The sequence below is a fragment of the Mucilaginibacter sp. genome (assembly GCF_025359345.1).
In the GTDB taxonomy this organism is placed as follows: domain Bacteria; phylum Bacteroidota; class Bacteroidia; order Sphingobacteriales; family Sphingobacteriaceae; genus Mucilaginibacter.
The window spans coordinates 115,344-230,686 of record NZ_JANYGQ010000020.1; the positions used below are offsets into that span (position 1 = coordinate 115,344).

Here is a 115,343-nt window from a genome sequence, read left to right on the forward strand (position 1 = left end):
GCCCACGGGTGATCACGTTGCACGGGTGATAAATGCGTTTAAAAACTTATTCCTCTTTTGTATCCTCCCTTCCGCCATTACCTATGTATTATATTATTTCCTGTTGTTCCCAAGGTACTTGCAGCAACGGAAGTTTTTACTGGCGCTGGTTTTTGGATTACTGATCGCCGTCGGCGTAGCAGCGCTTAGTTACCTGCTCCACCGTTACCTGATCGAAACGGGCCACGTCCTCGATATGGATAAGGGCGGCAAAAACGGCCGGTCAACTGCTATAAAAGTGATCATGGTGACGACTTTTATTGACATGGTATGCGGTATTATGGCTTTAGGCATCAAAGGATTTATCACCTACCTCTACGAGATCAGGCTGAAAGAGCAGTTAAAGGAAAAAAACTACGAAATGGAAATGGCCCTGGTCAAATCACAGCTAGACCCTCACCTTTTATTTAATACCATCAATAACATTGATGCGCTGATCCTCAAGGATGCGGCCAAGGCTTCTAATTATTTAAATAAGCTATCAGGTATCATGCGGTTTATCCTTTACGAAACCAAGACCGACCTGATTTTATTGCACAAAGAAGTGGAGTACCTGGAGAAATATATCGCCCTGCAAAAAATAAGAACGGCGAACCAGGATTATGTACGCTTTTCGGTAACCGGCGTGATGGGCAATAAACTGATCGCCCCGATGGTCTTTATCCCCTTCATTGAAAATGCCTTTAAGCATACCAACAATAAGAAATTGGAGAACGCGATCACGATTGAGATCTATGTCCATGATGACTATATCCGGCTGGTCTGCGCCAATAAATTCAATCCGCGCCCGTCGGTCCGGCAACCCGATAGCGGCCTGGGCAATGACCTGATCCGGAAACGGCTTGAATTGCTTTATAAAGGCAAGCATAACCTGCGCGTAGATAAGACCAATGAACTGTACACGATTGACTTAATGATTCCAAATGGATAAACTGACCTGCATAATTATCGAAGATGAGCCGTTGGCACTGGAAAAAACAAAGGACTTTGTAGAAAAGGTCCCTTTTTTGCATTTGAACGCCACATTTGACAACGCCTTGACCGGGCTGAATTACCTGAACAATAATAAGATCGACCTGCTTTTCCTCGACATTAATATGGATGAACTGACCGGTATTGAACTGCTGGAAAGCACAAAAATCAGCAGCCAGGTGATCATTACCACGGCTTACCAGGAGTACGCACTTAAAGGTTATGAACTCCAGATCACCGATTATCTGTTAAAACCCTTTGAATTTAGCCGTTTCCTGCAGGCGGTGAATAAAGCACAGGGGAATTTAATGCAGAAAAAATCGGACACCACAGCTGATTTCATATTTGTGAAGACCGAGAACCGCCTGGAAAAGATAATGATCAGCGAGATCATTTATATTGAAGGAATGCGGGACTACCGGAGGATTCATACCACCACCAAAAAAGTGATGACGCTGCAAAATTTTAGTGAGTTTGAAAGGCTGATCCCAGCCAGCATTGTCTGCCGGGTGCATAAGTCTTTTATGATCGCGGTGAGCAAAATTGAATCTATCGAACGCAGCCGGATCAAGATAGCTGACCAATTGATCCCTGTTTCAGATACCTATAAAGACACTTTCTTCCAACTGATTAATAGCAGAGCTTAAACCGGCCCTGCTTTGCAGATGGGAACAACCCATATGCAGACATCTGGCGCCACTTGGCATAACAGAATTTACCACCCTAAGCCATTCATATACTTTTGTTTAAGAAAAAAAATCAAAACAAAAGAAAATGAAAAAAACCTTGCACACGGGATTTCTACTTGGTATGATCATCCTGACTTCATCGGCCTTTGGCCAAACATCGGATACGGTTAAGACCGCCAAAACTTATTTAGACCCCGTAATCAACCTGGTGAGTACCAACTTGAATTACGGCGCTGCTAACAGCAGTTTGAGCGATTATAAAAAATCGGTATTGGGCGCACAGGTCGGCGTATCGTTCCAGGCAGGCATCACGCCTTCATTCTCTGTAGTACCCGAACTGTATTTCTCGATGAAAGGCGGCAAATTGAAAACTGGCAACCCGTTAACAACAAGCGAATCCACAATTCGAACCTATGCCATTGAGATACCTTTACTGGCGCGTTTCCATTTCAGCGAATTCCATGTGAATGCCGGGCCTTCCATCGCCTATAATTTTTACGGAACGCGAAATATCAACGATCAAACCAGCGACTTGGCATTCAATTCATCAACCAATGGCTTCAGGCGCTTTGATGCCGGGCTTCAGGCAGGTGGTGGTTATACCTTTCATACTAAAACAAAAAGGATAGCACTTGACTTGCGCTATAATTACGGCCTGACCAATATTTCTCATGGACAGGAAATGTATAACCGCAGTTTTGTTGTCAGTCTCCACGTTTCTAAAGCCTGGAAGACCAACCCATTCGCTAAGAAATAAGATCCAACATAGCTATTAACCCATTCATCATGAAACTCATTGCAATCCTCGTTTTTCTATATCTTCCATCATTAGTATTTGCGCAATCCACAGCGGAACTAAAAAGCGACTTTAAACTATTCAGGTCGGCTTTGGAAGAAGGCCACCCGGGTATCTATCGCTATCATTCGAAAGCAACTATCGATTCGATTTTTGACGCTGCCGAAACAGCCATCGACAAATCTGTTGGTGAACGTGACTATCAAATACTGTTGAGTAAAATCGTTGCTCAAATTGGTTGCGGGCATACCGCCGTCCTTGCACCAAAAGAAACACAGGACAAATTTGATGCTGCGGCTACCGCCATTCCGTTCCAGCCGTATTATTCGGATGGTAAGTTGTTTGTTATGACTAATTTTTCGACTATTCCCGATAGAGGTTTCGTAGGGACGCGTATCGTATCCATCAACGGGCATGCTGTAAAAAATATGCTTCAGGCGATGCTGGCCATTATGCCGGCTGACGGGGACAACCAAACTTATAAATACCGCAACCTTAGCTATTCCAAATATTTTACCAGGTACTATGATTACCTGTATGGAGATACCAGCGCTTATACAGTTTCTTATGTATCAGGTAAACAGGTAAAAACAGTCAAATTAGCAGGGTTACTTTTCAGCGAACTGAATGCTATCCGCGATAAAAAATATCCTGTTCATTTTTTATCAAACCCACTTGAATTTAAAATAGCAGACGATAAAAAGACAGCTTACTTAAAAATTGAATCTTTCGATGGTGATGTATTGGAACAGAAAAAGCTGGACCTTCCAAAATTCCTGCAAACCGCGTTTAACCGCATCGATTCTAACAAGGTCAAAAACCTGATCATCGATCTGCGGAATAACCATGGCGGCACGGATGAATATGGAAAACTCCTGTTCTCATATCTGATCGTCCATGAGTTTGATTACTATTCTTCGTTAACCATTAACACAAATAATTTCGGCTTTTTTAAATACACACCAATGGCAGGGCACAATGTTCCCGCCAGCCTGATCAAAGCCAATGCGGCAGGAACTTTTGATATTATCCGCCACCCTAATGTGGGCAGGCAAAAACCAATGCTGCCAGCCTATTCCGGTAAGATCTATATATTGATGAACGGCGGTTGTTTTTCTACGGCTAGCGAATGTATCTCGATGATCCATTCCAATACCAATGCGGTTTTTATAGGTGAAGAATCTGGCGGTGGTTATTACGGGAATAACTCGGGAATGGTGCCGGAGATGACCTTGCCGGCTACGAAGATCCGGGTCGCTATCCCTTTAATGAAATATGTTATGGCCGTAAAGGACTATCCATTTAAGGGGCGTGGTTTGTTTCCAACTTATACTGTGATACCGACCATAGCCGACAAAATTAGCGGGAATGACCCGGAACTGAACTTCGCCAAAAAACTGATCGCTAAACTTTAAGCAAATGACTTCCAATAGAAAAATCGCGTTGGTAGCAGGGATCTGCTATCTGCTCACCTTTGTATCCATCCCCACGCTGGCGCTATACGTACCTGTGCACAGTCCCAACTATATTACAGGCCATGGGCCGGATACGGCTGTCATTATCGGCGGCGTACTGGAAATCATTGTGGCCCTGGCCGGAATTAGTACCGCCGTTATACTCTATCCGATACTTAGGAAGAAGCACGAAAGTGCCGCGATAGGCCTCATTGCTGCCCGGATATTGGAATCCGGCACCATATTCGTCGGTGTAGCGTTCCTCTTGTCGATTGTAACCTTACGGCAAACCGGCGGCGGCGTTGGCGCTATTGGCCAAACATTGGCTATCCTGTATGACCGCATCTTTCTGCTGGGACAAAGTTTCATGCCGGCTATCTGCGACCTGTTGCTGGGCATCATGCTTTACCGGTCGCGCCTGGTACCCAGGGCGCTTGCGCTGATCGGCATCATCGGTGCAATTCCGTTGCTGGCGGGGTACTTCGCCATTCTGTTCGGTTTTATCGGTCAACATTCCGCTTTGGCAGGTTTATCTGCTGTGCTGGTAGCGCTGTTCGAGTTTTCACTGGGCCTCTATCTCGTTATCAATGGCTTTAAATTATCACTGTTAAAGTAATTCTAATGGGCTCTCGCCGGGGGCACAAAAAGTTTTCACACGATGTTATGATAGCGTGAAAATTGTCAAAGGAGCAATATTAAAGCCATCTGATTGTTTTCTGAAGTCTTTTTTGCGTTTTATATAGCCCGGCAATTGGCATCGCCGGCAAAGCAATTTTCTTAGTCTTTTCTCCTGTTTAGCACAAGTATCCACCGACGCAAAATATTTTTTTCGTTTTCGAAGGGATAATTTAGGGGTACCCATGTATATAGGTTAATTGTAGTGCTGTTGTAGTGTATTTGACTTATTGAGAAACAAATATTTTCTGCTACCTTGCTTTTGCAATTGACGTTAAGTGTTCCCTGGGTTATTAATATTTAACTTTAAATATTAATGAAAGCCAATAGCGTAACTCAATAGCAAATAAGATGTCTGCAACCGGTAAACCCGACATACACCGGTCAGCGTAATAGCATGTGCAAGCACGATGCTTGGTTCCGTTTTAATATTTGTGAAAATAGCCCCTTGTTAGTTTATTTAAATGACAGGGTGAAAATATTAACACGACGTTTCAGTTTCCGTTAGGCCAATTTATTTGTTTATATATTTTTTACCTAAATGAAGTTTACAAACAGCATCCAAAAAGCTATAACTGATCGGTTACCTTATTTTCGTTCGCATTCCCTGAAGTTCGTTATTGCGGGAATATTGCTTATAATAATGGGTTTTTCGTTGAGTACCCAACGCTTAACCACCGATGCAGATAATGGAGGACTCTTTCTGCCCGATGGTTTCAAAGCTTTGGTTGTTGTCGACAGTTTAAAGGGGCAGGCAAGGCACATCGCTGTCAATTCAAACGGCGATATTTATGTAAAAGCCAGGAACCATAATTTAAACGGCGGCTATGGCAATATTGCATTACGAGACACGGATGGCGACGGTAAAGCTGACGTAATAACTCCTTTCGGTAAATATGACGGCCACACATACGGTACAGCTATGCGGGTCAATAACGGCTACCTGTATTTCAGTTCGGAACTGATGGTTTACAGGATGAAGCTTAAACGCGGCCAACTGGTGCCCGATAGTAAAATGGATACGATCGTAATTGATAATCCCCCTTATCATGAACACCAGACAAAACCGATCGCTTTTGATAACAAAGGGCACATTTATGTAGGGTGGGGCGCCGGATCAAATGCCGGACAGGAAAAAAACCGTATCCCTGGTTCTCCTGGCACTGGCGATCCCAATTCACCCGAAAATAGCAATCCCTGGTTAAAAGATCATGGCGGCATCTGGATGTTTGATGCTAATAAAACTAATCAGCATCAATCAGACGGGATAAGATATGCCACGGGATTAAGAAGCCTTGTTGCGTTGGATTGGGATTTTAAGAGTAAATCACTTTATACCGTTATGCACGGTCGCGATGATTTCCGGATGATCTGGCCCGATATTTATTCGCCATGGCAAAGCGCCATGCAGCCTGCCGAAGAGTTTTTTAAAGTAAACCAGGGGCTTGATGGCGGCTGGCCTTATTATTATTACGATGGTATTAAAGGCAAAAAACTACTAAATCCCGAGTATGGCGGCGACCAGGTAAAAGAAGGTAATGGTTCAAAACTTACCCAGCCATTAATGGGTTTCCCGGCCCACTTTGCACCCAACGACCTATTGTTTTATAAAGGAAAACAGTTTCCGGATCGTTATAAAAACGGTGCTTTTGTTGCCTTTCATGGTTCTACAGACCGGGCGCCGTATCCGCAGGCGGGCTATATTATTGCATTTGTGCCCTTTAAAGATGGAAAACCTTCGGGCCCCTGGGAAGTTTTTGCGGATGGCTTTGCCAAAGTTGATCCTATTGTAAGTGTTAGTAATGCAGTATACCGCCCAATGGGTTTGGCTGAAGGCCCTGACGGCTCTTTGTATGTAAGCGATACTGAAAAGGGCAAAATTTGGCGCATTTTATATACGGGCGACAAAAAGGCGTTTGGGACAGCCCAGCTAGCGGCGATGGAAAACCGAAAAATGACAGCATCTAATATCAAAACACCCGATGAAATCAAGGATAACCTGTTCAAAGATATGCCGGGAACATCCGTGGTATACACCACTTATTGTATAGCATGTCATCAAAAAGATGGCAAGGGAGATGGAAATCGTTTCCCCCCGCTGGCACAGTCCGAGTGGGTAAATTATAATACAAACCGGTTAATCAACGTGATACTAAACGGACTGAAGGGCCCCGTGCAAGTAAAGGGACTTCCCTATAACGAGGTAATGCCCGGCCACGGCAGCTTCCTTTCGGACGAACAGGTCGCTGAAGTGCTCACCTACGTAAAATCGAACTTTAATAACTTACCCGAAATTGTAACGCCGGCACAAGTAGCCGCGGTGCGAAAAATGACAACGAAATAGACCAATGACAAGAAACTCATTTAATTCAGCACTTAAATACAAACCGTTGATACTTGCCGGTCTGTTGGCAGTTATGGCAGCGGGTTCAAGTGCACAAACCGCTGATACAACCAGCCTTTTCAAATCTTCGCTGTTTACGCCGGTTAAAAGTTTTACTACCGGTGTTGAAGGGCCTGCTGTCGATAAGGATGGCAATATTTACGCGGTTAACTTTGATCACGACGGCACCATTGGCAAAATGACGCCGGATGGAAAAACCAGCATATTTATTGAACTGCCTAAAGGAAGCATTGGCAACGGGATCAGGTTCGATAGTCATGGCAATATGCTTATTGCTGATTATACCGGGCACAATATTATTAAAGTTGATATGACTACCAAACAGCAAAGTGCTTTTGCCCACGAAGATGGAATGAGCCAGCCCAATGATATCGCCATTGATAATAAAGATAGGCTATACGCCAGCGACCCGAACTGGAAGGCCGGGACAGGTAAGATCTGGCGTATTGACACAGACGGAAAAGTAACCCTTTTAGATACCATGGCAACTGTTAATGGCATTGATGTAAGCCCCGATAACCATACCTTATATGTGAATGAAAAGCGTAAAATATGGGCCTATGACCTTTCATCAAAAGGTAAAATAAGTCATAAACGATTGGTTATAGAATTTACCGATTTCGGAATGGACGGACTACGGTGTGATATAAAAGGCAATATTTACCAGGCCCGGTTTGGCAAAGGAACGGTAGCCAAAGTATCGCCCGATGGAAAAATTCTGCAGGAAATAACATTGACAGGCAAGCGCCCAACCAACGTTTGCTTTGGCGGGCGCGACGGCAAAACCATGTATATCACCTTGCAGGACCAGGGCAACCTGGAAACATTCAGGGTAGATGAAGCCGGTCGCGAATGGAAGATGTCAAAAGAACAGAAATGATAATATGAGAATAAAAAAAACACTAGTAGTGGCTTTATGCATTGCGTTTGCTGCAAACTTCAGCCATGCATCGGCCCAGGTAAAGAAAAAAGCTATCGTAAAAAAGACGGTGGCCGCAGCACCAGCTAAAGTAATACCACCGCCACCGTTTGCTACAGCGCAAGAAATTGAAGACGGCAAAGCCCTTATTGCTAAATTGGATTGCCTTGCATGCCACAAAATAGACACCAAATTGGTTGGGCCGGCCTATACTGCCGTTGCCGAAAAATATCCGCAGGATCAAAATTCGGTCGACATGCTTTCACAAAAAGTAATTAATGGTGGCAGCGGCGTGTGGGGACCCGTCCCGATGGCTCCTCATCCGGCTATCACATTGGCCGATGTTAATAAAATTGTAAAATATATTCTTACCTTAAATTCAAAAAGCCTCCCCGTCAACTCAAAATAACCTGAATAACAAGAAAACAAAACATCATACAAACTAAACTAAAACTAAAACACCATGGAAAAGAGAAGATCTGTTTTAAAAAAAATCCTCGCCTCAGTAGCCGGATTGTCCGTATTCGGGATAAGCAAGGATGCAATGGCAGCACCCGCTGATGAAAAAATAGTTAATAATGTAACAACATTGCAGGATGTGCCTTTATTTTCCGGGTCAACCAAACTTGGTAATATGGTTTTTATAGCAGGCAAAGGCGCACACGTTGAGCCATTTGAGATTAAAGCGCATACCGAGATCGTACTGAAAGAGCTCGAAAAAGAACTGATAAAAGCAGGTTCGTCCATGGAAAAAGTGCTTAAAGTGGGCGTATTTCTGAATGATATTGCAGACTACCAGGGCATGAATGAGGTTTACAAAGGCCGTTTCGGTAAAAATCCACCGGTTCGCACCACTGTTGCCGTGGCCAAAGGCGGTGTTCCCGGCAACTCATTGGTGGAGATGGATTGTATAGCTTACATATAAACAATATTAAAAATGAAACGCAGAGATATATTAAAGGGCCTAACCCTATTGCCATTGGCAAGCGGCCTGGTGAGCAAGGCAGCATCCATTGGAGAAATTGCACCATCCCGGCCAAAAGCAGCAGAACGCGACCTGTTTAAAGAACTCGGCGTTACACCGGTAATTAATGCATCGGTAACCATGACGTTTTTATCAGGGTCGTTAATGCTTCCTGAGGTACTGGAAGCTATCAATTCAACGTCGCATGATTTTGCCGACATGTATGAATTACAGGATAAAGTAGGCGCCAAAATTGCAGAAATGCTACACGTCGAATCGGCTATGGTTACCTCGGGTGCTGCATGTGCTATATTACTGAGCACAGCTGCCGCTATAACCGGTACCGATCCTGAAAAGATCAAACTGTTGCCAAATCTGCCCGGGCCACGGCCTGAGGTAATTATGCAAAAAACACACAGGTACCTTTTTGACCAGGCAGTAACCACCACCGGCGCTAAAATTATTGAGGTAGAAGGGGCCGACGAAATGGAAAAAGCGATCAACGATAAAACTGTAATGGCGCTGTTCTTTAATGCCGCCGGGAAAAGCAGTATTTCGCATGCCGATTTTGTGGCTATAGCTAAAAAACATAATATCCCGACCCTTTTGGATGCCGCTGCAGACGTACCACCGGTAGAAAATTTGTTTAAGTATCAGAAGATAGGTTTCGACCTGGTAACATTTTCGGGCGGTAAAATGATCCGCGGGCCTCAAAGTGCCGGTTTGCTTTTTGGCCGTAAGGATTTGATCACCGCCGCACGCCTCAACCACAGCCCAAATGAAGCGCCTATCGGCAGGCCTATGAAGGTGAACAAGGAAGAGATGTTTGGGATGTATGCCGCTTTAAAAGCTTATTTGGAAAGGGATCATAAAAAGGAATGGGAAGAATGGCTACAGCGTGCCAAACACATCGGCTCGCAGTTGGAAGTTGTGCAAACCGTAAAAACAGAAACAGTTGTTGATCCGGGCCCGGCAAATGCGTTCCCGAGCCTGAAGGTAACCTGGGATCAGGCCAAAATTAAAATTAAGCCAAAAGAAGTAGTATCCGCTTTAAAAAGCGGTACACCAAGCATTGTTGCCGGTGGCAGGGCAGACCACTTGCTTATTGGCGTAGTGCTTTTGCGCCCCGACCAGGTTGATGTTGTAGCAGGCAGGGTAAAAACTATATTACAGCAGGCTACCTGAAAATGGTAAAATTAATATTGATGGTAACCAAAACTCAACTCAAATTGCGAAAAAGCTTATTATTATTCATACTGGTGGGTTTATTCAGCCAGGCGTCTTTGGCGCAATCTTATGATATCGTGATTAAGGGCGGGCACATTATCGATCCCAAGAATGATATTGACGCCATTATGGACGTTGCTATAAGTGGCGGTAAAATTGCGCTGGTATCTAAAAATATAGATGCCAAACAAGCCATCCAGGTGGTTGATGCAAAGGGGTTTTATGTAACCCCGGGCCTGATAGATATCCATACCCATAATTTTGTCGGCACACAACCAGATCACCAGTACGAGGATGGCAACCTGGCTATTGCGCCTGACGGATTCACCTTTAGAAATGGTGTTACAACCGTTGTGGACGCGGGGAGTTCGGGCTGGAGAACTTTTCCAACTTTCAAGGCGCAAACTATTGATGGTTCGCAAACCCGCGTGCTGGCGTTTTTAAACATTGTGGGCGAAGGCATGCGGGGCACCTATGAGCAGAACCCTAACGACATGGATGCCAGGATGACCGCTATGGTGGCAAGGAAATATAAGGATATTATTGTAGGCATTAAGCTGGCCCATTACACTGGTCATGACTGGACGCCAACCGACCGCGCGGTGGAAGCGGGTACGCTTGCCGGTGGCATCCCGGCAATGATAGATTTTGGAGGAAGTAACCCGCCAATGTCAATTGAAGAGTTGTTTATGAAACACCTTCGCCCGGGTGATATTTTTACCCATTGTTTTGGTCAGCTGGGTAACCGCGAATATATTGTTGATTTACAAACCAATAAGGTAAAACCATTTGTTTACGAAGCCAGGAAACGCGGGATTGTATTTGATGTAGGCTATGGTGGTATCAGCTTTGCTTATTCGCAAGCTATACCTGCAGCCCTGGAAGGCTTCTTTCCAAATTCTATCAGCACCGATATCCACGTTGGCAGTATGAATGATTCTATGAAGGACATGCTTACCTGTATGTCGAAATTTTTGGCACTGGGGATGAATTTGCACGATGTGATACAAGCCAGCACATCAAACCCGGCGAAGGAAATAAAACACGAGGAGTTAGGGAACCTGTCGGTAGGCGCAGTTGCCGACGTAGCTATACTAAATATTCGGGAAGGTAAATTTGGGCTGTTTGATTATACCGGTTATAAAATAGAGGCCAGCAAGAAGCTGGAATGCGAACTTACCATAAGGGCGGGTAAGATAGTTTATGACCTTAACGGTATTGTAACGCCTATTTATCCGCCAAAGGCAGTAGTTGTTAGCAAACAGGCAGCCGTAAACGGTGAGACACATTAGTCCGGAAGCCAATTATGTTAAATTATAAGAATCCAGAACCAAGAGTCAAGAGCCAGGAATCAAGATAAAAAACGACATGCTAACCGTCTAATCTTTGCGGGAATTTTACATCTTTCCCGTATCTTTCTTGACTCTTGATTCTTGACTCTTGTTCACACAAAAATTATGAGATACTATAAACTTTTACTCTTAACACTTATTGCCGGTTTTTGTAGCTATAGATGTGCTAAGGCGCAAACCATTTCAAAAGATGAACTGATCTTTTATACATCCGAATGGAAAGGCGAGCGTTTTGCTGATGGCAGGCCAAAAATACCGGATGCCCTGGTTGAAAGGGCAAAAAAAATCAGCATAGAGGATGCCTGGACCGTATTAAGAAATGAGGGCTACAATAACCAGTTTGAAGGCGGGTGGAAATTGGTGAATGACACCATACCTGTTGTTGGCAGGGCAGTTACAGCCATGTACATGCCAACCCGGCCCGACATAGAAAAAAACATTAAGGCCAGGGGTGCAACGGAAGGCCGAAAGGGTAATACCAATGCATGGCCGATAGATGTTTTAATAAAAGGCGATGTTTATGTTGCCGATGGATTTGGTAAGATCAGGGGAGGAACTTTGATAGGTGATAATCTGGGCAATTCCATATATAATAAAACAGGCAACGGTGTCATCTTCGATGGCTCGGCACGCGATTTACAGGGACTAAAAGAGATACCCGGTTTTAATGCCTTTGTGCGTGATTTTGATCCTTCGTATTTGGAAGAAATGATACTGATGGGGCTCAATACACCCATACGCATAGGCCATGCCATTGTTTTACCGGGCGACCTGGTAATATCCGTAAAGGAAGGGGTGCTTTTTATTCCCGCCCATTTGGCCGAAAAGGTGGTCGCAACGTCAGAGTTTGTTGCATTGCGCGATAAATTCAGTCACGCCATGCTGAAAGCCGGCACGTTCACAACCGGCGAAATTGACAGTCAATGGACCAATCCAATCAGGGAAGCTTTCCTGAAGTGGCTTGACCAAAACCCAAAAGACGGAAAAATGACAAGGGCACAGTTGGACGCCTTTATGGAAAAACGCACCTGGTAATAAAGAAGAAAACGAATTTTCGCTAATTAAAACGAATTTCACGAATTAAATATCTTGTTTTAAAATTCGTGAAATTCGCCTTCATTCGTGGTAATTAGTGTTTATTAAAAAACATTTAAGGACTTAAATCCATAACCTAAATTTAAATTTTGAAAAATATTAGTCTTTATAAAGTATTGGCAGGCATTGCCGTACTTTGCCTGTTAGCTGCTTTATGGTTCATTTGGCATGATGGTATTGCCCATGCGGGCTATTATATCATTGCATTCTTTATTATGCTGGCCATTGCTTGTCGCGGGTCGCAAACGCTGAAGGGATTTTCATATACCATTATCATTTTTGCGGCGGTGACAACGGCATTGTATTTTCCGCAATATTTTATCCAGGTGAATGGGTTCAAACTTTCCGGGCTTATTACACCGCTTTTACAGCTTATTATGTTTGGAATGGGCACATCAATGGGGCTGGAAGATTTTGCCGGGGTTATCAAAATGCCGAAGGGTGTGTTTATAGGTGTCGGGAGCCATTTTATAATTATGCCGCTGCTTGGTTTTACATTAGCCAAATTAAGCGGCTTTCCGCCGGAGATCGCCGCCGGAATAATCCTGGTAGGCTGCTCGCCGAATGGCATGGCTTCTAACGTAATGTCATACCTGGCGAAGGCCAACCTTGCATTATCAGTTACAATAACCGCGGTTTCTACTATGCTGGCGCCCATTTTTACGCCATTGCTGATGAAGTTGCTTGGAGGTGAATTTATTAAAATCGACGCCCTTAGCATGATGTGGGATATTGTGAAAATCGTGATCTTCCCTATTGGAGCTGGTATTCTTTTTAATAAATATTTATTGAAGCGCGCCTTATGGCTGGAAACACTGATGCCATTGGTATCTATGTTCGGTATAGCGTTTATTATCGTAATTATTACCGCCGCCGGCAGGGATAGCCTGTTAAATATTGGCGGTTTGCTGGTTTTACTAGTGCTGATACATAATTTAATGGGGTACACATTGGGTTACTGGTCGGGGCGTTTATTTAAAATGTCTGAACGCGATTGCCGCACCATGGCGATAGAGGTAGGGATGCAAAACGCAGGCCTGGCATCGGGACTGGCAAAAGCGATGGGTAAAATTGCTACGGTTGGTCTGGCGCCTGCGGTGTTTGGTCCGTTGATGAATACTACGGGATCGTTATTGGCTAATTATTGGCATAGGAAACCGTTGGGAGATGATAAGCGTGGGGAAAAGGTCATTTTAACAACGAAGTAACTGCTCCGAAATGTACATTCGTTTTTATTCAAGGCGACTAATTGCGTAGATTTATCTACACGATGTATGATATGGACGTTAAAGACCTTATACCAAAACATAAGGATGATCAAAAAGTGATTGCCAGACTTAAAAGGCTTTCATTTGAACAGATAAAGCCCATTGTTCCAGAGTTATTAGAATGGCTTCAAGACATGAACTGGCCAATTGCAAGGTCTGTCGCGGATATCCTGGAACCATTTGCAGACCGAATTGCTCCCGAGATCATTAAGATATTTAAAACTAACGACGGAGTTTGGAAAATGTGGGTGCTTAGAAATCTTACAAGACACACTGAGAGTACTCTTTTGTTAAGCGAAATAGAGCGGATTGCAAAATTTCCGACAAGAGATGAAATCGAGGAGGAAGCTAATCTTGAAGCAATTGCTATTTTAAATGGGGAATGTAAATGAGATCATATGGCCGGTATCATCCAGTGCCATGTAAAAAAGCCCCCCTCGTTCATGAGAGGCTTCCGGGTCGATAACGGTGCAAAGTTCGAACTGTTTTATCGAAAATTAATTCCATAGATTTATTAAATTAGACAATCGACTAAACAGGTATGAAAAAAATATCCTTCATAATAATATTTTTATTTTTCTCGTATCAGGTAGTATCTCAACAATTGTTAATGGCCTGGAGTCAGCAGGACATTCCGAATTATACAAAAGACATGTATGATGCTGCACAGAAATGGACATCATCTGAATTGCTCGCAAAGAATTTAACCAGTAAGTCGTGGAGTGACGTTTTTTTAACGTTAAATGCTTCTATAAATAATTACTCAAAAGATAGCAGCTATTTAAAAGCGCTCACCGGTCAACTATTAAATAATACCGAGACCAAACTTGACGGAACAAACCGGCTGATCATATGGGATAGAATTGTTAGTAAAGACATCATATTTGAAGGAAAGGGATTAATAATCGATAACGATTTGTACAAAGTTGCGGGAAGGGCAAATCAGTTGTTACAGTCCCTTACACATAAAAATTTTGGCCCTGTTACCATAAACTTAAATGAAAAAGACTTAAAAAAACTTCAGGGAAAATGGTTGAGTTATTTGTCAAATCTGCCGGTAGAGGAATATAAACCAACGCAATATAAAAATGCTAAGATCGCTAAGATTTGCAGTCCGAGCGCTGTTCACGCGTTGATTATTTCGTTACAAAACGCCCCCCGGAAAGCGCAGATAATAATAAAATGTTTGAGTAAGGTTTACAATCTTGATAAAATGCCGGAGGATAAAAGCTCTCCCGCTAATTTTTGCGATCCCGATAGCTATACATATACTTATTTGGGAATGTTGTTTGGCGATGCTAAACCCGATGCCGCCAGGGATGCAAACTGGTGGCAGGACTTTTGGCAAAAGAAGCACGATAAATTAATTTGGAATGAGGACAAGGGAATTTATGAAGTTTCTAAATGATTTCATTACCAAAAACAAACCTGCTGATTCAAAAAACTTCCATTTTTATGAGCGCTCTACCGGATCCTTGATGATACAAATTTCGAACCGGATTTGCAGGCAATTGCTAAATTCTATTTGGAAATTTTCATAAAGCTTGTTCGATGTTTTTCCTTATGAAATTGTACTGAAACAGGTAGAACTGATGCCTGCATTTTGGAACAATAAGAAAAATTTATTTTTTAAAGCACCGTAAAAATACCCTTAAAATAAGGTGTTTTTTACGGTGCTTTAAGTTTTTTAGACCTTCTACTTTAGACCTGAATTTAACAAACAAAAACGGAGCAGGCCAAAAATCCGAAGAAGAGTAGGCAATTACACAATTGGTTCTTATGAAAACGAAAAAAATCACACTTGGGCATCAGAATTGCGACTGCCACTGTTTTATTATTCCGGCAAAAATACTTAGAAAGTTTTCCCGCGACAAAACCCTATCAGCAGGCGAACGTAAAGCTTTTTCTGCTGCAGCGCGGTTTGAAAATGAATGGCGCAAGGCTCGTGAAGCAAAATCGCTTGTTTCTTTGTCAGCCCAAACGATACTGCCAAGTGGTTTGACAGTAAGACCCGTTTCACCGCCCACGGTTACAGTTTTTGATTGTAAACATCACAATACCTTGCCTGGCGTATCAATTTCTAACCCCGGTTCTTCTTCCGATCAAACATGCAAGAGGGCATTTACCGAGACCACAAGTGTTGCCTCCTTTTATCAATCAATTTTTGGCAGGAATTCAATCGATGACGCAGGTATGGCAATGCTTTCATCAATCCATTACAGCGTTAAGTATAACAATGCTTTCTGGAATGGCGGCCAGATGACGTATGGTGACGGCGATGGAAATATTTTCATCGATTTCACGAAAGGCAATGACGTTATCGGTCATGAGTTGACTCATGGAGTGACACAATATACGCTGGGGCTTGCTTATCAGGACGAAGCAGGGGGCTTAAACGAAAGTATTTCTGATGTATTTGGTTCCATGTTTCGGCAATGGCAAGGCAATCAGGATGTATCTCAAGCAGACTGGCTTATAGGTAAAGATATTATGGGTCCGGGGGCGGTTGCCAGAGGCTTTAGCTGCTTACGCGACATGTCAAATCCGGCTGCAAGTCATTGTCTTTCTCCGCAACCAACCAAGTTTTCACAATATCGTAACGGAATGGATCCGCACGAAAGTAGCGGAATACCTAATTTTGCATTTTACAAGGTGGCTATGGCCTTAGGTGGTAATAGCTGGACTATTGCGGGCCAGATTTGGTATAACGCAGTAACGCAGTTTGGTCCATCACCTAATATGACGATGAAGCAATTCGCTGACCGAACCCGTAAAGTAGCAGTAAGCCTTTTCTCATCTCAGAAATCGGTTAAAGTCGCGGTAGATAATGCATGGAAAGCAGTAGGTTTGTAAACAATAAATAACAATGTCGAAACTAAAGATTGAACGGTTAGGCGGCCTGGCAGGCTTCGGAAGTCAAAACTCCCATCTACGAAGCGTTGGTGAAATTGATATGGATACACTTTCTGAAAAAGATAAGAAAACTGTCGAAGATTTGTTCGCGTCACAAGGAAAAGTAGAAAAAGACCTCGCTGTGGATGTCTTTCGTTATAGAATTTCGAGAACGACGTCTGAAGGAATAGAAAGTGTAGAACAAAGCGAAGAAAAAATCCCGGTTGCTATTAAACAAACTGTTAAAGACGAAATTATTTAGAGCCCCCTGTAGGTCAAATTTATTTATTCCGGCAGTAATTCCAATATTGTGTGGCCCCTGCCGATATTATATCATACAAAAAAGCGCCTTTCCTTAAAGGAAAGGTGCTTGGGGGAAGAACTGCCAGATGTAGCTGCGTCTCCTGGCCGATTCAATCCCTCTGTTCGAAGTTTGCAACTTCTTGCGACTATACCAGTAGTCTCAGGACTAGATTATCAACAGAAAACGCCCCTCATTTGCATAAGAGGCATTCGGGTAAATGATGAGGCTCGAACCCACGGCCCTTGGTGTTGCAAACCGCGCATCAAACCATTGCGTCGGATAATTCTTCAGTACATAAAAACTTTTTGCAATAGATTCTTCAATGGAATGAGTGTTATAAAATGCGCCTGGCAACGCAAACCACTAAAAGAAAAATAGAAATTTTCGATATAGGTTTTGATGATATCAAGTACTCTATCCTCATCAAATGTTATACAGAATTTTATGTTTGTGTAAAATTTTTGTTATGTTTAATGCTGTATACTTTCTCATTTATTTTCAAAAGTATATAACATTAAATAAATTATGTCTGAAAGTATTGTAAGTTTTAATGAAGATAATACTGCAATATGGCTTGCCTTTAAGGCAGGCGACTGGGAGGCATACAAGAAATTATACAATGACTACTTTAAAATGCTAAATAATTATGGCTATAAATTTACAAAAGACGTAAATATTATTGAGGACGCTGTGCACGATCTGTTTATTAAATTATGGACAAACAGGGCCACTTTAGGTACCCCGGTGTCGGTAAAAAATTACTTATACAAGTCGTTGCGAAATGCAATTTTTCGCAAAATGCAATCCCAATCGCGGTTTGTAGATTTGGCGGATGAGCCTGACTACAGCTTTTCGGTTGAACTCTCTTTTGATCACCAGATCATCGCTAATGAAGAGGAACGCGAACTGCATCTTAAACTAAAAACGGTGATTAAAAACTTGCCTGCCAGGCAGCAGGAGATTATTTACCTCCGCTTTTATGAGGGTTTAGGATATGATGCAATTGCCGATATTATGGAGATAAACACCAATTCGGCATATAAACTTCTTTATAAGGCTTTTAATAACCTGCAGGCCGCACTAAAAACAACCAAACTGGTTATTTTTCTAAGTCTTTACTCCTGCCTGGGGGCAAATATTCATACAAAATAATTTTTTTCGCTTTTGAAGGGATAATTTAAGCCCTTCCATGTATATAAGGTTAAAATTAGAAACTTATATAGCATGGATATTGCGAAATATAGTACTTACACCCTCCAGGACTTTTTAGATGACGACGATTTTATTCGTTTCGTAATTAATCCATCAAAAACCGATATGATTTTTTGGCACTCGGTTACAGTAATGTACCCCGCACAACAAGAGGCTGTTGACGAGGCCTCAAAAATTATACTTGCCTACCGCAAGCAGGATGTTTTTACAAACCAGGCCAATCAGCAAAAAGTTTGGGAAAACATCGAAGCTTCTATTAAGTCTCAGACGGTTGCAAAACAAAAAATATTCAGGCTAAATACATTTATGCGGGTGGCGGCTATGCTGTTGTTGATTTCGTCGGTGGCTATTATGCTATGGGTGCTTAAACATAACTCCAAAACGGAGTTTGCTACCGCCTTTGGCGAAGTACGTACCATTACGCTGCCCGATAATTCAGTAGTTATCTTAAATGGGAATTCCAAATTAAGTTATGTGAATAACTGGGATAATAAGCCAAGAGAAGTTTGGATTAGCGGAGAAGGCTTTTTCAATGTTAAACACCTTAACAAAAACCCCCATTATATAAGGCCCACCGAAAGGTTCATTGTTCACTGTAATGATGTAAACATAGAAGTATTGGGCACTTCATTTAATGTACGCACCCGGCACGATAAAACTAACGTTGGCCTGATAAGCGGCAGGATACGCCTGGAATATCTTGAAAAGGCATCAAGCCAGAATCAGCGCCTTATTATGAAATCGGGCGATTATATAGAATATGCACAGAAACACCTCGTTGCTCAAAAAACGCTGGCTATACCTGAAAAACTTACAGAATGGACCAACCATCAGCTATCGTTTAACAATGCAACACTGGCCCAAATCAGCGAGGTAATGACCGATGACTATGGCTATCACATTGAAATTGCAGACCCCGCACTTGCCAATCTGAAAATTGAAGGGGAGATAAGTGTTTCAAATGTTGATGAGTTGCTCGAAACCATTTCAACCACGTTATCCGTGAAAATTACACACTCGGATAAAAACATAACAATCACTGAAAACTAACTAACTAATCTCAAAACAAACTAATTATGCAAAAACTTGACTTATCAGCATCTTTTAAATGTTGCTGTTTCTTGTTGGCATTGCTCGGCCAGTCGGTTTACGGCTTTTCGCAGACAGCATTTGCAAGCAGCAACAGCTTTCATTCAAAAACCAGGACTCCCAGCGTGCAGCAAGCCAATGAAAACAAAGTGCTGCTGAAGGATGCGCTTGACAATCTTAAAAAGCAGTTCAATGTTCAAATTGCTTACCACGAAGGATTATTAGACAACAAATTTGTACCGGCCAGTTTGGTTACCAATGCCCGGCTGAACAATCTTGGCGAAAACCTGAGGCAATTATTATCGGTTTTCCAGCTCAACTACCGCAAAATCAATGACAACCAGATCTCTATTTTTTCTGTAAAAGAATCTGCTGATAACCGGGCCCCTATTATTATAGCAGTTATTAATGGAAAGGTTGTAGATGCTGCTAATAATGAACCAATTATTGATGCTTCTGTGATTTTAAAATCTGATCCCAAAATAGGTACATCAACAGACGGGTCGGGTAGCTTCAAATTAACTATACCCGACAAATATGCAGATAAGCTAGTTACCCTCCAGGTAGGTTATATTGGTTATGAGCGGGCAGAAGTGACAGTTTCTGACTTCTCAGTCCCTGTTCAAATAAAACTAAAAAGAAGTACCAGCACACTCAACGAGGTTGTGGTTACTGCGCTTGGTATAAGTAAGCAAAGAAAATCGCTTGGTTATTCAGTAACTGAGGTAAAAGGAAGCGAATTTACCCAGGCCCGCGAAAACAATGTAGCCAATGGCCTGTCAGGTAAAGTTGCAGGTGTGAATGCTGCAGGTTTGTCAACAGGTCCGGGTGGCTCGAGCCGCATAGTTATCAGGGGTAACGGAGGCCTTGCCGGCGACAATCAACCGCTATACGTGGTTAACGGTATGCCAATTGACAACAGCGTACCCGGCGGCCCGCCAACTACAAATGGAACAACCAACAACGTTGACCGTGGCGACGGCATAGCTGCCATAAACCCGGATGATATTGAATCGATAAGTGTGCTGAAAGGCGGCACCGCTGCTGCCCTGTATGGCTCGCGCGCTGCAAACGGCGTAATCCTTATCACCACCAAAAAAGGCCGCGCCCAAAAAGGTGTAGGCATTGAATTTAACTCAACCGCAACCTATGACAATGTAGCTGTTTTTCCTGATTACCAATATGAATATGGCCAGGGAGACGGTGGTGTTAAACCTACAACTTTAGCCGCTGCGCAGGGTACAGGCAGGCGGTCATGGGGTGCCAAAATAGACGGTTCAACAGACTATGTGGCTGTTGACGGTAAAACGCACCCTTATGTTGCTCAAAAAAATAATTTAAAAAATTATTATCAAACAGGCAACACTTATACCAATAGCCTGGCATTTGTAGGCGGCAGCGAGGGCATTACTTACCGGTTTTCGTTAGCCGATTTGAACAGTAAAGGTATTTTACCAGGCACTACTTATGACCGGAAAACGTTTAATCTTGCGGTAAACGCCAAATTAAACAGTAAAATATCTATCGAGGCGCTTGCCCAGTATAACATTGAAACCGGGCATAACCGCACCGGCGCCGGCGACGCGTTGGGCAATCCCAATTGGACGCCCCTGGAAGTTGCTAACACAGTAGACATACGCTGGCTGAACCCCGGGTATGATGCCAGTGGCAAGGAAATAGTTTGGAACGATGCTTCCATCGCTTCAAACGGTTACTTTGTTATTAATAAATTTAAGGAGGATGATGTTAAAGACCGTTTTATAGGACAAGGCTCCGTTTTATATACCCCAATAAAAGACCTGGTTTTTAAAGCCACTTTAAGCCGCGATTTTTACAACTACACTTATTCAAACGTATTGCCAACAGGTACGCTGTATATACTAAACGGCCAGTACCAGGCTATTCAAGCAGACGTTTCCGAAACCAATGAGCTGGTTACCGCTACTTACAAAAGAAAAATTGCAAAAGATTTTAACGTTGGAATTTTAGGTGGGGTTAATGGCCGTCAGCACATTACCAGCCAGCAAACTACTAATGGATCCCAGTTTGTAATACCTTTCTTTTACAGCACAACTAACCTGGCTACAATATCGAATACCCCGTATTATGCCAAAATAGTAACTAATTCGGTATTTGGATCGGCAGATTTTGATTACAAAAGCCTGTTCTTCTTATCATTCACCGGCCGCAAGGATTGGTTTTCAACGCTTAGCCCGCAAAATAACAGCATTTTTTATCCGGGCATAGGTGGTAGCTTTATACTGTCTGACGCGGTTAAATTACCTGAATTTTTCACCCTGGCCAAGCTAAGGGCCTCATGGGCGCAGGTTGGCGGTGGTGCACCGGATCCGTATGTAATTAATCTTGCATACAAAAGTATCCCCAGCGCCGGGCAACCACTACAAAACGTAGCCAGCAATGATATCACCAACAGCCATCTTAAGCCCTACACTTCTACAACCACGGAAGCCGGCATTGAATTACAGATGTTAAGGGACAGGTTAGGTTTAGATGTTACCGTATATAACCGCAAAACAACTAATGATATTGTAAACACCGCTATAACCCCAACATCGGGTTATAATAATGTGATACTGAATGTGGGCGAGGTTGACAATAAAGGTATTGAAGTGCAATTGAACGGTGTACCTGTTAAAACATCAAAATTTAGTTGGAATGTTAATTATAACATAGCCTATAATGATAATAAAGTAGTGAGGCTTGCGCCCGGGCTATCTACAATACAGCTTGCCGCTACCGTAAATAACTACGGCCTGCTAAATAATACCGAAGGCCTGTCATTTGGTACAATATATACCACGGGAATGAAGAAAAATGCTAATGGGCAGGTGATATTCAACTCGACTACCGGGTTGCCTGTAGCTACAGGGTATGTCCCTGTCGGAAAAAGCGTTGCGCCGGTAACCATGGGTTTAACCAACGAATTCAGGTACAAGCGCTTTTCATTTAGCTTCCTTCTCGACGGGAAATTTGGCAATAAGGTGTTTTCAGAAATGGAAGTATATGCCACACGCCTGGGTTTAACAAAAATGACTCTGCCTGGTCGTGAAAACGGGCTTACGGTAACCGGAGTTGACCAAAACGGTGCTCCTTATTCGCGTACTGTACCCGTAAGTGGCTTGCGTACTTATTATGACAATTATAAAATCTATTCAGATTTGTTTTTACACGATGGCAGTTTTGTTAAGCTGCGCCAGGTTATACTATCATACAACCTGCCTGCGCTTGATTTAAAGGCGGTGCATATTCAGTCGGCGAGCATTTCATTGGTATCACGCAACTTGTGGACTATATACAAAAAGACGAAAAATTTTGACCCTGAAGAAAGCTTCACCAACAGCAATAACCAGGGCTTTGAATCAATTGGTTTGCCGCGCACCCGTTCACTCGGCGTAAACCTTTCTGTTAAATTCTAATATTTAAACTTGAGTACGATGAAAAAATATACTTATTGTATGCTGATGATACTCGGCACTATTACAATACAATCATGCACCAAAAACTTTGATAAGTTTAATACAGACCCCAACAGTTCGCCTAAACCCGTGCCGGGATATTTATTCACCAAGGCAGAATATGACGGTGTTTCGAACATGCTGAACCTTTTGCTTGGTACAATGCAATATACAACCAGCTTTAACGATGTAGCAGGTTTTGGCTCGAAATACGTGTTGGCTCAAAGCGCGCAGTCGTCAGCAGCATTTAGCAACTCGTATCAAAACCAGATAAATGAGTTGGTGGAGGTTATCAAGGCTGCCAGTACTGATGTATCGCAAAGTAACCTTGTTGCCGAGGCGCGCATCTGGCGGGTATATTGTTTTGCCAGGCTTACCGATCTGTACGGTGATATCCCTTACTCTCAGGCCGGCCAGGGCTATAACAGCGGAATATATAAACCAGTGTACGATGCCCAGAAGGATATCTACGCTAATATGCTTAAAGAGCTTGACCAGGCAGCAACCAGCCTTGATGCAACAAAAGCCACATTTGGCGATGCGGACTTAATTTATGGCGGTAACACCAACAAGTGGAAGAAATTTGCTTACTCGCTTATGTTGAGGTACGCGCTGCGTATGACAAAGGTTGATATTGCCGGTGCCCAGTCATGGGCGACAAAGGCTATAGCCGGCGGCGTTATTTTAAGCGATGCTGATATTGCCAAAGTACCTTATGTAGGTTCAGGCCAGGATATCAACAAAAACCCGCTTGCCAATAACCTTTGGAACAGTGATTATATTGCGCAGGATGGCATTACAAATACAGAAGGTGGTAAATACCAGGATGCATTTATAAGCCATCTTAAAGCCAATAAAGATCCCCGACTGGGCGTAATATCCATTGTTTACAACAATAAGGTTGCTGATACCAGTTTTGCTATGCAAAAAGGAATGTCGGCCGGGTTGAATACAAAACCTGTCGATTTTGTAACTTATTCGGAGCCTAACCCCAAAACTATACTGTTGTTAAATTCTCCCCGCCTTGTATTTACTGCTGCCGAAAGCTATTTCCTGCTGGCCGAGGCTGCTTCACGGGGGTGGTATAACGGCTCATCTGCTTCAGCTGCGTATGAAAACGGCATAGCTGCTTCTATGCGCCAATGGGCTATAATTGGCGGCGCCCCCGGAGTAATTACCGATAACCAGATCAATACTTATATAGCAAACCATAAATTCAATACGTCAGGCACGCTCGACCAAAATATGGAACAGATATACACGGAGTTTTGGATTGGGGTATTCCCCGACGCAGAGGAAGTTTTCTCTACTTACCGCCGTACAGGCTACCCCGCTTTAGTGCCTAATAATTATGTAGGCAATGCTACAGGAGGCAAAATCTTCCGGCGGATGCTTTACCCTATAAGTGAACAAAATCTTAATGCAGCGTCCTATGCCGCAGCAATAAGCCGCCAGGGCCCCGATGATTTCCTGACGAGGATTTGGTGGGACAAACAATAAATTTAAACGAGTTAATTACCTTTGAACTTCAGGAGGGGGAAACCCTTCCTGATTTTTTTTGTCCGTTGTGTCGGTTCGTTTGCCCTTAAAATTTCGTACTCCAGTAGCTACAAGTTGTTCCCGTTTATCGAAATAACTATCTTTCCTTTTGCCGAACCATCTTCCATTGCTTTATAGGCCTCATCAATAGTTTCAAGAGAAAAGGTTCGTTCATCTACAGCCGGCCGCATTTTTCCCGCCTCAATCAGTTTGGCGGCTTCAGTTAAAATTTCGCCATGGTGCCTGCGGCCATTGCCTGAAATTAGAGGGTAAAGCGTAAAAACTCCCGAATAGCTTGCACTACGAAAAGAAAGCGGCGCCAAGCTGTGTGAACCCCAACCCAGTATACTAACAACATGCCCGGTATACCTTTTAACCGCTGTAAACGAAGCATCCAACACTGCACCGCCAATAGTGTCGAGGATTACGTCGAATCCTTCACCTTTTGTAAATTCAACTACATACCCCTCAACATCGTATTTAGTACGGTCAATAGGTATAGCGCCATAGTTACGAACGACTGCCACCTGTTCCGGGCTTACAGTAGTATATACAACGGCACCTTTTGACATCGCAATTTGTACGGCGATATGCCCCACACCACCCGCGCCGCCGTGTACCAGCACGGTACTGCCCGGTTGTATATTAGCCCGGTCAACAAGCGCTTCCCAGGCTGTGATGGTAATTAACGGTAAAGCGGCGGCTTCCTTAAAACTTAAATTTACGGGTTTAATAGCCAGGAGATTAGCATCTACTGCCGCATATTCGGCAAGGGTGCCCTGTACACCGGCTATGCCACCTACCATCCCGTAAACTTCATCGCCTACGGCGAAGGCGGTTACATCCTCGCCAACTGCCACCACAACACCTGCCATATCAATGCCCAATATAGCGCCCGGTATTTTTGGCTTAGCGTGGGCGGCCTGGCCCGATTTGATTTTCAGATCGAGCGGGTTTACGCCGCTGGCCATTATCTTTACCAATACCTCGCCTTTTTGTGCGACAGGTTTTTCTATCTCTTTTAATTCAAAGGGTGTATTGAACCCGTTTAAAACTAATGCTTTCATTTTTCTAATCTTTATTTCATTACAAAGGTATATCAGCTACAGGATCAAATAGTTGTATAATTACACCATTTTGTTGTAAGTTTGCGACTATGTTTAAAGATCAACTAAGAGAGCCATTTGAGCTTGTCTTGAAAGAATACCTGGATATTTGCCCGCGGGGCAGGCATGCACATACTTTTTTTGAGTTGATTTATATTGTAAGTGGTACCGGCACACAGGTTATTAACGACCTGGAAATGCCTTATCAGAAAGGTAACCTTTTTTTGGTAGCACCTAACGATAACCATTTGTTTAAGATAAGCACCACCACCCAGTTTTTCTTTATCCGGTTCAATAATGTTTTTATCCAGGCATCAAAAAAAGATGAAGACCTGCTCCGGCAACTGGAATTAATCTTGCAGAATTCACGGAATGAACCGGAATGCATATTGAAAAGCGAAGCGGATAAACACTATGTGAACGTGTTAATGGAAATGATTATTGCTGAACACCTGGGTAGCGGCTTGTTTCATAAGGAACTGATAAGGCAACTGGTTAATACGCTGTTGGTCGTTATCGCACGTAACATTTCAAAGGATTTCCCCGAAAAGATCGCGGAAGCAAGCGAAGATAAAACGCTGGATATTTTACAATACATCCAATCGAATATTTACTACCCCGAAAGATTACGCGCCGATGCTATTGGTACCTCACTGCATATTTCACCACATTATTTGGGCCGGTATTTCAAAAAGCAAACCAACGAAACTTTACAGGAATATATCCTCAGCTACAAAATGAAACTGATTGAGAACAGGTTGCTTCACAGCAATATGCGCATGAAAGAGATAGCGGATGAATTTGGGTTTACCGATAAAAGCCACATGACCCGCGCCTTTAAAAAGTATAGGGGTATAAACCCCTCCGAGTTTAAAAAAGCAGGTTGAAATTCCAATATGGAAAAAAGACCGATGTCAGCAATTTTTGCAATGTAAACTATCAGGATGCCTGGGCAAATTCTTCTTTATAAACAGGCTCAACCTTAAGTTCCCTGCGGATGGCATCGTTCTCCCTGTCATCATATTTTTCCTTCAGCTTCTTAAAAATCTCGAAACTAAAAGCGTCATTCATTGGTAAATGGTATTTGGGAACAGCCGTATCGGGATGCAGATGCAAAGCTTCAGCCGATACTTTTAAATTCTCGTGATTGATATGGGTAAGGCCGGTTAACGGGTCCGTGTCATAAATAACGAAGGTGTCTATTAATCTTCCTTCATTATCGGTATAAATTACAGTGTCGTGTTCGTTGAATAGTCTCATTTTGGCGATGTGTATGTTCATTAAACATATTCATTAAACCAATTGTTTTACCCCGTGGTTAATTTTTTTAGTTATTTATGCAAATTTAGCTACCTGTGGCCTGTGTTTTAGGTTTGTAGACCAATCGATCGGTTATTATTGCATTATAATTTATAAAAATTCTCTAGGATTAAATTATTTACAAAATACCTAAACAAATTTTACATTTAACTGCTTGTGCTTATATAAATTATCGCCCCATGAAAAGCACAAAATCAGACATCTCCAAAAACAACAACCAAAAACAGGAAAACCTGGCGCTGCACAAAGAAGATAGCGCAGGACAGCCAATGACCACAAACACAGGTTTATTAGTTAACAACGACACAAGCAGCCTTAAAGCGGGCGAGCGCGGGCCTTCGTTATTAGAAGATTTTTACCTGCGTGAAAAAATTACTCATTTCGATCATGAGCGCATACCCGAACGCGTGGTGCACGCGCGGGGTGTTGCCGCCCATGGCTATTTCCAGGCTTATGATAGCTCATTCAGTAAATATACCCAGGCAAAGTTTTTAACAGATCCCTCGCGAAAAACGCCTGTGTTTTTGCGATTTTCAACAGTTGCAGGCTCGCGTGGATCGAGCGATTTAGCAAGGGATGTTCGGGGATTTTCAATAAAATTTTATACCGAGGAAGGAATTTTTGATATGGTAGGCAATAATATGCCGGTGTTTTTTATCCAGGACGCCATTAAATTCCCCGATTTAATACATGCTGTAAAGCCTGAACCACATAACGAAATCCCGCAGGCTGCATCAGCACACGATACTTTTTGGGATTTTATCTCGCTGACACCGGAAGCCATGCACATGATAATGTGGGTTATGTCTGACCGGGCATTACCGCGTAGCTTGCGCATGATGGAAGGTTTTGGAGTACATACCTATCGTTTTGTTAACGAAGAAGGTAAGGCTACGTTTGTAAAATTCCACTTTAAGCCGGCGCTGGGCGTACACTCGGTAGCGTGGGATGAGGCACAGAAGATATCAGGCAAAGATCCCGATTTTCACCGCCGCGATTTGCACGAAGCCATTGAAGCAGGCGCGTACCCCGAATGGGAGTTTGGGGTACAGTTAGTTGCTCAGGAAGACGAGCATAAATTTGATTTCGACTTATTGGATCCGACCAAACTAATCCCCGAAGAGTTGGTGCCGGTACAGCCGATTGGTAAGTTGGTGCTTAACCGCAACCCTGATAATTATTTTGCTGAAACAGAGCAGGTGGCATTTCACCCGGGCCATGTTGTGCCGGGCATCGATTTTAGCAACGATCCGTTGTTGCAAGGGCGCCTGTTTTCGTATACTGATACGCAGCTTACTCGCCTTGGTGGCCCTAATTTCCAGGAAATACCAATTAACCGGCCGCTAAATACCGTTCATAACAACCAGCGCGACGGACACATGCGTCAGCAAATTAACCAGGGTAAAACAAGCTATCATCCAAATACCGTAGGCGGTGGCTGCCCTTTCCAGGCAATGATGAAAGATGGCGGGTTTAAACACTTCGAGGAGCGGGTTGAGGGTAGCAAAATTCGCGCCCGCAGCAAAAGCTTTATGGATTTTTTTAGCCAGGCTACCATGTTTTTTAACAGTATGAGCGAGGCCGAACAAAGCCACTTGATCGATGCACTTCGTTTTGAGTTGGGAAAAGTTGATATCCAGGACATCCGCAACCGCGTGGTTGGCTTGCTGACTTTTGTCGATAAAACGTTGGCCAAACGCGTAGCCGAAGGCTTGGGTATGGAAGTGCCGGAACCGCAGCAGCCCATAAACCACCAGTTGGGCGCCGACGACAATCCGAAGGATTACGAGCCGGTGTTTAAAAAGCCTGCTGTAGAAAAATCTGCGGCTTTAAGTATGGCTAACACAGCAAAAGATTCGATAAAGACGAGGCAGGTTGCCTTCCTTGCGGCTGATGGCGTGGATGCCAATTCATTGGCATCTGTAAAAAAAGCCCTGGAAGCCGAAGGAGCAGTGGTACGGGTTGTAGCGCCACATAACGGCTTTATTAAAGATTCGGCCGGTAAACAAATTAAAGTTGATCAAAGCTTTTTAACGGCTGCTTCAGTTTTAGTAGACGCAGTTTACGTACCTGCCGGCCAAAAAAGTGTTACCGCCCTTTTAAACGAGCCGGATGCCATTCATTTTATAAATGAAGCCTATCGCCATTGTAAACCAATAGCTGCCGATGGTGAGGGCGCTGATCTGATTAAAGCCACCTACGTTGGGACCAAACTGAACATAAAGGCCGGCAATGACGCCGTTGCCGGAGTTGTCATAGGAAATGCCGGTAATGATTTATCTGCGGCCTTTATTGATGCTATAAAGCAACACCGCTTTTGGCAGCGTGAGAAAAAGGACAAGATACCAGCCTAAAGCAAAAGGGCAGACTGATATTCGTTATCAGTCGGCCCTTTGTTAATTACAGTTGATGGTTCTTAAATTCTAAAAATTAGCCCTCAAAGTTACCCCATATGTCCTTGGGTTACCCAGGTGGGTCGCGCCAAAATCATAAGCGTAATCAATGTAGGTTTTATTGGCAAGGTTGTGTCCCCAAACAAACACCTCGTAGTTTTTAAGGCTTACACCTGCGCGGGCGTTAAAAATGTTGTAAGCTTTTTGTTCAATCTGGTTAGCTAAATCAAAATATTGCTTGCCAAGGTAACGCCACTCGCCGCGGGCTACCAGGCGGGTTGTGTGGGTATTGTCAAGCTCGTAAGCATATTGGAGGGCAAGCATTGAGGTTACTTCCGGCGTATAGACCTGGTGATTGCCTTGTAAGTTTACTGCGTTGCCGTTGCTAGCCACCAGCAGGTCCTTGTAACGGGCGTGGGTGTAGCCAAAATTATAATCTACATCCAAACCTTTAAATAAAGTAGCGGCAATTTCGGCTTCAATACCTTTGCTTTGCAGCTTGCCGGCGTTTTTGGTTACGGTAATGGCATCAGGCAGTACCAGTGTTGGCACCTGGGCATTGTTTACAAAAGTGTAAAACGCAGCAATGTTTAATCTTACCCTTTTATTAAATAGCGTGTTTTTTGAACCGATTTCGTAATTATCACTGTATTCAGGTTTGTAGGCATAAAGCGGGGGCTGCGATGGATCGGAGCCTAATTGACTGATTCCACCTGCGCGAAAACCACGACTATAGCTTGCAAACAGGTTGTTATTTTCAGATACATGGTAAGCCACGGTTAACTTCGGCGTAAATGCTTTGAAGTTTGCTTTTGATGAGGTATCGGCCTGGGTTACCATTATATCGCCGCCATCAGGTTGGAATTCTCCTTTAACTTCTTCTTTTTTGTGCTCTAAGTCATAACGCAGGCCCGCGGTAATATCCCATTGTGGATTGATTGTATAAACAACCTGCCCAAACGCAGCAAAGCCATAGTTGTGCTCAATATTGGTATTGATGCTGGTAAAGTCGGGAAATGGGGCGCCTACAGCAGCAGCGTCTGCACCGAAATGCGTGCCTGTTTTTGTAGGGGCGCTGCGGTAAAATCCATAAAGGCCGGCGGTCCATTTTAACGGCGACAGCGACGATGCGGGCGAACTAAACCTGAATTCCTGGGTGCCAACTTTAACATCGTTCCAGTTGCTGCCGTAATTATTAATTAATGATACAGCATCGATAGGAGAGAAGTCGCCGTCGATAGGCGTGGTGTAGTACCGGTAGTTTTTCTGGTACGATGTTACCGATGTAAAGTTAAAACCGCTTCCTGCATAATTTGCAGATAACGAAGCATTGAAAATGTTATCGATAATTTTTGTTGTGGCATTTTGGTCAACCTTGAACGGATTGCTTATCGCATCGGCAGGGTTGCCGGCTAGCGTGAACGGGCCGTTGTTGCGGTTTTCGTAATTCTTAACATTTAAGGTAAATGTCAGCTTTTCGTTTGCTAAAAACTTTAAGTAATAATTGCCTAGAAAATAGTGTTGTTTATCAAATTTGGTGTTATTAAACTCGTTGGTGTAAAAACCGTTAAAGCCAGAATAAACACCGGCAACACCCAAAAATAACTTATCCTTTATCAGCGGTGCGCGTAAGCCCAGGCTGTAACGTTGTTCGCCGTAGTTGCCAAACTCTGCTTCGGCAAAGCCGCTGGTTTGGTTTGATGGCTTTTTGGTAATTACGTTAATAACGCCACCCAAAGCATTGCGGCCATATAAAGTTCCCTGAGGGCCACGTAAAACCTCGATGCGTTCTACATCAAAAAGCTGCGGTATATAGGTATCCAGGCTAAACTGGTTTATACCATCAATGTACGTTACCACGGCAGGGTCGTATGATGTAGTTGCGATACCGCGTAAACCGGTAACGTTGCGGTTGTCACCCGGACCGGCCGAGTACAGGTTAGGCACAATGCCGGTTATATCTTTCAGATTTTGCAGGTGATACGCCTGCACATCATTTGCCGAAAGGGTTGACACGCTTACCGGCACCTGCTGCAATTGTTCTTCACGCTTTTGAGCGGTGATAACTACTTCATCCAGTTGTTTACCGGCATCCTGTAGGTTTATGTTGAAGAGTTGGCCTTTACCGCTTACGCTAATAACCTGGCTGCGCTCAGCATAGGCTTTGCTGGTAATATGTAGTGTGTAAGTACCCTGCGGAATATTGTTAATAGCAAACTCGCCTTTAGCATTGGTAACCGTGCTGTAATTGGTGTTAAGTAATGCTACAGATGCACCGGCAACCGGTTGCGAATTGGCGTTGTTAACAACACCCGAAATAGAAGAACGATTTTGTGCGATTGCCTGGCAATAAATAGCCAGGGTAAAAAATAGGAGAAGTAATTTTTTCATCAGAAAATTAGAACAAATAGTGTAACGTGCGGCAAATTTAGCAACACTACGGTGGATAAATAAAAAAGCAGGATAATTATTACTAACTACCCTGCTTACGGTTTTTTGCTGGTTTTATTGTTTAAGCGACAAAATCCAGCTGATTATTTTTTGTGCGTCAGCTTGTTTAAGGGCAGGGTGAGCCGGCATTGATACATCACCCCAAACTCCTGTTCCGCCTTCTCTTACTTTTTGGGTGAGGTGGGCCATTGAAGCCTTATTGTTTGGATATTTTTTTGCAACATCTGTAAATGCCGGGCCAATAGATTTTTCACTAACCTTGTGGCAGGTTTTGCAGTCAAGCGTAAGCATTAAAGCTTTGCCCGGGCTGTTTGCATTCAGATTGCCCAGGTTTGATACCATGCTACCGGGCATAATGTTAACCTGCTTACTTTTTACAGTTGCTGCCTGGTCGTCGGTTACATCAACAGTAGCATTGAAATTTCCTTTTTTGATATAGGTGTAAGTAAGTCTCGGTACGGCAGTCTTTTTGGTTACTCCATTGCCTAAATCCCAGCTATAGGTCATTTTGTCGCCTTCAGGGTCTTTAGCTTTAACGGTAAAAGTTACGGTTAACGGTAAAGCGCCAAAGGTCTTGTTGGCAGTTACACCGGCAATATCTGGTGCACGGTTACCACGCAGGTAATCAATCCTTGACAAACCGGCGTCGGCGTTTTTGGTGAACCAGCCGCTGCCATATTCCAGCATATAAAACCTGCCATCCGGACCGGTTTCCATATCAATGGCCGAGGCGAATTTCAAGGTTGGCACAAATGGTTCCATCTTGTCGAAATCGCCATTGGCCTGCAAAGTGATGGCTTTTATCCAACCGCGTATCCAATCGTACATAATAACTTTATTGTTATAATAGTCAGGGAAACGGGTGGCTTTCGGATACATTTCGTTATGATAAATAGGCCCCGCCATAGTGGTACGACCGCCGGATCCCACTTCAGGGAAATCAGTTGAGGCAGCGTAAGGGTACCATATCATTGCAGGTTGCGCTGGTGGTAGTTCGCGCAGGCCTGTATTGTTTTTTGAGTCGTTTATCGGGTGCGCCGGGTCAAATGCAGCGCCTGATTTACCGGTAGCATAATCGTAAGCACGGTAAGGGATATTATTCCCTATAAAAAATGGCCAGCCGAAAAAGCCTGCCTGGCGAGCCTGGTTAAATTCGTCGTAACCACGGGGTCCCCTGGTCTCAAGGCTGTCCTTATTGGCATCGGGTCCAACTTCACCCCAGTATAACCAGTTTGTTTTTTTGTCGACAGCAATACGGTAAGGGTTCCTGTCGCCCATTACAAAAATTTCGGGACGGGTATCTGGCGTTCCTGGTTTAAATAAGTTTCCTTCGGGGATATCGTAAGTGCCATCAGGCTTCATTTTTATCCTTAGGATTTTACCACGCAAATCGTTGGTATTGCCAGCCGAACGGCGCGAATCGTGGTTTTGTAATCCCGGACGGTCATCAAGCGGGGCAAAAGCATGCGTGTTATAAGGCGGCCTGCCGGGCTCATCAAACGGAGTTGAATTATCACCGGTAGAAAGAAATAGCATGTTATCCTGGCCAAAGGCAATTGAACCACCGGTGTGGCAGCAAATTTCGCGCTGCGAGTAAAGCTGCAGTACTATTTTTTCTGTTTTGTTGTCGATGGTATCGTTTACAAAAGTAAATCGTGATAAACGGTTTACACTGGTATCAGTCGGGCTATAATAAATATAAACGTAGTGGTTATCCTTAAAATTGGGGTCGGCCTGTATACCTAAAACACCTTCTTCGGCATTTACACCTTTGGTATGCGTTTTAAAGTATGCATTTAAAAAACCGGCCTGTTTAATTGTCTTTGTATCGTTTTTGTAAAGCATTATTTCGCCGCGGCGCTGGGTAATCAGCACATCAAGGTTCGGTAATACGGTAAGCTCGGTTGGCTCATAAAAAGTGCCTGTAACCAGCTGGGTTTTTGCAAAGCGGTTATCTTCGGGTACGCGTTCTGTAGTTACCTTGCCATAGTTAAGCTTTACATGATCGCCAATGGCATATTTAATGCCGCCTAAAATGTGCTTTAAGTAAAGTGGGTCGCTGTACGATTCGTCGGTATGGCCCAGCTCGGTGTACCAGGCACGGCCCCCTTCAAAACTATGGTACCATGCCATCGGATGGTTTGCGCCATTGATGCCGCCTTTATAGCTGGTTTCATCAATGGTGATAAGCACATGCATATCTTTTATCAAATCCTTGTAGTTGTACCATTCGTCTTTGCGTTTCCACTCGGCAGGCAAATGTTTGGTTGAGATGTGCGTACGGTCAACAACATGCAGCACGGCTTCCTGCTGTGCAGGGTGGCTCACGAAGTAACCGCCTACCAACCGACCGTACCAGTGCCAATCATACTCGGCATCAGCAGCAGCGTGTATACCTACGTAACCACCGCCGGCTTGTATGTAACGTTCAAAGTCGTTACGCTCAACAGCAGTGAGCAGGGGACCAGTTGTGCTTAAAAATACTACTGCACTGTATTTTTTCAGGTTGCTTTCAACAAACTTTTTATCGTCTGATGTGGTATCAACAGCAAAGCCGTTTTCCTTGCCAAGTTTTATAATGGCATCTACACCCAATGGTATTGACGCATGGTGAAAACCGGCAGTTTTGGTGAAAACCAGGACTTTGGGCTTTATGGGAGCAAAACCCAAAGACAGAAGTGGAACAAATAGGAGTAAAATAAATTTAAGGCGCATTGACTTATTGTTTAATGATGAAAATTGTCGGTATTTATTGTTGGTTTTACGGCACGTAATTTAGGTAAAAAACGGTTAAAAAATCTGTTTAAAGCCAAAATGAGACTTAATTGTTACCAATACACCAATTAGTTGTATTTTTTGAGAAAAACACAAAGAAAAGGTGTGTCTTATTGACACATTGATATCGCGGACGTAGTAATTGGAGTGAAAAATGCCATTATGTTAACGGCCAGGTTTTTTAATGCGACCTAAGATGCTCCTATTCGGAAATCATCCCCTCAACTTATCCAGCAAATCGCTCAATTGCCCGGCTTCTTCTTCGGTCAGGTTATCTTTGAGGAATTCTTTTATTTTAAATTCTTCGTCCATTATGGCGAGCGTTTTAAGGCCTTGTTCGCTTATGCGGATGTCGACGGCGCGGCGGTCTTTGGTGTTGGTGCAGCGTGAAACAAGGCCTTTTTGCACTAGCCTGTCAACAATACGCGATGCGTCCGACATTTTATCAATCATTCTTTCTTTCAGCAGGTTTACTGTGGCTGGGTTTGGATATTGGCCCCGTAGAATGCGGAGAATATTGAATTGTTGAATTGTAATGTTATTTTTTTCGAACAATGAACGGGTCTCATTATTTACCCAGTTATAGGTGTATGAAAGATTAATAACTGCTTTGTGATAGTTATTTTCAAATTTGCTGCTTTGTATTTCGTCGTCTATGCGCATAGGCTTAATATTAATCGGAACCAGGAACCAGGACCAAGAGCCAAGAATCAAGAGCCAAGATTCAAGAATCAAGAGCCAAGAATCAAGAGCCAAGAACCAAAATGAAGAGAAAATTAAGTGACAAGACTACTCTGTTTTAACACTACCCTAACCAAGGCCGTATCTTGGCTCTTGATTCTTGGATCTTGACTCTTTTTCTCATTACAAATATCTTTAATTATTTCTTAACATCAGTAGCCTGCTTTGGTTTTCCGAAATCCCAGGGGCAGTTAAGGCACTTGTTTTTGCAGCAATAGCCGCGTTTAAGATGGTATTCTTTGGTGAAAACAAAATTGCCATCTTCATTTATATAATAATCAACGCCTTCTACCAGCATATCAATTTAAAATTTTTACAGCGATATCATCGCCAAAATATTTTTCAAGGTGTTTGCCATTGCCGTGCAGTGTCCATATTTGTTTGGGGTCAACATTTTTAACCGCTTGCAAAATGTCGTCCCAATCCACATGATCCGATATAAATAACGTGTCCTGTTTATTTACCTGCAAATTTTTCCAGCCCGATGCGAATAAACGCTTTACACCAGTTGCCCTTATATAACTGTCAAAGGTAAACGGCGGAACGATGTAAACAAATTCTTCCTGGCTTTTCATCAGTTTGCGACCGTAAATTTCGTGCTTCCCTAGAGTTATCCCCATTTTTTGATAGATGGCATTAATCGGCATGATCCGGTGGTGTACCAAAATCTTTTTTTGCGGTGCGTGCTCACTTATCATGTTTATTAAGCGCTGGCTTTTGCCGAGGCCGTAGGCGCCAAGTAAAATATTAAGCTTAATATCGTTCAGTTTTTTGATCTCCTCAACCGGATCCGGATGCAAAATGGCAGGGTCGGCAAAGGTGCTCTCGGTAATCAGTACGTCGGCATTAACCCATTCAATAGGTTCGCAGGTTGTGTCAGGTTGTACTTTGTAGTCGCCGGTATATAAATATTTGATGCCCTGGTATTCCATTAAAACCTGTGCAGAGCCCAGCATATGCCCCGCCGAAACGAAGGTTATTTGAACCCCGCCAACCTTAAATGCGGAATGGTAACCTGCAATATTAAAAATCTTACCTGCATTTTTACTATGGCGCAGCTTCATAAATGCATGAGTTGCTTCGGTACAAAATATGTTGGTATTGCCCGGCAATGCGTGGTCGGCGTGGGCGTGAGATATTACTGCATTTGTAACCGGTAATTGCGGGTCTAAATAAAAGTCACCGTATTTGCAGTAAAGGCCGTTGGGGTTGAAAATAAGAAAATCGTCTAATATCATTAGGTCATTGAGTCATTAGGTCATTGAGTCATTTTTTTGTATGTGGGTCTTAAGAGGTAAATTCAATGACCTAATGACCCAATGACAAAAATTTATGGTGCAATTCCAAAACCTGCGGTATTACCAGTTGTACATCGTCATTAACAATTATAAAATCGGCCAGGGTTGACTTTTTTTCTTCTGAAAACTGCTTTGATTCGCGGCTTTCAATCTCTTCCCGGGTTAAGTGGTCGCGTTGCATTACCCTTTTTATACGGGTTTCAAAGGGAGCCCGGATGGTGATTGAATAATCGCACATTTTGTACGAGTCGCTTTCAAACAGCAATGCTGCCTCTTTTAAAATATAAGGGACATCGGCCTTAACGTTTTTTACCCATTCATCAAAAGCCCTGAAAGTTGCCGGGTGCACCAGTGCATTTAGCTTAGCCAATTGCTCTGCATCGTTAAAAACAATACCTGCAATATGCTTGCGGTTCAAAGTGCCATCATCAAAATACGATGAATTGCCAAATGTTGATTTAATGCCGGCTACCAGCAACGGGTCGGAGACCATTACCGATTTTGCGGCATCATCAGCATAAAAAACAGGGACGCCCAATACCTCAAACACCTTGCTTACGGTGGTTTTGCCGCTGCCTATATTACCGGTTAAGCCTACTTTAAGCATTATTTTTTAATAATAAAGTCGATATTTCGAGGTTCAATCTTCACGATTTTGGTGTACGCAGGCGATTTGAAAATCACCACCGGCAAAGCCTTATAACCATGTTTACGCCAAAGGTCCAAATCAGCTGTAGCCTCAAAAAAATCTTCGTCGGTTTGGGCGTACCGGGCTAACGATGTGGTGAACGTAACTTTTACCTTTTGCGGAAATATTTTTACGTCATCATAATTCCGGTTGTTTGTCAGTTTAACCGGTATCTCCAGGGTTTTCTCCGTAAACTCATCAACAGGGATATTTACCTGCGTACTTTTAGGTACAACGCTTAAATTCCCCTCTTTTACCGGCTGTAGCGTTACACGTTTACTAACAGTTTCGCCAACGCTGTCCAGTTGCAGCGTATCTGTTTTCCAGGTTGTAATGTTGTCAATAACGTTGGCTGGGCCGTTAACAATAACGTAGGCCGGGTTAAGCGTAATATTGCCCGATTGAGAGAACTGGCGTTTATATTTTACCGCGCTCACCAATTCAATCGGTATCCTTTTTACTTTCCGGTTCGAAAAATCAAAGTAAAGCGTGTCGGGGCTGAAGCCGGTAATTTGCTGGCTAATTTCTTTTTTATCATTAATCAGGCCGAGTTGCGAGCTTAGCACCACGTAGCTTTTTGTTTCGAGGGTCCTCAGGTCAATGGTAATTGTGTTTGCTTCTTTATGCATTTTAGCAAACAGCATTTGCCAGCCACTCCCGTTAAGGGTAGCATTCACTGTGTCGGACTGCAGGGAATGGAAAGCCCGCCTTTGCGGTGTGTTTTTAAAGTTTAAGATCTCTTTAACGGTATAACTATAGCTGTTTGACAATACAGTAAATACCCACGCAAAAATGGCCAGTACCAGGCATGTAAAAAATGCTGATGCCCGCCTTCGTTCTGTTGCAGATAATTTAATTATTGCCATTTTAAAAAGATAAAAGCTGAAAGATTAAAGCTAAAAGCCATTATTGCTTTTTTACTTCACACTTTCAGCTTTGAGCTATATTAGTTGCTTTGTGCTTTTAGCTTTATGCTTTCAGCTCAAATTACGCTTTCGTTACCACTGGCGGCGTATTCAATGCTTTAGACGCTTCTAAAGATATCGCCGACTTATCAAAACGGATCTTACCATTATCAACCTCTACTAAAAAGGTGGTTTCGTTAAGGTCAATAATCCTTCCGTGGATACCGGCCGTGGTTACAACCTTGTCTCCTTTTTTCAGTTCGTTAACGTATTTTTTTTGGTCTTTTTGCTTTTTAACCTGTGGTCTGATCATAAAGAAATAAAACACTATGGCAATTAGTCCAAATACTACTAATTGCTGCACACCAAGGCCACCGCCTGCGGCTTGTAATAAAACAGTTGCTATCATTTTAAATTATATATTTATTAGTTAAGTGTTACCTCGCCAATTAAATGCACCCGCGTTTGGGCCGGGTTGGTATTGGCTGTAACTGTAATTTGCTTATCCTGCAAACCAAGTTTGCCGGCGCTGTCAAAAGTGACGTGTACATTGCCGCTTTCGCCCGGTTTAATAGGGGCTTTTGGCACTTCGGGTTTGGTACAGCCACAAGTTGCAACCGCATCGGTAATAATCAATGGCGACTTACCTGTATTGGTAAATTTAAAATCGTAGGTAACTTTGTCGCCGCGTTTAATTTTACCAAAATCGCGGGTGTCTTTTTCAAATTTCAATACCGGCGCGTCTGCAGCATTTGCAGTGGTGATGTTTGCACTTGCCCCGGTTTGGTTCGAGTTGCAGGCAGTTAACAACATTCCTGCCGCTATTAAGCTTAAAAACAGTTTTTTCATTATTTTAATGATATTATTCCTCTATTAAACCCCTGCCGATTTTCTTCACTTTGTTTTGTGCTTTAAGGTCGGCTAAAATTTTGTCTAATATACCGTTAATAAACGAATTACTCTTTGGCGTACTAAACTCTTTCGAAATCTCCAGGTACTCGTTTATAGTAACTTTTACAGGTATTGACGAGAAGTTGGCAAACTCGGCAATTGCCATTTTCATCAACAACGTATCCATCATGGCAATACGGTCGGGCTCCCAGTTCTGGGTTTTGCCGGTTATCAGTGCCTGGTATTCATCGTTATGGCGTATGCTTTCTTCAAACAGGTTTACAATAAATTCGCGGTCCTCGTCCCAGTTGCCTGTTACTTCGGCCAGCTTGTTTTCCTGTGGGTTGTCAAACGAAAAGTTCTTAAATGTTTTTGCAATAAGGGCCTGCAGCACATCCTTATCAACCGGCCAGTATAAAAACTTATCTTCAAAAACCTGCTCGGCTAATGGCGATTTTAAAATCACTTTCTTGAAAATGAATTTAATAATGTCTTTATCAGTTTGTATGGTATCGCCGGTTTTTTTCAGGTATTCCTGGTAGTCTTCCGATTTTTTAAGAAGGATAAATAGCGACTTTACCAGCTCGGGCTCAAAATCCCATGCCACTTTATATTTTTTCAGGCCGGCTAAATATTCTTTGTTTTGATGTAACGAGAGGATAAACCTGTTGCTTAATATTTTAAGATTTGCATTCAGGTCGTCGGCTGTGGGTAAGTGCTTGGTTGCCCTTTCTTCGGCATCATTTTCAGCATAGCTCGTCACTTCTGATATTAATGACAACATCCAGATATACATTTCATATACCTTGTCAATTGTTATCAATAAATTTTTTTCATGCTGCTTGATGTCGCCGCTGTTTGATTGGTGATAAGCGTATAACGACTGAAGAACTTTTACCCTGAGGTGTCTGCGGTTTAACATTTTTATAAGAACGAATTTGTTTCGGCAAAAATAAAGGAATTCTGTTGAATTTTAATAGGTTGATTTCACTTTTTTTATATCTGCAATGCGTTTTTCAGCAATTTTGTTTGCCGCCTCTATGGTAGAAATACTTTCGGCTTTCGAAAGTTTTAAAACATTGCGCGTAGCTTCATAAATATTTTCGGTAAGCTGCATGGTCCTTTTCTTGCTAAAGCCCATCAGCTCCGAGTAACAGTTGATAATTCCGCCGGCATTTATTACGTAATCGGGTGCAAACAAAATGCCTTTGTCAAGCAGCATTTGCCCATGAATGCTTTCATCTTGCAGCTGGTTATTGGCCGAGCCGGCGACAATGGCGCATTTAAGTTTTTCGATGGTTTCGGTATTAATGGTTGCCCCCAGTGCACACGGTGCGTAAATATCGGCGTCGATATCGAAAATCTTATGATTTGAAACAGCCTCGGCATTATATTTTTTTGACACCTGGCCCAGGCGCTCCTCGTTAATATCGCTGATGAAAACCTTGGCGTTTTCGTCGCGCAGCAGCTTTACCAGGTTTTCGCCTACCTGGCCAATTCCCTGAACAATTACCGATTTACCGGTTAGGGTATCAACACCGTAAAGTTCCTTCACACAGGCTTTTATCCCCATAAAAACGCCAAGCGCAGTAATAGGGGACGGGTCGCCGCTACCGCCAATGGTCTCTGGTACACCCATAACGTGTTGCGTTTCCATACGGATGTACTCCATATCGCGCGGGTTGGTGCCCACATCTTCGGCTGTAATAAATTCGCCGTTGAGGTTTTTTATAAAGCGGCCGAATTTGCGCAGCAACGCTTCCGATTTATCTTTTCTTGAATCGCCAATAATAACAGCCTTGCCACCACCCAGGTTAAGACCTGCAATGGCAGATTTGTAGGTCATGCTTTTTGAAAGGCGCAACACATCGTACAAAGCATCAGCTTCGGTTTTATAGGCCCACATGCGCGTTCCGCCCAGGGCAGGACCCAGCGTGGTATCATGAATGGCGATGATTGCTTTTAAGCCGGTATCCGGGTCGCTGCAAAAAACAACTTTCTTGTGCCCGTAAGCCTCGAGCTGGCTAAAAATTGATTCACTGGGGTTTGAATTTGGCATCAGTAGCGACAAAGTAAATTATTTTTGTTAGGGCTCCGGACAAAAGTAGAGGTTTTTTTTATAGACGCAAATTTTTTGTTGGGGGAGACTGGAAAGTCGGAAGTCCGGAAGTCTGAAGTCGGAAGTCCGAAAAGTCGGGAAAGACGGAAAGTAGCTTAATTCTGAGTTTTATGCTTATAGTTTGGACAGATTGTAATCTTTCCGGCTTTACCTGCCAGCGTATTGAATATTTAAATGCAATATCCTACTTTTGGTCTTTTCCGACTTTCCGGACTTTCCGGACTTTCGGACTTTCTTCTTATGAAAGACCTCGCATACCTCAATAAATTCTTCGTTAAATACCGCTGGCACCTTATCCCGGGCGTGCTGTTTGTTATCATTTCAAATATTTTTGGCATCCTGCCGGCAAAGGTTATTGCACAGGCGCTTGATTTGGTTACTGAAAATATTGCCATGTACCGCTTGTTTTCCGGTTTTAACCGACAGGGACTTATTTACCAGATCTTTGGCTCAAGCTTGTTGCTTTTTGGTGCACTGGTACTGGTTTTAGCACTATTACGGGGGCTATTCCTGTTTTTTATGCGGCAAACCATTATCCTGATGTCGCGGCATATTGAGTTCGATCTTAAAAACGAGATCTATCACCACTACCAAAAACTATCACTTGCCTTTTACCGCCGCCATAACACCGGCGACCTGATGAACCGTGTAACTGAGGATGTAAGCCGCGTGCGCATGTATCTTGGGCCGGGCATTATGTACACCATTAATACCGTGGTGCTGTTTATTATGGCTATTTATGTAATGCTCACGGTGAATGTATCGCTGGCAATTTGGTCGGTGCTGCCATTGCCTATCCTCGCCGTTATAATATATTATGTAAACAATACCATTAACTACCGCAGCGAAAAAATACAGCAGCGCTTATCTGCACTTTCCAGTTTTGTGCAGGAGAATTTTTCGGGTATCAGGGTCATCAAATCATACGTGCGCGAAAGGAATGTGAAACAGAAGTTTGCAGCCGAGAGCGAGGACTACAAAACCCACTCAATGGAACTGGTTAAAGTACAGGCCATGTTTTACCCCGTTATGCTGCTGCTGGTTGGGCTAAGCAATGTTATTACTATGTATGTGGGCGGCGTTGAAGTAATGAAGGGTAACATCACACCCGGTAATATTGCTGAGTTTATTGTTTATCTTAATATGTTGTCGTTCCCGGTTATTGCGCTGGGTTGGGTAACATCTTTGATTCAGCGGGCAGCCGCTTCGCAAAAAAGGATAAATGAGTTTCTAAGCCAGCAGTCCGAAATTATTTCGCCAAATGTTGCAAAAGTGCCGGTAGCCGGGCATATTGCCTTTAATAATGTATCGTTCGTTTACCCCGATACAGGTATACAAGCGCTAAAAAATGTATCGTTTACCGCTAATCCCGGCGAGATGATTGCTATTATCGGCCGTACGGGTTCGGGTAAATCAACCATAGCCAATTTAATAATGCGGATGTATGATACAACCAGCGGTGAGATTTTGATTGACCGGCAGCCAATAACCGGCCTCAATTTGGAAGGCTACCGTTCGCAAATTGGCTTTGTGCCGCAGGAAGTATTCCTGTTTTCAGACACCATTGCCAACAATATTGCCTTTAGTGCCGATGTACTTGAGATGGACAAGGTAAGCCAGGCCGCAAAAGACGCTGCCGTGTATGCAAATATTATGGAATTGGAGCATGGCTTTGAAACGTTGATAGGGGAGCGGGGAGTAACACTTTCGGGAGGGCAAAAGCAGCGCGTTTCGATTGCCCGGGCGATAGTTAAGCACCCGCAAATACTGATTTTTGATGATTGCCTGTCGGCGGTTGATACCCGGACCGAGGAAGAAATATTGAGCAATTTGGGCCGGAATATGCTGGGAAAAACCAGCATTATAATTGCCCACCGGATATCGACCATAAAAAATGCAGATAAAATTTTGGTAATGGATAACGGCGAAATAATTGAACAGGGCACCCACAATTACCTGATGGAGCAGAAGGGCACTTATTTCGAATTGTACGAAAAACAACTGCTTGAAGAAGAAGAAAGTGCCTGAAATGTGTTGAAAATTCAAATAATTTCAACAAAAGCTTAATAATGTTGGAATAAATACTTGCTCTTTGAAAAATTATTTATATTTATGCCAACCAAAACTAGTTACGATATTTAATATTATGGGAGATTTTGAAAACAGAGAGCGTGAAGAGGTTTATTCAAAGAAGGTAAGGGCGGGGAAGCGGACTTATTTTTTTGACGTAAAGGCGACCCGTTCAAACGATTATTATGTTACTATAACCGAAAGCAAAAAACGGTTAGAGGACGGCGTTTTTATTAAGCACAAGATTTTTTTATATAAAGAAGATTTTGAAAAATTTGCGGACGGCTTGAAGGATACTATTGAGTATATTAAAGCTAACCAGGAAGTAGTTGAAAAACGCTACGAATACAGCGAAGCCCAGGAAGTTACTAAAACAGCCGATGAGGACTTCTCGTTCGAGATATAAAAAGAAACAAACTAACTAAACTAACCATTTTTAAACCCCTGCCTGTGAAACAAGCAGGGGTTTTTAATTTGGCCTATGTTATCGTGCCATTGATGACGCTGCTACGCCAAATATTATAACACCGATAATCATCAGTGCATACAGGCAAAGAATAACTATAGTAAGTATACCCCAAAGCTTAAAGAACGATTTTAATTTGCCGAAGGCGATTGTTACCTGGTCGGTATCGCCAAACATTACACCTTTTTTAATTTTGCTGCCAAACTGGTACAAGTAAAGAGAGAAGAAAAAGTAAACCAGGGCAATTAGCAAGTAAATTACCGCAATAAACCCGCCGCCCATACTTGCCAATATGCCTGCAGGGCCATTTGCAGGGGCCAACTTCGCCATTGTAGCCATCATTGCGCCGGCAAATAATGCGCCAATCACTATAAAGCCGCATAATACAAAGCCAACTATCCCCAGGAAATTAGCCCATTTGCCTGATTCGCGGAGATAAGTTTGCGCTTCAGGTGTTAAAACCAGCCCTGCGCCCGGGTCCACAAAATTTTCTGTTGTTTCCATTTATTGAATTGTTTTAGAGTTTTAGATTACACTAAAGTTAAAAACTATCAATAACTAAACAACACGCGTCGAAAATTATTTGTGATGCGCTATGTGATGTATTAATATGTCGTGCATTATCAACGAAGCAATAGAAAAATAGATAATTAGCCCGGTAACGTCAACCAGGGTGGCCACAAATGGGGCCGACGACGTTGCAGGGTCGAGTTTTAAACGCTTCATCAATATTGGTAGCATCGAGCCCGCCAGCGAACCCCAGAGTACTATACCAACTAACGAAATGCCCACAGTAAACGCAATTAATAACGAGTGTGGCCCGTAAATTTTGCTGAATGAGGCCCATACTTCAATACGTAAAAAGCCTATAGTGCCCAGTATGGCGCCCAACATGAGGCCCGAAAGTATTTCGCGGCGCATTACCCGCCACCAGTCTGCAATGGTAACCTCGCCAAGGGCCATGGCCTGTATAATAAGTGTCGATGCCTGCGAACCGCTGTTTCCACCGCTCGACATAATCAGCGGAATAAAAAATGTAAGCTGTATTACTACGGCAATCTCATCGTTAAAATACTGCATAGCGGTTGACGTCAGCATCTCGCTTAAAAAAAGGATGATCAGCCAGCCTACCCGCTTTTTTACCAGTCTGAAAAGGTTAATATCCAGGTAAGGCTCGTCCAAAGCCTCGGTACCACCAATTTTCTGAATGTCTTCGGTATATTCTTCGTTGGCTATCCACAAAATATCGTCAACTGTAACAATCCCTAACAGTATGTTTTGCGAATCAACGACGGGTAGCGCCGTACGGTTGTTCATCCTGAAAACATTAATGGCATCTTCCTGCGGATCGCTTGCGCTTAATGATATCAGGCGACCGTCCATCAGGTCGGTAATCTTGGTTTCAGGTTTTACCAACAGTATTTCGCGTATCCTTATATCGTCCAGCAAAACCCCGCCTTTATCAATCACATAAATAACATCAATCGTTTCGGAGTTTTTACCATAGCGCCTGATGTGCGATAGTACGCGCTCCACATCCCATTCTTTTTTTACGGCGATATAGTCAGGCGTCATCAACCTGCCTACAGAATCTTCCTCATAGCCTAAAAGCGATAACGCTTCTTTGCGGTCGGCGGGAGATAAGTGCAGGATAAGCTTCTGAACAGCGTCGCCATGCAATTCGGCGAAGAGCGAAGTGCGGTCGTCCGGGGGCAATTCGTTTATCAGCCCGGCTACTCTTTCGCCTGAGAGTTTTTTTATAATACGCTCCTGCGTAGGGAAATCAAGGATACGGAAAACATTTACTGCGCGGTTTAGCGACAGTGTTTCGATAAATAATGGGCCATTTTCAGGAAGTTCACCTATCAGCTCTTCAACGTCCGATATATTCAGGCTGTTCAAATATTCCTGCAGCTGGGCCTTGTCTTCATTTTCCAACAATACATTTATTTGGTCAACCATCTCTTCCATAAAAAAACCTCCTTTTACATATTTATTTTCGCCTCATTTTGTGCCGCCGCAAAAGTCGTTTATTTTTTCAAAAACCGGGCAACTTTTTCTGTTATCTTTGCGGCTTTGTTAGAGCCAGGAATCAAGAATCAAGAGTCAAGACTTTTTTTCTTGATTCTTGGGCCTTGACTTTTGATTCTAAATAAAAATATGGGACTTCAATGTGGTATAGTAGGTTTGCCGAATGTGGGTAAATCAACTCTTTTTAATTGCTTGTCGAATGCTAAAGCGCAGGCGGCTAACTTTCCTTTTTGCACTATCGAGCCGAATGTAGGCGTAATAACCGTTCCGGATGAGCGCCTTACCAAGCTTACCGAAATAGTTAATCCTAAAAATGTGGTGCCCAATGTTATCGAGATTGTTGATATAGCTGGCCTTGTTAAAGGCGCCAGCAAAGGCGAAGGCCTGGGCAACCAGTTTTTAGCCAACATTCGCTCAACCAATGCCATCATTCACGTTTTACGTTGCTTTGATAACGATAATGTGATACACGTTGATGGTTCTGTCGATCCGATACGCGATAAGGAAATCATCGACACAGAATTGCAACTGAAAGATTTGGATTCCATAGAAAAGAAAATCCAGAAGGTTGAAAAAATGGCCAAAACCGGCGGCGACAAAGAAGCGAAAAAAACCTTTGATGTGCTGACCGTTTATAAAAACCATTTATTGTCAGGCAAATCTGCCCGCACTGCGCCGGTGGCCGAAGAGGACAAAGAATATATTGAAGATATTTGGCTGTTAACTGCCAAACCGGTAATGTATGTTTGCAACGTTGACGAAGCTTCAGTTAATACCGGTAATGCTTATGTTGAACGTGTTAAAGCAGCCGTTAAGGAAGAAAATGCCGAGGTGCTGATCATATCGGCACAAATTGAATCGGAAATTTCGCAGCTGGAAACCTACGAAGAGCGCCAGATGTTTTTGGACGATTTGGGTTTAACCGAATCGGGCGTAAACAAGCTGATAAAGGCTGCCTACAAACTGCTTAACCTGGCAACCTACTTTACCGCTGGTGTACAGGAAGTACGTGCCTGGACAATTACCAAAGGCTTTACCGCCCCGCAGGCAGCCGGCGTAATACATACCGATTTTGAAAAAGGGTTTATCCGCGCCGAGGTGATTAAGTTTGAAGACTTTGTGAAATTCAACGGTGTTGAGGCTACCATCAAAGAAAATGGCAAGATGGGTATCGAAGGCAAAACCTATATTGTGCAGGACGGCGATATCATGCATTTTAGGTTTAATGTGTAACGTTCAATAAATTATGGCGCATAACGATGGGCGATGCCCATCGCTGGTGTATATATCCCCTTCGGGGAATTTGTAATACGTTACTTAAATTTTAGAACCCTGAAAGGGTTCAATACGTCAGCGCAGGGCATCGCCCTGCGCGAAAACGGAATTGAGATCGCGCATTTAAACATACACCATATTTTTTTACCTTTACGGCTATTAAAACTACCTATGGCCGCTTTTAAATTCTACGCAAAAAACGTTTCTGTTTTTATCCTTTTATTGTTCCCGTTTTTACAGGCATCTGCACAAACCAGTTTCGAGCTAAACCAGGGATGGAAATGCCAAAAAATCAGCGATGTAAAAGCTGATGGACTGAAGATTTCAAATACTGATTACCAAATTGACAACTGGCTGCCCGCCACAGTTCCTGGTACTGTATTAACTACGCTGTTGAATAATAAACTGGTGCCCGATCCTTTTTGGGGGATGAACAACGCCCGCATAAAAGATATTTTTGATACCGGCCGCGATTATTACACCTATTGGTTTGTTAAAGATTTCACGCAGGCTGCGGCAACCGGCAACAACCAGGTTTATCTGAATTTAAGGGGCGTTAATTATAGCTGCGAGGTTTATTTAAACGGTAAAAAGGTAAATAAGCAAACACACTTCGGTATGTTTTTGCGGCAGACTTATAATATAACAGGGTTAATAAACAAAACGGGCAGAAACCGCCTGGCTGTATTGGTTTATCCGCCAGACCCGGTTGGCAACGCCAATGGCGGCCAGGGCGGCGACGGGCAGATCGCCAAAAATGTGGGACTGCAATACACCGCTGGCTGGGATTGGATACAACCCATGCGCGACCGCAACACCGGCATTTGGGATAAAGTAACCATCGAGACTACCGGGGCTGTAAGAATTACCGATCCGCATGTAATAACCGTTGTGCCGGGCGTAAGGCAGGTAGAGGGTAAACAACAGCCTGCAATAATTAAATCATCGGCAACTTTAACCAACCCAACAGGTAAAGCGGTAAGCGGTGTATTACAGTTTAATATCGATGGGCAGCGTGTGGTGAAAAATGTGGTTTTGAAACCCAATTCGTCATTAGAAGTTAGCCTGGGCGATTTGGTTTTAAACAATCCTAAGTTATGGTGGCCAAATGGCTATGGGAAACAAAACCTGTATAAAAGCTCCATCCAATTCAATATCGGCAACAAAATTTCTGATAAAACAGATGTAAACGTTGGGGTAAGGGAAATACAAACCAGTTGGAACGAACAAACCAAAAGCAGGCAGGTATTGGTTAACGGCCAAAAAATATTTATAAAAGGCGGAAACTGGATCATATCCGATGCCATGCTGCGCTTTTCGGATGCGCGGTATAATGCTGAGGTGCGTTTTCACCGCGATATGAACCTTAACCTTATCCGTGTTTGGGGTGGGGCGTTGGTGGAGCGGCCGGAATTTTACAACGCCTGCGACGAGTATGGCCTGCTGGTTTTCCAGGATTTTTGGATATCGGGCGATGCCAATGGCCGCTGGATGGACCCAATGAAAAAAGACGACCAATGGGTTCGCCGCAAATACCCGGATGACCATAAACTGTATGTACAATCGCTTATTGACCAAATAAAGCTGGTGCGTAACCATCCGTCGCTGGCTATTTGGTGCGGTGGTAACGAGATAACCCCGCCTGAAGATATACTGCTGGCAGTTCGCGATACCATTTTACCGAAATTAGATAACACCCGCTGGTTTGTTGAATATTCAAATTCTGATAAAATGTCGCTCAATACACTTGGCGGCAATGGCGATGGTCCGTATGGAATCCAGCCTGATTCGGCATTCTGGAAGGTACACACTTTTCCGTTTAACTCCGAGATTGGCTCGGTGGGCATCAATGATTTTGAATCGTTAAAACGCTTTATACCTACCGGCAACCTGGTTGCTCCGGAGTTTTATGCTGATAATAAGAAAAAATCAAAAGTCGATTCTGTTTGGGATTACCATAAGTATATAGGCTACGATGCATCTATCGAGCCTTACGGCAAAGCAACCGATGCTAAAGATTTTGCGGCGAAGGCACAGCTGGTTAACTATAACCAGTACCGCGCGCTGATGGAAGGCTTCAGCAACCGGATGTGGGATTGGTACACCGGCGTAATCATCTGGAAAACACAAAACCCGTGGACAGCTATGCGCGGGCAGATGTATGATTACTATCTCGATCCCAATGCCTGCCTCTATGGCCTCCACAGCGGCAGCGAACCACTGCACGTAATGTATAATCCGCTTGATGGCATGGTTACCATCGTAAATAATACCTTCACTACCCGCCGCGATTTAATGCTCTCGGTTAAAACCTATGATATGCAAGGCAAAGAACGCCTGATTACCCAGGTTTTTGAAGAAATACAGCCGCAATCCGTCAAAGGTTTTATCCCGATGAAAGAGGGTATTGATAACCTTGCCAAAAAGGAAGGCGTTTTTCTTTCGCTGCGTTTAACTGATGTAAACAAAAACATTGTAAGCGATAACCTGTACTGGCTACCCGATGAAAAAGGTGTTTATTCCGGCCTTAAAAAGATAGCACCATCACAATTAGAAACAGTTGCAAAACAAACCGCGCCAGGAACAGTAGAAGTAACCCTAAACAACCCGGCGAATGCACCGGTAGCATTTTTTAACCGCCTGTCATTAGTTGATGCGCAAAGTGGCAACCGCCTGTTGCCGGTGTTTTATAGCGATAATTATGTGTCGGTATTACCCGGTGAGCACAAAACGGTCACTATAAATTATGATGCCGGTAAATTTAAAAATGTGCCTGTTGTTAGTATTAACGGGTGGAATTTGAAAGAGAAAACGGTGGATTTAGCCAATGGTGGAAAATGATACGACTGATAATCAGTGTGTTTCACAGCGTTCCGGGTGTTCCGCTGTGAAAAATGGAACGCCCCCGCCGGTGCTTATGCACAAGTTCACGTGTCTCATTAAACAGCGAAATCCGGCTCTATTTAGCCGCCATCGCCTCAACTTCCAGCTTCCATTTTGGTTCGAGGAGTTGGCAACAGATAACGGTTGATGCCGGTTTATTGTCGCCCATATATTTCATCCGCAATTGTACATTGACCTCATCGTACGATGGGTCGGCCAAATAAGTGCGGATGGAAATAACGTTTTCATAGCCCATCCCTGCTGATTTCAGAATAGTACCAATATGCTGCCAGATAATTTCGCCCTGTTCTTCAAAACTATCGGGCATGGTTTTCCCGTCGGCCAAATAGCCGTTTAACCCGCTTATTATCAATAAGCTCGAATCGCCTTTTACTTCAACGGCATGGCTGTAGCTGCTATATGGCGGAAATACGCCTTCGGGATTGTGTTTTATAACGGGCATGTTACTCTATTTTAAATCAAACGCGGGTTGCATCTTCTTAAACAATAAAGAAAACAACCAACCCACTAAAACGCCATAAAGCGCGCCACAAATAACATCTATTGGAAAATGCACCCCCACATACACCTGCGCAAAACAAATGGTGCCGGCCCATAATATCGCCCAGAGCCAAATCCATCGCCATTTTTTATGAAACAGCGTGATGAGGAAAAAAGCCATGGCAAAATGATCAGTGGCATGGGTTGAGGGGAAGCTATAACCCGTGCCGCAGTTTATGCGGACAATATCCGTTTTCGAAACCACTACATCGCGGCAGGGGCGGTCGCGCTTAACCAATTGTTTTACGATGCTGGCGCTGGTAAAATCGGCAAATCCGGCCGCAAGAGCTAACAGTATGATGATGATGATGCCCTGCTTTTTATACTTGTAAATACAAAAGCCAATAATAAACAAGTACAGCGGTATCCAGAATTTCGGATTGCGAAACCAGGGCATAACCAGGTCAAAAAATGGATTAGCCAGGTCGTGGTTTATAAAATAAAAAAGATGCCGGTCGAACTGAATAAGGAAATCGGGCATGGGTTAGTTATGGTTTATGTTTTGAATCAAGAGTTAAGATACAAGAGTCAAGAATCAAGAAAGAAACTAAATAATATGCAAATTCATCGAAAAGGCAATGCTTTGGCGGACCACCTTTTTACTCAGTATAAAATTCTAATATTTTGCTTTTTATCTTGATTCTTGGTTCTTGGATCTTGACTCTGTTAACGACGCGGTAAATATAATTAAATAGCCGGGGCTTAAAACTATGCGATTTTTATTATTGCTTTGGTTAAATATCTTATTTTTGCGCCACAATAATATTTACGCTTTGACATTAATAAAATCAATTTCGGGAATAAGAGGCACCATAGGCGGTGCGGTGGGCGAGGGTTTAACCCCGTTAGATATTGTAAAATTTACAGCTGCTTACGGCAGCTGGGCTGTTAGCAAAAGCGGTATCAAAAAGATTGTTATCGGCCGCGATGCACGTATATCAGGTAGCATGGTGAACAGCCTGGTGATTGGTACGCTGCAAGGTTTGGGTATCGATGTGGTTGATATCGGCCTTTCGACAACCCCAACTGTGGAAGTTGCAGTACCCGATGAAAAAGCTGCCGGTGGCATTATTTTAACTGCCAGTCATAACCCCAAACAATGGAACGCACTTAAACTGCTGAATGCCGATGGCGAATTCATTAGCGATGCCGATGGCAAAGAAGTGCTCGAAATTGCCGAAAATAGCGATTTTAAGTTTGCTGATGTAAACGATTTGGGCAAGCTTACCCTTGACGACAGCTACCTGCAAAAACATATTGATAAAGTGCTGGCCTTGCCATTGGTGGATGTTGAAGCCATCACCAAAGCCAATTTTAAAATAGCTATTGATTGCGTTAACTCAACGGGCGGCATATTTGTGCCTGCTTTGTTAAAGGCACTTGGCGTAAAAACAATTTTCGAGTTGTACTGCGAGCCTGATGGTAATTTCCCGCACAACCCCGAGCCGCTGCCTGAAAACCTGGTGGCGCTGTCAAAAGAAGTGGTAAACAAACGCGCCGATTTAGGGATAGCCGTTGATCCGGATGTTGACCGCCTTTGCTTTGTAAGCGAGGACGGTAATGTTTTTGGCGAGGAATATACACTGGTAGCGGTTGCTGACTATGTATTGAAAAACAAAAAAGGCAATACCGTATCAAACCTGTCATCGACCCGCGCATTGCGCGATGTTACTGAAAATGCAGGCGGCGAATATCACGCGGCTGCAGTAGGCGAGGTGAACGTGGTTAACAAGATGAAGGAAGTTAATGCGGTAATAGGCGGTGAAGGCAATGGCGGGGTAATTTACCCGGATTTGCACTACGGAAGGGATGCTTTAGTTGGCATAGCTTTATTTTTAACCCACCTGGCTAAATTTGGTAAATCAGTGTCGCAACTGCGCAGTACTTATCCGGGTTATTATATCTCGAAAAATAAAATTACCCTTACACCAGGGATGGATATTGATGCACTGTTGTTAAAGGTTGAAGAAAAATACAAAAAACAACCTCACAGCACAATTGATGGCCTGAAAATAGAATTTGACAAAGAATGGGTACATTTGCGCAAATCAAACACCGAGCCTATTATCCGTATTTATTCGGAAGCAGATTCCGAAACGGTGGCTAATAATATAGCCAATAAGATAATAGCCGATATAAATGAAATTTTAAAACTGAGTTAAGTTAGTCCGAAAGTCGGAAAAGTCCGGAAGTCCGAAAGAAGACAGATAATAGTTTAAGTGGATTAATGAGGGGACAAATCACTAATTCACTAAATCACCAATTCACTAATTGCTACATGCGCGTTTATTTAGATAATGCTGCCACCACGCCGCTTGATCCTGAAGTATTAAAAGAAATGTATAAAGTTATGGAGAACACCTACGGTAATCCATCCTCCATACACGCCCACGGCCGCGAGGCCCGTACTTTAATTGAAAGGTCGCGTAAAACCATTGCAAACTTGCTGCATACTTCGCCGGCTGAAATATTCTTTACCTCGAGTGGTACCGAAGCTGATAATACTGCCATCCGTTGCGGTATAAACGATCACAACATTAAACACGCCATTACCACCCGCCTGGAGCACCATGCCGTATTACACACCATGGAAGCTCTTGAAAAAGCTGGCACTATAAAACTGAGTTTTGTTGATGTAGACAGCAAGGGCAACCTTGATTACGACCACCTGGAGACTTTATTGAAGGCTAACGACCGCAGTTTTGTATCGCTGATGCACGCCAATAATGAAATCGGCACACTGTCTGACATGGAGCGCGTAGGCGACCTTTGTGAGGCTTATAACGCCATTTATCACTGCGATACCGTACAGACAATGGGACATTATACGCACGATTTAAGTAAGTTGAAAGCGCATTTCCTGGTTTGTGCCGGTCACAAATTGCATGGCCCGAAGGGGGTAGGCTTTTTACACGTAAACCATCGCATAAAAATAAAACCTTTAATATACGGTGGCGCGCAGGAACGCAACATGCGCGGCGGTACCGAAAATATCTACGGCATTGTAGGCCTTGCCAAGGCCCTCGAAATTGCCTACGCCGAAATGGAGCAGCACCAGCAGCATGTACAGGGCCTTAAAACCTACATGATGAACCAGCTGACAGAAAGCATTCCCGGCATTAGCTTTAATGGCGAAACCGACCCGGCTAAAAGCTTGTACACAGTATTGAACGTGCAGTTCCCCGAAATGGAAATGGCCGACATGCTGTTGTTTAATCTGGACATTGCCGGCATCTCGGCATCGGGCGGCAGCGCATGCAGCTCGGGCAGTGATATTGGTTCGCATGTGTTAACTGCTATCGGTGCAAGCCCGTCAAGGCCATCTGTAAGATTCTCATTTTCAAAATATAGCACTAAGGACGAGGTTGATTTTACTGTAGCCAAAGTCCGCGAGCTGTGTTTGGTTAACGCCTGATTTTTATACTGAATTTTCGTTCGGGGTATTTTATTTGATGATTTATAAATCAACATGGCACAATTGTTGGGTTTATTTAATTACAAATTAACACTACCATGGATTCAGATAATAAAAATTACGGAAAAGAGCAGGAACGCCCGGGTCAAGGTAACCCGAATGAAATTCCTGAAAAAAAACAATCAGAACATGAGCAATCCGGCTACTCGCCACAGGCAGAGCAGGAGCAACAGCAAGACGGCGGCGACGCTTCGTATAGCGAACAAAATGACGTTACCCCGCCAAACCATAAAGAGTTCCCTTCAGTAGGTAATGCTACCACCGACTTTAAGCCAAGTAACCATGGCCGCACAACCGGCAGGATGGTTGGCCACGAGCCCGGCACCGAAGGGATATAAATCTCCCAATTTCTAACAACAAAATCAGTATTTACAACAAAAAGGTTATCGGTATTGATAGCCTTTTTGTTGTTTTAACCAATAAAAATAAAAGTTATGATAACTGATAATCAGGATCCGAAAACCAGGGAAAAGGAAGAAGCCGATATGGATAATCCTACAAAACCTTTTGCGAATGCAAACGGTGAATACGCAGCAGAAATAAACAAAGGCGACCAGGACGCAAAAACCTACAAAGGAGAGGGCGGCGATGAACCGGAAGGCCCAAACTGGGATTTAGACAGCAAAGATGCTGATGGCGATACCAGTCAAAATGCGGGCGTTTTTAAATAGAAAAGCCACTCATTTAAACATGTCATTAAAAGGCGCGAAGCAGCAACTGTAGACGGTACAGGGCAGATAGTTATCCGAACCATTTACCGATTGCAGTTACTTTTATTTTGCCACTTTAATTGGCATAAGGCGCTCTTGCAATTTGTCTGTTAAATTGTATATCTTCATGGTGTAAACTGCATTCACAGTTTACGTTAAAGCCTTGCCATCATGAAGTCTCTCAATTTTCTCTTCAAAGTAGCTCTGTCTGCATTTTTAACTATTCCTTTTACTGCCCGGGCCATTGATACCAGGGACACCCGAATGCTCACGCAGCCGGCCATTAGTGGTAATCATATTGCTTTTGTTTATGCAGAGGACCTCTGGATAGCTAATACCGACGGTTCACAACCAAAACGGCTTACTGTTGATGAGGGCGTTGAGTCGAGCCCGTATTTTTCGCCTGACGGCAAGTGGATCGCCTTTAGTGCGCAATACGATGGCAATACCGATGTTTTTATTATCCCGGCAGAGGGCGGTGTTCCAAAGCGCCTTACCTGGCACCCGGGGCCCGATCAGGTACGCGGTTTTACGCCTGATGGGAAATCGGTACTTTTTGCATCCCAGCGTTCAACTTTTACAAACCGGTATGCCCAGCTCTACACAGTGCCGGTAAGCGGTGGGGCCGAAACCAAGCTCGAAATTCCCAACGCGTACCATGCAACCTTCTCGCCCGATGGTAAATGGATGGCCTATACGCCAATCCCTGATCTTTTTAAACAATGGAAGCACTACCGTGGGGGAGCAATAACAAATATTATGCTTTTTTCATTTGCCGATAAATCGGTAGTAAAAATACCACAGCCCGAAGGTGGTTGTAATGATACACAGCCTGTCTGGCTGGGCGGTAAGATATATTTTAGAAGCGACCGGAATGGCGAATTCAATCTCTTTAGCTATGATATTGCTTCAAAGGAAATCAAGCAACTAACTTCTTATACCAATTTTCCGATACTGTATGCCAGCGGCGGTGATGGGAAATTGATATTTGAACAGTCCGGATATTTGCACGTCTTTGATCCGGCAAATGGAAAAGCCGGCAAATTAACCATAGGCATAGCTGCCGACCTGCTGGAACTACGGCAACGTTATGTTAAAAATGTCGGTTATATCCGCTCGGCCGATCTTTCTCCTTCGGGTTCGCGCGTGGCTTTTGATTACAGGGGCGACATTATTACCGTGCCTGCGGATAAAGGCGATTATCATAATCTGACTCAAACCACCGGTGCGCATGAAAAATTTCCGGCATGGTCGCCTGATGGAAGATCTATCGCGTATTTTTCAGATGCTATGGGCGAATACCAATTGTATATTAGGCAACAAGACGGCAAAGCCGAACCGCGCGTAATTAAATTGGATGGCGCCGGATTTTACTCAAGTATTAAGTGGTCGCCTGACAGTAAAAAGCTGAACTTTACCGACAACAGCCGAAGCCTGTATTTGCTGGATGTGGCATCCGGCACCATTATCAAAGTTGATTCTGATGAATTATATACGCCGGGTCCATTTCGCGATATGTCAGCAAACTGGTCGCCGGATAGCAAATGGATCGCTTATGATAAAATTACCGCCACACAATTTAAACGGTCATATATTTACTCCCTGGCACAGCAAAAATCCTTCCCGGTTACCGACGGTTTAAGCGATGCTTCAGAACCCACATTTGACAGGGCCGGCAAATTCCTTTACTTTTTTTCATCAACAGATGCCGGGCCGGTGGTCAACTGGTTCGATCAGTCAAATATCGATTTTCATAAAACTGCTTCTATTTACCTGGTTACGCTGCAAAAGGAAACCGTTTCGCCCTTTGCTAAGGAGAATGACGAAGAAACAGCAAAGGCGGAGGACAAAAAGGAAACAAAACCGGATGATAAAAACACTAAGCCCGCTATCGAGAACAAAGATATTAGGATTGACTGGGAGGGCCTTCAGAACAGGATCGTTGATCTCCCGGTTAAGGCCGGCAATTATTCGCAGCTATCTGTTGACAATAGTGGTAATGTATTGTATGTGAGCTACCCGGATGAAGGGGCGGGCACCCTGCATAAATTTGATTTCAAGAAGCGTAGTGATAGCGAGGTTTTGGACTTGAATGGGTACGGGCTCAGCTCCGATGGAAAAAAAATGCTTTACAGTAAGGATAATACCTATTTTGTAGCTGCTGCCGGCGAAAAGCCTGAACCTGGAAAGGGAATGGTTAACATGAGCGATGTGCAGGTAAAAATAGACCCTCCAGCCGAATGGGCAAACATGTTTGATGAAGCCTGGCGCGTTAACCGTGATTATTTTTACGATCCCGGGATGCATGGCGTCAACTGGCTGGCCATCAAAAAGAAATATGCGGTTTTTTTAGCTGATCTGTCCTGTCGTAGCGACTTGAATAGTGTGTTTCAGTGGATGTTTAGCGAACTGTCCGTGGGGCACCACTTTATAACAAATGGCGGCGACCGGATGTTCACGTCAAAGCCTGTAAGTGGCGGTTTGCTTGGCGCGGATTATATCGTTGTGAATGATAAATACCAGTTTAAAAAGATTTACGGCGGCCTTAACTGGAACCCTAATATGCGCTCGCCGCTTACCGAGCCGGGCGTAAACGTAAAAGCAGGTGAATACTTATTAGCGGTAAATGGGGTAGAGGTTAAGGGAACTGAAAATATTTACAGCTATTTTGAAAATACGGCCGGCAAGATAGTGGAGTTGACTGTGGGACCTAATACCAATAATACAGCATCGCGGGTAGTTAAAGTAGTGCCGGTTGATAACGAATACGCACTTCGCAACCGCGACTGGGTAGAAGGTAACCTGCGTAAAGTTACCGAAGCAACCAACGGGCAGGTAGCCTATGTGTATGTGCCTAACACTGCGAATGAAGGACATGATTATTTTAAGCGGTATTTTTATCCGCAGGCAAACCGCAAAGCCATTATCGTTGATGAACGCTTTAACGGCGGCGGCAGCCTGGCCGATTATTACATCAACCTGTTATTGAACCCCTACCAGGCCAACTGGCACATGCGGTACGGTTTGGATCTGAAATCGCCTTCGGCATCCATACAAGGGCCAAAAGTGATGATAACCGACGAAACAGCCGGCTCGGGTGGTGATATGCTGCCGTGGATGTTCCGTAAGTTTAAGGTAGGCACCCTGGTTGGCAAACGTACATGGGGCGGTCTTGTTGGTATTTTGGGCTTTCCTGAATTTATTGACGGAGGCACTGTTACTGCGCCTAACGTAGGTATCTGGACCAAAGACGGTTTTATAGTTGAAAATGTCGGTGTTGCCCCTGATATCGAAGTGGAGCAAACGCCTGCTGATGTTATTGCCGGCAGAGACCCACAATTGGAAAAAGCTATTGAAGTTGCTTTAAAACAATTGAAAGAAAACCCGCAGGTTGACCCGGTGAGGCCACCATTCCCGGTAAAAATTAAAAATTGAAATCGGCGTTGTGTCAAAACAAAGCAGGCCCCAACTAACATCGGGGCCTGTTTTATTATATGTTGAAAGCTTTTAGCTCAGTTGCTCATCATTTTCATGAAAGAAGAAAGTCTCTCTTTCATTTCCCTGCGGTCGACGATGAAGTCAAGGAATCCGTGTTCCTGCACAAATTCAGCAGTCTGGAAACCTTTTGGCAAGTCTTTTTTAATGGTTTCCTTTATAACCCGCGGACCGGCAAAGCCAATCAGCGAACCAGGCTCGGCAATATTAATATCGCCCAGCATCGCATACGACGCTGTAACACCACCCGTAGTTGGGTCTGTCAGTAATGATATGTAAGGTATTTTAGCCTGTGACAGTAACGCAAGTTTTGCCGATGTTTTAGCCATCTGCATTAATGAAAATGCAGCTTCCATCATCCTTGCACCACCTGATTTCGAAATCATCAGGAATGGAATTTTATGCTCGATACTATAATCGATAGAGCGGGCAATTTTTTCACCCACTACCGAGCCCATCGAGCCACCTATGAAGTTAAAATCCATGCAGGCAATAACTATGGGTTGGTCGCCCATTTTACCTGTTCCGGCACGAATCGCGTCTTTTAGCCCGGTTTTTGCGCGGGTCTCTTTCAGCCTGTCGGTATACTTTTTAGTATCCTCAAAGTGCAGCGGGTCGCCCGATACCAGGTCGGGGAACAATTCAGTGAACTCGTTATTGTCAAAAAGTATGGAGAAATATTCTTTTGAACCTATGCGCAAGTGATAACCGCAGTAGTGACAAACATATTGGTTTTCAACCTGTTCAGAGTAGTGGAGGGGCTTCTTACATTGCGGGCATTTGTTCCAGATTCCATCGGGGGCTTCCTTCTTTTCCTCAGTGGTCGTAATTATCCCTTTGATTTCACGTTTAAACCAGGCCATATCTATATCTAACTCTTTCAATTGACTGCAAAGTAACGAAATATTTTTTGAGATATGAGGGGTTAGATTTGAGATATGAGATTTGAGACGTGATATTTAAGATTAGCCAAAAAAGCGGGTTAATATGCTTTTTTGACTAATTGATTGATAGTTAAGAACTTGCCGATAATTTTTCCCGACTTAGGTTAACACTGTTAACACCCTTTCGCAATCCTGTCAGGGGCGGTCCCATTGCCAAAATCAAAATTTAATTAGCCTTTAAATGGCTGTTTTTGACAGATATATAATTAACAACTGTTTATTCAAAAAAATGCAAAATATTCCATTTGTTTTGTAGACTATTATCTAAAAGCCTAACTTCGAGGCCCAATTAAAAGTTAAATGGATTTAAAAAATTACAAGGGCGTATTGCACGGAGACCAGGTGCAGGAGCTATTTGAAGCCGCCAAAAAACACCAATTTGCGTTACCCGCTGTAAACGTAATCGGCACCAACACTATTAACGCTGTTATGGAAACAGCTAAAGCCGTAAACTCGCCGGTTATTATCCAGCTTTCGAACGGCGGGGCGCAGTTTTATGCGGGCAAATCGCTTGATAACTCGAAGTTGCAGGCCTGTATCCTTGGCGCTGTATCTGCTGCAAAGCATGTACATTTATTAGCCGAGCACTACGGAATTGCTGTAATATTGCATACCGACCATGCCGCCATGAAATTTTTACCATGGATAGATGGATTGTTGGACCACGGCGAGAAGTTTTTTGCTGAAACCGGTACACCGCTTTTCTCATCGCATATGTTGGACTTATCTGAAGAGCCTTTACACGAAAATATCGAGATATCTGCCAAATACCTTGCCCGCATGGCAAAAATGGGTATGACGCTTGAGATTGAGCTTGGCGTAACCGGTGGTGAAGAAGACGGCGTTGACAACTCTGATGTTGACAGCTCACGCTTATACACCCAGCCTGAAGACGTTGCTTACTCGTACGAAGAACTATCAAAGGTTAGTCCGCGTTTTACCGTTGCAGCTGCTTTTGGTAACGTGCATGGTGTTTATAAACCAGGTAACGTTAAATTGCAGCCGGTGATTTTACACAACTCGCAGGAGTATGTTAAAAAACATTTTGGCCTTACAGCTGAAAAGCCGATCAACTTTGTATTCCATGGTGGTTCAGGTTCGAGCCAGGAAGAAATAAGGGAAGCAATTTCGTACGGCGCCATTAAAATGAATATAGATACCGATATGCAGTGGGCATATTGGGAGGGTATTAAAGATTACTACAAATCAAAAGAAGGATACCTGCAAAGCCAGATTGGTAGTCCGGATGGTGAAGATTCGCCAAACAAAAAATACTACGACCCGCGCGTATGGTTACGCAAGGGCGAAGAAAGCTTCGTTAAGAGGCTTACTGAGGCGTTCGGCGATTTGAATTGCATCGACGTAAATAGCAAATTGTAAATACTTGTAGAGACGCGATACTTGCGTCTTTGAATACAATTACAAATAGAGACACAGATATTGTGTTTCTACTGTATAAAAAAGCGATAATGTCCACAAAACATTGTCGCTTTTTTTTGTTTTGTATCAAAACAGAACATCATGGCCAAAAAAAAGAATTTCTTCGAACGCTTTGCCAACTGGGCAACTAATGCCACGGGCAGTTCGGCTGCATTTATCATAGCAGCAAGCATCATATTGATATGGATTGTTACCGGGCCGGTATTTCAGTATTCAAATACCTGGCAGTTGATAATTAATACCGGTACCACAATTATTACCTTTTTAATGGTGTTTTTAATCCAGAAATCACAGAACAAAGACTCAAAAGCCATACACCTTAAATTAAATGAACTGATAGCCTCGCACCAGGGTACAAGTAATCGTATGGTAAATATCGAGGATCTTAACGAAATTGAATTGGACCAATTGCATAAATTTTATGTACGATTAGCTACATTAGCCGAAAAAGAAAATGACCTTACCTGCACGCATTCAATTGATGCGGCTGAAGAAAACAATAGTAATAAGCTGAATAGTGTTAAGCAACGAAAATCGTACATAAATGCAGGCAACCATAACAGCAAGCAAAGTAACTGACCCGAATGACCTTGAAATAGTATTTGCCATTCGCCGCGAGGTGTTTGTCGGCGAACAAAACTGCCCGCCCGAACTGGAGTGGGAATTTGAAGATGAATCCACTCATTTTTTAGCAAAAGTAAATGGCGAACCCGCCGGCGCATCCCGCTGGCGTAAAACCGATAAAGGCTATAAGCTGGAGCGCTTTGCCGTGCTTCAGAAATTTCGGGGCTTTGGGGTAGGGCAGGAACTGGTTAAGACGGTTTTGGCCGATTTACCCGAAGATGTAACCTATGTTTACCTGCACGCCCAAATACAAGCGGTAAGCTTATATGAAAAATTTGGTTTTGAAAAGCTAGGGCCGGAGTTTGAAGAAGCGGGGATACGGCATTATAAGATGGTGAAAAAGCACTAAAATCTTTTTGTCATTTCGAACGAGGAACGAGGAGAAATCTTATAAAAGGGACACGCAAACTGTGTAAGTTTACGCTCATCATCAGTCTATAACATCATCGTTTAAAAAATTCCAATTCGGATTCACCGACTCAACTAGCAAATCCTTTTTTTCGCGTCGCCATTTTTTTATTTCCTTCTCCCTGGCTATTGCATATTCTATGTGAGAGAAGTGTTCATAATACACAAGATTGTAGCAATAATATTTGCCTGCAAATGTATGCGGCTTACCCTTGTTTCCCTTGTGTTCGTATAGTCGTCGGCTAAGGTCGTTGGTTACACCTACATATAATACAGATTTGTCGGCATTTGTGACTATGTACACATAAAAATTATAGTTCCACATATAGCATCATACTGTATGTTGTATAAGATCTCTCCTCGTTCCTCGTTCGAGATGACAGCTGTTTGTTAAATAAATATTCCCCCTGCATATTCCATTGCTTCCCTGAATTTGCCCATATCGAGTCCTGTGGGCTCATTTCGCGCCTGGAGGTATCCAATTAGGTTTTCAGTTGCAATATTGCCTGTAAGGTCATCTGCAGCCATGGGGCAGCCTCCGTAGCCTTTTATGGTGGTGTCAAAACGACGGCAACCACTTTTGTAGGCTGCTTCGATTTTTTCATGCCATGTATTTGGCGTAGAGTGCAGGTGGATGCCAAATTCAGTATTAGGAAACTGCCGGGTAAGCAGCGGATAAATATCAGTTATTTGCCCGGCGCTGGCGGCTCCGATGGTATCGGCTAATGCAATTGTCTTAATACCTTCGTTAACCATTTTTCCGGCCCAATCTTCAATAATAGCTGTGCTCCATTCGTCGCCATAGGGGTTTCCGAAGCCCATGGAAAGGTATACCAGTAGTTGTTTGTTAGTGTTAGCACCCAATTCATTTATCCGTTTTACTGTTTCAAAAGATTCTGCTATACCCGAATTTGTGTTGCGCCGTTGAAAAGTTTCAGAAATAGAAAATGGAAAACCCAGGTAGGTTATTTCGGGATGTTTTACTGCATCCTCAGCACCCCGGTAATTGGCTATAATGGCTAATAGCTTTGACCGGTTGTTGCTTAAATCAAGTTTACCTAACAATTCTGCTGTATCACGCATTTGCGGTATGGCTTTGGGCGAGACGAAGCTGCCGAAGTCAATAGTATCAAGACCCACCTGCAACAGCAAATTAATATAGGCTGCTTTTTTATCGGTCGGGATAAAGTCGTGCAGGCCCTGCATAGCGTCGCGCGGGCATTCGGTTATTTTTATTGGGGAATTTGTCAAGGTTAATCTGCTTTAGCTGTTTGTTGACTTTTATCGGCCAGCGTTTCTTTGTTAAGACGGCGGATAATAAGCCTGTTGCCGCCGTTAAAGCTAATGTAGCTGCCAATCCAGTTAACAAATACAATTACTTTATTGCGGAAGCCTAACAACGAAATCAAATGTACAAACATCCAAACCAACCAGGCAAAAAATCCCTGGAATTTTATCTTGCCTAAATCGGCTACTGCTTTGTTGCGGCCAATGGTAGCCAGCGAGCCTTTGTCGTTATACTTAAAAGTTCCGGTTGGCTCGCCGTTAATGGTTTGCATAATTGTTTTGGCAACAAACTTACCCATTTGAATAGCCACCTGTGCTACACCGGGATGGCCTTTTGGGGTATCGTCTGTTATCATGGCAGCCACATCACCTATGGCAAAAATGTTTTGCGTGCCGGCTACGCGACAGCTGCTATCCACCCTAATCCTGTTTCCCCGTTCTATAATATCTTTATTAATGCCCGCCGGTACCTCGCCCATAACTCCGGCAGACCATATTACATTTTTGGTTCGGATGGTTTTACCACCCTCAAATTTTATCTCGTCGCCATCGTAGCTTTCAACTTTTACGTTTAGTAATACCTCAACGCCCATGTCTGTTAAAAACTCCCGCGCTTTTTTTGAGGCTTCGTCTGAAAACGGCCCCAGCACTTTTGGTAAAAAATCAACCAGGTAAACCTTCATATCCTCTTTTTTCAATTCGGGATAATCTTTGCAGAGGATGTGGTTGCGGATCTCGGCCAACGCACCTGCCAGCTCGACACCGGTAGGGCCAGCGCCAACCAGTACGAATGTTAGCAGCGGCTCTTTTTCGGCCTTTGTAGGCACTAATGTTGCTTCTTCCAGGTTTTGCAAAATCAGGTAACGAAGGTTCAATGCCTCGGGTATCGATTTCATTGGCATGGCAAATTTTTCGATATCTTTATTACCGAAAAAGTTGGTGGTTGAGCCGGTAGCAATTACCAAATAATCATATTCAATTTCGCCAATGGACGTTTCTATGGTATTCATTTCCGGATTTACTTTTGATACCTCGGCAATACTAAAACGAAAGTTTTTTTGCCCCGAAAAATTCTTACGCAGCGAAAAAGCAATTGATTCAGCCTCTAAACTACCGGTGGCCACCTGGTACAGCAGTGGCTGAAACGTATGGTAATTATGCTTATCCAGCATTAATACCTCAACCGGTTTATCTTTCAGGTTCCCCGCAACCTGCAGGCCGCCAAAACCGCCGCCTACAATTACTACTTTCGGAAATTTTGCTTTATCCTTTGTGTCCATAGCGAAACTACTTTTAACTTTTTAATGAAACAAAAAAGGCCCCAAATGTTCTTTGGGGCCCTTTGAATATTTGTGAATTTTACTTATCTCAGATCTTTTTTCCCAAAGTCGATGATCACCGGTGTTGCTACGCAGATCGACGAATAGGTACCAAAACATACGCCGATCAACAACGCGAACGAGAACCCGCGGATAACATCGCCACCGAAGATGAACAATACCAGTAATATCATTATTACTGTTAAAGCCGTAATAATTGTACGGCTTAACGTGTTGTTAATCGCATCGTTAATAACTGCTTTAGGATCATCAGTTTTTGCATGGTGCAAGCTCAGGAACTCGCGGATACGGTCAAATACCACCACCGTATCGTTAATTGAGTAGCCGATTACCGTCAATATCGCCGCAATAAATGATTGGTCAATATCGAGTGAGAATGGCAACACATCCTTAAATAACGAGAAGAAAGCCAATACCATCAACGCATCGTGAGCGGTTGCAACCATCGCACCCAAACTAAACTGCCATTTGCGGAAACGGATGAGTATGTAGGTTGAGATAATGATAATTGCAAAAATTACCGTCAACAATGCCGATTTCTTCAAACCATTCGCTATGGTTGGGTCAACCTTCTGACTGCGACTAATATTAGCTGCTGTTATCTTTGTTTTTGGGTTTGTACCAAGCGCTTTTATCAAGGCAGCCTGTACTCTTTGGTCGGTATTGCGTGCGGTGTCGTTAATCAAATATTTGGTGGTTATACTCAATCTGTCTGTCCCAAAGGTTTTCACCTCGTTACCTTCCCCTAAATATTTGTCAACTATATGCCTTACGTCTTCTGTAGAGACATTCGGGCTATTAAACTTCACCTGGTAATTATGACCGCCCACAAAATCAACCCCGTAATTAAAGCCCTGTGTTGCCATTGAAATTAAACCGGCAACAATAAATATACCCGAGAAGATATAGAATTTGAAACGGTTTTTAACAAAAGCATAGTTTGCGTTTTTGAAAGTATGTGAGCTCCATGGATTAGAGAATTTGATATCCCAGCCTTTTTCAAGCATCCATTCAAATATCAATCTTGATATTAGCAGTGAACAGAATAATGAAGTTATGATACCAATCATTAAAGTGATGGCAAAACCCTGGATAGGGCCGGTACCGAATACATATAATATTGCACCTGTTAAGAAGGTACTTATGTTTGAATCGAGAATAGACGATAACGCATGTTTAAAACCATCTGCAACGGCAATTCGTAACGATTTACCAAGAGCTAATTCTTCACGCACACGTTCATAAATCAGTACGTTTGCATCCACCGATATACCCAGGATCAACACTATACCAGCAACACCCGGCATGGTTAAAACTGCGCCAATGCTGGTTAGTACGCCCATTAAAAAGAATATGTTGACGATTACCGCAACTACTGCAACCGTGCCGGCACGATTATAGTAAGCAATCATAAACACCAGCACAACCAGTAAACCTACAAGGCTCGATATTAAACCCGCGCTGATGGCTTCCTGGCCTAAAGATGGACCTACCACCGTTCTGGCAACAATGTGCGCAGGCGCAGGTAAGCGACCTGCTTTTAACACGTTAGCCAAATCTTTTGCTTCGTCGATAGTAAAGCTACCTGAGATTGTAGAAACGCCGCCAGGGATAGGATTGTCTACACGTGGTGCTGAATAAACGTTGTCGTCAAGCACGATAGCTATCGACTGGTGGTTTTGCGGATCGGCACAAGCTTCGGTCGTTATCTGGCTCCATTGTTGGGCACCATCCGAGTTCATTACCATTACCACTTCATTACTTCCTTTTTGGTCAACGTCGTAACGTGCATCGTTAATCACATCGCCGGCAAGCGCAGGGCTATTTCCTGCGCCTACTAATCTAATAGCAAATAGTTCGAATGTTTTTGTTTTATCTAAAGGTTTTACCGACCAAAGCAGCCTCATAGACTGAGGGATGGCAGCCTTAACCTCCGGAATGCGCAGGTATCTGTTAACCGCTGCAGTGTCCTTTAACTCAGCACGGCCCACTACCGGTCCGGGGGCATATTGAATCTGCCCGTTTTGCCCCTGGTAAACCAGTGGTTTTAACACGGCAAAAAGAGGATCGGCGTTTTGCGCGTTTTTAGCCAGCGCCGAAGTATCGCCCTTAGCATTACTTTTTTGAACTTTGTTCAGCAATGATAACGAGCCTTTGTTTTTTGCAGTATCCGTTTTTGCGGCAGTAGCAGGTGCTTTGCTATTCGCAGCAATCGGGTTAGCAGGTTTAACTTCGGCCGGTTTGGCGGCAGTTTTTGAGGTGTCTTTCTTTTCGGCTTTCTGTTTAGCAGCTATAATGCCATTTATATTGTTAATCAGCGGGAACACCTGGCTGTTGCTATAAGTTTGGTAAAACTCAAGCTTGGCAGTACCCGATAATAGTTTACTCACACGTTCAGGGTCTTTAATGCCCGGGAGTTCAATTAAAATACGGTCGGAGTTTTTTGGGCGCTGTATGTTTGCATTGGCCACGCCAAACGCGTCGATACGTGTGTTAAGGATGGTGTACGATTGAGTTATCGCGGTGCTCGCTTGGTCCAGCAGATAGGTTTCAACTTCGCTGTTGGTGGCGTTAAACTTAATATGGTCCTGGTTATCCTTGGTTGCAAATATTGCGGCTAGCTTTCCGTTGGGATTAAGCTTTTCATATTCGTTAACAAACAAAATGATATAATTGTCCTGGCTGCCACGTACCTGGTCGGCGGCGGCGGCGGTTAAAGCCTGGTTAAATACTACATCCTTGTTATCGTTTGCTAATTTCTTTACCAGTTCTATCAGCGAAATTTGCATGGTCACGCTCATACCGCCTTCAAGGTCCAAACCTAAGGCAAGCTTCCTTTGGTTAACGTACTGATAATCGTGTTTGAATAACGGATATACCGGCTGTGTTGCAATTGAATCCAGATAAAACGTTCTCTTTGTTGAATCGCCCTTTGAAAATACCTCCGCGTCCTGCTCAACTTTGTGAGCAACCCATGTAAATGAAAGCTGGTATATACATACGACAGCCAGCACTATGGCGAAAAATTTAACAACCCCTTTACCTTGCATTGTGAATTAAAATATGTAATTAATTAGTTTATAAGCATTTTAAATAAGACGGCAAATCTAATAAAATTTCCTAAGCATGAAATTTTTAATTTAAAAGAGTAGGCAGGGAATAGAGATTAGAGGTTGATGATTAGAGATTAGGTTTTTTATTGACTGATAATGAGATAATTAATTAAATGTAAATTGTTTATTTTTTTAGAACAAAACTGCCTGTTTCTTGTTTTTGATGCCTCGACAACCCTGAAACTAATCTCTGATCATCAATCCCTAATCTCTAAACCCGCTCGTAGGTGATGAACGAATAAGGCAATGAATTTTTCTCATCAGGCTGATGGTCCTCGCGCGAAACTTGCAGCCAATCTGTCTTTTTAATTTCTGGAAAAAAGCTGTCGCCTTCGAATTGTTTGTGCACAACGGTCAGGTAGATCCTGTCGGTTAAATGCAGCGACTGTTTATAAATTTCGGCGCCGCCAACAATAAATACCTCCCGCTCGGTTCTGCAGAGTTCGAGTGCTGCTTTTATCGAGTTTACAACTTCGCAGCCTTCAATCTTGATGTCCTGACGTGTAATAATAATGTTACGGCGATTTGGCAGCGGCTTACCAACGGACTCATAAGTTTTACGGCCCATTATAACGGTATGGCCGCTGGTTATGGCCTTAAAGTGTTTTAAGTCGTTAGGCAGGTACCATAATAATTTATTGTCTTTACCGATGGCGCGGTTTTCGGATATGGCTACTACTATGGAGATGGTCATTGGGTCGTTGGGTCATTAAGTCATTAAGTCATTGGGTCATTAAGTCATTTTTATGATGACAGTTAATCACTTTTACCTTTCCCAATGAATTTGATGTAAATATTGAGTTTTAAATGTATGGTTTCTAATTGCTGAAGTAATAACTGGTAATTCTCGTCGTCCAACAAATCTCTCGTTTTTGCTTTTTTTAACCAGCCTTTTGTTTCTATAATAGATCCCCGGCTAAAATAACAGAAGTTTTTGTTTTCTTTATAATGAAACCTTCCAAATCCTTCGGCAATATTGGCACTTATAGAATCAGCGGAACGTACTATTTGTTTTCCAACAGTGTCTTTTGCAAAGAATTCCCATTTTGTGGCGATAAACCAAATTTTTTCTGAAAAGGCTTCAGCTAAATTATAAACTTCAATGTCTTCAATTCTATTACTCATTTATTTGTGATAATGCAACTAGCAAACCATACCAATGACCTAATGAAATAATGACCCAATGATTAAACGGCAACAGCACCTTTAATGTGCGGCCATGGGTCGTAGTTCAATAATTCAAAATCCTCGAATTTAAATTGAAAAATGTCCTTCACGTCAGGGTTGATTTTTATTGCAGGCAGCGGCCTTGGCTCGCGGCTTAATTGCAGCTGTGTCTGTTCGAGGTGGTTGTTGTACAAATGAGCATCGCCGAAGGTGTGTATAAAATCGCCATACTCGAGGTTGCATACCTGTGCCATCATCATCGTTAGTAAAGCGTATGATGCAATGTTGAATGGCACGCCCAAAAATATATCCGCGCTGCGTTGATACAATTGACACGACAATTTGCCGCGTTTTTCCCCCTTCAGGGGGTTGGGGGGCTCTACGTAAAACTGGAATAAACTGTGGCAAGGCGGCAGCGCCATCTGGTTAACGTCGGCCACGTTCCAGGCCGATACCATCATGCGGCGCGAGTCCGGGTTGTTTTTTATCTGGTTTACAACCTGTGTAATCTGGTCTATATGCCCTCCGTCCGGTTTTGGCCAGCTACGCCACTGGTAACCGTAAACGGGACCAAGATTACCTTCGGCATCCGCCCATTCGTCCCAAATCTTTACACCATTATCTTTTAGGTACTTGATGTTAGTATCGCCGCTTAAAAACCATATCAGCTCGTGGATGATGGATTTTAGGTGCAGTTTTTTGGTGGTCACCATCGGGAAGCCCTCCTGCAGGTTAAAACGCATCTGGTAGCCAAATACGCTTAGGGTACCGGTGCCTGTGCGTTCGTGCTTCTGCGCGCCGGTTTCCATCACATGCCTCATCAGGTCGAGATACTGTTTCATTTTTTGAGTTGGTTAAGTTGACTGGGTTTGGATTAAGTTGATCAAATTTCGAAAGACCGTCAAAACATTATCACCCAATCAACAGAAATAAGTGCAAATAAAATTAAACTAAGTTGGTAAACCTACTGATGTGCAAAAATACAGCATTGTTAATCATTCTTATCACCGCAACATCATAACTTTGCAAAACCTTGAACCTGCTGTGGTAACGCACCAGGTTGCGGGGCGTTGGCTGTGAAGACACAGCCAACGGGAGGTGAGATCTTTTTTAACTTAACGTGAATTTGATATAAGGGGGGAGCACTCGATTATCATCTACTTACATTTATTTAATCATTGGAATGGAATTAAACTGTCTGATAATGAGTGTGTTTCATAGCGTTCCGGGTGTTCCGTGTGCAAAAATGGAACGCTTCGCCGGCTGTTCGCAGTGATGTAGCCATTTGCCTATATCGAACTCACCTTTAACTTAATAAACTCAATCAACTCAATCCACCTTAATCAATCATTCACTATTCTCCACTCACCACTATGCTCATTTTCCCTAACGCAAAAATCAACATCGGTCTAAATGTACTCAACAGGAGGGATGATGGCTATCATAACCTTGAAACCATTTTTTATCCTGTCAACATAAAAGATGCACTTGAAATTGTTGTGGCCGACGAATTGAGTTTCGAATCGTCCGGTTTGGAGATACCGGGCAGGGTGGAAGACAACCTTTGCATCAAAGGCTATCGTCTGCTGAAAAATGATTTCAACCTGCCGCCGGTAAAAATTCATTTGCATAAACATATCCCGATTGGCGCGGGGCTGGGAGGTGGCTCGGCAGATGCTGCATTTTTTATCAGGCTGATAAACCAGAATTTTAATTTAGGGATGACAGATGAGCAAATGATCGGCTATGCCCGCAAACTTGGCGCCGACTGTGCCTTCTTTATCAAAAACAAACCTGTATTTGCTTTTGAGATTGGGGATGAATTCGAACCAGTCTGGCTCGACCTTTCCAAATACCAGGTCGTGTTGGTGATGCCGCCTGTACATGTGTCAACAGCGGAGGCCTATCGCGGCGTAAAACCCGCACCGGTAAAAGATTCGTTGATGGATTTAATTTACGAACCGATCGCTGACTGGAAAAAATACATCAAAAATGATTTCGAAGCATCGGTGTTTAAAAGCCACCCGGAGATAAGAGGGGTGAAGGCCGCCCTTTACGAAGCCGGCGCACTGTATGCCAGCATGAGCGGAAGTGGGGCATCAGTTTTTGGAATATTTGAAACAGCGCCGGATTTGAGCGCTCTGGAAATTGAGAACGAAATTTTTTATTGTTAAGGTCTAAACCGGAACCGGGATTAAGCGGACTTTACAGATTTTTTTGATGTGGACTGTTTTTTGAAATTCGTCGTAATCTCTAAAATCTGCTTAATTCCGGTTCAGGTTCACACTCCCGCATCCTCACTAACACCCCGCCCCACGCCTTCGGCCCAGTCATGCTCTCCCCAGCCTTTGGCTACGGCGCTTAATAAGCGGTTGTGGACGATGGAAACAATTGGCATGGGTATTTCTGCTTGCTGTGATAATTTGGTGGCTATACGCGCGTCCTTATAGCCCAGCTTGGTTTTGAATCCCACAGGTTGGTAATGTTTGCCGGCAATTTGCTTGCCGTAGTTTTGAAATATGGGTGCGTTGAAAATTGTAGCCCCGAAAAACTCCGCCACCCTTGTCCGGTCGAGCCCGTTTTTTTCGGCGAGGGTATAAGCCTCGGCCATCATCTCCATCGATGCCATTATCATAAAGTTCCCGGCAACCTTCACAACGTTGGCCGCGCCGGCATCTTCGCCAAAATCAAATATACCCTGACCCAACGCTTCCAGTATTGGCTTCGCAATTTCTTTTGATTGCAGGCCACCGGAAGTGCATATCCAAAGCTTCTTCGCCGCCGCCGCTTCAGGCCTGCCAAAAACAGGGGAGGCGAGGTAGTGGCTGCCGGCATTTTCGTGCGCTTTTGAAAGCAGTTGTGCGGTGTCCGGGGCGATGGTGCTCATGGAAATATGGAGCGCGTTTTTGGCCAGTTTTTTCAGGATACCTTCGTCTCCCAGAACTGCGTCTTTTAATACCTCATCGTCTGATAGCATGGAGATGATTACAGACACGCCTTCGGCTGCTTCGGCTGGTGTTTTACATTTGATGATAGCAGACTGCTCAAGCTCATCTGCCTTTGCAATTGTACGGTTATAAATTTGCAGGTGATAGCCTGCACTTATCAAATTTTTTGCCATCGGCGTACCCATATGCCCCAAGCCGATGAATCCTATTTTGTTATTCATACTTTTAGTTGATGTAATCCTTGTCGTCGTCACTTAGTGTGCCAGGAGTTGATTTGTCTGAGGCGTTGTCCGTGTAGTCGCCACCAAGTTTTTTAACCCGTTTTGGCCGGCCTACCAGTACGCCAAGTACAAACGAAATAATCGCTACAAAAAGAAGTACCACCAGTTTGGACATCCGGAACACGGCCCAAAGAAAGTTGAAATAAACTGCGCCGGTATTTTGCATCAGCACAACCGTAAGCAGGATGGTGATAAGGACGATGATGATGGTTTTTATTCTCATGGTGATTTAGTTTAACATTTAATACAATATCCTGTTTTTTTTAATGGAATAAAAATCGCTCAATGTTTTTCATTTAATAAAATCAGGGTGAGGGGGAGGTTCGCAAATTTTAGTAACCATTTTTCCGGTGTTACAAATTGTCGTTGCAACCGCATGCGGTTGCAAAAAAATGACCTTCCATTTTTGACAGAAATATTCGACCCGAAATTCGCATCGATAAACGAACTGCCAGGCAAGATTTGTCGATCCCTTTAATGTCGATTCCTCGCTTGCTGTTTCGTTCCGCAAAATTTTAAGTCTATAAAACTCCGGGCAACAGGCCGAAAATATCCTCGAATTTTTTCGGTGTTAATTTTAGTTTGGTATACATCTCCGCGAAATTTTGATTTCTTGAAAAATCTAATTTGGCAATTTCGGTACACTTAGTCTTAATTTAATTTTTAGAGCGGGCATTCTGACAAAAACTTTAATTAATCTTTGTTATATATTTGATTTATAATAAAATAAATGGCTAAAATATGATATGTGTTTTTCCATGCTAAAATAATTGGTAATATGATTTTTAGAAGCTTTATTTTATCGGAATAAACAGTTTTAATAGTGGTTGTAAATATTTGATTATAAAGTAATTATAATATAATATAAAATAGCTAAAGAGAACAATTTTGAGTATTAACATAGTTACTTACGGTTGTGAGTTCAGGTAAAACCAGATAAGAGCATCTTTGCTTCCAATACACTTATAAAATTTATGAAATTTGCCTGTAACGCTGCTAAAACTTTTAAATGGTATGCCGGGGGCTATGAAAAAGATAACGGCTTAGATGGCCTTAAATGGCGCGGGGCTTTCAAGTCATTTTCTCCCCCACCCTAAGATGAGGACGGAAGTCATTCAAAATAATTGATGCGGAGAGCATGGAAAGATGCGAAAGTCAACGGTCAAAAACCACAATAAATAGAGGTAATCAGGCCTGATTTTTTCGCCTGGCTATTTGTTTTTGGGCCACAGGATACAGGAAGATTGTGGACAGCAACAGCACTGCGCCAACCCAAAAACCCAGGGTCATTTTGTTCATATCCTTGAAAAAAACAAATGACATAACGATGCCATATACAGGCTCGAGATTCGTAATCAGGGCTACTCTGAATGCCGAAAGTTCGCGCATTACGGATACACCGGCTACGTAGGCGAGCGAAGTGCAGATGGTGCCAAGGATGAAAAGATAACCGATATCGGCCCCCCGCAGTGCCATCGATTGGTTGAAGCCGCCGGTAAATAAAAGGTAAATTGATATCCAGACAAAGGCTCCCGAAAGCTCGTAAAATGCTATTACCGGTGCTTCGAACTTTTTTACCTGGCGCGAATTGATGATGGAAAATAGGCTGGCAAATACTGCGCTTAATAATCCGGCTTCTATACCCTTAGTGTATCTGCCTTCAAATTTAAAGATGGTGGCTATTCCTAATATTATTAAAATACCAGCTAGTATTTCCAACTTCGAAATCTTCTTTTTATTGATTAGCGGTTCGAAAATTGCGGTGAATAAAGTAATGGACGAAAGGCAAACAAGGGTCACCGGAACGGTAGATAATTTAATAGAAGCGAAGAATAATATCCAGTGTCCGCCTACTAAAGCGCCCGTAAATATCAGCTTAAAAAAGCTGCGCATATCTAACTTTAGCGCTGTCTTATTGAACTTAAAATATAGGAATAATGACAGAGATGCAATGAGTACGCGGTACCAAACCAGGCTTACCGCCGACACTGAAATAAGTGCACCGAGTATACCGGTAAAGCCCCAGATAAAGACAGTAAAATGAAGGATAAGCAGGTTTTTATTTAACCCCGGCAAGGTATTTTTCGGGTCCATTATTTGGGCGCTTTTGACAGCAAATATAGCCCAACTAATCCGAATATTCCATTAGGTATAAATACCGCGATGATGGATGGCATGTTGCCTTTTACCGCAAAAACAAATGCAAACCTGTCGACGACGATGTAGGCAAAACAAAGGAAAATACCTATCCCCAGGGGCAACCCAATGCCGCCGCGAACCTTACGCGAGGATATAGAAACACCAATAAGCGTAAGCACATATGATGATAATGGGTACACAAAACGCTGGTCGAACACATAGGTCATTTCCTTTAAAGCACCGGTGCCGCGAAGCTTTTCCTTTACAATATTTTTGCTCAGTTCGCCTGTTGCCATGGCGGTGTAGCCGTTATCATAGGTGATAAAATCCACCGGCCGCATATCCAGTACCGTGTCTTTGGATCGCCCGGAGCTATCCACATATTTTTCTTTCAGCCCGTTTATGTACCTTACGGTATAGCTTTTAATGGTCCACACCCGCTTTAATGAGTCGTACACAATAGTGTTGGCCAGCAATTTTTCCCTCAGCTGGTCACCGTCAAACTTCTCTAAAATAAACTGGTAGCCGGTACGTATTGAATTATCAAACGACTGTACGTAGGCAAAAGTGTGTTTGTCCAGCTGTATGTGTACCTCGCTTTTCGCCGGGTCGTCACCGTTAAAACGATTGGCATTTTCGAAGGATATTTTCAGGTTATTAGTATACGGAATAAGGTAAAGATTGGCGAAGAGCGACACCAAAAAAATCAGCGTGGCGCAAATAAAATAAGGCCTTAAAAAGCGGTTGAAACTAGCCTTGCCGCTTAATATCGGCACAATTTCCGTTTGGTTGGCCATTTTGGCCGTAAAGTATATTACCGCCAAAAAGTTAATAAGCGGCGATAGCAGGTTCATATAAAAAGGTATAAAACCTGCGTAGTATTTAAATACAATCTCGTTTAAAGTATTGTGGTTTTTAAGGAAATTATCAATGTGTTCTGATATATCAAAAATAACTGTAATCACCACAAAAATGCCCAGCGTAAACGCAAACGTGCCCAGGTATTTTTTAATAATATACCTGTCGATTGTTTTTAAGTACCTGTATAAAATGGCTTTCATTTATAATCGTTGCGCTAGGCGGTTTACCATTGCATTTTTCCAGCTATAAAACTCGCCAGCAATTATTTTATTGCGGGCTTCGGTAACCAACCACAAATAAAAGTGCAGGTTATGCAAAGTAGCTATCTGTGCGCCCAGCATTTCGCCTGAATGTATCAGGTGCCTAAGGTAAGCTTTTGTATAGGCAGTATCGGCAAATAAATCGCTATCCTGTTCAATAGGCGAAAAATCGTTCTTCCACTTCTCGTTCTTGATGTTAATAATGCCATTTTTTGTAAACAGCATGCCGTTGCGTGCGTTACGGGTGGGCATTACGCAATCAAACATATCAATCCCGAGGGCAATGTTCTCCAAAATATTAACAGGGGTGCCTACGCCCATAAGGTACCGTGGCTTTTGTTCAGGTAAAATATTGCATACAATTTCCGTCATGGCGTACATTTCTTCCGCCGGTTCACCAACCGAAAGGCCGCCGATGGCATTTCCTTCGCGTTCAAATGATGCAATAACTTCTGCTGATTTTACCCGCAGATCCTTGTAAACAGAGCCTTGTACAATAGGAAAAAGTGTCTGGCTATAACCGTATTTTGGCTCCGTACTATCGAACCGGTCGCAGCAGCGCTTCAACCAGCGGTGCGTCATATCGATGGAGCGGCGGGCGTAGCCATATTCGCATGGGTAAGGGGTACACTCGTCAAACGCCATTATTATATCGGCGCCGATGGTGCGCTGGGTATCCATCACATTTTCGGGTGTAAACAAATGTTTTGAGCCATCGATATGGGAACGAAATGTAACGCCCTCTTCCTTTATTTTACGAACTTCCGTCAGCGAATACACCTGGTAACCGCCGCTGTCTGTTAAAATAGGGCCGTCCCAGCCGTTAAATTTATGCAGGCCGCCGGCAGCTTCAATAGTGTTTAATCCCGGCCGTAAATATAGATGGTAGGTGTTGCCCAGTATTATCTGCGCCTTAATATCGTTTTTAAGTTCGTGCTGGTGCACCGCTTTAACGGTCCCCGCCGTACCAACGGGCATAAATATAGGGGTCTGTATAGTGCCATGGTCGGTGGTTATTTCACCTGCCCGTGCTTTCGAAAGCGGGTCCTTTGCTGTTAAGTTGAATTTCATTATAAGGATGCAAAATTAACATAATAATTATGTTGTAAGGTTGGAATGTTGTAAAGTTGAAACGTTATTGGCATAGCGAATATCCTTTCGACTTATTTAAAATTACGATATTTCAACCTTGCAACATTTCAACCACTTCCTTAATCGCAAATGTTTTGATTTATTTAACATTACAATATTTCAACCTTACGACATTCCAACAATTTTTGCGACCTTTGCACATTATTTTTGACCCCGGTTTGGAAACATATTTACACTACGCGTTATTTATTTCACTACAGTTTTGCTTCCTTATTCAGCTATATTTTTTAATTGCCAACCAAAGCAAACTCAACAAGTTTAAACCGGTTGAATCGCTTCCTGAGGTGCTGATCCCGGTATCAGTAATTATAAGTGCCCGTAACGAGGCCAATAACCTGCGCGAAAACCTGCCTTCAATACTGGAGCAAAATTACCCGGATTTTGAGGTGGTTGTTATAAACGATTGCTCGTACGATGCATCGGGCGATGTGCTCGATGAGATGAAAGAGAGGTATCCGCGCCTTAAAGTGGTTACCATTACCGAGCACGACAGGTTTAAAACCGGTAAAAAATTCGCATTAACCCTGGGCATAAAGGCTGCAAAAAACGAATACCTGTTGTTTACCGATGCCGATTGCGTACCTGCTTCCGACAACTGGATAACCTATATGGCCGCTAATTTTACCAGGCCCGATCAAATTGTTTTGGGTTATTCGCCATATAAAAAAACACGCAATTTCTTGAACCCGTTTATCCGTTTTGAGACTATAAAAACTGCCATTAACTACCTGTCGGCAGCAGTTAGGGGTGATGCTTATATGGGGATAGGGCGTAATCTGGCTTATACTAAAACTTTGTTTTTTGGGGCCAAAGGGTTTGCTGCACACATGCACGTAATATCAGGCGATGACGATTTGTTTGTAAACCAAAACGCCACTGCAGATAACACGGCCATCGAAATGAACCCCGATTCGTTTGTTTATACCGATGCTAAAACCACTTTGAATTCATTGTTTCGTCAAAAAAAGCGCCATTTTGGGGTGGGTAAATTGTATAAGGCGAGGTATCGACGCATGCTGAGTATCGATGCTGCGAGCGGTTTCCTGTTCTATATTTTATTAACATTATGCTTAGTTTTCAACTTTGAGCCCCTGTTAGCCGCAGGTTTGTTTATGTTTAGGTTGATTTTTCAATTAATCATATATAATAAGCTATTTAAACGATTGGATGGCAAGGGCTTGTTATGGTACCTGCCCTTTTTTGATGCGATTTATTATATTTACTTAAATACTTTTGGGTTAATTGGCACTTTTATAAAAACCACTCAATGGAAATAAATTCGAATTTTACCGAGAACGCAAAGAACGATTTTCACCTTGTTGTAAGGGCCCGACAAGGCGACCAGAAGGCTTATGCCGATTTGATGCACAGGTATAAGGATTCTATTTATTTTATGGTGCTTAAGATGGTTAACAACAAAGAGGACGCAATGGACCTTACCGTTGAAACCTTTGCCAAGGCATTTGAGAAATTGGAAAAATATCAGCCCGACTACGCCTTTAGCACCTGGCTATTCCGCGTAGCAACCAATAACTGTATCGATTTTATCCGGAAAAAGAAGCTAAACACCATGTCGATCCACGGCATGATGGACGAAGACGGTGAGGAAAAACAACTGCAGATTAAGGCGGATGTGCTGAACCCTGAAGAAGTTTCAATAAAAAAACAACAAACCCAGGAGCTTAAATTACTTATTGAAAGCCTGCCACCGCGTTACCGAAACCTAATTACGCTGCGCTACTTTGACGAGCTATCCTACGAAGAAATTGCCCAACAGCTCGACCTGCCTTTAGGTACAGTTAAGGCCCAGCTTTTCAGGGCCAGATACCTACTTGGTAATATAATTAACCGGTTTAACAGGGATGATATCTGATTACCTGCTAAAATATTTCCCCAATCTTACGGCGCAGCAGCAACAGCAATTTAACCGCCTGCCCGAATTGTACACCTTTTGGAACAACCAGATAAACGTAATATCGCGCAAGGATATTGACATGCTGGGTGAGCGCCATGTTTTACACTCGCTGGGCATAGCCAAAGTAATGGCGTTTTTACCCGGCGAAAACGTACTTGATGTGGGCACAGGCGGTGGTTTTCCAGGTATTCCTTTAGCTATTCTTTTCCCCGAGACACAGTTCCACCTTGTCGATTCTATTGGCAAAAAAATAAAGGTGGTGCAGGAAGTCGCAAAAGCGCTTGGTCTTAAAAATGTAAAAGCCAGCCACCAGCGCGCCGAACAGGTTGATGAAAAGTTTGATTTTGTAGTGTCGCGTGCGGTTACACAACTGAAGGATTTTTATCCATGGGTGCGTGGTAAGTTTAACAAGCAATCAAAAAATAAGCTGCCGAACGGCATTCTTTATTTAAAAGGAGGGGATTTGGCGCAGGAAATTAAAGAATCTGGGCTAAAGGTTAGCCAATACCATCTTAAGGATTATTTCGCCGAGGAGTTTTTTGAGACCAAGCAAGTTATCTATATTAAAGCATAACCGTTGATTTTCGTTTGATTACGTTGATTTCGCTGATTCTTTAAGAGGCGCGATAGTTATCATTTTTCATTACAGTGTACAAATCGGTGTAATCATTGAGTTTCAATCAGTGTAATCTGTCATATACAACAAATTGCCGCGACGGTTTTTGGCCGGTCAGCAATTGGTTCTTCGCTATGGAAGATTGATGTTATTTTTTTGTAGGATATCCAACTACAACAACCTCGCCTGCAAATGATGGATCTTTGAACAACTTTTCGCTTGCTGGTTTGGGTGCTTCAATTCCATCTAAAGCAAAACTCACAGCCATTTTATAGTTGCCGGATTTTGCTTCCACCGAGCCTGTAAAAGCTTTTACAGCCCTAACGACTTCTTCATCGCATCCATTCCCGACACCCTTCAGCACAACTACATCACTTATATTATGGTTATAATTCACATTGAATTTAACAACTACGCTTCCTACAATGTTACCTTCGCGGGCCAATGCAGGATATCTTATAGTTTTCCGCATAGAATTGAATAAATTCTCGAAATCTTTCGATACAGGTGGAATTGGTTCCATTGGCGGCGGTGGCATTTTCTGCAATTTTAGCATTACCGGCGCGGGTTGTGGTGCATCGATCTTTACATCAGCACTTTTAACAAGTTTGCCCTTTATCCTAATTGGGCCCGCATCAGCCAACTTCAAACCAGCACTTTTGCTGTCCTTGACAATTATCTTAATGGGGGCCGCATCATCCAACTTCAAGTCGGCATTTTTAGTCTGCTTGCCGTTTGGCCTAACCGGGTCAATAGTTATTTCTTCTGCTGATGCAGGGGCGTCTTTAATGGCTATCTCTTTTTGCCCGTAGAGGGTATCTTTAAATGTAACGTTGGGCGCTCTTTTAACTTTTGTTTTGTTTTTTGAAGGTTTAACATCAACCAGTTTCAATTTTTTAATTGTATCTGTTGTTTTTTGCGGCACCAGGTCAATCAGCCCATAGGTTTTACTGAACCCTAAGGTTGATGCACATAGCAAGCCGGCGCATACCGGCAGGGCAGCGAGGTACTTTAGCCTTGCTAAATTACCCGAACGTTTTTGGTTTAACATAATGATCCTCTTTTTTAGTAAATTATAATTGAAAAATGAATTTGAGATAGACGACCCACTTAAGCCATAAGCATTGCTCACCAAAAACGAAGAGTAGGTGAGGGTGTCGTTTTCATAAGCGGCGGTTTGCTCATCAGCAATATACTCATGCACGGTTTTAAGGCTGCGTTGCAACAGGTAGATGAAAGGATTAAACCAGTTGATGATTTTCACCAGTTCCAAAAAAACGATATCTACAGAGTGTTTTTGATCGATGTGAACCAGCTCATGCCTTATCATGGTATCAGCGCCGGATACATTGGTACCGATAAATACATAGTTGAAAAAGGAAAACGCAGTGTTTGCATCCTCGACTTTAACAAGTTTATACTTATTATGCAGCAGGCTTTGTTGTGTTCGTGTTAATTTTAAAAGTTGAGAAATTTTTAAAGCAAACAGGGTCAGCATTACCACTGCGCCGGTTACGTATCCAATTACAAGCACATTTTGCCATGTAAAATACGTTGGAGTCGCAACGTTCTGATGGAGGTGCGGATTGTATACAATAGTTGCTAGTACTTTGCCGCCGTCTTCGTATGATTTTAACCAGCCCACTTGCACCAACGGGATAATGTATGATAAAACAGGCGTGCATAACAAATAGGCCCGGTTCAATTTGTAATACGTTTCCCTATCGAGCAGTAAAAAATACAGCGCATAAAATACCCCCAGGTAAATATTCGCTTCCAACAGGTAATGCAGCCAATTCATGATTTTTTGTTTTTTAGGTTGTCAATCAGTTTGGTAAGCTCATCGAGCTCCTTTACATCCAGGTTTTTTTCGTCGACAATAAAAGACACCAGGCTTTTGTAGGAATTGCTGAAATAGTTTTTCATCATCTTATCAAAAGTGAATTTTTTGTAAACATCTTCGCTGATGGCAGGGAAGTAAACATGCGAGTTGCCGTAGGCTTTATGGTCGATAAATCCTTTGCCTTCCAAAACCCTCACTACTGTCGACACAGTGTTATAGGCTGGTTTTGGGTCAGGCATTTCCTCAATAATGTCTTTCACAATGGCCTCTTTTAGCTGCCACAGTATTTGCATCACCTGCTCCTCGGCTTTTGTAAGTTCTTTAATGTTCATAGCAAACTATTTTTATAGTTGAGTAAAGGTAGAACTATTTTTATAGTTTGCAAACTATTTTTATAGTTTTTTATTTTTTGCTAAAATTGTTAGGATTTTTATATTTTAGGGCGATAAAGCCTCGCAATAAAATAACATACAGCAAGGCATCAGATTATGTCGTTACTTCACCAGGTTGCCTTAACATTTGTAAAAAACATCGGCCCAACATTGGCCAAATCATTAACCGCACATTTCGGCGGGGCCGAACAAATATTTAAAGCACCAAAAGGCAAATTGTTGAAGGTGCCGGGAATAGGAGAGAAGACCGTCAGCCAGCTTGACTTTGACGTTGCATTGAAGAAAGCCGAGCAGGAGCTAAAATTTATTGATAAGAATGGTATCGACGTTATATTTTACACCGATAACAGGTACCCCAAGCGCTTAAAAAATTGCAATGATTCACCTGTATTACTATACGCAAAGGGCAATGCAGATTTAAATGCCGAACATGTGGTAAGTATTGTTGGTACACGTAATGCTACTGAATATGGTAAACAGCTATGCCGGCAGTTGATTGAAGAGTTGCAGCAACTAAATGTTTTGGTGGTTAGCGGCTTAGCGCTCGGTATTGATGTGGCTGCTCATAAAGAGTGCTTAAAACATAACGTACCCACTGTTGGCGTAGTTGGTCATGGACTGGATAGGATGTACCCAAGCCAGAATCGGGCTACTGCCGATAAAATGCTGGAAAACGGTGGCTTGTTGTCCGAATACCCTTCAGGTACTATGCCAGACCGTGAGAATTTTCCACAGCGTAACCGTATAGTGGCCGGTATGGCTGATGCTACTATAGTGGTTGAAGCAGGGATAAAAGGCGGCGCGTTAATTACTGCCGAAATTGCCAACTCCTACAACCGTGATGTATTTGCCTTCCCGGGCAGGCTGGGCGATGAATATTCTGAAGGCTGCAATTTTTTGATCCGTAACAATAAGGCGCAACTGCTCACCTGCGCAGCTGATTTAGCTTTCAGCCTGGGCTGGGAGCAAGGTGATACAGCGAAAGCTTCAATCGAGCAGTTTATTTTGCCATTTGACCTTACGCAGGATGAAAGCCTGATAATTAATCTTTTACGTGAAAATAAAACTCCGCTTGCTATTGACGACTTATCAATAAAAACAAATATGCCGACCAGCAAACTGGCCATGAATTTATTGAATATGGAAATGCAGGGTTATATAAGAGGCTTGCCGGGGAAGATGTATTGCCTTTCGTGAATAGGTTAGGTCATTGGGTCATTGGGTCATTGAAATTTTGAGAGTGTAAGGTAGTCAGAATTTGATATTTTTCGTTGGGAATGCTGACGAACAATTCGTTAATGACTCAATGACATAGTGACTAAATGATTTTTCACCCGTTCGGCCAGCTAAAATAAGCAAGCGTACCCAGGCCTTTGCTAATTGATGCCCAATCATCTATTTCAAAATCAATTACTGCAACCGCGCTGGTGTGAACCTCCATGGCAGCACCGGTTAAATATTGCAGTATGTAAGCTATGCCTGGGTTATGACCAACAAGGGCTACGAAGTCGTATTTGTCTGGCAGATCGTTAATTATTTTTAAAAGGGTTTTTTCGCTCGCTTCAAAAATTGACTTGTTGGTGGTGGGAGCAGGTAAGCCTAAGTGGTCGGCAAATATTTCAGCCGTCGTAAGGGTGCGCAATGCGGGGCTGGCTACAATATATTCAGGTACTATTAATTTCTCTTTCAAACGATCAGCCATAAAACCCGCGTCCTGCATGCCGATGTACTTTAAAGGCCTGTCGAAATCCTTGCCCCCGGTATCCTTTTCGGCCTTTGCATGTCTTACCAATAGTAATTTTTTCATGGCGATTTTAATTTAACCAGCCTCGCGGCCCATCCACTTGTATCTAATAAAAACGCTGCAAATTAACGTTTAATTGATATTTAAATGAAGGTTATTTTGATATAAATTGTTTTAATAAAAATAAACGGGTGTCGGCTTAACGGCGGCTGCACTTAGTTGATAAATTCGCTTAGTTTGGCAACAATAGTTTCGGGTTCAATGTTATAAAGGCATGCATAATCCTTTCTGAAACAGGGCCTATTTCCATAAACAGAGCATGGCCGGCATTCAATATCGTCTGCAATTATGTTGTTTTCCGATTGCCCGTAGCCTAAAAAACCTGCATAATGGTGTGTTGCCCCCCAAACCGAAACTACCGGCACTCCCTCAAGCGAAGCCAGGTGCATTCCTGCCGAATCCATACTCATCATTACATCAAGGTTGCTGATCAGCGAAAGTTCCTGTTCTATAGTTAAGCGGCGTACCAGCGAGGTAGCGGCCGGATATTTTTGCTCCCATTGCAGGCAAATCTCTTCTTCCAGCAATGAGCCGCCAAATAAAAACAGTTTTACATTTTTATTATCTAACTGCTTAATAACCTCTTCCGTTCGCTCCAGCGGATAAATTTTGCCTTTATGTTTGGCAAAAGGGGCAATGCCGATCCATGAATTTGCCTTGTCGCCGGTTAGTTTAATAATATCGCCGGTTAATGGTTGTCGATTTTTTTTAAGCTGATGCTGAAGTTCTATTTGCAATCCTAACCCTCTGAAAACATCGGCATAACGTTCTGTGGTGAGTTTGAGCGGTTTTAAAACCTTGTTTGGAAAGCGGGTCAAAAGCTTTTTTTCGTCCCTTCCTTTATCGATGTATACATAAGGTACGCCCGAAACCCGGAACATTTTTCTTAATATTTTCGAACGTAAATTGTCATGCAAATCGGCAACAGCATCAAAGTTTGACATTTTTTTCAGCGTCCGAAATAGCTTAAGCACACCGGTGAACCCTTTATACCCCAAAATTAAATCGGCAGCGAAATAATTTAGACGGGGGATATTCTTAAAAAATCCTTCAAAGTCAGGTCGGGAAACAAATGTTATTTCTAGTTCGGGATTTTGACTTAGCACTGCTTTTATAACCGGCACCGTCATAGCCACATCGCCCATGGCCGAAAAACGGAATACCAGTATATGCTTTGCTTCTGGCATTTATTTTTTGCTGTTATACAAAACGGGGTTAAGCTCGGGGTCGTTATACATTTTCATCTGGCGGTAAACCTTCATGTATTTTTCACCACGTTGTATATCGTCAATCAGTTCGTCAATAGCTATTGAAAGGTCTGTTTGTTGCTGCAAAAGAATGCCAAGTTTTGTCTTACGCTGAGCCGAATCAGCATCGCTAATGTTTTTTCTTAGGGTTTCCTCGTGCATGTGATAAATCTTCAGAGCCAGTATTGATAGCCTGTCGATAGCCCAGGCAGGGCTTTCTGTATTTATCCGCGCAGTAGGCAGCGGCTTAACATCTTTGTACTTATCTAAAAAATAGCTGTCAATTTCTTCTACTAAATCAGTGCGCTCCTGGTTGGATTTATCGATGCGGCGTTTCCATTTCAGGGCAACAACCGGGTCGATGGATGGATTTCGAATTTCATCCTCCATGTGCCATTGGGCTGTGTCTATCCAGCATTTGGTGAATAATAAATTTTCAAACGAACCCACTTCGTAAGGGTTTTCATACCTCGCGTTGATATCATCATATAAATGATAATCATATATCGCCTTTAAAAATACCTTGTTACAAAGTCCGCTTATCATTTTACCGTGCTTGTGCCTTTATTTTGTTAATAATAGATGTTGAGGAATAGCCCTCAACAAAAGTAATAGTTTTAACCTCGCCGCCGTTAGCAATAACTTCTTTGGCGCCAACAATATTGTCTATAGTATAATCTGCGCCTTTAACCAGTATGTCGGGTAGTAAAGTACTTATCAAATTAAGTGGTGTATCTTCTTCAAATAGTACCACGCCATCTACAAAAAACAGCGAGGCCAACAAGGCTGCTCGATTGTTTTGGTCGTTTATTGGCCGGTCTTCGCCTTTTATCCGCCTTACAGAGCTATCTGCATTTAAGCCGATTATCAGTTTGTCGCCCAATTCGGCGGCTTTCGCTAGGTAAGTAACATGGCCTAAGTGCAATAAATCGAAAACACCGTTGGTAAATACTACCTTTTTGCCGTCTTTCTGCCAGGCAGTAACCGTGGCTTTCAACCGGGCTAAAGGCTGTATTTTATCTAAAAGCGTTTTTTCTAAGTCGGCTCTCATCAGTTAAAATAAATCGTCAACCGCTTTACACAATATATGCCCAATCAAAATATGCATTTCCTGTATGCGGGCAGTGATATCCGATGGTATTATCACATTTAAATCGCAAATACCGTTCATTTTTCCGCCATCCCGGCCCGAAAGGCCCAGGGTTTTGCAGCCGAATTTTGTAGCAGTTTCAAAAGCATTTAAAATCCCCTGGCTATTGCCGCTTGTTGAAATACCTATAAATAAATCGCCGGGCTGTGCCAAAGCCTCAACCTGGCGCGAAAATACATGGTCGTACCCGTAATCATTGGCAATGGCAGTTAGGGCCGATGTGTCAGTTGTCAAAGCAATTCCGGGTAGGGCTTTGCGGTGTTTCACAAAGCGTCCGCTTAGCTCGGCAGCAATATGCTGGGCATCGGCAGCGCTGCCGCCATTGCCCGCTGTTAAAACCTTGTTGCCGTTTTGTATAGCAGTAATAATCATTTCGCAGGCTTTTTCAATATCGCCGCTAAGCTGTTCAATTACCTTGTTTACAAGTTGTTGGTGATCTTTAAGTTCTTCAATAACCATTCTTTATTTCGGATTTCGGAATTTCAATTTCGGAATTGTAGAAATTTTAGATTTCATAAGTTCCAATTCGGATTTATATTTAATTCGCTTGCAAATATACCAATGAACTAATGAACAAGTGAACCAATGAACTAAATCTCCATATCTTTAATAATTTCATCAATAGTTGTTGTGGCACTACCTACATGCCGTATCACTATGGCGGCAGCATGGTTAGCCAGGTCGCAGGCTTCTTCAACCGTAAAACCAAGGGCTAAAAAATAAGTAATGGCTGCTATTACCGTATCGCCGGCACCAGTAACATCGAATACCTCGGTAGCCTTTACCGATAATAATTTACTGCTTTCCGGAGTCAATATCGCCATTCCTTCTTCAGAAAGAGTAACCACCAGGTACGCAGTTTCGGTTTGCGCAAACACGGTTTTGGCCGCTTCCTGCAACTCGTCAATATTTTTTATCGATTCGGTTTTAGCTGCCTCAGCCAACTCTTTGCGGTTGGGTTTTATTAAAAAGGCGCCTTTGTATTTTTCGTAATTAAAACCTTTAGGGTCAACAATTACTTGCTTATGATGCACGGCTGCAATCTTTATTAGGCGTTGTGTAAGGGCCGGGGCAAACAAACCTTTGTTATAATCGGAAAATATAATGATATCTGCCTTATCAATGACCGAAGTAAGTTTCTCGGCCAGTTCGTTTTCCAAGTCCGCCGACAAGGGATCGGTGATTTCACGATCAACTCTAACTAATTGGTGCCGTCCGGCTAAAACCCGGGTTTTAATGGTCGTAGGCCGTGCACTATCTTTAATAATAGTATTGGTTTTTACGCCTTCGTTTTCCAGTATTTCAATAAGCTGAAGGCCGGTGGCGTCATCCCCAATAACCCCGGCAACGGTAACAGTTGCACCCAGGGCAACCAGGTTTTGAACAACATTGCCTGCGCCACCAAGCGTAGTCGACTCATTTTTTACGTTTACGATCGGCACCGGTGCCTCAGGCGATAACCGTGTGGCATTTCCCCAAATGTAATGGTCAATCATCAAGTCGCCAATAACCAGTATAGCAGGCTGTTTTTCGGTTGATTGTATGGAACGTACTCTATCTATTAGGTTCATTGGTTCATCGGGAAAAGTTCATAGTTGATGGTTCATAGTTCATGGCAGCTGCAAAGGTTTTTTTTAACCTCTCGTCTCTAACCTCTAATCACTGAAGTTTTTTGAGAAAAAAACTTCCCAATTTCCTGCAATGATAACGCATTTAAACATCTTTCTTTATATAAGCCGCCTTTGCGGGCAACCAGTATGCCATAATACATATCTAAAAAGCCTTCTTTGCGGTGCGCGTCTGGGTTAATGGATAGCCAAACACCTTTTTCCAGCGCATATTGGTGCCAGCGCCAATCCAAATCGAGGCGCAGTGGATTGGCATTTATTTCAATCACCACATTGTTGGCAGCACAGGCATCTATCACCTTTTTGTAGTTGATGGGGTAACCGTTACGGCTTAATAATAAGCGGCCGGTAGGGTGGCCCAATATGGTGGTATATGGGTTTTCAATTGCTTTTATCAGCCTTGATGTTGCTTTTTCTTCATCCATTTTCAGGATGGAGTGTACCGAGGCCACTATAAAATCAAACTTTTTCAAAATCTCATCCGGGTAATCCAGTGAGCCATCGTACAAAATATCCGATTCGATACCTTTAAATATATGGAATCCATTCAGTTTTTTGTTCAGGCGGTCAATTTCTTCGTGCTGTTGTAAAACGCGCTCAATTGCCAGGCCCTTGGCGTAAAATGCACTTTTGCTATGGTCGCACATGCCTAAGTATTCTAATTTTAGTTCGTCACGGCAATACAGCGCCATTTCTTCAACGGTGTTTATGCCATCGCTCCAGGTACTGTGGTTGTGCAGAGTGCCTTTTAAATCGGCATGGTTTACCAGCTGCGGAAGTTTATTTGTTTCGGCCCGTTCTATAAACGTCGTGCCTTCGCGTAACTCAGGTTGCACATATTCAAGGCCTGATTTTCGGTAAATTAAATCTTCGCTTTCGGGCTGGTCAATCGGTTCAACGGTTTTGCTTAAAACGGCTTTAACATGCTCGTCGTCGCCGGTTTGTTCAAAAAGTTCTTTATAAAAGTAACGCTTCTCCACACACACCACTTCAACCTTTAAACCATTAGCCAATTTTCCTTTTACGTGATTTTTATCCGGCTCTATCTCGCCCATTACTTCAGATTGTACCAGCGTAGTAAATGCAATTTGCTGGTCGCGGCAGCCTAATACTATGATAAGCTTATTTATAATTTCGCAATACCTGCGAAACTCGCCTGCAAACTCTATCAACCCATCCGGAAAAATGCCCTTTAGCTGTTCTAAAAAGTCTTTAGCTTCCTGCTCAACTTTGGCGTAAAGGAATTTGCCATGGCTGGCCATGTTAAATTCAATTAAATTCCGTATGTCTTCCTGTGTTTTAAGTCCGAAGCCTTTTGCTTCAACCAGGCGGTTTTCGTTACAGGCATAATAAAGCTCGCCAATGTTCTCTATTCCCAGATCTTTCCAAATAATGGCCACTTTTTTCGGGCCGATACCTTTTATGCCCATCATCTCAACAATTCCTTCCGGAGTTTTGGCGAGCATATCGTCCAATTCGGTCATCGTGCCTTTTTCAAGTAGCTCGATAATTTTACTGGCTGTGCTTTTACCAATGCCATCGACTTTTTCAAGCTCGGCAAAGGTCTTCCCTGCAGCCGGGAAATGCAGCTTATCAACCTTAAAAGCAGCATTAGCCAATGATTTTATCTTAAACGGATTTTCCTCGTGCAATTCCATCAATTGCGAGAGCAGGCGAAGCTTACGGGCTATGGGTTTATTTTCCATAATTTAATTGAGGGTGTAAAAATACGAAAGCCGCCCAATACCAGGCGGCTTTCCCATAAAAATATCACTAAAACTTAATTTATCTCAATGTCATAAGGCATCCTCGCCTGTGGGGTGCGCATCATCATGGTTACTCCTTTTATCTGCTGGTAGTATTTAAAATTATCACCCAGTTCCGATTTCACAAAGTGCATTTTTAACTGGTCGCCGCCGAGGCCGAATTTATTCAGGAAGCTTTTTTGGTCGGGGTAGGCCACAATGTTGTATTTTTTAATGTGGGCCTTTTTTGCAGCAGAGGCTATGGCATCATTTATATTGCCCAACCTGTCCACAAGGCCTATTTTTACAGCTTGTTCGCCGGTCCAAACGCGGCCCTGGCCGATACTGTTAATGTAAGCCTGAGTTTTGTTGCGGCCAGTGGCTACAGCTTTTGTAAAATTATCGTACCCGCGGTTTACCTGGTTTTGTAAAATTGCTTTTTCTTCGGGTGATAAAGGCCTGGTTAAATCGCCTAAGTCAGCATATTTGCCGGTTTTTACACCGTCGAAAGTCATACCCAGTTTGTCGGTAAAAAACTTTTGCATATTGGGCAGCACAGCAAAAATACCTATGGAGCCAGTAATGGTATTGGGTTCGGCAATTATCGAATCAGCAGCACAGGCTATGTAATACCCGCCAGACGCGGCCACATCGCCCATGGAAACGATTATTGGCTTAACTTTTTTGGTCAGCATAACCTCGCGCCACATCACATCCGAAGCAAGGGAACTGCCACCCGGTGAGTTGATACGGAAAACCACAGCTTTAACTTTGTCATCTTCACGCGCTTTGCGCAACGCTTTTGAAATTCGTTCGGAGCCTATGCTATTATCGTCGCCTTCGCCGCCAACTATATCGCCCGATGCATATACTATGGCAATATTGTTTTTCGAAGTTTCTTTTTTATCTTCTTTAGCCGACTCGCTTGTACCGTACTCACTTAATTCAACGGTTTTCAAATCGTCGCCGGCATCAATTCCCGCACGCTTTTTCAGATCATCTAAAATTTCATCCTTGTATTTTAAGCCGTCAACCAAGTGGTATTTAAGGGCGTCCTCAGGTTCGCGTATTTTCAAATCGTTGGCTATGGCAAATAACGAATCCTTGCTTATTTTGCGACTTTGGCTTATCCCGGTTAAAAAATGGTCGTAAAGCGAGCCAAGGTAGGAGTTTACCTGCAAGCGGTTGGCGTCGCTCATTTTTGTTAAAAAGAAAGGCTCAACGGCGCTTTTATAGGTGCCCACCTTAATTATTTGTGCCTCTATACCTAATTTATCAAGAGTGCCTTTCAGGAAAGTGATTTTTGAATTAAAGCCTTTAAAATCAAAAAGGCCTTTAGGGTTGATATATACCTTATCGGCAACCGATGCCAGGTAGTAGAAGCCCTGGGTATAAATTTCGGAGTAGGCAACTATAAATTTACCTGTTTTTTTAAAGTCGATAAGTGCGTTGCGTATTTCTTCGGTGGTAGCTTCTCCGGTTTGCAGTATGCTCTCGTCCAGAAAAATGCCTTTAATATTTGAGTCTTTTTTTGCTTTTTTAATGTTAGCAAGTATGTCATTAAGGCCCATGGTTTTTTCGCCTTCCACGCCTAAAAAGCCAAGTGCTGCTAAAGGGTTATGTGGCGTGCGCTCGGTAATGGGGTAGTTTAGCTTTATTTGCAGCACCGAGTTTGGGGTTACATCAACGGTTTTTTCACTGTTGCCATCAACCAGGCCCGCTATTATGCCGATAACAATAATCAGCAACACCACACCTGCTAAAATAAAACCCACCATACTGGCGAAGACAAATTTGAAGAATTGTTTCATTAAATGTTATAAATCTTTTATCTATGCAAACTTAGCAATTCGATATCGTATAATATTAAGAGTGATATCCATAATATTTGTTACAACATGAATAGGGTTTTTTTACTTCTCGGCAGCAACCTGGGCAACAGGCAGCTGTATCTGCAACAGGCAATTGAACTGATTGGTACCCACTTCGCCCCGGTTGCAAAAACATCATCAATATACGAAACACAATCATGGGGAAAAACCGATGCGCCCGACTATTTAAACCAGGTTGTAATGTTGGAGACGGAAGTCCCGGCATCTGAATTACTGCGTAAAATACTGGATATTGAACTTATGCTGGGTCGTAAACGTGAAGAGAAGTGGGGCTCACGCACAATTGATATCGATATACTTTTTTATGGTGATGAAATAATAGACGATAAGAACCTGCAGGTTCCACATCCCGAATTACACAATAGGCGCTTTACATTGGAACCCCTTGCAGAAATAGCGCCCGGCCTGCTTCACCCTTTATTAAAAAAGACTATCTTAGACGTGAAAAATAACCTTAAAGATAGCTTGATTGTAAAAAAGTTATAATTTTGGAAAATATAAACCAAGATATGTCATATATATTCCCCGAGCATGACCTGGACCTATCGTTTTTATTTGAAATTGCCGACGGCAGTGACGAATTTATTGTAGAATCCATAGATATGTTCCTGCAGCAAACCCCTGATTTGCTGCAAACCATTACCACGGCTATTGACAACAAGGATTGGACCCTTGCAGCACAGGCTGCACATAAACTGAAACCCAATCTTGGTTTCTTCGGTATGCCCATAAGCCAGGCCACTATACAGGAAGTTGAAATAATGGCCAAGAACGGCGCCCCCGAAGAAAGTCTATTGATATCGAAATTCAACGACGTGAAAAGTCTTATTATCCCAAACCTAGACAGGCTGGCAACGATAAGGGCTTCTAAGGAATAGAGACCAGCGGTTGGAATTAGAGATTAGCAATGCGAAATTCGGGATGCCGATTGCGGAATTAGAAATTTGTCCATTCAACTAATCTCTACACCAAACTACACTTCAGTTATACTAAAGCTATAGCTTTCCATTATTAAATTAGCTAGCAGGCTTTTGCAGGCGGTGTCAACTTTGCTGCTTGCAGCTTCTTTGTTTTCTGCATCAATTTCCAAAGTGATGTGTTTGCCAATACGTACATTTTGAATTTCGGCTAAACCCAGGTTTTTCATGCTACCGGTTACGGCTTTACCTTGAGGGTCGAGTATTTCTTTTTTTGGCATTACGTCAATTTCGGCCTGGAATTTTTTCATCAGTGTTTGTTTAAAATTTACCGGTTACGGTGTCTTAACTTTCTTTTTGGGCGGTATTCATCATGCTCGCGCTCAAAAATTTGAACTGGATAAGTGATAAAGTGATATAAAACAATATCACCGCCGGAACTGCCGCAAATTTAAAAAATAGAATGAGTATTGCCGAGAACAACAGTAATAAATAACGCGAAATATTTTGGTTAAAATCGCGGTTTTTGAATTTTAACGACATCATGGGTACCTCGATAACCAATAAAGTACACATCACGACACATAACACCGATAACACCCATGGGTTCTGCAGTGGTGGGGTAAAATATTTGTTATGATGGTCGAGTATCAGTGGGAAAGAGGCGATCAGGATAGCATTTGCCGGTGTAGGCAACCCGATAAAATTTTCTGCTTGCCTGGTATCCACATTAAATTTCGCCAGCCTTAATGCCGAAAATACGGGTATTAAAAACGCTATAAAGTTTAAGTATTGGCTGATATTATCTATCTGGCGGGCCTCCAGCAACAACTGGTACATTATTACTGCAGGCAATACGCCAAAGCTTACCATATCAGCCAGCGAATCCAAATCTTTGCCTATGCCCGAAAACGATTTGAGCACCCGCGATGCGAGCCCGTCAAAAAAATCAAATATGGCCGATAAAAATATGGCGTACGATGCAGCTATCAACTCGCCCTTGAAGGCTAAAACTATACCTATGCAACCGCTGAAGAGGTTTGCACAGGTAATAGCATTCGGCAAGTGTTTTTTAAGACGATTCTTCATTCCGGTATGAAGGTATCAACATTTTATTAAATAAATATGAAGTTTACCATTAACTTTCTGCTAATATAACTTCACAAATTTTAATTTATTACGAATTCATCGAAATCAAAAACTCTTCGTTTGTTTTTGTGCCCCTTATCTGGGCCTGTAAAAATTCCATCGATTCCTGTGAGTTCATGTCAGCCAGGTGATTACGTAATATCCAGATCCGTTGTAACGTTTCGCGGTCAAGCAGCAAATCGTCGCGGCGGGTACTCGAAGCCGTGATATCAATAGCAGGGAATATGCGTTTGTTGGACAATTTTCTATCCAATTGCAGCTCCATGTTACCGGTACCTTTAAACTCTTCAAAAATAACCTCGTCCATTTTCGAACCGGTTTCTGTCAATGCTGTAGCAATAATGGTTAATGAACCGCCATCTTCGATGTTACGCGCGGCGCCGAAGAAGCGCTTAGGTTTGTGTAATGCATTTGCATCAACACCACCTGATAATATTTTACCGGATGCAGGAGCAACTGTGTTATAGGCACGGGCTAAACGGGTGATAGAGTCAAGCAGGATTACCACATCGTGACCACATTCAACCATGCGTTTTGCTTTCTCCAGTACAATATTGGCAATTTTTACGTGGCGCTCGGCAGGCTCATCAAATGTTGATGATACTACTTCGGCGCGTACGCTGCGGGCCATATCGGTTACCTCTTCCGGGCGTTCGTCAATCAGTAATATAATCAGGTAAACTTCCGGGTGGTTTTTGGCAATGGCGTTGGCCACATCCTTCAGCAACATGGTTTTACCTGTTTTTGGCTGCGCCACAATTAAACCGCGCTGCCCTTTACCGATTGGCGAGAACAAGTCCATAATACGGGTAGAGTAATTACCAGCATCAGTAAACAGGCTCAGTTTTTCGGACGGAAACAATGGCGTTAAATGGTCGAAAGGTACGCGGTCGCGTACTTCGGCAGGTATACGGCCGTTAATAGCTTCAACACGAACTAGCGGGAAGTATTTTTCACCTTCTTTTGGCGGGCGGATGCTACCGCGAACGGTATCGCCGGTTTTAAGGCCGAATAATTTTATTTGCGACTGTGATACATAAATATCATCAGGAGAAGTCAGGTAGTTATAATCCGATGAGCGTAAAAAGCCATAACCATCAGGCATAATTTCAAGTACACCTTCGTTTACTATTACGTTATCAAAATCAAGGTTGATAGCAGGTTCCTGGCTTTTTTGCTGGGTGGTTTGGTTATTTACACGGCGCTCAAATTTTTGCGGGCGGCCTTCGGTCACAGTTTCTTCGTCCTTTGGCTCGCCTTCGTCTGATCTTGATGCCGATACTGCCGGCATTATAGGCGTAGTATTGCCGTCTTCAGATTCGTCAACAGGTGCCTCGTCATCAGGCATATCAAAAAGGTTGGTATCATCAAGCGGGACCTCAACTCGTGGGGTATTGCTGTTTTTTACTACTCGGATGCGTTTGCGTGTTTTTTCGCCGGCTTCGGCGGCAGGGGTAGGGGGCAGTACAGCAGCATAATTGCTGGCAACGGTATCAGCCTGTGCGCGGGCTGCTTCAATTAGTTGTTCCTGTTCAACAATCCTCGTTACAAGGGCAGCTTTTCTAAGTTCGTCGGCTTCTGCAATACCTAAATTTTTGGCAATTTCGCGTAACTCAGAAACGAGTTTATCGTTCAATTCGTTTGTATCAAACATATTATGAATTATAATTCAAAGGGATTTTAATAATTTTTGTAGTCGTATTTATCTTCAATAGTACTATGGAGTCGTGATGTCTTACCCGGCAATTAAGCTATTTGCCCGGTAACGGGCTTTAATGTATTAACAAATTCTTTTTATACTTTATTAAACGGAGATGTTTTTATTACGAAAATATTAACTATGCAACTTGTTTTGCAACATCTAAACCCATGTAAATAATTTAATAAAATAACGTGGAGTTTTAAATTGTTTCTTTAGTGCAAGAAAAATTCAACGGAAAACACTGCAATTTTAGTCATTTAATTTAAATTATCAAACTATTTAAAAAAATATACTTTATTGGCCAACACTTCAACTAAATTTTAGTTTTTTTGGGCATTCAAAAGTAAAACACCGCTCATGATATCGCGCCAATACCTCATAGAACAGATAAAACGTAAAAAATCATTTTTATGTGTAGGGCTTGATACGGATATTGAAAAAATTCCAGAATTTTTAACAGAATATCCCGACCCGATATTCGAATTTAACAAACGGATTATTGATGCCACGCACGATTTATGTGTCTCCTATAAGCCAAACGCAGCATTTTATGAAAAACATGGTGTAAAAGGTCTGCAAAGTTTAATTGCCACCTGGAAGTACCTGCCTAAAGAATGCTTAAATATTATCGACGCCAAACGGGGCGACATGGGCAATACATCAGGCATGTATGCCAAAGCCTTTTTTGACGAGGCTGCGGCGGGGATGAGTTTTGATGCGATAACGTTATCGCCTTATATGGGGCACGATGCGGTATCGCCTTACCTCGAATATAAAGATAAGTGGGTGATTATTTTGGCGCTAACGTCATCCGCGGGCAGTAAAGATTTTCAGTACTTAACCACTGAACATGGTTTTTTATACGAAGCTGTGATACAAAAAGCCAATACCTGGGCAAATGCCGACCGCATCATGTATGTAGTAGGTGCTACTAAAAGCACAGAGTTTACCAACATTCGCAAATATGCACCCGATAACTTCCTGCTGGTACCCGGTGTAGGCGCACAAGGCGGTAACCTGGCTGAGGTTTGCCACTATGGGATGAATAAGGACTGCGGGCTGATAGTAAATGCATCACGTTCAATTATATACGCCTCAAACGGGAAGGACTTTGCCGAAGCGGCAAGGGCCGAAGCGATGAAAATTCAGCAGGAGATGCAGGTGGAGCTGGAGAAGGCGGGGGTGATTTAAAAAAGACACAAGAAGTCAAGAGGCAAGAGTCAAGAAGTTAATACTTTTTTCTCTTGTTTCTTGACTCTTGATTTATTGCGTCTTCCTCGTTATACTTCCAGCTTACCTTCGATAGAATCGTCCAATGTTTGTCCGATAGCGGCACCGACCAGCATTTTTGCAAAGGCAATCGTGTTTCCGTGTTTGTTATCCCAGTAATAACCTTCGATAGGTTCAACCTTTATTATGGAAATGCGCGGGTCGTCTTCGCCTTCGGTAAACCAGGTTTTCATGATGGGTTCCCAAAGCTCTTTGATTTTCCCTTTATCTTCGTTAACCGATGCAATGCCATAAATATTCAGGAAATCGGAATGTGCCGAGCCCTGGAACAGGAGATGTACAAAAGGGTCGTGCGATACTTCGTCGTTTTTATGGCTGTCGTTTGAGCTCAAAAACCAAAAGTTGCCGTCGTCGTCAATTTGCTGTACTGCCATTGGCCTGGTGGTAAGCGGAATGCCGGTTTTAATATTGGTGCAAAAAAAGCAGGTTTTAGTTTTGTAGGCCAGTTCTCTAATTTTTTCAATGGCTTCAGCGCCATTAAGGTCTTTGGCGTTTTCCTCGGGTTGTTGTTGGTTAATGCTGTCCATAACAAAATGTTTTTAATTGGTGATGTACTAATAATAACCAATCGCCAAAACTATTGTTTAAGGAAATTAATTTAATTGATAAAACATGTGGTTGTAGGGAATGACTTAGATTGAACCAATATCTTTCAGTCGTTTTATTACTGCACCGGCTTCCACTGTGTCAAATTCATTTTTAAGGTAAATTTCGGAAAGATATACCACCTCTTTAACCAACAACACACATGTAATTACCCTTGCACCACCTGACTTTCCTTTATTTGTACCGGAAATGGCCATCCTGATTTTGTAAACATTTTGTCCAAGATGTATTCCTTTCGTCGGATTTTTTTCTAACTAGTCAATAAGTTTTGCGAGGTCACCCTTGATGGCCTTGTGCTTTTTAGCTATTCGTTTAAATTCGTTGTCGAACAACGCCGAGACTTTGACATTATAACTCATTAAGTAAAGTCCTGGCGTCTTTTAACTCAATTTTACCTTCCTGATGTAACCTGATTTCTTCAAACGATTTCTTAAGGTTGTTATAAAGTCGTTGTTCGGATTTATTTAAGGGCCGGTCCGTATCTGCTGGAGTTGCTTCTACATTATAACTCAAACCAAGTGCATCTAAAACAGCCTTTACTGCTTTTTCGGATTTTTTATTGTCGATATTTACCGTCAGCGTTGTCATAATATCAAAATTACAAATTTCTTTTAATATTTATTTTGATTTGTAAATCATCACCCAGCAAACACCATCTTCCTGTCCGGAAACTTTACAGCATAATTATCAACCATATTCCGGATATAATCATTACCGGGATAAGGCGTAAGGTGGTTTTTCAATTGGTCTAGGCTGTCGGCGTTAAAATAGTGCGAAATATAGCCCATGCCGTAAAACTTGCCTTTTTCAATCAGCAGGCAGCTGTGCTCTTCATCATTACGACCGGCATCGCGGATAGCAAAAGTAGGGAGGGCTTTGTTCAGTTCATCAATTGCCAGGTTTACCCGCTGGTTGTAATCGTCAACCGACTCATGGCCCTCACAGGCACAACTACCCACGTTAACCCCAGCGCATCCTGATGTGTTGTTTTGTATGAAACACAGCTTCGGGCATAGTTTGAAGGTGTCTATTAACTGCATTAAAATGCTACGACCCTCAAACAGGGTATTGCAACTGTAAATTGCCCCGGTCATTTTACGATGCTTATCAACAGCAAGGCGCAGATAGCCGCGCTGGTCCTCAAATGCGTATAAGCTGTAGGCGTGCTCAAACCGTTTGAGTGACCGGTTGTATTTTGGCCATAGGCGTTTTATTTCAACAGCTTCCAGTACAAAGGCAACCAGTTCGGTGCCGCATGTTTGGAAAGTAATATTATGAATGTTGCGCAAAAACTCCTGGCGCTGCACCCCGGGGTTATTACCGGTAAAATGGCTGCATACACGCTTTTTTAAATTTTTGGCCTTACCAACATATATCACCTTACCTTTTTGGTCGTGGAAATAATAAACTCCCGGCGACGGTGGTAAAGCTTCCACGTCCTTTTTCGGCAGGTTAGCCGGCAACACCTGTTCTTTGGAGTTTTGCTTTAATGCAAGCGGAATATGGTTGCCATTATCTTTTGCTAACAACATCGAGAATAAGATCGATGTGGCCTCAGCATCCCCCGCCGCCCGGTGACGGCTTTCATTTTCGATCCCTAAATGTCGGCACAATTTACCGAGACTATAGGAGGGAAGACCGGGCATTATTTTACGCCCAAGGCGTACTGTACACAGCTTATTGCATTGCAATTCGTAACCTGCAGCAGCCAGATGGTAACGCACAAATGAATAATCGAAATTAACGTTATGCGCAACAAATGTTTTATTGTTAAGCAAGTGGTAAATATCATGTGCCACATCCTCAAACGGCGGTGCGTTTTGTACCATATCATTAGTGATGCCGGTTAGTGCACTTATATAAATAGGTATTTCGCGGCGGGGGTTAACAAGGGTAGAATAACGCTCAATTACTTTTTTTCCGTTATGTATACAAATAGCTATCTCGGTAATGCCGTTTGCGCTGGCATGCCCTCCCGTGGTCTCGATATCTACTATTGCATACATGGATGTAAATGTAGTAAGTTTTTGCTAAATTAATTAGTTTTTGTTGAAATGTTGTAAGGTTGAAATGTTGTAAAGTTATTTTTGAACGCGGCAAAAGTTTAAACAAAAAAATAACCCGGCAGATTTTACCGGGTTATTTTTTATCTGAAAGGTCAACTTTTCAACTTTACAGCATTTTAATTTTTAAAAAATATTACTTCTTTTTTGAAGGGGGCAATTGCTGCTGCTGTTTCTGGCGCATCATTTCTTCCATACGAGCCTGGAAACCGCTGGTTTTCTTTTTGGCATCAACAGGTTTCTTTTTGTTTTCCTGTATCTGGGCATGTATTTTTTTATCGTCAACCATTAGCCTGATGATGTACTGTTGTAAAAACGTCATCATGTTGGCCAAAAAGTAATAATAATTTAAACCTGCAGGGAAGCTATTCAACGCGCCAAGGAAAATAATCGGGGTAATATAACCGATATATTTCATCTGGCCCGAAGCACCAGATATCTGGTTGTTAAAGTATGTGTAAATAAGCGTCGATATCGTCATTAGCACGCACATTAAGCTTAAGTGATCGCCGACAAACGGAATATGCGGGAATGTGATTATCGAATCATAGGTCGATAGATCGTGCATCCATAAAAAGCTTTGGCCGCGCAACTCGAATAAGCTTGGGAAAAACCGGAAGAATGCAAACACTATCGGCATTTGTATCAGCAACGGCAAACATCCGCCGAGCGGGTTAACGCCTGCTTTTTTGTAAAGCTTTAAATACTCTTGCTGTAAAAGGGTTGGGTTGTCTTCGCCAACTTTTCCCTTTATTTCGTCCATCTCAGGCTTCAATACGCGCATTTTGGCCATCGAAAGGTATGACTTGTAGGTAAGCGGAGATAATACCAGTTTTAGTACCAGTGTTAGCGCCAGGATGATTAATCCATAATTACTGGTAAACTGGCTCAGGAAATTAAATACCGGTAATACCGAAAACCTGTTGATATATGCCAGGAATCCCCAGCCCATGTAAACCTGTTTCTCCAAATGGTAACCCTGTGTTTTAAGGAAGTTATATTTAACCGGGCCGAAATAAAATTCCATCGGATAGCTGCCATCGGTGCTTTTTGGTATCACCATATTGGCGCTCATTCGCTTTACATCAACAGTATCTGTTACATCGGTAGTTACTCCCAGGCTTGATTTCGAAAATCCGTCTTTTGCAATTAATACCCCGGAAAAGAAGTGCGCTTCGAAAGATACCCACTGCATCTTTTTATCGCTGATTTCCTTTGTGTCGTCTTTGCTCTCACTAAGGTAATCCAAATCGTTTTCGGTATTAAGGTAATAAACGGTAGTATACCTGCGCTCCTGCTCCATGTCTTTTTCCTGCCTGCGCATGCTGGCCGCCCAGCTAACATTAAGCTTATTGGTATTGGCAATCACCTGGTCGAGACCGGTGGCTTTAACCGTTAAACCAACTTTATAACCTGTCCCTTTTAACGAATAAATGTAGTCGATGTATTGCGTGGCGCTGTAATTTAAGCGCATGGTTATGCTCGACGAGTCTTTTTCAGCAACCTGTAAATCGCCGCTTGTCGGTGTAAAATAAAGTTTATCGGTATTGATGCTGCTGTTGCCGGCTGCAAAGGTTAAACCAAAACTGTTTTTATCGCCATCAAATAAAATAAGGGGTTTTTTATTAAAGGTTTTGTAATCTTTCAACTCAACCGAATATACCTTGCCGCCTTGGGTGCTTAGTTTTACGCGGATGTCCTTGTTTTCAAGCGTTACAAATTTGGGGGTACCGATGGTTGTTGCACCAAAAGGTGTTTTTAAAAGATTTGAATCAACCTTTGTTGCTACAGCCGCTTTTGCCTTTGAAGTATCGGTATATTTTGCGGTAGTAATAACACCGGGTGTTTTAATCAGTCCTTTTTTAACAGAATCGGTATGCGCCGTTATTCTTTCTTTTTTTAGGTCTGCGTCGCTGGGCTTCATCAAAAAGAACGAAGCGCCCATTATAATCATAATCAGGAATAACCCTGTAAAAGTATTTTTATCCATTTCAGTGTATCGTACAAAAAATTACTGCTTGCGGGCATAAGCCATTGAAGCGGCGACAAAGTTAATAAAAAGTGGATGCGGATTTGCAACTGTTGATTTTAATTCGGGGTGAAATTGTGCGCCTACAAAAAACGGATGGTTTTTAAGCTCAACTATCTCAACCAGGTTGTTTTCGGGGTTAAAACCTGTTGGGGTTAAACCGGCGTTCTCGTAATCTTTTAAATAATCATTATTAAACTCGTAGCGGTGCCTGTGGCGTTCGCTGATGCGGGTTTTTCCGTAGAATTTCTCAGCCTTACTGCCCTTTTTAATATCGCAGGCATAAGCGCCGAGGCGCATGGTACCCCCTTTATTTACCACCTTTTTCTGCTCTTCCATCATGTTGATAACAGGATAAGGGGTTTCGGGGTTCATTTCGGTGCTGCTGGCATTTTCGAGTCCCAACACGTTGCGTGCAAATTCAACAACCGCGCATTGCATGCCCAGGCATATACCAAAAAACGGAATGTTGTTTTCGCGAACATAACGGATTGCTTCAATTTTTCCTTCAAAACCGCGCTCTCCAAAGCCGGGGGCAACTAAAACGCCATGCAGGCCTTTCAATTTTTCAATGGCGTTACCGGGAGTTAACTGTTCCGACGGGATATATTCAACTTTTACTTTTGCCTCATTTTTGGCGCCGGCGTGTATGAATGATTCAACAATAGATTTATAGGCATCCGGCAGTTCAACATATTTACCTACCAGGCCTATGCGCACCTCGAAAGTCGGGTTTTTTAAACGGCCCAAAAAGTCTTTCCAGCTTTCAAGGTTTGGTTCGTTTTTATGCGGCAGCTTTAGTTTGGCTAATACCGTTTTGTCCAATTGTTCTTTCAGCATCAACAACGGCACATCATATATGGTTGATGCGTCTATCGATTCGACAACTGCATTAACGTTTACGTTACAAAAAAGGGCTATTTTTTTTCGGATGTCAGTATTTAAGTGATGTTCGGTGCGGCAAACCAGGATATCCGGCTGTATACCATATTCCAGCAACATTTTAACCGAGTGCTGTGTAGGTTTGGTTTTCAACTCGCCTGCAGCAGCCAGGAAGGGGATAAGCGTTAAGTGAATAACCAATGAATTGCCTGAGCCAACTTCCCACCTGAACTGGCGCACAGCCTCGATATACGGTAATGATTCAATGTCGCCAACTGTACCGCCCAATTCGGTTATGATGATATCGTAATCGCCGCTTTCGCCAAGTATGCGGAAATTTCTTTTTATCTCGTCGGTAATATGGGGTACTACCTGCACGGTTTTGCCAAGGAATTTACCTTCGCGCTCCATATTTATCACATTTTGATAAATACGACCGGTGGTAATATTATTTGCTTTGGATGTTGGGGTATTTAAAAAACGTTCGTAGTGGCCAAGGTCGAGATCGGTTTCGGCGCCGTCCTCGGTAACATAACATTCACCATGTTCGTAGGGATTCAATGTTCCCGGGTCGATGTTGATGTAAGGGTCGAACTTTTGGATGGTTACGCGATAGCCGCGCGCCTGGAGTAGTTTAGCTAAGGAGGCCGAAATAATGCCTTTGCCTAATGACGAAGTAACGCCACCCGTAACAAATATGTATTTAGTCATGATTTTTGTGTGTTTGGACCGGTTGTGAGGCCGGAACAAATTGTTTGTGTACGGGATACAAAAGTAAGAAAATTTTTGGGGTTAAGCGGGCGATTTGAAAATTTGATGATTTGAAAATTTGAAGATAGAACTAAGTTAAAAACCTTAAAATCAATTATTCCTCTTTCAATTCCTGACCTGTGTTGTACAAATGGATAAGTCTTTGTATTTGTTTAAAACTAAATTTATCGTCCGCCATATACTTGTTGTAAATTTCCGGTTTGTCCTTAAACATCTCGCCAAGCAGGTCTTTGCGCGACTTGCGACTCTTGCCCAAGAAGATTCCTGAACTTTTAAACCCGGTTACGTAGTCACTATTTTTACCAATGTACCAGTCTCGTGTGGAAGTCGTGGTCATAGTATTGCCAAATCCCATGCTTGTAGAGGTATTTATCAGTTCATAAAGGCCTATCTTTCCTTTCTCTATTACGGTCATAAACATCGGCGTGGCACTGCTGTCTTTATTAACGGCACGATATGTTTTCTGTTCGGTTATCAACGAGTATTCCTTAATGTTTTCGATGGTTATCTTTTCGGGTTTGCCCATTGTTGCGCTTTTATACTTTGTTCTACCGATAAATGGTTTTTCAACATTGCATCTAATTGAATCGCCTTTAATAGTGATGACGTAGTCCCAATAACGGGGTTGTGCTTTAGCGGCAGTTACAGATATAAATAATCCGATAAATAAGAAGGTTCTGGTTATTTCTGAATTCATTAATGTTAAAAAAGGTTGTTCAATTTTTCCATGTCCTCCGGAGTGTCTATCGCATAAGTCTCCAATTCCGTTTCCGCAACTTTAATACGATAGCCATTTTCAATCCAGCGCAATTGTTCCAGGCTTTCAGCTTTTTCTAAAGATGATACCGGCAGTTTGGTTATTTCCTGCAAAACACCGGCCCGGTAGCCATAAATGCCGATATGTTTAAAGTAGGTAAAGTGGCTCAGCCAGTTTTGTTGTTCCTGCCCGCGGATGTGGGGGAGTGGCGAGCGCGAAAAGTAAACAGCCTCAGACAGTTTATTGATAACCACCTTTGGCGAGTTTACATTGAACAACTCCTGCTCATTCGCTACTTTTTTAACCAGTGTGGCAATTTGGGTGCCGGCATCGTTAAAACAAAAAGCAAGCTTGGTTATTTGTTCCGGGTCTATGTAAGGCTCGTCGCCCTGTATGTTGATGATAACGTTGTATTGTGGATGCTGAATGGCTACTTCAGCGCAGCGGTCGGTGCCGCTTTGGTGGTCGGCCGAGGTCATTATGGCAACACCACCGAAACCAAGCACGTGGTCATAAATGCGGTTGTCGTCTGTGGCAACAATTACTTCAGTAAGATGAGTGCATTTTTTAGCCTGCTCATAAACTCTTTGAATCATGCTCTTGCCGGCAATGTCAACCAAAGGTTTGCCCGGGAAACGGGTAGAAGCAAAGCGGGCTGGGATGATACCGAGAATGGTCATAGGATTTACGATTTTAGATTTACGAATTACGATTTAAAAGGATAAGCAATCGTAATTCGTAAATCGTAATTCTAAAATTAAAACAACCCGTTCAACTCCCGCTCAACCAGTTGTACAATAGTAGCAAGGTCTTCGGTATTGTTGGCGAAATCTATGTTGTCCTTATCGATAATCAGCAGCTTGCCCAGTTTGTAGCCTTTAATCCATTTATCGTACTTATCATTCAGTTTCGACAAATAGTCGAGCCTGATGCCGCTTTCGTATTCCCGACCGCGGCGCTGGATGTTGTTAACAAGGGTCGGTACCGATGCCTTAAGGTAGATCAACAAATCGGGTGGTTTTATAAACTCGGTGATGTTGTCAAATATTGCGGCGTAGTTCTCGTAATCGCGCGTTGTCATCAGGCCCATATCGTGCAGGTTTTCTGCAAAAATATAGGCATCCTCGTAAATGGTACGGTCCTGTATCAGGTTGTGGCCATTTTTCTGGATATCGATAATCTGGCGGTAACGGGCATTTAAAAAATATATCTGCAGGTTAAAGCTCCAGCGCTTCATGTCGCTGTAAAAATCTTCCAGGTAGGGGTTGTTATCAACCGCCTCAAATAAGGGGTCCCAGCCGTAATTTTTTGCCAGTAATTCGGTAAGTGTAGTTTTACCGGCGCCTATGTTTCCTACAATAGCAATGTGCATATTCTTAGTTCATGGTTAATAGTTCTTGGTTCATAGCTGGAAGCGGGTGGTCTATAGTTAGTTCATGACCCATAGTCAATAGTTCATGGTAGAATATTTGATACATAACACCGTGCGTTGCAGAATGAAACCCGGCCTAATATACAGTTTGAAGTAAGAACTATCAACTGTCAGCCTAAATTTTTCCGGCTATGAACTATGAACCCTGAACTATGAGCCAATTAAAAACTCCTGAAACCAATAATCTCGCGTACTTCTTTAATAGTTTTCGATGCGCTTTCGCGGGCTTTTATAGCGCCGTGGCGTGCAACCTGGCGCAGGTACGACGAATCCTGCGAAATATCTTTAATCCTGTTGCGGATTGGTGCGGTTGCCATAATAATATCTTCGGCAAGCTGCTTTTTAAGATCGCCGTAGCGTATCTGGCAGGTGTTGTATAAGTTATCAAAATGTTCATAAGTATCGGCCGATGAAACCACTTTGATAATATCAAACAGGTTTTGAATTTCGAGCGGTTTCTGCTGATTTTCAGTGGTCGGCCCACCATCTGTAACGGCTTTCATTACTTTTTTGCGGATAACTTCCGGGGTATCCGACAAATAAACCGCATTGCCTTCGCCTTCCGATTTGCCCATTTTTCCTTTACCGTCAAGTCCGGGTATTTTTACCAGGTTCTCACTAAAGTTAAAAGCAAACGGTTCGGGGAAATAGTCCTTGTTATACAAACGGTTAAAACGGTTTGCAAACGTGCGCGCCATTTCAAGATGTTGCTCCTGGTCTTTACCTACAGGTACTTTTGTGGCACGGTGCAGTATAATATCGGCAGCCATTAAAACAGGGTAGGTTAATAAACCGGCATTAACGTTGTCAGGGTTGGCGCGCACCTTGTCTTTAAATGATGTGGCACGTTCCAGCTCGCCCAAATAGGCGTTCATATTCAGGAAAAGGTAAAGCTCCGCAGTTTCCGGTACGTCCGACTGCAGGTAGATGGTGGCCCTTTCCGGATCAATACCTGCTGCTAAATACTCTATCAATACCTGTTTTACGTTTCCGTGCAGGTCGGCAGGAGTGGGGTGAGTAGTTAACGAATGTAAATCGGCAATAAAAAAATAGCAGTTGTACTCATGCTGCATTTTTACAAAATTCTGTATTGCCCCGTAATAATTTCCAAGGTGTAAGTTCCCGGTTGAACGTATACCACTAACAACAGTTTCCATGGCGCGAAAGTAAGGAATTTTTATATTTTTGATGGAGATGAAATTGATATTGAAAAAGGTGCACATCTATCTTTACGTTTTTAGTGTAGCGCTGTCGTATTTTTTATTCTGGCCTTTTTTTAAGTTTTTTTCGCTTAAACCCAGCCGTTATCGCAACATGAACCGCTTTCGCAGGTACTGGGCGATAATAAGCTCTGCGCTGGTAGGTTTCTTTTATCGGTTTACTTATGAAGAGCCTATCGATTGGAGCAAGGCTTACATAATTTGTCCTAATCATACCTCAAATCTTGATATTTCAGCCATGTGCGTACTGGTTAACACCAACTGCAGTTTTATGGGCAAAGAGGAATTGAAAGACGCGCTTGTAACCGGATTGTTTTTCCGCACGGTTGATATCCCTGTAAACCGCGACAGCAAAATGTCATCGTACCGGGCGTTTAAAAAAGCTACTGAGAAATTACAGGACGGGATTACGCTTATAATTTTCCCCGAAGGAAAAATAAGCGACGATTATCCGCCAACTTTGCATGAGTTTAAGAACGGTCCGTTCCGTTTGGCTATCGAGCATAAAATTCCTATTATCCCGGTATCATCATCAAACACCTGGCTTAAGCTTTGGGATGATGGCACTAAACATGGTACGCGCCCGGGCATATGCGAGATTTATGTGCACAAACCCATAGAAACAATAAACATGACTTTAGATGATTCCGATAATTTGCGCGATAAGGTTTATAATATTATTGCCGAAAAAATTGGCAGCGAGGGAATAGCCGCCGCGATGATATGAATAGGATAGTAACTTGTACAAAAATTATTTTGCTGGTTGCCATCCCATTGATGGTTATTGCTAAAATATACCAGCTTAATAAAACCGATTTTGATATGGATTTGCTGGCTAAACAGCTAACCCCTTTGCAAAGTCACATTAAACCAAATTGTAGCATCGGTTTTTACAACAACAGCAATGATCCCGCTTTATTTGTCGAGATGCAATATGTTATGGCACCCCAGGTTATCAGCAATAAAATTACGCCTGATACCTTGCTGGTAATACAATTTAACAACAAGCCCCTTACAACATTCTCTAATTACCGAGTTGTTGCGCAAAGCCAGGATAACGGCAGACAGGTATCGCTAATAACTAAAACTAACTAATATGGTGCTGACAGTTACTTTTATTAACCTGCTGTTACTATACGTTGGGATAAATGCCGCTGTAAGAAAAATTACGTCTGGCGATAGCAGGGCATTAACGATACTTACATCCGCAATTAGCCTGGTAGTAGCCTTAAGTTTCGTGTATTACTTAATGCTGGTGTTAAATCAGAGTTTTGTTGTGCTTTTAATAATGTTAAGTGCTATAAACCTTGCCCATATTTTTTTTACCAGGCATTCTTTTAAAAATTATCGGCTCAAACCACTAAGTAATAGCCACGTTTGGGCGCTGGCAGCGGCGTTTTTTTTAACCTGCTATTTCATGTTATATGCTAGTAAACATGGCAACTGGGACGCTTTTGCCATGTGGAACCTGCACGCAAAGTTTTTTTACCATCCGGAGTTGTGGAAACATCTTTTTACAAGTAAACTAAGCTACTCCGCGCTTGATTACCCGATGATGCTACCATCAATAGTTGCTTTTTTTTGGAACGCAGTGGGTTCAATGTCGCCTTACGTGCCCTTACTTTTTGCATATGGGGTAATGTTAACCATCCCCTTATATACGTATTTCGCATTGCGCGACGAAGGTTTAAAGTGGTTGTCGCTTGTCGCTCTTGTAATATTTGTGACGGATAATAATTTTAAACAAATAGCAACTTCACAATGTGCTGATAGTTTACTTTCGTTATTGATTTTGATGGTTTTTGTGCAGTATGAGAAGCTCAAAGGCCAGATTAACAACCGGGCTTACCTGCTTGGATTTATTTGCGCATCGTGCGCCTGGGTAAAAAACGAGGGCCTGGTATTTTACGTGTTATTTACAGTCGGGTTTATTCTAAGCAACTACAAGCATCTCCGGGCGTTAAAAAAGTATTTGATAGGTGCAATTGTCCCAACGTTGGTGCTGGCGTCGTTCAAATTATTTTTTGCCCCTGCAAACGATTTAATTTCGGCAGATAACAAGCAATTGTTCTCGCTTTCGGTGGTATTAACAGATTGGAGCCGGTATGCCACAATTTTTAAATTTTGGCTTAGTACGTTGTTAAGCAATTATATATACGCTTTGATTTTAGTTTTCGCTGCTTTTGTAGTGAACCGGCGGCTTTTTGCATCAATGCCAGCTATAATTATAGCTTTGCTGCTGCTGGGCTATTTTATAATATATCTGGTAACCCCGCATGATTTAAACTGGCACCTGTACACTTCATTGTACCGTATAATTCAGCACGTCTATCCGGCTTTAATATACCTGATTTTGCTTGACTTTAAAGGACCACAAACACGCCAACATCTGGCGTTGCTGAGTTAATAACCAATTCAATCTAACCCATCATAATCAAGTAGTCAAATTTATCTATTTTTGGGAACCATGAAACTCGCCTTAAAAAAGATTCATACGCACTTTTACAGGTACAGTGTGGCTTTCTTTTTTCTGCTTGTTTGGCCAATTTTATATTTTTTATCGCGCCGGCAGATCCGCTTTAAGCACATTAATGGCATAAGGAGGTTTATCATTTTTTGCAGCACCGTTATTTCGGGAATATTTTTTAATGTTGATTATGAAACAAGTGTAGATTGGAAGCGCACGTATATTATAGTTGGCAACCACACCTCGAACCTTGATGTTTCGGCAATAAACCTGGCGGCAAAAAATAACCATTGTTTTATAGGTAAAGAGGAACTGCTGAGCAACCTGGTGCTGGGGTTCTTTTTCAGGACGATTGATATTACCGTTAACCGGGACAGCAAAATTTCATCATTCCGGGCGTTTAAAACAGCCGCCGAAAGGATAAAGAATGGTGTAAGCGTTGTTATTTTCCCCGAAGCCACTATCCCGGACGATTACCCCCCGACCTTATTTCCTTTTAAAAATGGCGCGTTCCGCCTTGCTATTGAACTGAAAGTACCCATTATACCAATAACATCAGTTAATACCTGGAAAGTTTTATGGGATACTGGTAGCGAATTTGGCAGCAGGCCGGGTATTTGTGATATATTTGTGCACAAAGCTATTGAGACGGCTCATTTAACCGTTGATGACGCCGACACTCTGCGGGATGAAGTACATGAGATTATTAAACAGAAATTAGCAACAGCATGACCATTGATAAAGAGACCGTTGATAAAATAGCGCATCTTGCCCGCCTCGAACTTAGTGCCGGCGAAACCGACGAGATGATAAAGGATATGAGCAAGATACTCGATTTTATGGCCAAGCTTAATGAAATTGATACATCGGGTGTTGAGCCGCTTGTTTATATGACCGATGAAGTAAACGTGCTGCGTGAAGATGTGGTGAACCAACAAATTACCCACGAGGAAGCTTTGCTGAATGCACCTAAGCACGATGATGACTATTTTTTGGTGGCAAAAGTGATAGAGAAGTAAGTCCGAAGTCCGAAGTCCGAAAGTCCGAAAGACGCTGCGCTGCTTTGATAGACTGTTTATTTGATATTGACTTGCCGATCCCAACTTTTTTCTGTCTTTGCCGTCTTTTCGGACTTTACTGACTTTCCTGACTTTTCTGACTTCAAACTGTAACAAAACCTACCTTACCATAGTCAAACAACAAAAACACATGCAACCACTTATTAGTCTTACAGATATCGGGCGTAAATATGTTATTGGTACTGAGATAATTCATGCCTTAAAATCTGTTACATTAACTATTAATAAGGGGGAATTTGTTGCGCTGATGGGACCTTCAGGTTCAGGTAAATCAACGCTGATGAATATATTAGGTTGTTTGGATACGCCTACCAAAGGCGAGTATATATTGAATGGAATTAATGTTAGCCACATGACGGATAACGAACTGGCTGAAGTACGTAATACCGAGATCGGCTTTGTTTTCCAAACATTTAATCTGCTGCCACGTAACACCGCCCTTGACAATGTTGCCCTGCCATTGGTTTATGCTGGTATTAATAAAGAAAACAGGCAGGCCCGCGCCAAAAAGAGCCTGGAAAACGTAGGACTTGGCAACCGAATGGATCATAAACCTAACGAGTTGTCGGGGGGGCAGCGCCAGCGTGTAGCTGTAGCTCGTGCATTGATTAACGATCCATCTATCATATTGGCCGATGAACCTACCGGTAACCTGGATACCAAGACCTCCATTGAAATTATGGGGTTATTGGAAGATATCCACGCCAAAGGCAATACAATTATACTCGTTACCCACGAAGAAGACATTGCTATGCACGCCCATCGTATAGTGCGCATGCGCGATGGTTTGGTAGAAAATGATTACGCTAATCCAAATGTTATTACTGTTGACAGAAGTAAAGTAGTAGTGGAGTAATCTTGTTGCTATTTCAGTCGAACCCGATAAAGTTTTCGTCCCTGGCGTGGTCTTCTAATATCTCGAGCAGTAGTTCCCACTGCTTTATTTCAAATGGAATTAAAATTTGCTCGTTGCTGCTTTTAACTTCAAAACCTTTTTTTACAAGTGTTATAGTTTCTATCTCGGTCCACAGAATACATTTGGGTTTGCCAAAAATACTTTTCGCTATTACTTGATTTACGGCGGCAATTACTATACAATTAAACTTTTTTGCGATGAGTTTAACGCCGCAAAAACCTAGCATGATAATGAGCAATATGCCGATGTAAAATTCTTTATCTGCATGTTCAAATCCTTTAAGCAGCATTATTACTGCCATTCCGGCTGCCATTGTTAGACATAAAATTCCCCAAGCCAGGTAGGAGTTTCCTATGGTAAACGTCACAGGCAAAATATAGTCGGACTCTACGGTGTTTTCCATATTTAACAATATGATACCAGGTGTAATAGCTGGTGAGTTGCTATTAAGTATAATCTCTTCAGCAATGTGAACAAACGCGGGTTATAAATTCGGCAAGGTGGAGTGTTTTTTCGGCTGATACCGGTTCATTGTTACCTACGATAAGGGTATGTTCAACTATTTCAATCAAAAAATGGTCGTGGCGGATATCCATAACCGCATTGCGGAATCTCCGGTCGACGCCTTTAAGCGCCTTTTCGCGGTCGTTAACCAATACGTAAAATGTGTCGCTAAATGCTTTGTCTTCAGCAAAATCCAATTCAACAGGGTGCACCAGTTCAATAATTTTATCCGCCAGTGTCTCACGCCGTATCAGCATACGGCCAAAGTCAGCTTTTAAAAATGCAAGGGCCCATATTTGATAGTCCTTGTCGCCGGAGACCTTCCCTTGTCCGGGGTGACGGGATTCGGTTTCAACAAAAAGAATATAACAGTCGTTGTTATTATCCTGCTTGATAACAAACGAGTCACGTACGGTAATTTCAAGATAGTTTTTAAAAACTTCAAACAATTCCAGGTGGAAATCAATTTCGCCGGTAAATTCTAAATTGAATTTTAATTTAAGAATAGTGTACGATTTGTAATAACTTTCTATTTCTTCTTGGGTAAGTCCGTTGGTATCAAAAGGGTAGTTGTCCATCACTTAATTAAAACGCCAAATTAACTTGTTTTATTTATTAGTAAATATAAAATTTCATTTTTGAGTATTAAGCTCATCTTGAGGCCATTGTTCCAGATTGATGACATAATAATTTCAAGCATTAAAGAAATGAAAAATAAATTTTGAATTAGTTAAATAAATTTAGTGAAAGTATTGTTGAAATAAATATTTTTGTTGGTAAATGAAAAATATATAATCCAGGTATTTTTCATCATTAATGCGGAAAGAAAACCTTAACTATTACAATTTTTATCTCTTTGTTTTTTTTATAATAGTTGCGCCTGCAACTGTTTGTGGCCAGTATGAGTACAAAAATGTCGACAGCTATAAATCATTCCTGCAAAAAAATACGATTCAAAATACACTGCAATTAGATAAAAAAATACAAAAGCAGTACAGCAATATTATCGACGAAAAAAATAACGAATTGATTGACCGGTTAAAATCAAAGGATTTTCTGTTCGATACCGTAGCCTATCCTTACCTGAATTCGATATTTAACCATGTGCTGTTATCCAATTCGCTGGATAAAAACCAGTTTCACTTTTTTATCGACCGCACTTTTGATGTAAACGCCTACAGTTTTGAAGATGGCACAGTCGTGTGTAACCTGGGCTTGCTGGGGGGAATGGAAAATGAAAGCCAGTTAGCAATGGTTTTTTGCCACGAGATTGGGCACTATCTGCTTATGCATAGTAATATATCGATAATTAGTAAGCTTAATAGATATAATTCACACGAGTTTTTAACCCAGATAAAGCAAATAAAGAAACAGGAGTATAATACCAAAAAGCAACTGGAGAATTTATTGCTTACAGATGTTTTTGACAGGAGCAGGCACAGTCGCGGACAGGAAAAAGCTGCCGACTCACTGGGTATGATATTGTTTAGCAATACAAAATATGGTGCTAAAACTGTGCCCGCCATTTTTGATTATCTCAATTCGGCCGAAGGCCTACCGAACGCAATTACAATCCAATCTTTTCTTGACAAGGAAAAAATTACGATTGATGATTTTTCGGTCGCTGCCCCTCCAAAAAGGATTCACTTCGGTACTACTGAGAAAAAGGGAATAATTGATTCCCTGAAAACCCACCCCGATTGCGATAAGCGAAAGCTACAAATGCAAAGTTTTTTCGGGCTGAACCCCAAGCCAGGTGTTGATTTTATTACCGGCAGCAAACAGGACCTGGAGAAAATAAAAAAATACGCACTTTTTGAAGAGGCCAGGTATTCGAAGGACAAAGGTAACCTGGGCCTTTACCTGTACCAGCTTATTCAAATAGACGCGATGTTTCCTGCAGACAAGTACACTAAAAGCTGGATTTACAACACACTAACATCGTTATACACGCATCATAAAGCTCATACTTTTCATGAGGTGGTAAATGCTGTGTATATCCCGAAGAATGATAAAGACCAATATGCTACGCTTTTAAAATTATTGGATAACCTGAGCCTGGAAAAATTAGACGAAATCATCAACGCGTATTACGCAAATAATAATTCATTTATCAGAATTACTAAAAATTAACAAATCCCTAATTAAATCATGAAGTTTAAACTATTACTGATCATTTTCCTGGCCATTTCTGCAACGCAAAGCTTCGCGCAAAATGCTGCGAAGGCTTTTAGCGACGTGAAAAATGTTACCGTCCGCAACGTCGGAATTATTAAAAAAAATAACATCGTAAAGGGGTATTTTACTTTTTACGAGTACGACAAGGCCGACAAAAAGAATCTTATTTACAAACTAAACCTGGTTGACGAAAACTTAAACGACCTGGGCACGAAAGAAATTACCGGCCCCAAAGACTGGGAACTGGTAAGCAGCGGCTTTGATGGCAATAACTTTTGTTTTAAATTTTACGATGATAAAAAACGCACATTCGAACTAAAAGTATATAACCAGGATGGTGTAGAAGTGGTTTCAAACCCGTTGAAAATAAATTACAAGCCTTCGAGTAATTCGAAGTACGAGATGTACCAGCAAATGACAAGCCCGGAGCTAAATATTGTTGAAAATAACGGCTTTGTTGATTATACGTTTAATGACCCCAATGATGCATTTATCATCAGCTACGCTAATGGCAATACGAAAAATACCTGGCAACAAACTTATCAACCTGAGGGTAAATCGAAAGTTATGCTGCCAACATTTTTGAACGGGAACGATGAAGTGATTTTAACAGCCGTGACCCGTATTGAAAAAGGTATGTATAATACCAAAACACAGCATACCGTATTGGCAAGCAGTGCAAAAAACGGTGCCCAGCTGTTTGAGGTATCAACAGAAATTGATGATAACCATGTAGTACCGATTAACGCAATTTTTGAAAATGGAAATATTGTAGTGATTGGACTGAACTATAAGTCGACCAAAACTCTTACTTCCCCGCCGGATGGCATAGCTTTTCTGATATTTGATAAAAATGGCAAGCTGGTTAAAAGTAATTTTAAAACATTTGAGGAGACTTTAGGTAAATTTTTACCACTAGAAGACCATAAGTTGAAAGACGGTTATTATCTGTACATACACGATATAGTGCGCACGCGTAGAAACACCAACCTTGTAGTAGCCGAAAAATTTAAAAAAGTTGTCGACGTGGGCGGGGCTGCGCTATCGTTATTCAGCAGTAAAGCCGGACCTATTAAATTGCAACTTGAAAATATGGTAGTTATGGAATACGATTTGGACGGCAACCTGTTGCAGGCCAAAGAAATACCAAAAGCTAAAGGGAGCACTGGTGTATTCCCATCTTACACAGGCTTTCTGACGCCGTACCTTTTAGCCACGGTATCTGACATATTTGGCTGGATGGACTATATGTACACCGTTAAAAGCGATGACAATGGCGATATAACCTTTAGCTTTGTTGATTATGACAGGCTTGACGCCGGTGCGAAAAAAACCGAAAATTTTGGACAGATAAAATACCACGATGGTAAAATAACTGTCGACAAGATTCCTGTTAAAAACGAGAAAGCAACTTTTTCGCGTTTAATGAGAGCCAGCACAAACCATGTGTTGCAGGTAAACTATTTTAAAAAGGAAAAGAAACTTACCATGGATATGATTAAGCTGAACAACTAAATGTTTAGCAAAAAAGCCCGGTATGGCAAACTGCATTTTAGTTTGCCATATCGGGCTTTTTGTAAAGGACGCGCGTAGCTGAATTTCGCTGGCTCCATTTTATTTGAAACGGCCTAAACTCAAAGTGCCTTCATCTTCCCGCATGAGCAAGCGCAATTGGTGTCATCAACTCCGAAACTATTTAAAAAATGCTGGTAAAACGCGATTCGGTCGTTCATGCTGAAAATGTTCTCGCCTTTATTGCATTCAATCGGGCCATTGATAATATTGATCGTCATGCCAAAACCAGGGACGCGGTTTGCAGCTTTATCGGCTGCATTTGGCTGCCATTTGCCAATCATTACATCATGTGCCGATGGTCTGGCGGGTTGCGGTGTCATCCAAAAATAAATAGCCGTTTTAAAAGCGGTCACCGCATCAGTTTCAACCTGCTCGGGGTTGTTTAATAATATTTTTTTATCACCGAAAATACAGTCAGATGCATAGCCGTAGTTGCCATTGTAACTGATTTGCAAAGGCCCGCGGCCGTAGTATTTTTTACCCGCAACCGCAGGGTAGGCATCATTTTCCGAAATATAAGGTAATGATGTGTTGTTTTCGTGGATAAACATCAGCCCGTCGGTATAGGTTCCATTTTCGCCGTGGCGGGTTTCATGCGCTATGTTCGCAAAAAAGGCAGCCAGCTCTTTTTTGTTGGTTTGCAGGTCTTTTTCGGCGCAGAAGTTTCCGTAGTTAATGGTATAGCTGCTATCTGGTTTCTTTTTGGCCCAATCTTCATTCCAATCGGGATCCTGGCGCACTACATCAGCTTTGCCGGTGGCCTTATCGGTACGCACAATCTGGTAAACAGATACCGCCCGCCGGGTTATTTTTACCGATATGTTGCCCATTTCTTTTACTGCCCTTGCAAATGCTGCATAGGTGTAAAACTTATCACGCATGGGGAACAAGGCATTAAACTGCGCTTCGTTTAAAAAGCTGGTTAAGGCAGGTTTGGGTTGCTCCACAGCTTTGGGGGGCGCTGCCGGTCCGGCGCATTTCACGCTTGATAATATTGTTGCGGCAAATAAAAAGGTGATTATAATAAGCAGGGGCTTTTTCACGATGGTATGGTTTAATTATAAAATGTAGCGGCTATCGGCCCGCCAGTTTTGCCAAAATTGACAATAAAATTTATATAACGCCTAAAACCTAATAGTGTTTCCCCCAAAAGCCGTGGAAAAATTTTAAATTGAAATGAGATGGCATCCCGATTCAAAATCCTAAATTCGGCAACCAACATTAGAAATTCAAAATTTCATATGAAGATTTATACAAAAACCGGCGACAAAGGCCTTACCTCACTAATAGGTGGTACGCGTGTTGCCAAACATCATATCCGCATTGAAAGCTACGGAACTGTTGACGAACTCAACTCATATATTGGTTTAATAAGCGACCAGGATATTTCCGTTCACGATAAACAAGTGCTAAAACAAATACAGGACAGGTTGTTTACTATAGGCTCATCGCTTGCTGCTGATCCTGAAAAATCAAAGATGGTGATACCCGATCTTTATATGACGGACGTTGAATTACTTGAGAAGGAAATGGACGCTATGAATGAACAACTGCCAGAATTAAGGCATTTTATTTTACCGGGGGGCAGCAA

The 115,343-nt window shown here is 42.6% G+C and carries 108 protein-coding genes (2 of these 108 cut by a window edge); 52 read left to right on the forward strand and 56 right to left on the reverse strand.

Annotation, left to right across the window (positions count from 1 at the left end; all coding sequences use genetic code 11):
* The 21 genes from Q0R52_RS12055 to Q0R52_RS12155 form a co-directional block, all read left to right on the forward strand.
* A protein-coding gene (locus Q0R52_RS12055; RefSeq protein WP_295794918.1) for a histidine kinase crosses the window boundary here: on the forward strand, window positions 1–970 show its 3' portion. Its footprint begins 98 nt before the window's first position; the window shows 970 of its 1,068 coding nt (coding positions 99–1,068); its start codon lies beyond the left edge, outside the window; it ends in the stop codon at window positions 968–970.
* Complete coding sequence (locus Q0R52_RS12060; RefSeq protein WP_295794919.1) at window positions 963–1,658, forward strand: response regulator transcription factor; 696 nt, start codon at window positions 963–965, stop codon at window positions 1,656–1,658. The genes Q0R52_RS12055 and Q0R52_RS12060 overlap by 8 nt, the downstream gene beginning before the upstream one ends.
* Before the next feature lie 127 nt (window positions 1,659–1,785).
* A complete protein-coding gene (locus tag Q0R52_RS12065) occupies window positions 1,786–2,457 on the forward strand; it encodes a porin family protein (RefSeq protein ID WP_295794920.1) in 672 nt (223 codons plus the stop codon).
* Window positions 2,458–2,486: 29 nt separating this feature from the next.
* The gene (locus Q0R52_RS12070) at window positions 2,487–3,911 is read left to right on the forward strand and encodes a S41 family peptidase (protein WP_295794921.1); all 1,425 of its coding nucleotides are present in this window, start codon (window positions 2,487–2,489) and stop codon (window positions 3,909–3,911) included.
* 4 nt (window positions 3,912–3,915) lie between these two features.
* Window positions 3,916–4,566, forward strand: a complete 651-nt coding sequence (locus tag Q0R52_RS12075) for a DUF4386 domain-containing protein (RefSeq protein ID WP_295794922.1) — start codon at window positions 3,916–3,918, stop codon at window positions 4,564–4,566.
* A gap of 600 nt (window positions 4,567–5,166) precedes the next feature.
* Complete coding sequence (locus tag Q0R52_RS12080) at window positions 5,167–6,969, forward strand: c-type cytochrome (RefSeq protein WP_295794923.1); 1,803 nt, start codon at window positions 5,167–5,169, stop codon at window positions 6,967–6,969.
* Window positions 6,970–6,973: 4 nt separating this feature from the next.
* Window positions 6,974–7,909, forward strand: coding sequence for an SMP-30/gluconolactonase/LRE family protein (locus Q0R52_RS12085; protein ID WP_295794924.1), 936 nt, complete (start codon window positions 6,974–6,976; stop codon window positions 7,907–7,909).
* Between the two features lie 4 nt (window positions 7,910–7,913).
* Window positions 7,914–8,357, forward strand: a complete 444-nt coding sequence (locus Q0R52_RS12090) for a c-type cytochrome (protein WP_295794925.1) — start codon at window positions 7,914–7,916, stop codon at window positions 8,355–8,357.
* A gap of 54 nt (window positions 8,358–8,411) precedes the next feature.
* Window positions 8,412–8,873, forward strand: coding sequence for a RidA family protein (locus Q0R52_RS12095; protein ID WP_295794926.1), 462 nt, complete (start codon window positions 8,412–8,414; stop codon window positions 8,871–8,873).
* 12 nt (window positions 8,874–8,885) lie between these two features.
* Window positions 8,886–10,097 carry an aminotransferase class V-fold PLP-dependent enzyme gene (locus Q0R52_RS12100; RefSeq protein WP_295794927.1) on the forward strand — a complete coding sequence of 404 codons (1,212 nt, stop codon included), beginning with the start codon at window positions 8,886–8,888 and terminating at the stop codon, window positions 10,095–10,097.
* A 20-nt stretch (window positions 10,098–10,117) separates the two neighbouring features.
* Window positions 10,118–11,431, forward strand: coding sequence for an amidohydrolase/deacetylase family metallohydrolase (locus tag Q0R52_RS12105; protein WP_295794928.1), 1,314 nt, complete (start codon window positions 10,118–10,120; stop codon window positions 11,429–11,431).
* 165 nt (window positions 11,432–11,596) lie between these two features.
* Window positions 11,597–12,526 (forward strand): RraA family protein, encoded by a 930-nt coding sequence (locus Q0R52_RS12110; protein ID WP_295794929.1) that lies wholly within the window; start codon window positions 11,597–11,599, stop codon window positions 12,524–12,526.
* Window positions 12,527–12,675: 149 nt separating this feature from the next.
* The gene (locus Q0R52_RS12115; RefSeq protein WP_295794930.1) at window positions 12,676–13,794 is read left to right on the forward strand and encodes a bile acid:sodium symporter family protein; all 1,119 of its coding nucleotides are present in this window, start codon (window positions 12,676–12,678) and stop codon (window positions 13,792–13,794) included.
* A 71-nt stretch (window positions 13,795–13,865) separates the two neighbouring features.
* On the forward strand, window positions 13,866–14,246 hold the full coding sequence (locus tag Q0R52_RS12120) for a DUF5071 domain-containing protein (RefSeq protein WP_295794931.1): 381 nt from the start codon (window positions 13,866–13,868) through the stop codon (window positions 14,244–14,246).
* A 149-nt stretch (window positions 14,247–14,395) separates the two neighbouring features.
* Window positions 14,396–15,262: a hypothetical protein gene (locus tag Q0R52_RS12125; RefSeq protein ID WP_295794932.1), complete on the forward strand. Its 867-nt coding sequence runs from the start codon at window positions 14,396–14,398 to the stop codon at window positions 15,260–15,262.
* A gap of 371 nt (window positions 15,263–15,633) precedes the next feature.
* On the forward strand, window positions 15,634–16,707 hold the full coding sequence (locus Q0R52_RS12130; protein WP_295794934.1) for a M4 family metallopeptidase: 1,074 nt from the start codon (window positions 15,634–15,636) through the stop codon (window positions 16,705–16,707).
* Between the two features lie 13 nt (window positions 16,708–16,720).
* A complete protein-coding gene (locus tag Q0R52_RS12135) occupies window positions 16,721–17,008 on the forward strand; it encodes a protealysin inhibitor emfourin (protein WP_295794935.1) in 288 nt (95 codons plus the stop codon).
* 567 nt (window positions 17,009–17,575) lie between these two features.
* The gene (locus Q0R52_RS12140) at window positions 17,576–18,202 is read left to right on the forward strand and encodes an RNA polymerase sigma factor (protein WP_295794936.1); all 627 of its coding nucleotides are present in this window, start codon (window positions 17,576–17,578) and stop codon (window positions 18,200–18,202) included.
* Window positions 18,203–18,274: 72 nt separating this feature from the next.
* A complete protein-coding gene (locus Q0R52_RS12145) occupies window positions 18,275–19,312 on the forward strand; it encodes a FecR domain-containing protein (protein ID WP_295794938.1) in 1,038 nt (345 codons plus the stop codon).
* Window positions 19,313–19,338: 26 nt separating this feature from the next.
* Window positions 19,339–22,788 (forward strand): SusC/RagA family TonB-linked outer membrane protein, encoded by a 3,450-nt coding sequence (locus Q0R52_RS12150; protein ID WP_295794939.1) that lies wholly within the window; start codon window positions 19,339–19,341, stop codon window positions 22,786–22,788.
* Between the two features lie 18 nt (window positions 22,789–22,806).
* The gene (locus Q0R52_RS12155) at window positions 22,807–24,327 is read left to right on the forward strand and encodes a SusD/RagB family nutrient-binding outer membrane lipoprotein (RefSeq protein ID WP_295794940.1); all 1,521 of its coding nucleotides are present in this window, start codon (window positions 22,807–22,809) and stop codon (window positions 24,325–24,327) included.
* Window positions 24,328–24,434: 107 nt separating this feature from the next.
* Here Q0R52_RS12155 and Q0R52_RS12160 read toward each other — a convergent pair whose 3' ends face one another.
* Complete coding sequence (locus tag Q0R52_RS12160) at window positions 24,435–25,433, reverse strand: zinc-dependent alcohol dehydrogenase family protein (RefSeq protein WP_295794941.1); 999 nt, start codon at window positions 25,431–25,433, stop codon at window positions 24,435–24,437.
* A gap of 89 nt (window positions 25,434–25,522) precedes the next feature.
* Here Q0R52_RS12160 and Q0R52_RS12165 point away from each other — a divergent pair, with 89 nt between their 5' ends.
* Window positions 25,523–26,359 carry an AraC family transcriptional regulator gene (locus Q0R52_RS12165; RefSeq protein ID WP_295794942.1) on the forward strand — a complete coding sequence of 279 codons (837 nt, stop codon included), beginning with the start codon at window positions 25,523–25,525 and terminating at the stop codon, window positions 26,357–26,359.
* Window positions 26,360–26,411: 52 nt separating this feature from the next.
* Here Q0R52_RS12165 and Q0R52_RS12170 read toward each other — a convergent pair whose 3' ends face one another.
* Complete coding sequence (locus Q0R52_RS12170) at window positions 26,412–26,753, reverse strand: hypothetical protein (protein ID WP_295794943.1); 342 nt, start codon at window positions 26,751–26,753, stop codon at window positions 26,412–26,414.
* Window positions 26,754–26,971: 218 nt separating this feature from the next.
* Between Q0R52_RS12170 and Q0R52_RS12175 the strand changes: the two genes are divergently transcribed.
* Window positions 26,972–29,146 carry a catalase gene (locus Q0R52_RS12175; protein WP_295794944.1) on the forward strand — a complete coding sequence of 725 codons (2,175 nt, stop codon included), beginning with the start codon at window positions 26,972–26,974 and terminating at the stop codon, window positions 29,144–29,146.
* Between the two features lie 69 nt (window positions 29,147–29,215).
* On the opposite strand, the gene Q0R52_RS12180 is transcribed toward Q0R52_RS12175, so the two are convergent.
* From Q0R52_RS12180 to Q0R52_RS12230, 11 genes are all read right to left on the reverse strand, one after another.
* Window positions 29,216–31,576, reverse strand: coding sequence for a TonB-dependent receptor (locus Q0R52_RS12180; protein WP_295794945.1), 2,361 nt, complete (start codon window positions 31,574–31,576; stop codon window positions 29,216–29,218).
* A gap of 114 nt (window positions 31,577–31,690) precedes the next feature.
* Window positions 31,691–34,351 (reverse strand): ThuA domain-containing protein, encoded by a 2,661-nt coding sequence (locus Q0R52_RS12185; RefSeq protein ID WP_295794946.1) that lies wholly within the window; start codon window positions 34,349–34,351, stop codon window positions 31,691–31,693.
* 273 nt (window positions 34,352–34,624) lie between these two features.
* Window positions 34,625–35,074 (reverse strand): MarR family transcriptional regulator, encoded by a 450-nt coding sequence (locus Q0R52_RS12190; protein WP_295794947.1) that lies wholly within the window; start codon window positions 35,072–35,074, stop codon window positions 34,625–34,627.
* A 217-nt stretch (window positions 35,075–35,291) separates the two neighbouring features.
* A complete protein-coding gene (locus Q0R52_RS12195) occupies window positions 35,292–35,450 on the reverse strand; it encodes a DUF5522 domain-containing protein (protein ID WP_295794948.1) in 159 nt (52 codons plus the stop codon).
* A 1-nt stretch (window position 35,451) separates the two neighbouring features.
* Window positions 35,452–36,390 (reverse strand): exonuclease, encoded by a 939-nt coding sequence (locus tag Q0R52_RS12200; protein ID WP_295794949.1) that lies wholly within the window; start codon window positions 36,388–36,390, stop codon window positions 35,452–35,454.
* Between the two features lie 70 nt (window positions 36,391–36,460).
* A complete protein-coding gene (coaE, locus tag Q0R52_RS12205) occupies window positions 36,461–37,057 on the reverse strand; it encodes a dephospho-CoA kinase (protein ID WP_295794950.1) in 597 nt (198 codons plus the stop codon).
* Entirely contained in the window at window positions 37,057–38,004 is a 948-nt protein-coding gene (locus Q0R52_RS12210) for a CdaR family protein (RefSeq protein WP_295794951.1), read from the reverse strand. Before Q0R52_RS12210 ends, coaE begins: the two co-directional genes overlap by 1 nt.
* Before the next feature lie 121 nt (window positions 38,005–38,125).
* Window positions 38,126–38,452 (reverse strand): preprotein translocase subunit YajC, encoded by a 327-nt coding sequence (yajC, locus tag Q0R52_RS12215; RefSeq protein ID WP_252791558.1) that lies wholly within the window; start codon window positions 38,450–38,452, stop codon window positions 38,126–38,128.
* A 17-nt stretch (window positions 38,453–38,469) separates the two neighbouring features.
* Window positions 38,470–38,892 carry a DUF1573 domain-containing protein gene (locus Q0R52_RS12220; protein ID WP_295794952.1) on the reverse strand — a complete coding sequence of 141 codons (423 nt, stop codon included), beginning with the start codon at window positions 38,890–38,892 and terminating at the stop codon, window positions 38,470–38,472.
* Window positions 38,893–38,905: 13 nt separating this feature from the next.
* The gene (gene nusB, locus Q0R52_RS12225; protein ID WP_252791561.1) at window positions 38,906–39,856 is read right to left on the reverse strand and encodes a transcription antitermination factor NusB; all 951 of its coding nucleotides are present in this window, start codon (window positions 39,854–39,856) and stop codon (window positions 38,906–38,908) included.
* Between the two features lie 51 nt (window positions 39,857–39,907).
* Entirely contained in the window at window positions 39,908–40,993 is a 1,086-nt protein-coding gene (locus Q0R52_RS12230; RefSeq protein ID WP_252791563.1) for a Glu/Leu/Phe/Val dehydrogenase, read from the reverse strand.
* Window positions 40,994–41,293: 300 nt separating this feature from the next.
* Here Q0R52_RS12230 and Q0R52_RS12235 point away from each other — a divergent pair, with 300 nt between their 5' ends.
* Both Q0R52_RS12235 and Q0R52_RS12240 read left to right on the forward strand, forming a co-directional pair.
* A complete protein-coding gene (locus tag Q0R52_RS12235) occupies window positions 41,294–43,081 on the forward strand; it encodes an ABC transporter ATP-binding protein (protein WP_295794954.1) in 1,788 nt (595 codons plus the stop codon).
* A gap of 118 nt (window positions 43,082–43,199) precedes the next feature.
* The gene (locus tag Q0R52_RS12240) at window positions 43,200–43,529 is read left to right on the forward strand and encodes a DUF3276 family protein (RefSeq protein ID WP_295794955.1); all 330 of its coding nucleotides are present in this window, start codon (window positions 43,200–43,202) and stop codon (window positions 43,527–43,529) included.
* Window positions 43,530–43,607: 78 nt separating this feature from the next.
* On the opposite strand, the gene Q0R52_RS12245 is transcribed toward Q0R52_RS12240, so the two are convergent.
* Complete coding sequence (locus tag Q0R52_RS12245) at window positions 43,608–44,093, reverse strand: DUF5362 family protein (protein WP_295794956.1); 486 nt, start codon at window positions 44,091–44,093, stop codon at window positions 43,608–43,610.
* A gap of 75 nt (window positions 44,094–44,168) precedes the next feature.
* Window positions 44,169–45,560, reverse strand: coding sequence for a magnesium transporter (mgtE, locus tag Q0R52_RS12250; protein ID WP_252791571.1), 1,392 nt, complete (start codon window positions 45,558–45,560; stop codon window positions 44,169–44,171).
* A 189-nt stretch (window positions 45,561–45,749) separates the two neighbouring features.
* On the opposite strand from mgtE, the gene ychF reads away from it, so the two are divergent.
* Window positions 45,750–46,853 carry a redox-regulated ATPase YchF gene (gene ychF, locus Q0R52_RS12255; RefSeq protein ID WP_252791573.1) on the forward strand — a complete coding sequence of 368 codons (1,104 nt, stop codon included), beginning with the start codon at window positions 45,750–45,752 and terminating at the stop codon, window positions 46,851–46,853.
* Between the two features lie 33 nt (window positions 46,854–46,886).
* On the forward strand, window positions 46,887–49,736 hold the full coding sequence (locus tag Q0R52_RS12260) for a glycoside hydrolase family 2 TIM barrel-domain containing protein (protein ID WP_295794957.1): 2,850 nt from the start codon (window positions 46,887–46,889) through the stop codon (window positions 49,734–49,736).
* Between the two features lie 118 nt (window positions 49,737–49,854).
* On the opposite strand, the gene Q0R52_RS12265 is transcribed toward Q0R52_RS12260, so the two are convergent.
* Together Q0R52_RS12265 and Q0R52_RS12270 are read right to left on the reverse strand one after the other, a co-directional pair.
* Entirely contained in the window at window positions 49,855–50,241 is a 387-nt protein-coding gene (locus Q0R52_RS12265; protein WP_295794958.1) for a RidA family protein, read from the reverse strand.
* Between the two features lie 6 nt (window positions 50,242–50,247).
* Window positions 50,248–50,820: a phosphatase PAP2 family protein gene (locus tag Q0R52_RS12270; RefSeq protein WP_295794959.1), complete on the reverse strand. Its 573-nt coding sequence runs from the start codon at window positions 50,818–50,820 to the stop codon at window positions 50,248–50,250.
* Window positions 50,821–51,112: 292 nt separating this feature from the next.
* Between Q0R52_RS12270 and glmM the strand changes: the two genes are divergently transcribed.
* From glmM to Q0R52_RS12295, 5 genes are all read left to right on the forward strand, one after another.
* Entirely contained in the window at window positions 51,113–52,501 is a 1,389-nt protein-coding gene (glmM, locus tag Q0R52_RS12275; RefSeq protein ID WP_295794960.1) for a phosphoglucosamine mutase, read from the forward strand.
* 116 nt (window positions 52,502–52,617) lie between these two features.
* Window positions 52,618–53,754 (forward strand): cysteine desulfurase family protein, encoded by a 1,137-nt coding sequence (locus tag Q0R52_RS12280; protein WP_295794961.1) that lies wholly within the window; start codon window positions 52,618–52,620, stop codon window positions 53,752–53,754.
* Between the two features lie 98 nt (window positions 53,755–53,852).
* Window positions 53,853–54,152: a hypothetical protein gene (locus tag Q0R52_RS12285; RefSeq protein WP_295794962.1), complete on the forward strand. Its 300-nt coding sequence runs from the start codon at window positions 53,853–53,855 to the stop codon at window positions 54,150–54,152.
* Window positions 54,153–54,248: 96 nt separating this feature from the next.
* Entirely contained in the window at window positions 54,249–54,485 is a 237-nt protein-coding gene (locus Q0R52_RS12290) for a hypothetical protein (protein WP_295794963.1), read from the forward strand.
* A 210-nt stretch (window positions 54,486–54,695) separates the two neighbouring features.
* The gene (locus tag Q0R52_RS12295; protein WP_295794964.1) at window positions 54,696–57,959 is read left to right on the forward strand and encodes a S41 family peptidase; all 3,264 of its coding nucleotides are present in this window, start codon (window positions 54,696–54,698) and stop codon (window positions 57,957–57,959) included.
* Window positions 57,960–58,036: 77 nt separating this feature from the next.
* Here Q0R52_RS12295 and accD read toward each other — a convergent pair whose 3' ends face one another.
* A complete protein-coding gene (accD, locus tag Q0R52_RS12300; protein ID WP_295795062.1) occupies window positions 58,037–58,882 on the reverse strand; it encodes an acetyl-CoA carboxylase, carboxyltransferase subunit beta in 846 nt (281 codons plus the stop codon).
* A gap of 381 nt (window positions 58,883–59,263) precedes the next feature.
* Between accD and fbaA the strand changes: the two genes are divergently transcribed.
* From fbaA to Q0R52_RS12315, 3 genes are all read left to right on the forward strand, one after another.
* On the forward strand, window positions 59,264–60,343 hold the full coding sequence (gene fbaA, locus Q0R52_RS12305; protein WP_295794965.1) for a class II fructose-bisphosphate aldolase: 1,080 nt from the start codon (window positions 59,264–59,266) through the stop codon (window positions 60,341–60,343).
* 141 nt (window positions 60,344–60,484) lie between these two features.
* Window positions 60,485–60,982 carry a low affinity iron permease family protein gene (locus Q0R52_RS12310; protein WP_295794966.1) on the forward strand — a complete coding sequence of 166 codons (498 nt, stop codon included), beginning with the start codon at window positions 60,485–60,487 and terminating at the stop codon, window positions 60,980–60,982.
* Window positions 60,948–61,376, forward strand: a complete 429-nt coding sequence (locus Q0R52_RS12315; RefSeq protein WP_295794967.1) for a GNAT family N-acetyltransferase — start codon at window positions 60,948–60,950, stop codon at window positions 61,374–61,376. The genes Q0R52_RS12310 and Q0R52_RS12315 overlap by 35 nt, the downstream gene beginning before the upstream one ends.
* A gap of 81 nt (window positions 61,377–61,457) precedes the next feature.
* On the opposite strand, the gene Q0R52_RS12320 is transcribed toward Q0R52_RS12315, so the two are convergent.
* The 7 genes from Q0R52_RS12320 to Q0R52_RS12350 all read right to left on the reverse strand — a co-directional run bounded on the left by Q0R52_RS12320 (window position 61,458) and on the right by Q0R52_RS12350 (window position 69,184).
* Window positions 61,458–61,760: a GIY-YIG nuclease family protein gene (locus Q0R52_RS12320; protein ID WP_295794968.1), complete on the reverse strand. Its 303-nt coding sequence runs from the start codon at window positions 61,758–61,760 to the stop codon at window positions 61,458–61,460.
* Between the two features lie 65 nt (window positions 61,761–61,825).
* Entirely contained in the window at window positions 61,826–62,686 is an 861-nt protein-coding gene (locus Q0R52_RS12325; protein ID WP_295794969.1) for a hydroxymethylglutaryl-CoA lyase, read from the reverse strand.
* A gap of 2 nt (window positions 62,687–62,688) precedes the next feature.
* A complete protein-coding gene (locus tag Q0R52_RS12330; RefSeq protein WP_295794970.1) occupies window positions 62,689–64,002 on the reverse strand; it encodes an NAD(P)/FAD-dependent oxidoreductase in 1,314 nt (437 codons plus the stop codon).
* Window positions 64,003–64,085: 83 nt separating this feature from the next.
* Window positions 64,086–67,112: a protein translocase subunit SecDF gene (secDF, locus tag Q0R52_RS12335; RefSeq protein ID WP_295794971.1), complete on the reverse strand. Its 3,027-nt coding sequence runs from the start codon at window positions 67,110–67,112 to the stop codon at window positions 64,086–64,088.
* A 274-nt stretch (window positions 67,113–67,386) separates the two neighbouring features.
* On the reverse strand, window positions 67,387–67,869 hold the full coding sequence (locus Q0R52_RS12340; RefSeq protein WP_295794972.1) for a dihydrofolate reductase: 483 nt from the start codon (window positions 67,867–67,869) through the stop codon (window positions 67,387–67,389).
* Window positions 67,870–67,931: 62 nt separating this feature from the next.
* Entirely contained in the window at window positions 67,932–68,300 is a 369-nt protein-coding gene (locus tag Q0R52_RS12345) for a four helix bundle protein (RefSeq protein WP_295794973.1), read from the reverse strand.
* A 62-nt stretch (window positions 68,301–68,362) separates the two neighbouring features.
* Window positions 68,363–69,184, reverse strand: a complete 822-nt coding sequence (locus Q0R52_RS12350) for a thymidylate synthase (protein WP_295794974.1) — start codon at window positions 69,182–69,184, stop codon at window positions 68,363–68,365.
* Between the two features lie 531 nt (window positions 69,185–69,715).
* Here Q0R52_RS12350 and ispE point away from each other — a divergent pair.
* Window positions 69,716–70,516, forward strand: a complete 801-nt coding sequence (ispE, locus tag Q0R52_RS12355) for a 4-(cytidine 5'-diphospho)-2-C-methyl-D-erythritol kinase (RefSeq protein ID WP_295794975.1) — start codon at window positions 69,716–69,718, stop codon at window positions 70,514–70,516.
* 107 nt (window positions 70,517–70,623) lie between these two features.
* On the opposite strand, the gene Q0R52_RS12360 is transcribed toward ispE, so the two are convergent.
* The 5 genes from Q0R52_RS12360 to tgt all read right to left on the reverse strand — a co-directional run bounded on the left by Q0R52_RS12360 (window position 70,624) and on the right by tgt (window position 75,902).
* Window positions 70,624–71,511 carry an NAD(P)-dependent oxidoreductase gene (locus Q0R52_RS12360; RefSeq protein WP_295794976.1) on the reverse strand — a complete coding sequence of 296 codons (888 nt, stop codon included), beginning with the start codon at window positions 71,509–71,511 and terminating at the stop codon, window positions 70,624–70,626.
* A gap of 4 nt (window positions 71,512–71,515) precedes the next feature.
* Window positions 71,516–71,794, reverse strand: coding sequence for a LapA family protein (locus tag Q0R52_RS12365; RefSeq protein ID WP_295794977.1), 279 nt, complete (start codon window positions 71,792–71,794; stop codon window positions 71,516–71,518).
* Window positions 71,795–72,759: 965 nt separating this feature from the next.
* Window positions 72,760–73,665 (reverse strand): EamA family transporter, encoded by a 906-nt coding sequence (locus Q0R52_RS12370; protein WP_295794978.1) that lies wholly within the window; start codon window positions 73,663–73,665, stop codon window positions 72,760–72,762.
* Entirely contained in the window at window positions 73,665–74,771 is a 1,107-nt protein-coding gene (locus Q0R52_RS12375) for an LptF/LptG family permease (protein WP_295794979.1), read from the reverse strand. Before Q0R52_RS12375 ends, Q0R52_RS12370 begins: the two co-directional genes overlap by 1 nt.
* The gene (gene tgt / locus Q0R52_RS12380; protein WP_295794980.1) at window positions 74,772–75,902 is read right to left on the reverse strand and encodes a tRNA guanosine(34) transglycosylase Tgt; all 1,131 of its coding nucleotides are present in this window, start codon (window positions 75,900–75,902) and stop codon (window positions 74,772–74,774) included.
* 239 nt (window positions 75,903–76,141) lie between these two features.
* Between tgt and Q0R52_RS12385 the strand changes: the two genes are divergently transcribed.
* Genes Q0R52_RS12385 through rsmG form a run of 3 tightly spaced genes read left to right on the forward strand, consistent with a single transcriptional unit; the run spans window position 76,142 to window position 78,472 of the window.
* Window positions 76,142–77,260, forward strand: a complete 1,119-nt coding sequence (locus Q0R52_RS12385; RefSeq protein WP_295794981.1) for a glycosyltransferase — start codon at window positions 76,142–76,144, stop codon at window positions 77,258–77,260.
* The gene (locus tag Q0R52_RS12390) at window positions 77,251–77,856 is read left to right on the forward strand and encodes a sigma-70 family RNA polymerase sigma factor (RefSeq protein WP_252791627.1); all 606 of its coding nucleotides are present in this window, start codon (window positions 77,251–77,253) and stop codon (window positions 77,854–77,856) included. Before Q0R52_RS12385 ends, Q0R52_RS12390 begins: the two co-directional genes overlap by 10 nt.
* On the forward strand, window positions 77,846–78,472 hold the full coding sequence (gene rsmG / locus Q0R52_RS12395; protein ID WP_295794982.1) for a 16S rRNA (guanine(527)-N(7))-methyltransferase RsmG: 627 nt from the start codon (window positions 77,846–77,848) through the stop codon (window positions 78,470–78,472). Before Q0R52_RS12390 ends, rsmG begins: the two co-directional genes overlap by 11 nt.
* A 190-nt stretch (window positions 78,473–78,662) precedes the next feature.
* On the opposite strand, the gene Q0R52_RS12400 is transcribed toward rsmG, so the two are convergent.
* Together Q0R52_RS12400 and Q0R52_RS12405 are read right to left on the reverse strand one after the other, a co-directional pair.
* Window positions 78,663–80,315, reverse strand: coding sequence for a TonB family protein (locus Q0R52_RS12400; RefSeq protein ID WP_295794983.1), 1,653 nt, complete (start codon window positions 80,313–80,315; stop codon window positions 78,663–78,665).
* Window positions 80,312–80,689, reverse strand: coding sequence for a BlaI/MecI/CopY family transcriptional regulator (locus Q0R52_RS12405; protein ID WP_295794984.1), 378 nt, complete (start codon window positions 80,687–80,689; stop codon window positions 80,312–80,314). The genes Q0R52_RS12400 and Q0R52_RS12405 overlap by 4 nt, the downstream gene beginning before the upstream one ends.
* A 156-nt stretch (window positions 80,690–80,845) precedes the next feature.
* On the opposite strand from Q0R52_RS12405, the gene dprA reads away from it, so the two are divergent.
* Complete coding sequence (dprA, locus tag Q0R52_RS12410) at window positions 80,846–81,946, forward strand: DNA-processing protein DprA (protein ID WP_295794985.1); 1,101 nt, start codon at window positions 80,846–80,848, stop codon at window positions 81,944–81,946.
* Window positions 81,947–82,079: 133 nt separating this feature from the next.
* Here dprA and Q0R52_RS12415 read toward each other — a convergent pair whose 3' ends face one another.
* From Q0R52_RS12415 to sppA, 8 genes are all read right to left on the reverse strand, one after another.
* Window positions 82,080–82,556: a histidine phosphatase family protein gene (locus Q0R52_RS12415; RefSeq protein ID WP_295794986.1), complete on the reverse strand. Its 477-nt coding sequence runs from the start codon at window positions 82,554–82,556 to the stop codon at window positions 82,080–82,082.
* Window positions 82,557–82,708: 152 nt separating this feature from the next.
* Window positions 82,709–83,740 (reverse strand): glycosyltransferase family 9 protein, encoded by a 1,032-nt coding sequence (locus Q0R52_RS12420; RefSeq protein ID WP_295794987.1) that lies wholly within the window; start codon window positions 83,738–83,740, stop codon window positions 82,709–82,711.
* A complete protein-coding gene (locus tag Q0R52_RS12425) occupies window positions 83,741–84,346 on the reverse strand; it encodes a DUF4254 domain-containing protein (protein ID WP_295794988.1) in 606 nt (201 codons plus the stop codon).
* 1 nt (window position 84,347) lies between these two features.
* A complete protein-coding gene (gene rfaE2 / locus Q0R52_RS12430) occupies window positions 84,348–84,851 on the reverse strand; it encodes a D-glycero-beta-D-manno-heptose 1-phosphate adenylyltransferase (RefSeq protein ID WP_295794989.1) in 504 nt (167 codons plus the stop codon).
* A gap of 3 nt (window positions 84,852–84,854) precedes the next feature.
* A complete protein-coding gene (gmhA, locus tag Q0R52_RS12435; RefSeq protein WP_295794990.1) occupies window positions 84,855–85,409 on the reverse strand; it encodes a D-sedoheptulose 7-phosphate isomerase in 555 nt (184 codons plus the stop codon).
* A 131-nt stretch (window positions 85,410–85,540) separates the two neighbouring features.
* Window positions 85,541–86,521 (reverse strand): D-glycero-beta-D-manno-heptose-7-phosphate kinase, encoded by a 981-nt coding sequence (gene rfaE1 / locus Q0R52_RS12440; protein ID WP_295794991.1) that lies wholly within the window; start codon window positions 86,519–86,521, stop codon window positions 85,541–85,543.
* A gap of 77 nt (window positions 86,522–86,598) precedes the next feature.
* Complete coding sequence (locus Q0R52_RS12445) at window positions 86,599–88,284, reverse strand: DNA polymerase/3'-5' exonuclease PolX (RefSeq protein ID WP_295794992.1); 1,686 nt, start codon at window positions 88,282–88,284, stop codon at window positions 86,599–86,601.
* Window positions 88,285–88,358: 74 nt separating this feature from the next.
* On the reverse strand, window positions 88,359–90,134 hold the full coding sequence (sppA, locus tag Q0R52_RS12450) for a signal peptide peptidase SppA (RefSeq protein ID WP_295794993.1): 1,776 nt from the start codon (window positions 90,132–90,134) through the stop codon (window positions 88,359–88,361).
* 87 nt (window positions 90,135–90,221) lie between these two features.
* Between sppA and folK the strand changes: the two genes are divergently transcribed.
* Together folK and Q0R52_RS12460 are read left to right on the forward strand one after the other, a co-directional pair.
* Window positions 90,222–90,701, forward strand: coding sequence for a 2-amino-4-hydroxy-6-hydroxymethyldihydropteridine diphosphokinase (gene folK / locus Q0R52_RS12455; protein WP_295794994.1), 480 nt, complete (start codon window positions 90,222–90,224; stop codon window positions 90,699–90,701).
* Between the two features lie 23 nt (window positions 90,702–90,724).
* Window positions 90,725–91,093: an Hpt domain-containing protein gene (locus tag Q0R52_RS12460; RefSeq protein ID WP_295794995.1), complete on the forward strand. Its 369-nt coding sequence runs from the start codon at window positions 90,725–90,727 to the stop codon at window positions 91,091–91,093.
* Between the two features lie 95 nt (window positions 91,094–91,188).
* Here the strand turns inward: Q0R52_RS12460 and purS are convergent, their stop codons facing one another.
* The 3 genes from purS to rho form a co-directional block, all read right to left on the reverse strand.
* Window positions 91,189–91,443, reverse strand: coding sequence for a phosphoribosylformylglycinamidine synthase subunit PurS (purS, locus tag Q0R52_RS12465; RefSeq protein WP_295794996.1), 255 nt, complete (start codon window positions 91,441–91,443; stop codon window positions 91,189–91,191).
* Between the two features lie 34 nt (window positions 91,444–91,477).
* Window positions 91,478–92,221: a CDP-diacylglycerol--serine O-phosphatidyltransferase gene (gene pssA, locus Q0R52_RS12470; protein WP_295794997.1), complete on the reverse strand. Its 744-nt coding sequence runs from the start codon at window positions 92,219–92,221 to the stop codon at window positions 91,478–91,480.
* 88 nt (window positions 92,222–92,309) lie between these two features.
* Complete coding sequence (gene rho / locus Q0R52_RS12475) at window positions 92,310–93,935, reverse strand: transcription termination factor Rho (RefSeq protein ID WP_295794998.1); 1,626 nt, start codon at window positions 93,933–93,935, stop codon at window positions 92,310–92,312.
* 408 nt (window positions 93,936–94,343) lie between these two features.
* On the opposite strand from rho, the gene pyrF reads away from it, so the two are divergent.
* Window positions 94,344–95,174 (forward strand): orotidine-5'-phosphate decarboxylase, encoded by an 831-nt coding sequence (pyrF, locus tag Q0R52_RS12480; RefSeq protein WP_295795063.1) that lies wholly within the window; start codon window positions 94,344–94,346, stop codon window positions 95,172–95,174.
* A gap of 89 nt (window positions 95,175–95,263) precedes the next feature.
* Here pyrF and Q0R52_RS12485 read toward each other — a convergent pair whose 3' ends face one another.
* The 10 genes from Q0R52_RS12485 to trpS all read right to left on the reverse strand — a co-directional run bounded on the left by Q0R52_RS12485 (window position 95,264) and on the right by trpS (window position 104,970).
* A complete protein-coding gene (locus Q0R52_RS12485) occupies window positions 95,264–95,800 on the reverse strand; it encodes a pyridoxamine 5'-phosphate oxidase family protein (protein ID WP_295794999.1) in 537 nt (178 codons plus the stop codon).
* Between the two features lie 105 nt (window positions 95,801–95,905).
* Window positions 95,906–96,076: a hypothetical protein gene (locus Q0R52_RS12490; RefSeq protein WP_295795000.1), complete on the reverse strand. Its 171-nt coding sequence runs from the start codon at window positions 96,074–96,076 to the stop codon at window positions 95,906–95,908.
* A gap of 151 nt (window positions 96,077–96,227) precedes the next feature.
* On the reverse strand, window positions 96,228–96,467 hold the full coding sequence (locus Q0R52_RS12495; protein WP_295795002.1) for a hypothetical protein: 240 nt from the start codon (window positions 96,465–96,467) through the stop codon (window positions 96,228–96,230).
* 50 nt (window positions 96,468–96,517) lie between these two features.
* On the reverse strand, window positions 96,518–97,885 hold the full coding sequence (locus Q0R52_RS12500) for an exonuclease domain-containing protein (RefSeq protein ID WP_295795003.1): 1,368 nt from the start codon (window positions 97,883–97,885) through the stop codon (window positions 96,518–96,520).
* A 193-nt stretch (window positions 97,886–98,078) separates the two neighbouring features.
* Window positions 98,079–99,932, reverse strand: coding sequence for a membrane protein insertase YidC (yidC, locus tag Q0R52_RS12505; protein ID WP_295795005.1), 1,854 nt, complete (start codon window positions 99,930–99,932; stop codon window positions 98,079–98,081).
* 21 nt (window positions 99,933–99,953) lie between these two features.
* On the reverse strand, window positions 99,954–101,564 hold the full coding sequence (locus Q0R52_RS12510) for a CTP synthase (protein ID WP_252791671.1): 1,611 nt from the start codon (window positions 101,562–101,564) through the stop codon (window positions 99,954–99,956).
* Between the two features lie 154 nt (window positions 101,565–101,718).
* Window positions 101,719–102,321 carry a hypothetical protein gene (locus tag Q0R52_RS12515; protein ID WP_295795007.1) on the reverse strand — a complete coding sequence of 201 codons (603 nt, stop codon included), beginning with the start codon at window positions 102,319–102,321 and terminating at the stop codon, window positions 101,719–101,721.
* 5 nt (window positions 102,322–102,326) lie between these two features.
* Complete coding sequence (gene kdsB / locus Q0R52_RS12520; protein ID WP_295795009.1) at window positions 102,327–103,061, reverse strand: 3-deoxy-manno-octulosonate cytidylyltransferase; 735 nt, start codon at window positions 103,059–103,061, stop codon at window positions 102,327–102,329.
* Between the two features lie 77 nt (window positions 103,062–103,138).
* Window positions 103,139–103,753: a deoxynucleoside kinase gene (locus tag Q0R52_RS12525; RefSeq protein ID WP_252791673.1), complete on the reverse strand. Its 615-nt coding sequence runs from the start codon at window positions 103,751–103,753 to the stop codon at window positions 103,139–103,141.
* Between the two features lie 221 nt (window positions 103,754–103,974).
* The gene (trpS, locus tag Q0R52_RS12530) at window positions 103,975–104,970 is read right to left on the reverse strand and encodes a tryptophan--tRNA ligase (protein WP_295795011.1); all 996 of its coding nucleotides are present in this window, start codon (window positions 104,968–104,970) and stop codon (window positions 103,975–103,977) included.
* Window positions 104,971–105,007: 37 nt separating this feature from the next.
* On the opposite strand from trpS, the gene Q0R52_RS12535 reads away from it, so the two are divergent.
* The 6 genes from Q0R52_RS12535 (at window position 105,008) to Q0R52_RS12560 (ending at window position 109,435) form a co-directional block, all read left to right on the forward strand.
* The gene (locus tag Q0R52_RS12535) at window positions 105,008–105,760 is read left to right on the forward strand and encodes a lysophospholipid acyltransferase family protein (RefSeq protein ID WP_295795012.1); all 753 of its coding nucleotides are present in this window, start codon (window positions 105,008–105,010) and stop codon (window positions 105,758–105,760) included.
* Window positions 105,757–106,128 carry a hypothetical protein gene (locus Q0R52_RS12540; RefSeq protein ID WP_295795013.1) on the forward strand — a complete coding sequence of 124 codons (372 nt, stop codon included), beginning with the start codon at window positions 105,757–105,759 and terminating at the stop codon, window positions 106,126–106,128. The genes Q0R52_RS12535 and Q0R52_RS12540 overlap by 4 nt, the downstream gene beginning before the upstream one ends.
* Window position 106,129: 1 nt before the next feature.
* Window positions 106,130–107,440, forward strand: a complete 1,311-nt coding sequence (locus Q0R52_RS12545; RefSeq protein ID WP_295795014.1) for a hypothetical protein — start codon at window positions 106,130–106,132, stop codon at window positions 107,438–107,440.
* Window positions 107,441–107,500: 60 nt separating this feature from the next.
* Window positions 107,501–108,232, forward strand: a complete 732-nt coding sequence (locus Q0R52_RS12550) for a lysophospholipid acyltransferase family protein (protein WP_295795015.1) — start codon at window positions 107,501–107,503, stop codon at window positions 108,230–108,232.
* Entirely contained in the window at window positions 108,229–108,519 is a 291-nt protein-coding gene (gene gatC / locus Q0R52_RS12555; protein ID WP_295795016.1) for an Asp-tRNA(Asn)/Glu-tRNA(Gln) amidotransferase subunit GatC, read from the forward strand. The genes Q0R52_RS12550 and gatC overlap by 4 nt, the downstream gene beginning before the upstream one ends.
* Before the next feature lie 190 nt (window positions 108,520–108,709).
* Complete coding sequence (locus tag Q0R52_RS12560; protein ID WP_295795017.1) at window positions 108,710–109,435, forward strand: ABC transporter ATP-binding protein; 726 nt, start codon at window positions 108,710–108,712, stop codon at window positions 109,433–109,435.
* 13 nt (window positions 109,436–109,448) lie between these two features.
* On the opposite strand, the gene Q0R52_RS12565 is transcribed toward Q0R52_RS12560, so the two are convergent.
* Window positions 109,449–109,898, reverse strand: a complete 450-nt coding sequence (locus Q0R52_RS12565; RefSeq protein WP_295795018.1) for a hypothetical protein — start codon at window positions 109,896–109,898, stop codon at window positions 109,449–109,451.
* A gap of 58 nt (window positions 109,899–109,956) precedes the next feature.
* Window positions 109,957–110,577 carry a hypothetical protein gene (locus Q0R52_RS12570; protein WP_295795019.1) on the reverse strand — a complete coding sequence of 207 codons (621 nt, stop codon included), beginning with the start codon at window positions 110,575–110,577 and terminating at the stop codon, window positions 109,957–109,959.
* Between the two features lie 238 nt (window positions 110,578–110,815).
* Between Q0R52_RS12570 and Q0R52_RS12575 the strand changes: the two genes are divergently transcribed.
* Both Q0R52_RS12575 and Q0R52_RS12580 read left to right on the forward strand, forming a co-directional pair.
* Window positions 110,816–112,132, forward strand: a complete 1,317-nt coding sequence (locus Q0R52_RS12575) for a M48 family metallopeptidase (RefSeq protein ID WP_295795020.1) — start codon at window positions 110,816–110,818, stop codon at window positions 112,130–112,132.
* 18 nt (window positions 112,133–112,150) lie between these two features.
* Complete coding sequence (locus Q0R52_RS12580; RefSeq protein ID WP_295795021.1) at window positions 112,151–113,692, forward strand: DUF6770 family protein; 1,542 nt, start codon at window positions 112,151–112,153, stop codon at window positions 113,690–113,692.
* Between the two features lie 119 nt (window positions 113,693–113,811).
* Here Q0R52_RS12580 and Q0R52_RS12585 read toward each other — a convergent pair whose 3' ends face one another.
* A complete protein-coding gene (locus Q0R52_RS12585; RefSeq protein ID WP_295795022.1) occupies window positions 113,812–114,795 on the reverse strand; it encodes a chitinase in 984 nt (327 codons plus the stop codon).
* Between the two features lie 198 nt (window positions 114,796–114,993).
* Between Q0R52_RS12585 and Q0R52_RS12590 the strand changes: the two genes are divergently transcribed.
* Window positions 114,994–115,343, forward strand: partial view of a cob(I)yrinic acid a,c-diamide adenosyltransferase gene (locus tag Q0R52_RS12590; protein WP_295795023.1) — the 5' portion only. 202 nt of this gene lie beyond the right edge of the window; the window shows 350 of its 552 coding nt (coding positions 1–350); its start codon is at window positions 114,994–114,996; the stop codon falls past the right edge of the window.

Coding starts and splice junctions, on each gene's coding strand:
- Q0R52_RS12060 (WP_295794919.1), top strand. CDS start 963: ATGGATAAACTGACCTGCATAATTATCGAAGATGAGCCGTTGGCACTG.
- Q0R52_RS12065 (WP_295794920.1), top strand. CDS start 1,786: ATGAAAAAAACCTTGCACACGGGATTTCTACTTGGTATGATCATCCTG.
- Q0R52_RS12070 (WP_295794921.1), top strand. CDS start 2,487: ATGAAACTCATTGCAATCCTCGTTTTTCTATATCTTCCATCATTAGTA.
- Q0R52_RS12075 (WP_295794922.1), top strand. CDS start 3,916: ATGACTTCCAATAGAAAAATCGCGTTGGTAGCAGGGATCTGCTATCTG.
- Q0R52_RS12080 (WP_295794923.1), top strand. CDS start 5,167: ATGAAGTTTACAAACAGCATCCAAAAAGCTATAACTGATCGGTTACCT.
- Q0R52_RS12085 (WP_295794924.1), top strand. CDS start 6,974: ATGACAAGAAACTCATTTAATTCAGCACTTAAATACAAACCGTTGATA.
- Q0R52_RS12090 (WP_295794925.1), top strand. CDS start 7,914: ATGAGAATAAAAAAAACACTAGTAGTGGCTTTATGCATTGCGTTTGCT.
- Q0R52_RS12095 (WP_295794926.1), top strand. CDS start 8,412: ATGGAAAAGAGAAGATCTGTTTTAAAAAAAATCCTCGCCTCAGTAGCC.
- Q0R52_RS12100 (WP_295794927.1), top strand. CDS start 8,886: ATGAAACGCAGAGATATATTAAAGGGCCTAACCCTATTGCCATTGGCA.
- Q0R52_RS12105 (WP_295794928.1), top strand. CDS start 10,118: ATGGTAACCAAAACTCAACTCAAATTGCGAAAAAGCTTATTATTATTC.
- Q0R52_RS12110 (WP_295794929.1), top strand. CDS start 11,597: ATGAGATACTATAAACTTTTACTCTTAACACTTATTGCCGGTTTTTGT.
- Q0R52_RS12120 (WP_295794931.1), top strand. CDS start 13,866: ATGGACGTTAAAGACCTTATACCAAAACATAAGGATGATCAAAAAGTG.
- Q0R52_RS12125 (WP_295794932.1), top strand. CDS start 14,396: ATGAAAAAAATATCCTTCATAATAATATTTTTATTTTTCTCGTATCAG.
- Q0R52_RS12130 (WP_295794934.1), top strand. CDS start 15,634: ATGAAAACGAAAAAAATCACACTTGGGCATCAGAATTGCGACTGCCAC.
- Q0R52_RS12135 (WP_295794935.1), top strand. CDS start 16,721: ATGTCGAAACTAAAGATTGAACGGTTAGGCGGCCTGGCAGGCTTCGGA.
- Q0R52_RS12140 (WP_295794936.1), top strand. CDS start 17,576: ATGTCTGAAAGTATTGTAAGTTTTAATGAAGATAATACTGCAATATGG.
- Q0R52_RS12145 (WP_295794938.1), top strand. CDS start 18,275: ATGGATATTGCGAAATATAGTACTTACACCCTCCAGGACTTTTTAGAT.
- Q0R52_RS12150 (WP_295794939.1), top strand. CDS start 19,339: ATGCAAAAACTTGACTTATCAGCATCTTTTAAATGTTGCTGTTTCTTG.
- Q0R52_RS12155 (WP_295794940.1), top strand. CDS start 22,807: ATGAAAAAATATACTTATTGTATGCTGATGATACTCGGCACTATTACA.
- Q0R52_RS12160 (WP_295794941.1), bottom strand. CDS start 25,433: ATGAAAGCATTAGTTTTAAACGGGTTCAATACACCCTTTGAATTAAAA.
- Q0R52_RS12165 (WP_295794942.1), top strand. CDS start 25,523: ATGTTTAAAGATCAACTAAGAGAGCCATTTGAGCTTGTCTTGAAAGAA.
- Q0R52_RS12170 (WP_295794943.1), bottom strand. CDS start 26,753: ATGAACATACACATCGCCAAAATGAGACTATTCAACGAACACGACACT.
- Q0R52_RS12175 (WP_295794944.1), top strand. CDS start 26,972: ATGAAAAGCACAAAATCAGACATCTCCAAAAACAACAACCAAAAACAG.
- Q0R52_RS12180 (WP_295794945.1), bottom strand. CDS start 31,576: ATGAAAAAATTACTTCTCCTATTTTTTACCCTGGCTATTTATTGCCAG.
- Q0R52_RS12185 (WP_295794946.1), bottom strand. CDS start 34,351: ATGCGCCTTAAATTTATTTTACTCCTATTTGTTCCACTTCTGTCTTTG.
- Q0R52_RS12190 (WP_295794947.1), bottom strand. CDS start 35,074: ATGCGCATAGACGACGAAATACAAAGCAGCAAATTTGAAAATAACTAT.
- Q0R52_RS12195 (WP_295794948.1), bottom strand. CDS start 35,450: ATGCTGGTAGAAGGCGTTGATTATTATATAAATGAAGATGGCAATTTT.
- Q0R52_RS12200 (WP_295794949.1), bottom strand. CDS start 36,390: ATGATATTAGACGATTTTCTTATTTTCAACCCCAACGGCCTTTACTGC.
- coaE (WP_295794950.1), bottom strand. CDS start 37,057: ATGCTTAAAGTAGGCTTAACCGGTAATATAGGCAGCGGCAAAACCACC.
- Q0R52_RS12210 (WP_295794951.1), bottom strand. CDS start 38,004: ATGGCAATAATTAAATTATCTGCAACAGAACGAAGGCGGGCATCAGCA.
- yajC (WP_252791558.1), bottom strand. CDS start 38,452: ATGATAGCAACTGTTTTATTACAAGCCGCAGGCGGTGGCCTTGGTGTG.
- Q0R52_RS12220 (WP_295794952.1), bottom strand. CDS start 38,892: ATGAAAAAACTGTTTTTAAGCTTAATAGCGGCAGGAATGTTGTTAACT.
- nusB (WP_252791561.1), bottom strand. CDS start 39,856: ATGTTAAACCGCAGACACCTCAGGGTAAAAGTTCTTCAGTCGTTATAC.
- Q0R52_RS12230 (WP_252791563.1), bottom strand. CDS start 40,993: ATGCCAAATTCAAACCCCAGTGAATCAATTTTTAGCCAGCTCGAGGCT.
- Q0R52_RS12235 (WP_295794954.1), top strand. CDS start 41,294: ATGAAAGACCTCGCATACCTCAATAAATTCTTCGTTAAATACCGCTGG.
- Q0R52_RS12240 (WP_295794955.1), top strand. CDS start 43,200: ATGGGAGATTTTGAAAACAGAGAGCGTGAAGAGGTTTATTCAAAGAAG.
- Q0R52_RS12245 (WP_295794956.1), bottom strand. CDS start 44,093: ATGGAAACAACAGAAAATTTTGTGGACCCGGGCGCAGGGCTGGTTTTA.
- mgtE (WP_252791571.1), bottom strand. CDS start 45,560: ATGGAAGAGATGGTTGACCAAATAAATGTATTGTTGGAAAATGAAGAC.
- ychF (WP_252791573.1), top strand. CDS start 45,750: ATGGGACTTCAATGTGGTATAGTAGGTTTGCCGAATGTGGGTAAATCA.
- Q0R52_RS12260 (WP_295794957.1), top strand. CDS start 46,887: ATGCCCATCGCTGGTGTATATATCCCCTTCGGGGAATTTGTAATACGT.
- Q0R52_RS12265 (WP_295794958.1), bottom strand. CDS start 50,241: ATGCCCGTTATAAAACACAATCCCGAAGGCGTATTTCCGCCATATAGC.
- Q0R52_RS12270 (WP_295794959.1), bottom strand. CDS start 50,820: ATGCCCGATTTCCTTATTCAGTTCGACCGGCATCTTTTTTATTTTATA.
- Q0R52_RS12280 (WP_295794961.1), top strand. CDS start 52,618: ATGCGCGTTTATTTAGATAATGCTGCCACCACGCCGCTTGATCCTGAA.
- Q0R52_RS12285 (WP_295794962.1), top strand. CDS start 53,853: ATGGATTCAGATAATAAAAATTACGGAAAAGAGCAGGAACGCCCGGGT.
- Q0R52_RS12290 (WP_295794963.1), top strand. CDS start 54,249: ATGATAACTGATAATCAGGATCCGAAAACCAGGGAAAAGGAAGAAGCC.
- Q0R52_RS12295 (WP_295794964.1), top strand. CDS start 54,696: ATGAAGTCTCTCAATTTTCTCTTCAAAGTAGCTCTGTCTGCATTTTTA.
- accD (WP_295795062.1), bottom strand. CDS start 58,882: ATGGCCTGGTTTAAACGTGAAATCAAAGGGATAATTACGACCACTGAG.
- fbaA (WP_295794965.1), top strand. CDS start 59,264: ATGGATTTAAAAAATTACAAGGGCGTATTGCACGGAGACCAGGTGCAG.
- Q0R52_RS12310 (WP_295794966.1), top strand. CDS start 60,485: ATGGCCAAAAAAAAGAATTTCTTCGAACGCTTTGCCAACTGGGCAACT.
- Q0R52_RS12315 (WP_295794967.1), top strand. CDS start 60,948: ATGCAGGCAACCATAACAGCAAGCAAAGTAACTGACCCGAATGACCTT.
- Q0R52_RS12320 (WP_295794968.1), bottom strand. CDS start 61,760: ATGTGGAACTATAATTTTTATGTGTACATAGTCACAAATGCCGACAAA.
- Q0R52_RS12330 (WP_295794970.1), bottom strand. CDS start 64,002: ATGGACACAAAGGATAAAGCAAAATTTCCGAAAGTAGTAATTGTAGGC.
- secDF (WP_295794971.1), bottom strand. CDS start 67,112: ATGCAAGGTAAAGGGGTTGTTAAATTTTTCGCCATAGTGCTGGCTGTC.
- Q0R52_RS12340 (WP_295794972.1), bottom strand. CDS start 67,869: ATGACCATCTCCATAGTAGTAGCCATATCCGAAAACCGCGCCATCGGT.
- Q0R52_RS12345 (WP_295794973.1), bottom strand. CDS start 68,300: ATGAGTAATAGAATTGAAGACATTGAAGTTTATAATTTAGCTGAAGCC.
- Q0R52_RS12350 (WP_295794974.1), bottom strand. CDS start 69,184: ATGAAACAGTATCTCGACCTGATGAGGCATGTGATGGAAACCGGCGCG.
- ispE (WP_295794975.1), top strand. CDS start 69,716: ATGCTCATTTTCCCTAACGCAAAAATCAACATCGGTCTAAATGTACTC.
- Q0R52_RS12360 (WP_295794976.1), bottom strand. CDS start 71,511: ATGAATAACAAAATAGGATTCATCGGCTTGGGGCATATGGGTACGCCG.
- Q0R52_RS12365 (WP_295794977.1), bottom strand. CDS start 71,794: ATGAGAATAAAAACCATCATCATCGTCCTTATCACCATCCTGCTTACG.
- Q0R52_RS12370 (WP_295794978.1), bottom strand. CDS start 73,665: ATGGACCCGAAAAATACCTTGCCGGGGTTAAATAAAAACCTGCTTATC.
- Q0R52_RS12375 (WP_295794979.1), bottom strand. CDS start 74,771: ATGAAAGCCATTTTATACAGGTACTTAAAAACAATCGACAGGTATATT.
- tgt (WP_295794980.1), bottom strand. CDS start 75,902: ATGAAATTCAACTTAACAGCAAAGGACCCGCTTTCGAAAGCACGGGCA.
- Q0R52_RS12390 (WP_252791627.1), top strand. CDS start 77,251: ATGGAAATAAATTCGAATTTTACCGAGAACGCAAAGAACGATTTTCAC.
- rsmG (WP_295794982.1), top strand. CDS start 77,846: ATGATATCTGATTACCTGCTAAAATATTTCCCCAATCTTACGGCGCAG.
- Q0R52_RS12400 (WP_295794983.1), bottom strand. CDS start 80,315: ATGAATTGGCTGCATTACCTGTTGGAAGCGAATATTTACCTGGGGGTA.
- Q0R52_RS12405 (WP_295794984.1), bottom strand. CDS start 80,689: ATGAACATTAAAGAACTTACAAAAGCCGAGGAGCAGGTGATGCAAATA.
- dprA (WP_295794985.1), top strand. CDS start 80,846: ATGTCGTTACTTCACCAGGTTGCCTTAACATTTGTAAAAAACATCGGC.
- Q0R52_RS12415 (WP_295794986.1), bottom strand. CDS start 82,556: ATGAAAAAATTACTATTGGTAAGACATGCAAAGGCCGAAAAGGATACC.
- Q0R52_RS12420 (WP_295794987.1), bottom strand. CDS start 83,740: ATGCCAGAAGCAAAGCATATACTGGTATTCCGTTTTTCGGCCATGGGC.
- Q0R52_RS12425 (WP_295794988.1), bottom strand. CDS start 84,346: ATGATAAGCGGACTTTGTAACAAGGTATTTTTAAAGGCGATATATGAT.
- rfaE2 (WP_295794989.1), bottom strand. CDS start 84,851: ATGAGAGCCGACTTAGAAAAAACGCTTTTAGATAAAATACAGCCTTTA.
- gmhA (WP_295794990.1), bottom strand. CDS start 85,409: ATGGTTATTGAAGAACTTAAAGATCACCAACAACTTGTAAACAAGGTA.
- rfaE1 (WP_295794991.1), bottom strand. CDS start 86,521: ATGAACCTAATAGATAGAGTACGTTCCATACAATCAACCGAAAAACAG.
- Q0R52_RS12445 (WP_295794992.1), bottom strand. CDS start 88,284: ATGGAAAATAAACCCATAGCCCGTAAGCTTCGCCTGCTCTCGCAATTG.
- sppA (WP_295794993.1), bottom strand. CDS start 90,134: ATGAAACAATTCTTCAAATTTGTCTTCGCCAGTATGGTGGGTTTTATT.
- folK (WP_295794994.1), top strand. CDS start 90,222: ATGAATAGGGTTTTTTTACTTCTCGGCAGCAACCTGGGCAACAGGCAG.
- Q0R52_RS12460 (WP_295794995.1), top strand. CDS start 90,725: ATGTCATATATATTCCCCGAGCATGACCTGGACCTATCGTTTTTATTT.
- purS (WP_295794996.1), bottom strand. CDS start 91,443: ATGAAAAAATTCCAGGCCGAAATTGACGTAATGCCAAAAAAAGAAATA.
- pssA (WP_295794997.1), bottom strand. CDS start 92,221: ATGAAGAATCGTCTTAAAAAACACTTGCCGAATGCTATTACCTGTGCA.
- rho (WP_295794998.1), bottom strand. CDS start 93,935: ATGTTTGATACAAACGAATTGAACGATAAACTCGTTTCTGAGTTACGC.
- Q0R52_RS12485 (WP_295794999.1), bottom strand. CDS start 95,800: ATGGACAGCATTAACCAACAACAACCCGAGGAAAACGCCAAAGACCTT.
- Q0R52_RS12490 (WP_295795000.1), bottom strand. CDS start 96,076: ATGGCCATTTCCGGTACAAATAAAGGAAAGTCAGGTGGTGCAAGGGTA.
- Q0R52_RS12495 (WP_295795002.1), bottom strand. CDS start 96,467: ATGACAACGCTGACGGTAAATATCGACAATAAAAAATCCGAAAAAGCA.
- Q0R52_RS12500 (WP_295795003.1), bottom strand. CDS start 97,885: ATGTATGCAATAGTAGATATCGAGACCACGGGAGGGCATGCCAGCGCA.
- yidC (WP_295795005.1), bottom strand. CDS start 99,932: ATGGATAAAAATACTTTTACAGGGTTATTCCTGATTATGATTATAATG.
- Q0R52_RS12510 (WP_252791671.1), bottom strand. CDS start 101,564: ATGACTAAATACATATTTGTTACGGGTGGCGTTACTTCGTCATTAGGC.
- Q0R52_RS12515 (WP_295795007.1), bottom strand. CDS start 102,321: ATGAATTCAGAAATAACCAGAACCTTCTTATTTATCGGATTATTTATA.
- kdsB (WP_295795009.1), bottom strand. CDS start 103,061: ATGACCATTCTCGGTATCATCCCAGCCCGCTTTGCTTCTACCCGTTTC.
- Q0R52_RS12525 (WP_252791673.1), bottom strand. CDS start 103,753: ATGCACATTGCTATTGTAGGAAACATAGGCGCCGGTAAAACTACACTT.
- trpS (WP_295795011.1), bottom strand. CDS start 104,970: ATGGAAACTGTTGTTAGTGGTATACGTTCAACCGGGAACTTACACCTT.
- Q0R52_RS12535 (WP_295795012.1), top strand. CDS start 105,008: ATGAAATTGATATTGAAAAAGGTGCACATCTATCTTTACGTTTTTAGT.
- Q0R52_RS12540 (WP_295795013.1), top strand. CDS start 105,757: ATGAATAGGATAGTAACTTGTACAAAAATTATTTTGCTGGTTGCCATC.
- Q0R52_RS12545 (WP_295795014.1), top strand. CDS start 106,130: ATGGTGCTGACAGTTACTTTTATTAACCTGCTGTTACTATACGTTGGG.
- Q0R52_RS12550 (WP_295795015.1), top strand. CDS start 107,501: ATGAAACTCGCCTTAAAAAAGATTCATACGCACTTTTACAGGTACAGT.
- gatC (WP_295795016.1), top strand. CDS start 108,229: ATGACCATTGATAAAGAGACCGTTGATAAAATAGCGCATCTTGCCCGC.
- Q0R52_RS12560 (WP_295795017.1), top strand. CDS start 108,710: ATGCAACCACTTATTAGTCTTACAGATATCGGGCGTAAATATGTTATT.
- Q0R52_RS12565 (WP_295795018.1), bottom strand. CDS start 109,898: ATGGAAAACACCGTAGAGTCCGACTATATTTTGCCTGTGACGTTTACC.
- Q0R52_RS12570 (WP_295795019.1), bottom strand. CDS start 110,577: ATGGACAACTACCCTTTTGATACCAACGGACTTACCCAAGAAGAAATA.
- Q0R52_RS12575 (WP_295795020.1), top strand. CDS start 110,816: ATGCGGAAAGAAAACCTTAACTATTACAATTTTTATCTCTTTGTTTTT.
- Q0R52_RS12580 (WP_295795021.1), top strand. CDS start 112,151: ATGAAGTTTAAACTATTACTGATCATTTTCCTGGCCATTTCTGCAACG.